102 protein-coding genes, 2 tRNA genes and 1 pseudogene (1 of these 105 cut by a window edge) are annotated in these 110,620 nt (G+C 68.8%); 64 read left to right on the top strand and 41 right to left on the bottom strand.

Features of this window, described 5'->3' with window-relative positions; genetic code table 11:
• Positions 1–731: cation:dicarboxylate symporter family transporter (locus tag PHA84_RS17105; protein ID WP_270889347.1), on the bottom strand; the 731-nt coding region annotated here is incomplete at its 3' end.
• 117 nt (positions 732–848) lie between these two features.
• On the opposite strand from PHA84_RS17105, the gene PHA84_RS17100 reads away from it, so the two are divergent.
• Complete coding sequence (locus PHA84_RS17100; protein ID WP_270889346.1) at positions 849–2,465, top strand: sensor histidine kinase; 1,617 nt, start codon at positions 849–851, stop codon at positions 2,463–2,465.
• Positions 2,458–3,168, top strand: a complete 711-nt coding sequence (locus tag PHA84_RS17095; RefSeq protein WP_270889345.1) for a response regulator — start codon at positions 2,458–2,460, stop codon at positions 3,166–3,168. Before PHA84_RS17100 ends, PHA84_RS17095 begins: the two co-directional genes overlap by 8 nt.
• Positions 3,169–3,263: 95 nt before the next feature.
• On the opposite strand, the gene PHA84_RS17090 is transcribed toward PHA84_RS17095, so the two are convergent.
• Both PHA84_RS17090 and PHA84_RS17085 read right to left on the bottom strand, forming a co-directional pair.
• The gene (locus PHA84_RS17090) at positions 3,264–4,517 is read right to left on the bottom strand and encodes an MBL fold metallo-hydrolase (protein WP_270889344.1); all 1,254 of its coding nucleotides are present in this window, start codon (positions 4,515–4,517) and stop codon (positions 3,264–3,266) included.
• Positions 4,518–4,544: 27 nt separating this feature from the next.
• Positions 4,545–5,390: an alpha/beta fold hydrolase gene (locus PHA84_RS17085; protein WP_270889343.1), complete on the bottom strand. Its 846-nt coding sequence runs from the start codon at positions 5,388–5,390 to the stop codon at positions 4,545–4,547.
• Positions 5,391–5,618: 228 nt separating this feature from the next.
• Here PHA84_RS17085 and PHA84_RS17080 point away from each other — a divergent pair, with 228 nt between their 5' ends.
• The 17 genes from PHA84_RS17080 to PHA84_RS17000 all read left to right on the top strand — a co-directional run bounded on the left by PHA84_RS17080 (position 5,619) and on the right by PHA84_RS17000 (position 24,298).
• Entirely contained in the window at positions 5,619–6,533 is a 915-nt protein-coding gene (locus tag PHA84_RS17080) for a VOC family protein (RefSeq protein WP_270889342.1), read from the top strand.
• The gene (locus tag PHA84_RS17075; RefSeq protein WP_270889341.1) at positions 6,530–7,372 is read left to right on the top strand and encodes a fumarylacetoacetate hydrolase family protein; all 843 of its coding nucleotides are present in this window, start codon (positions 6,530–6,532) and stop codon (positions 7,370–7,372) included. The genes PHA84_RS17080 and PHA84_RS17075 overlap by 4 nt, the downstream gene beginning before the upstream one ends.
• A 79-nt stretch (positions 7,373–7,451) precedes the next feature.
• Complete coding sequence (locus tag PHA84_RS17070; protein ID WP_270889340.1) at positions 7,452–8,633, top strand: sugar ABC transporter substrate-binding protein; 1,182 nt, start codon at positions 7,452–7,454, stop codon at positions 8,631–8,633.
• A gap of 16 nt (positions 8,634–8,649) precedes the next feature.
• Entirely contained in the window at positions 8,650–10,173 is a 1,524-nt protein-coding gene (locus PHA84_RS17065; RefSeq protein ID WP_270889339.1) for a sugar ABC transporter ATP-binding protein, read from the top strand.
• Positions 10,170–11,288 (top strand): ABC transporter permease, encoded by a 1,119-nt coding sequence (locus PHA84_RS17060; protein ID WP_270889338.1) that lies wholly within the window; start codon positions 10,170–10,172, stop codon positions 11,286–11,288. Before PHA84_RS17065 ends, PHA84_RS17060 begins: the two co-directional genes overlap by 4 nt.
• Positions 11,289–11,337: 49 nt before the next feature.
• On the top strand, positions 11,338–12,510 hold the full coding sequence (locus tag PHA84_RS17055) for an acyl-CoA dehydrogenase family protein (protein ID WP_270889337.1): 1,173 nt from the start codon (positions 11,338–11,340) through the stop codon (positions 12,508–12,510).
• Between the two features lie 127 nt (positions 12,511–12,637).
• Positions 12,638–13,486 (top strand): alpha/beta fold hydrolase, encoded by an 849-nt coding sequence (locus PHA84_RS17050; protein WP_270889336.1) that lies wholly within the window; start codon positions 12,638–12,640, stop codon positions 13,484–13,486.
• A gap of 55 nt (positions 13,487–13,541) precedes the next feature.
• Positions 13,542–14,714: an acyl-CoA dehydrogenase family protein gene (locus PHA84_RS17045; protein WP_270889335.1), complete on the top strand. Its 1,173-nt coding sequence runs from the start codon at positions 13,542–13,544 to the stop codon at positions 14,712–14,714.
• Between the two features lie 32 nt (positions 14,715–14,746).
• Positions 14,747–15,652: a VOC family protein gene (locus tag PHA84_RS17040; protein ID WP_270889334.1), complete on the top strand. Its 906-nt coding sequence runs from the start codon at positions 14,747–14,749 to the stop codon at positions 15,650–15,652.
• 8 nt (positions 15,653–15,660) lie between these two features.
• Positions 15,661–16,620 carry an isocitrate lyase/PEP mutase family protein gene (locus tag PHA84_RS17035; RefSeq protein ID WP_270889333.1) on the top strand — a complete coding sequence of 320 codons (960 nt, stop codon included), beginning with the start codon at positions 15,661–15,663 and terminating at the stop codon, positions 16,618–16,620.
• On the top strand, positions 16,617–18,047 hold the full coding sequence (locus PHA84_RS17030; protein WP_270889332.1) for an FAD-dependent oxidoreductase: 1,431 nt from the start codon (positions 16,617–16,619) through the stop codon (positions 18,045–18,047). The genes PHA84_RS17035 and PHA84_RS17030 overlap by 4 nt, the downstream gene beginning before the upstream one ends.
• The gene (locus tag PHA84_RS17025; protein WP_270889331.1) at positions 18,041–18,847 is read left to right on the top strand and encodes an SDR family NAD(P)-dependent oxidoreductase; all 807 of its coding nucleotides are present in this window, start codon (positions 18,041–18,043) and stop codon (positions 18,845–18,847) included. The genes PHA84_RS17030 and PHA84_RS17025 overlap by 7 nt, the downstream gene beginning before the upstream one ends.
• Positions 18,848–18,899: 52 nt before the next feature.
• Positions 18,900–19,496, top strand: a complete 597-nt coding sequence (locus tag PHA84_RS17020; protein ID WP_270889330.1) for a cysteine hydrolase family protein — start codon at positions 18,900–18,902, stop codon at positions 19,494–19,496.
• A complete protein-coding gene (locus PHA84_RS17015; protein ID WP_270889329.1) occupies positions 19,493–20,950 on the top strand; it encodes an FAD-dependent oxidoreductase in 1,458 nt (485 codons plus the stop codon). Before PHA84_RS17020 ends, PHA84_RS17015 begins: the two co-directional genes overlap by 4 nt.
• 3 nt (positions 20,951–20,953) lie before the next feature.
• On the top strand, positions 20,954–21,757 hold the full coding sequence (locus PHA84_RS17010; RefSeq protein ID WP_270889328.1) for an aspartate/glutamate racemase family protein: 804 nt from the start codon (positions 20,954–20,956) through the stop codon (positions 21,755–21,757).
• The gene (locus PHA84_RS17005; RefSeq protein ID WP_270889327.1) at positions 21,739–23,145 is read left to right on the top strand and encodes an FAD-dependent oxidoreductase; all 1,407 of its coding nucleotides are present in this window, start codon (positions 21,739–21,741) and stop codon (positions 23,143–23,145) included. The genes PHA84_RS17010 and PHA84_RS17005 overlap by 19 nt, the downstream gene beginning before the upstream one ends.
• Before the next feature lie 166 nt (positions 23,146–23,311).
• On the top strand, positions 23,312–24,298 hold the full coding sequence (locus tag PHA84_RS17000) for a family 43 glycosylhydrolase (RefSeq protein ID WP_270889326.1): 987 nt from the start codon (positions 23,312–23,314) through the stop codon (positions 24,296–24,298).
• Between the two features lie 35 nt (positions 24,299–24,333).
• Here PHA84_RS17000 and PHA84_RS16995 read toward each other — a convergent pair whose 3' ends face one another.
• Positions 24,334–25,584, bottom strand: a complete 1,251-nt coding sequence (locus tag PHA84_RS16995) for a flavin reductase family protein (protein WP_270889325.1) — start codon at positions 25,582–25,584, stop codon at positions 24,334–24,336.
• Positions 25,585–25,774: 190 nt separating this feature from the next.
• On the opposite strand from PHA84_RS16995, the gene PHA84_RS16990 reads away from it, so the two are divergent.
• The 6 genes from PHA84_RS16990 to dmpG all read left to right on the top strand — a co-directional run bounded on the left by PHA84_RS16990 (position 25,775) and on the right by dmpG (position 30,789).
• Positions 25,775–26,410 (top strand): TetR/AcrR family transcriptional regulator, encoded by a 636-nt coding sequence (locus PHA84_RS16990; protein WP_270889324.1) that lies wholly within the window; start codon positions 25,775–25,777, stop codon positions 26,408–26,410.
• Positions 26,407–27,045 carry a TetR/AcrR family transcriptional regulator gene (locus tag PHA84_RS16985; RefSeq protein WP_270889323.1) on the top strand — a complete coding sequence of 213 codons (639 nt, stop codon included), beginning with the start codon at positions 26,407–26,409 and terminating at the stop codon, positions 27,043–27,045. Before PHA84_RS16990 ends, PHA84_RS16985 begins: the two co-directional genes overlap by 4 nt.
• Before the next feature lie 16 nt (positions 27,046–27,061).
• Positions 27,062–27,877: an IclR family transcriptional regulator gene (locus PHA84_RS16980; RefSeq protein ID WP_270889322.1), complete on the top strand. Its 816-nt coding sequence runs from the start codon at positions 27,062–27,064 to the stop codon at positions 27,875–27,877.
• An 88-nt stretch (positions 27,878–27,965) separates the two neighbouring features.
• Positions 27,966–28,790 (top strand): 2-keto-4-pentenoate hydratase, encoded by an 825-nt coding sequence (locus PHA84_RS16975; RefSeq protein WP_270889321.1) that lies wholly within the window; start codon positions 27,966–27,968, stop codon positions 28,788–28,790.
• Entirely contained in the window at positions 28,787–29,758 is a 972-nt protein-coding gene (locus PHA84_RS16970; protein ID WP_270889320.1) for an acetaldehyde dehydrogenase (acetylating), read from the top strand. Before PHA84_RS16975 ends, PHA84_RS16970 begins: the two co-directional genes overlap by 4 nt.
• On the top strand, positions 29,755–30,789 hold the full coding sequence (gene dmpG / locus PHA84_RS16965; RefSeq protein ID WP_270889319.1) for a 4-hydroxy-2-oxovalerate aldolase: 1,035 nt from the start codon (positions 29,755–29,757) through the stop codon (positions 30,787–30,789). Before PHA84_RS16970 ends, dmpG begins: the two co-directional genes overlap by 4 nt.
• Positions 30,790–30,908: 119 nt before the next feature.
• Here dmpG and PHA84_RS16960 read toward each other — a convergent pair whose 3' ends face one another.
• From PHA84_RS16960 to PHA84_RS16950, 3 genes are all read right to left on the bottom strand, one after another.
• Positions 30,909–31,670, bottom strand: a complete 762-nt coding sequence (locus PHA84_RS16960; protein WP_270889318.1) for an SDR family NAD(P)-dependent oxidoreductase — start codon at positions 31,668–31,670, stop codon at positions 30,909–30,911.
• A gap of 187 nt (positions 31,671–31,857) precedes the next feature.
• Positions 31,858–32,598, bottom strand: a complete 741-nt coding sequence (locus PHA84_RS16955) for a pyridoxamine 5'-phosphate oxidase family protein (RefSeq protein WP_270889317.1) — start codon at positions 32,596–32,598, stop codon at positions 31,858–31,860.
• 14 nt (positions 32,599–32,612) lie between these two features.
• Positions 32,613–33,482, bottom strand: coding sequence for a universal stress protein (locus PHA84_RS16950; RefSeq protein WP_270889316.1), 870 nt, complete (start codon positions 33,480–33,482; stop codon positions 32,613–32,615).
• 201 nt (positions 33,483–33,683) lie between these two features.
• On the opposite strand from PHA84_RS16950, the gene PHA84_RS16945 reads away from it, so the two are divergent.
• Positions 33,684–34,637, top strand: a complete 954-nt coding sequence (locus PHA84_RS16945) for a universal stress protein (RefSeq protein WP_270889315.1) — start codon at positions 33,684–33,686, stop codon at positions 34,635–34,637.
• A 365-nt stretch (positions 34,638–35,002) separates the two neighbouring features.
• Here the strand turns inward: PHA84_RS16945 and PHA84_RS16940 are convergent, their stop codons facing one another.
• On the bottom strand, positions 35,003–35,470 hold the full coding sequence (locus tag PHA84_RS16940; RefSeq protein WP_270889314.1) for a hypothetical protein: 468 nt from the start codon (positions 35,468–35,470) through the stop codon (positions 35,003–35,005).
• A gap of 167 nt (positions 35,471–35,637) precedes the next feature.
• Between PHA84_RS16940 and PHA84_RS16935 the strand changes: the two genes are divergently transcribed.
• Both PHA84_RS16935 and PHA84_RS16930 read left to right on the top strand, forming a co-directional pair.
• On the top strand, positions 35,638–36,384 hold the full coding sequence (locus tag PHA84_RS16935; protein ID WP_270889313.1) for a hypothetical protein: 747 nt from the start codon (positions 35,638–35,640) through the stop codon (positions 36,382–36,384).
• A 49-nt stretch (positions 36,385–36,433) separates the two neighbouring features.
• A complete protein-coding gene (locus PHA84_RS16930; protein WP_270889312.1) occupies positions 36,434–37,330 on the top strand; it encodes a hypothetical protein in 897 nt (298 codons plus the stop codon).
• Positions 37,331–37,341: 11 nt separating this feature from the next.
• On the opposite strand, the gene PHA84_RS16925 is transcribed toward PHA84_RS16930, so the two are convergent.
• Entirely contained in the window at positions 37,342–38,076 is a 735-nt protein-coding gene (locus PHA84_RS16925; protein WP_270889311.1) for an IclR family transcriptional regulator, read from the bottom strand.
• Positions 38,077–38,285: 209 nt separating this feature from the next.
• Between PHA84_RS16925 and PHA84_RS16920 the strand changes: the two genes are divergently transcribed.
• The 9 genes from PHA84_RS16920 (at position 38,286) to PHA84_RS16880 (ending at position 49,267) form a co-directional block, all read left to right on the top strand.
• On the top strand, positions 38,286–40,868 hold the full coding sequence (locus PHA84_RS16920; protein ID WP_270889310.1) for a hypothetical protein: 2,583 nt from the start codon (positions 38,286–38,288) through the stop codon (positions 40,866–40,868).
• 29 nt (positions 40,869–40,897) lie between these two features.
• A complete protein-coding gene (locus tag PHA84_RS16915) occupies positions 40,898–41,884 on the top strand; it encodes a dipeptidase (RefSeq protein ID WP_270889309.1) in 987 nt (328 codons plus the stop codon).
• Positions 41,885–41,891: 7 nt separating this feature from the next.
• The gene (locus tag PHA84_RS16910) at positions 41,892–42,692 is read left to right on the top strand and encodes an amino acid ABC transporter ATP-binding protein (RefSeq protein WP_270889308.1); all 801 of its coding nucleotides are present in this window, start codon (positions 41,892–41,894) and stop codon (positions 42,690–42,692) included.
• Complete coding sequence (locus PHA84_RS16905) at positions 42,692–43,336, top strand: amino acid ABC transporter permease (protein WP_270889307.1); 645 nt, start codon at positions 42,692–42,694, stop codon at positions 43,334–43,336. Before PHA84_RS16910 ends, PHA84_RS16905 begins: the two co-directional genes overlap by 1 nt.
• Positions 43,333–44,064 (top strand): amino acid ABC transporter permease, encoded by a 732-nt coding sequence (locus PHA84_RS16900; protein WP_270889306.1) that lies wholly within the window; start codon positions 43,333–43,335, stop codon positions 44,062–44,064. Before PHA84_RS16905 ends, PHA84_RS16900 begins: the two co-directional genes overlap by 4 nt.
• Positions 44,065–44,165: 101 nt before the next feature.
• Complete coding sequence (locus PHA84_RS16895; RefSeq protein WP_270889305.1) at positions 44,166–45,020, top strand: ABC transporter substrate-binding protein; 855 nt, start codon at positions 44,166–44,168, stop codon at positions 45,018–45,020.
• Positions 45,021–45,220: 200 nt separating this feature from the next.
• Positions 45,221–46,141: an AMIN-like domain-containing (lipo)protein gene (locus tag PHA84_RS16890; RefSeq protein WP_270889304.1), complete on the top strand. Its 921-nt coding sequence runs from the start codon at positions 45,221–45,223 to the stop codon at positions 46,139–46,141.
• Between the two features lie 154 nt (positions 46,142–46,295).
• Positions 46,296–47,777 carry a hypothetical protein gene (locus tag PHA84_RS16885; RefSeq protein WP_270889303.1) on the top strand — a complete coding sequence of 494 codons (1,482 nt, stop codon included), beginning with the start codon at positions 46,296–46,298 and terminating at the stop codon, positions 47,775–47,777.
• Between the two features lie 713 nt (positions 47,778–48,490).
• Positions 48,491–49,267: a glucose 1-dehydrogenase gene (locus PHA84_RS16880; protein ID WP_270889302.1), complete on the top strand. Its 777-nt coding sequence runs from the start codon at positions 48,491–48,493 to the stop codon at positions 49,265–49,267.
• A 71-nt stretch (positions 49,268–49,338) separates the two neighbouring features.
• Here the strand turns inward: PHA84_RS16880 and PHA84_RS16875 are convergent, their stop codons facing one another.
• A complete protein-coding gene (locus PHA84_RS16875; RefSeq protein ID WP_270889301.1) occupies positions 49,339–49,668 on the bottom strand; it encodes a hypothetical protein in 330 nt (109 codons plus the stop codon).
• A gap of 236 nt (positions 49,669–49,904) precedes the next feature.
• Here PHA84_RS16875 and PHA84_RS16870 point away from each other — a divergent pair, with 236 nt between their 5' ends.
• The 8 genes and pseudogenes from PHA84_RS16870 (at position 49,905) to PHA84_RS16835 (ending at position 57,319) form a co-directional block, all read left to right on the top strand.
• Positions 49,905–50,204 (top strand): hypothetical protein, encoded by a 300-nt coding sequence (locus PHA84_RS16870; protein ID WP_270889300.1) that lies wholly within the window; start codon positions 49,905–49,907, stop codon positions 50,202–50,204.
• 238 nt (positions 50,205–50,442) lie between these two features.
• Positions 50,443–50,694 (top strand): annotated as a pseudogene (locus tag PHA84_RS16865) (transposase); the annotation flags it as partial.
• Positions 50,695–51,028: 334 nt separating this feature from the next.
• On the top strand, positions 51,029–51,805 hold the full coding sequence (locus tag PHA84_RS16860) for a DeoR/GlpR family DNA-binding transcription regulator (protein WP_270889299.1): 777 nt from the start codon (positions 51,029–51,031) through the stop codon (positions 51,803–51,805).
• A gap of 186 nt (positions 51,806–51,991) precedes the next feature.
• A complete protein-coding gene (locus PHA84_RS16855; RefSeq protein WP_270889298.1) occupies positions 51,992–53,233 on the top strand; it encodes an ABC transporter substrate-binding protein in 1,242 nt (413 codons plus the stop codon).
• Between the two features lie 238 nt (positions 53,234–53,471).
• The gene (locus PHA84_RS16850) at positions 53,472–54,209 is read left to right on the top strand and encodes a carbohydrate ABC transporter permease (protein ID WP_270889297.1); all 738 of its coding nucleotides are present in this window, start codon (positions 53,472–53,474) and stop codon (positions 54,207–54,209) included.
• A gap of 4 nt (positions 54,210–54,213) precedes the next feature.
• Positions 54,214–55,035, top strand: a complete 822-nt coding sequence (locus tag PHA84_RS16845) for a carbohydrate ABC transporter permease (protein WP_270889296.1) — start codon at positions 54,214–54,216, stop codon at positions 55,033–55,035.
• 53 nt (positions 55,036–55,088) lie between these two features.
• Complete coding sequence (locus tag PHA84_RS16840; protein WP_270889295.1) at positions 55,089–56,516, top strand: ABC transporter substrate-binding protein; 1,428 nt, start codon at positions 55,089–55,091, stop codon at positions 56,514–56,516.
• Positions 56,513–57,319: an SDR family oxidoreductase gene (locus tag PHA84_RS16835; protein WP_270889294.1), complete on the top strand. Its 807-nt coding sequence runs from the start codon at positions 56,513–56,515 to the stop codon at positions 57,317–57,319. The genes PHA84_RS16840 and PHA84_RS16835 overlap by 4 nt, the downstream gene beginning before the upstream one ends.
• A 168-nt stretch (positions 57,320–57,487) precedes the next feature.
• On the opposite strand, the gene PHA84_RS16830 is transcribed toward PHA84_RS16835, so the two are convergent.
• The 10 genes from PHA84_RS16830 to PHA84_RS16785 form a co-directional block, all read right to left on the bottom strand.
• Positions 57,488–58,468 carry an acetylxylan esterase gene (locus PHA84_RS16830; protein WP_270889293.1) on the bottom strand — a complete coding sequence of 327 codons (981 nt, stop codon included), beginning with the start codon at positions 58,466–58,468 and terminating at the stop codon, positions 57,488–57,490.
• Between the two features lie 97 nt (positions 58,469–58,565).
• Entirely contained in the window at positions 58,566–59,627 is a 1,062-nt protein-coding gene (locus tag PHA84_RS16825) for a zinc-dependent alcohol dehydrogenase (RefSeq protein ID WP_270889292.1), read from the bottom strand.
• The gene (locus tag PHA84_RS16820; protein ID WP_270889291.1) at positions 59,627–60,331 is read right to left on the bottom strand and encodes an orotidine 5'-phosphate decarboxylase / HUMPS family protein; all 705 of its coding nucleotides are present in this window, start codon (positions 60,329–60,331) and stop codon (positions 59,627–59,629) included. The genes PHA84_RS16825 and PHA84_RS16820 overlap by 1 nt, the downstream gene beginning before the upstream one ends.
• 1 nt (position 60,332) lies before the next feature.
• Complete coding sequence (locus PHA84_RS16815) at positions 60,333–61,496, bottom strand: aminopeptidase (protein ID WP_270889290.1); 1,164 nt, start codon at positions 61,494–61,496, stop codon at positions 60,333–60,335.
• Positions 61,493–63,025: an FGGY-family carbohydrate kinase gene (locus PHA84_RS16810; RefSeq protein WP_270889289.1), complete on the bottom strand. Its 1,533-nt coding sequence runs from the start codon at positions 63,023–63,025 to the stop codon at positions 61,493–61,495. The genes PHA84_RS16815 and PHA84_RS16810 overlap by 4 nt, the downstream gene beginning before the upstream one ends.
• Positions 62,994–63,818 carry a BtpA/SgcQ family protein gene (locus tag PHA84_RS16805; protein WP_270889288.1) on the bottom strand — a complete coding sequence of 275 codons (825 nt, stop codon included), beginning with the start codon at positions 63,816–63,818 and terminating at the stop codon, positions 62,994–62,996. Before PHA84_RS16805 ends, PHA84_RS16810 begins: the two co-directional genes overlap by 32 nt.
• Positions 63,819–63,890: 72 nt before the next feature.
• Entirely contained in the window at positions 63,891–64,805 is a 915-nt protein-coding gene (locus tag PHA84_RS16800; RefSeq protein ID WP_270889287.1) for a carbohydrate ABC transporter permease, read from the bottom strand.
• 3 nt (positions 64,806–64,808) lie between these two features.
• On the bottom strand, positions 64,809–66,143 hold the full coding sequence (locus PHA84_RS16795) for an ABC transporter substrate-binding protein (RefSeq protein ID WP_270889286.1): 1,335 nt from the start codon (positions 66,141–66,143) through the stop codon (positions 64,809–64,811).
• 36 nt (positions 66,144–66,179) lie between these two features.
• Positions 66,180–67,076, bottom strand: a complete 897-nt coding sequence (locus tag PHA84_RS16790; protein ID WP_270889285.1) for a carbohydrate ABC transporter permease — start codon at positions 67,074–67,076, stop codon at positions 66,180–66,182.
• A 612-nt stretch (positions 67,077–67,688) separates the two neighbouring features.
• Positions 67,689–67,764: transfer RNA gene (locus PHA84_RS16785), tRNA-Arg, on the bottom strand.
• Between the two features lie 254 nt (positions 67,765–68,018).
• Between PHA84_RS16785 and PHA84_RS16780 the strand changes: the two genes are divergently transcribed.
• The 3 genes from PHA84_RS16780 to PHA84_RS16770 all read left to right on the top strand — a co-directional run bounded on the left by PHA84_RS16780 (position 68,019) and on the right by PHA84_RS16770 (position 74,324).
• Entirely contained in the window at positions 68,019–68,774 is a 756-nt protein-coding gene (locus PHA84_RS16780; RefSeq protein WP_270889284.1) for a hypothetical protein, read from the top strand.
• A gap of 159 nt (positions 68,775–68,933) precedes the next feature.
• Positions 68,934–70,202 carry an MFS transporter gene (locus PHA84_RS16775; protein WP_270889283.1) on the top strand — a complete coding sequence of 423 codons (1,269 nt, stop codon included), beginning with the start codon at positions 68,934–68,936 and terminating at the stop codon, positions 70,200–70,202.
• 9 nt (positions 70,203–70,211) lie between these two features.
• On the top strand, positions 70,212–74,324 hold the full coding sequence (locus PHA84_RS16770; RefSeq protein ID WP_270889282.1) for an AAA domain-containing protein: 4,113 nt from the start codon (positions 70,212–70,214) through the stop codon (positions 74,322–74,324).
• A 30-nt stretch (positions 74,325–74,354) separates the two neighbouring features.
• Here the strand turns inward: PHA84_RS16770 and mscL are convergent, their stop codons facing one another.
• The 5 genes from mscL to PHA84_RS16745 form a co-directional block, all read right to left on the bottom strand.
• Positions 74,355–74,714: a large conductance mechanosensitive channel protein MscL gene (mscL, locus tag PHA84_RS16765; RefSeq protein ID WP_270889281.1), complete on the bottom strand. Its 360-nt coding sequence runs from the start codon at positions 74,712–74,714 to the stop codon at positions 74,355–74,357.
• A 91-nt stretch (positions 74,715–74,805) separates the two neighbouring features.
• Positions 74,806–75,528 carry a Flp pilus assembly protein CpaB gene (gene cpaB / locus PHA84_RS16760; protein ID WP_270889280.1) on the bottom strand — a complete coding sequence of 241 codons (723 nt, stop codon included), beginning with the start codon at positions 75,526–75,528 and terminating at the stop codon, positions 74,806–74,808.
• A gap of 16 nt (positions 75,529–75,544) precedes the next feature.
• Positions 75,545–76,390 carry an S-methyl-5'-thioadenosine phosphorylase gene (locus PHA84_RS16755; RefSeq protein WP_270889279.1) on the bottom strand — a complete coding sequence of 282 codons (846 nt, stop codon included), beginning with the start codon at positions 76,388–76,390 and terminating at the stop codon, positions 75,545–75,547.
• Positions 76,391–76,562: 172 nt separating this feature from the next.
• Positions 76,563–76,919 (bottom strand): FmdB family zinc ribbon protein, encoded by a 357-nt coding sequence (locus PHA84_RS16750; RefSeq protein WP_270889278.1) that lies wholly within the window; start codon positions 76,917–76,919, stop codon positions 76,563–76,565.
• Between the two features lie 92 nt (positions 76,920–77,011).
• On the bottom strand, positions 77,012–78,562 hold the full coding sequence (locus PHA84_RS16745; protein ID WP_270889277.1) for a potassium/proton antiporter: 1,551 nt from the start codon (positions 78,560–78,562) through the stop codon (positions 77,012–77,014).
• Between the two features lie 47 nt (positions 78,563–78,609).
• Here PHA84_RS16745 and PHA84_RS16740 point away from each other — a divergent pair, with 47 nt between their 5' ends.
• Positions 78,610–81,261: a penicillin acylase family protein gene (locus PHA84_RS16740; RefSeq protein ID WP_270889276.1), complete on the top strand. Its 2,652-nt coding sequence runs from the start codon at positions 78,610–78,612 to the stop codon at positions 81,259–81,261.
• 66 nt (positions 81,262–81,327) lie between these two features.
• Here PHA84_RS16740 and PHA84_RS16735 read toward each other — a convergent pair whose 3' ends face one another.
• Positions 81,328–81,978, bottom strand: a complete 651-nt coding sequence (locus PHA84_RS16735) for a 5-formyltetrahydrofolate cyclo-ligase (RefSeq protein WP_270889275.1) — start codon at positions 81,976–81,978, stop codon at positions 81,328–81,330.
• A 63-nt stretch (positions 81,979–82,041) separates the two neighbouring features.
• On the opposite strand from PHA84_RS16735, the gene galU reads away from it, so the two are divergent.
• The 6 genes from galU to PHA84_RS16705 are packed head-to-tail and all read left to right on the top strand — an operon-like array spanning position 82,042 to position 86,850.
• Positions 82,042–82,965, top strand: coding sequence for a UTP--glucose-1-phosphate uridylyltransferase GalU (galU, locus tag PHA84_RS16730; RefSeq protein WP_270889274.1), 924 nt, complete (start codon positions 82,042–82,044; stop codon positions 82,963–82,965).
• On the top strand, positions 82,962–84,182 hold the full coding sequence (gene glp, locus PHA84_RS16725; RefSeq protein WP_270889273.1) for a molybdotransferase-like divisome protein Glp: 1,221 nt from the start codon (positions 82,962–82,964) through the stop codon (positions 84,180–84,182). Before galU ends, glp begins: the two co-directional genes overlap by 4 nt.
• Before the next feature lie 41 nt (positions 84,183–84,223).
• Positions 84,224–84,652 carry a cyclic pyranopterin monophosphate synthase MoaC gene (gene moaC, locus PHA84_RS16720; protein WP_270889349.1) on the top strand — a complete coding sequence of 143 codons (429 nt, stop codon included), beginning with the start codon at positions 84,224–84,226 and terminating at the stop codon, positions 84,650–84,652.
• Positions 84,649–85,143 carry a MogA/MoaB family molybdenum cofactor biosynthesis protein gene (locus PHA84_RS16715; RefSeq protein ID WP_270889272.1) on the top strand — a complete coding sequence of 165 codons (495 nt, stop codon included), beginning with the start codon at positions 84,649–84,651 and terminating at the stop codon, positions 85,141–85,143. The genes moaC and PHA84_RS16715 overlap by 4 nt, the downstream gene beginning before the upstream one ends.
• Positions 85,143–85,808: a GNAT family N-acetyltransferase gene (locus PHA84_RS16710; RefSeq protein ID WP_270889271.1), complete on the top strand. Its 666-nt coding sequence runs from the start codon at positions 85,143–85,145 to the stop codon at positions 85,806–85,808. The genes PHA84_RS16715 and PHA84_RS16710 overlap by 1 nt, the downstream gene beginning before the upstream one ends.
• 10 nt (positions 85,809–85,818) lie before the next feature.
• Entirely contained in the window at positions 85,819–86,850 is a 1,032-nt protein-coding gene (locus tag PHA84_RS16705) for a hypothetical protein (RefSeq protein WP_270889270.1), read from the top strand.
• 39 nt (positions 86,851–86,889) lie between these two features.
• Here PHA84_RS16705 and PHA84_RS16700 read toward each other — a convergent pair whose 3' ends face one another.
• Both PHA84_RS16700 and PHA84_RS16695 read right to left on the bottom strand, forming a co-directional pair.
• Complete coding sequence (locus tag PHA84_RS16700; protein WP_270889269.1) at positions 86,890–87,405, bottom strand: hypothetical protein; 516 nt, start codon at positions 87,403–87,405, stop codon at positions 86,890–86,892.
• A gap of 11 nt (positions 87,406–87,416) precedes the next feature.
• Positions 87,417–87,929: a COG4315 family predicted lipoprotein gene (locus PHA84_RS16695; RefSeq protein WP_270889268.1), complete on the bottom strand. Its 513-nt coding sequence runs from the start codon at positions 87,927–87,929 to the stop codon at positions 87,417–87,419.
• Between the two features lie 160 nt (positions 87,930–88,089).
• Between PHA84_RS16695 and PHA84_RS16690 the strand changes: the two genes are divergently transcribed.
• The 3 genes from PHA84_RS16690 to PHA84_RS16680 all read left to right on the top strand — a co-directional run bounded on the left by PHA84_RS16690 (position 88,090) and on the right by PHA84_RS16680 (position 89,542).
• Entirely contained in the window at positions 88,090–88,602 is a 513-nt protein-coding gene (locus PHA84_RS16690; RefSeq protein WP_270889267.1) for a sigma-70 family RNA polymerase sigma factor, read from the top strand.
• Positions 88,599–89,354 (top strand): anti-sigma factor family protein, encoded by a 756-nt coding sequence (locus PHA84_RS16685; protein WP_270889266.1) that lies wholly within the window; start codon positions 88,599–88,601, stop codon positions 89,352–89,354. The genes PHA84_RS16690 and PHA84_RS16685 overlap by 4 nt, the downstream gene beginning before the upstream one ends.
• A 115-nt stretch (positions 89,355–89,469) precedes the next feature.
• A tRNA-Ala gene (locus PHA84_RS16680) sits at positions 89,470–89,542 on the top strand.
• A gap of 52 nt (positions 89,543–89,594) precedes the next feature.
• On the opposite strand, the gene PHA84_RS16675 is transcribed toward PHA84_RS16680, so the two are convergent.
• The 8 genes from PHA84_RS16675 to PHA84_RS16640 all read right to left on the bottom strand — a co-directional run bounded on the left by PHA84_RS16675 (position 89,595) and on the right by PHA84_RS16640 (position 96,949).
• Positions 89,595–90,710 (bottom strand): tyrosine-type recombinase/integrase, encoded by a 1,116-nt coding sequence (locus PHA84_RS16675; protein ID WP_270889265.1) that lies wholly within the window; start codon positions 90,708–90,710, stop codon positions 89,595–89,597.
• On the bottom strand, positions 90,707–90,943 hold the full coding sequence (locus PHA84_RS16670; protein WP_270889264.1) for a helix-turn-helix transcriptional regulator: 237 nt from the start codon (positions 90,941–90,943) through the stop codon (positions 90,707–90,709). Before PHA84_RS16670 ends, PHA84_RS16675 begins: the two co-directional genes overlap by 4 nt.
• A 48-nt stretch (positions 90,944–90,991) precedes the next feature.
• Positions 90,992–92,398, bottom strand: coding sequence for a hypothetical protein (locus PHA84_RS16665; RefSeq protein ID WP_270889263.1), 1,407 nt, complete (start codon positions 92,396–92,398; stop codon positions 90,992–90,994).
• Positions 92,395–92,721 (bottom strand): hypothetical protein, encoded by a 327-nt coding sequence (locus PHA84_RS16660; RefSeq protein WP_270889262.1) that lies wholly within the window; start codon positions 92,719–92,721, stop codon positions 92,395–92,397. Before PHA84_RS16660 ends, PHA84_RS16665 begins: the two co-directional genes overlap by 4 nt.
• A 45-nt stretch (positions 92,722–92,766) precedes the next feature.
• The gene (locus tag PHA84_RS16655; RefSeq protein WP_270889261.1) at positions 92,767–94,263 is read right to left on the bottom strand and encodes a CHC2 zinc finger domain-containing protein; all 1,497 of its coding nucleotides are present in this window, start codon (positions 94,261–94,263) and stop codon (positions 92,767–92,769) included.
• Positions 94,260–94,658 carry a hypothetical protein gene (locus tag PHA84_RS16650; protein WP_270889260.1) on the bottom strand — a complete coding sequence of 133 codons (399 nt, stop codon included), beginning with the start codon at positions 94,656–94,658 and terminating at the stop codon, positions 94,260–94,262. Before PHA84_RS16650 ends, PHA84_RS16655 begins: the two co-directional genes overlap by 4 nt.
• 80 nt (positions 94,659–94,738) lie before the next feature.
• The gene (locus tag PHA84_RS16645) at positions 94,739–95,146 is read right to left on the bottom strand and encodes a hypothetical protein (protein WP_270889259.1); all 408 of its coding nucleotides are present in this window, start codon (positions 95,144–95,146) and stop codon (positions 94,739–94,741) included.
• 366 nt (positions 95,147–95,512) lie between these two features.
• Positions 95,513–96,949 carry a type IV secretory system conjugative DNA transfer family protein gene (locus PHA84_RS16640; RefSeq protein WP_270889258.1) on the bottom strand — a complete coding sequence of 479 codons (1,437 nt, stop codon included), beginning with the start codon at positions 96,947–96,949 and terminating at the stop codon, positions 95,513–95,515.
• 1,148 nt (positions 96,950–98,097) lie between these two features.
• On the opposite strand from PHA84_RS16640, the gene PHA84_RS16635 reads away from it, so the two are divergent.
• Entirely contained in the window at positions 98,098–98,871 is a 774-nt protein-coding gene (locus tag PHA84_RS16635) for a tyrosine-type recombinase/integrase (RefSeq protein ID WP_270889257.1), read from the top strand.
• Here PHA84_RS16635 and PHA84_RS16630 read toward each other — a convergent pair.
• Positions 98,837–99,145, bottom strand: a complete 309-nt coding sequence (locus tag PHA84_RS16630) for a hypothetical protein (RefSeq protein WP_270889256.1) — start codon at positions 99,143–99,145, stop codon at positions 98,837–98,839. The genes PHA84_RS16635 and PHA84_RS16630 overlap by 35 nt on opposite strands.
• A 52-nt stretch (positions 99,146–99,197) precedes the next feature.
• The gene (locus PHA84_RS16625) at positions 99,198–99,533 is read right to left on the bottom strand and encodes a histone-like nucleoid-structuring protein Lsr2 (RefSeq protein ID WP_270889255.1); all 336 of its coding nucleotides are present in this window, start codon (positions 99,531–99,533) and stop codon (positions 99,198–99,200) included.
• A 393-nt stretch (positions 99,534–99,926) separates the two neighbouring features.
• Between PHA84_RS16625 and PHA84_RS16620 the strand changes: the two genes are divergently transcribed.
• The gene (locus PHA84_RS16620) at positions 99,927–100,370 is read left to right on the top strand and encodes a hypothetical protein (protein WP_270889254.1); all 444 of its coding nucleotides are present in this window, start codon (positions 99,927–99,929) and stop codon (positions 100,368–100,370) included.
• Positions 100,371–101,189: 819 nt separating this feature from the next.
• The gene (locus tag PHA84_RS16615) at positions 101,190–101,774 is read left to right on the top strand and encodes a hypothetical protein (protein WP_270889253.1); all 585 of its coding nucleotides are present in this window, start codon (positions 101,190–101,192) and stop codon (positions 101,772–101,774) included.
• Positions 101,775–101,871: 97 nt separating this feature from the next.
• Here PHA84_RS16615 and PHA84_RS16610 read toward each other — a convergent pair whose 3' ends face one another.
• Complete coding sequence (locus PHA84_RS16610) at positions 101,872–103,860, bottom strand: hypothetical protein (RefSeq protein WP_270889252.1); 1,989 nt, start codon at positions 103,858–103,860, stop codon at positions 101,872–101,874.
• 728 nt (positions 103,861–104,588) lie between these two features.
• Between PHA84_RS16610 and PHA84_RS16605 the strand changes: the two genes are divergently transcribed.
• The 3 genes from PHA84_RS16605 to PHA84_RS16595 all read left to right on the top strand — a co-directional run bounded on the left by PHA84_RS16605 (position 104,589) and on the right by PHA84_RS16595 (position 108,593).
• Complete coding sequence (locus PHA84_RS16605; RefSeq protein ID WP_270889251.1) at positions 104,589–105,704, top strand: CBASS cGAMP-activated phospholipase; 1,116 nt, start codon at positions 104,589–104,591, stop codon at positions 105,702–105,704.
• Positions 105,701–106,783: an SMODS domain-containing nucleotidyltransferase gene (locus tag PHA84_RS16600; protein ID WP_270889250.1), complete on the top strand. Its 1,083-nt coding sequence runs from the start codon at positions 105,701–105,703 to the stop codon at positions 106,781–106,783. The genes PHA84_RS16605 and PHA84_RS16600 overlap by 4 nt, the downstream gene beginning before the upstream one ends.
• Before the next feature lie 937 nt (positions 106,784–107,720).
• Positions 107,721–108,593, top strand: coding sequence for a ThiF family adenylyltransferase (locus tag PHA84_RS16595; protein WP_270889249.1), 873 nt, complete (start codon positions 107,721–107,723; stop codon positions 108,591–108,593).
• Positions 108,594–108,862: 269 nt separating this feature from the next.
• Here PHA84_RS16595 and PHA84_RS16590 read toward each other — a convergent pair whose 3' ends face one another.
• Both PHA84_RS16590 and PHA84_RS16585 read right to left on the bottom strand, forming a co-directional pair.
• Entirely contained in the window at positions 108,863–109,198 is a 336-nt protein-coding gene (locus PHA84_RS16590) for a cupin domain-containing protein (RefSeq protein ID WP_270889248.1), read from the bottom strand.
• A 349-nt stretch (positions 109,199–109,547) separates the two neighbouring features.
• Positions 109,548–110,620 carry the 3' portion of an ATP-binding protein gene (locus PHA84_RS16585; protein WP_270889247.1) on the bottom strand. It continues 172 nt past the right edge of the window, so the window shows 1,073 of its 1,245 coding nt (coding positions 173–1,245); the start codon falls outside the window, past its right edge — the gene reads right to left on this strand; it ends in the stop codon at positions 109,548–109,550.

The raw sequence follows: 110,620 nt of genomic DNA, 5'->3' as shown, positions 1-110,620 counted from the left end.
ACGAACACGGCGCAGGTCAGGTAGAAGGCGACCATGACCTGGGCCAGGCTCTTGAGGGCGTCGACGCCGGTGGCGCCGACGACCGCGGCCATCGCCCCGAACGCCCCGATCGGGGCGGCGTACATGATCATCGCCATCAGCCGGAACACCAGCCGTTCCAGGTGCTTGATCCCGGCCAGGACCGGTTCCCCGGACCGGCCCAGCTTCTGTAGGGCGAAGCCGACCAGCAGCGCCACCAGCAGCGCCTGCAGCACCGACCCCGAGGTCAGCGCCGAGACCAGGGTGTCCGGGATCAGCCCGAGCAGGAAGTCCACGGTGGAGGTGTGCGCCTCCCCGACCTGCTTGCGCCCGGTGGCGGCCAGCTCCTTGGTCAGGTGCAGCCCGGCCCCGGGCTTGACCAGGTTGCCCACCACCAGCCCGATGCCCAGCGCCACCGTCGACATGGTCAGGAAGTACCCCAACGCCAGGCCGCCGACCTTGCCGACCTGCGCCGCCCGGCGCACCGAGCCGATCCCCAGCACGATGGTGCAGAAGATGATCGGGGTGATCATCATCTTGATCAGGGACACGAACCCGGTCCCCAACCACTTCAGCTTCACCCCGAACTCAGGGAACGCGAACCCGACGATGATCCCCAACACCATCGCGATGACCACCGCGATGTACAGATAATGCGTGCGGTCCCGCTTCGCGGCGGGCCGGTCGACGACGTTGTCGGCGCTGGAACTCACGGTGCTCTCCAGGGGTTTCGGTCCCCGGCGTGGCCGGGGAGGGGTGAACACGCCGATCGTGCTCCCTGCGGTGGCTAGGGTCACCTTTGTGTTCATTGAGTTCTGGGCGCGGGCGGTATGCCGGTGAGCGCACCTCGCTGGCTCACCGCACCCGCACGCTGGAGCGTTGCCGGTCAGACCTTCGCCCTCCAGGTGCTCGTGCTGCTGCTGGTGGTCGGCGTTGGCACCGCCGCGGCATACGCCCAGGCCCAACGCGCCGGCACCCAGGAGGCGACGGCTCGAGCGACCGCCGTCGCGGAGACCGTCGCCGCCACCCCGCTGGTGGTGCAGTCGGTCCAGGACCGCGATGCCGGCCACGCGCTGCAGACGTTCGCCGAGAAGGTGCGCCGTGAGACCCGCACCGACTTCGTGGTGGTCATGAGCCCCGCCGGGATCCGTTACTCCCATCCGGATCCGGCCCAGATCGGCCGAACGTTCATCGGACACATCGCCGAGGCGCGGGCCGGCGGCACCGTCGTCGAGGACTACACGGGCACGCTCGGACCGTCACGGCGAGTCGTGGTGCCGGTGCTCTCCGGACAGGGGACCCGTGTCGTGGGCCTCGTAGCTGTCGGCATACGCAAGGCAGCCGTGACTGAACGGCTGCGGGGCCAGCTCCCCGCCCTGCTGCTGGCGGGCCTGGCCGCAGCGCTGCTCTGTGGGTTCGGGACTGCGCTGGTCGCCCGTCGTATCCGGCGCCAGACGCACGGTCTGGGGGAGCAGCAGCTGCAGGACATGGTGGAGTACTACGACGCGGTGCTCCACGCCGTCGCCGAGGGGTTGATCCTGACCGACCTCGATGGAAGGCTGCGGCTCGCCAACGACGAGGCGGTCCGGCTGCTCGACCTTCCCGCTGATGCGCGTGGGCGGCCGGTCGCCGAGCTGGGGCTGTCCGCGCCGCTGGTCACCGCCCTCACCGACGGCGTCCCGCGGGAGGACGAGCTGCACGTGACCTCCGCCCGCGTGCTGGTGCTGAACACCGCCCGAGCCGAGTGGGGCGGCCGAGCCCTCGGCTTCGTCGCGACGTTGCGGGACCGGACGGACCTGGAGCACCTCACCGGCGAGCTCGACTCCGCCCAGGGCGTCACCGAGGCGCTCAGAGCCCAGGCGCATGAGGCGTCCAACCGGCTGCACACCATCGTGTCGCTCATCGAGCTGGGCCATCCCGACCGTGCCCTGGCCTTCGCCACCGACGAGCTCACGCTCAGCCAGCGGCTGACGGACCGTATCGTCGGTGCGGCCAGCGAGCCTGCCTTCACGGCTCTCCTGCTCGGCAAGGCGGCCCAGGCCAGCGAGCGCGGCATCGACTTCCGGGTCGCAGACGGCGCCACCTGGCCGCAGCACCAGACACCGGTCCGTGACCTGGTGACCATCGTCGGCAACCTCGTCGACAACGCCTTCGACGCGATTGCCGGGCGCGAGGAGAAGTGGGTCGAGGTCGGCTCCAGGGTCGACGCGGACCACGTCGTCCTCCGGGTCCGGGACTCAGGTCCAGGCCTACCGCCCGGGTCGGTGGAGGAGGCGTTCCGCCGCGGGTTCTCCACCAAGGAACAGGGCAGTGCCGGACGTCGGGGCATCGGGCTGGCACTGGTGGCGCAGTCCGTGGAGCGGCTGGGTGGGACCCTGGAGGTATCGGGGCCGCCGGGTGCCTTGTTCACCGTCCGGTTGCCGATCCGGGAGCGGTCCCGTGCCTGACCCGGACAAACGTCCCGGTCGCGTGCAGGAGTGCCGAGTCCTCGTCGTCGAGGACGAGCCGGTCGCGCTCGAGGCGCACGCGGCGTACGTCGCTCGGGTGCCGGGGTTCGTCGTGGTCGCGACCGCTGCCACCGGACGCGAGGCGATGCGCCTGCTGCAGTCCCGGCCTGTCGATGTCGTCCTGCTCGACATGCATCTGCCGGACCGACACGGGCTCGACGTGGTTCGCGCGATGCGGGCCGGCGGCCACCGTGCTGACGTGATCGCCGTGACCTCGGCGCGCGACCTTGAGGTGGTGCGGTCAGCGGTGTCGCTGGGGGTAGTGCAGTACGTCCTCAAACCGTTCGTCTTCGCGACGCTCCGCGAGCGACTCGAGGCATACCGCGCGTACCGCCTCCAGATCGGTGCGGCCACCGAGATCAACACCCAGGCGGAGGTGGACCAGGTGCTCGCGGGTGCGCGGGGCGGGGCGCCGGCCCCTCTTCCGAAGGGCATGACGGACGAGCTGCTCGGCAAGGTGTCGCGCGCGCTGCGTGGCGCGGGGGCGGGGCTGTCGGCCAGCGAGCTCGCCGACGTCGTCGGCGTGAGCAGGGTGACCGCCCGCCGCTACGCCGAGTACCTCACCGACAACCGCCTCGCCGCGCGCGGCCAGCGGTATGCCGGGGCCGGTCGACCGGAGGTGGAGTATCGCTGGGTGCGCTGAAGCTGTGACCCCGCGGTCGGACCGTGTCGCTCAAGGGCGTCGGTGTCCGGACCCTGCCTCGCACCCGACTCAGGGCGTCCGTGGGGGAACCGGGATCAGCCCGCGCCGACGGTCATACCGTCCTCACCGACCAGCACTGTGGCCCGCGAGACGCGGTCGAGGCGTTGCGCCACGCGGGCCCAGCCACCTCGGTCGATGGCGCCCGGGACGAGGTGGTGCAACACCAGGGTGCGGAGCTCGATCGATGCGAGCAGCTCGGCCAGCTGCTTCTCGGTGGTGTGTGCCCCGAACATGTGGTTCCGGAAGGCTTCCTTGACCGGCTCTGGTACCGACAGCGCGTTGATGCTGGCGACGATCGTGTCGTAGTCGATCACCTCGTGAAGCAGGACGTCGCAACCGTCGGCGAGCTCGAGCAGGTTGGGCGTCAGCGTGGTGTCGCCCGAGATCACCAGGGACCCATGGTCAGAGTCGAACCGGAAGGCGTAGGACGGCACCATCTGGCCGTGGTCCACGAGCGTTGCCCTGACCGCGACTCGGTCGTCCTCGTACACCGCGAACGGCCGCATCCCGGGTGGCGGACCGGTGAGGTTCGCGGCCACCGTTGCAGGAAGCGCGATGTCCTTGCCCACGATCACCTGGTCGATGCGGGGCGAGCCGGCGTCGAACATCCGGTCGTTGACGTCCGCGGCGTATGCCGCGAGCAGCTGGGTCACGGTCGACGCTGTGCCGGGGGTCGGGTTCGACGGGTTGAACGCCTCCGGCGCGGGCCGTCCCGGTGGGAACGGCCGCGGCAGGGCGCCACGGTCACCGGGGCCCCAGACCGTGAACGGAGCGCGCATCGTGCCGAGCCCCCCGGCGATGAAGCCCTGGACGAGGAACGTCGCCAGGTCGGTGACGTGATCGGAATGCAGATGAGTGATGAAGCCGGCACGGAAGGCGGTCAGGTCGTTCTTGCCATCCGTGGGGCCGATCAGCCCGGAGGCGAACAGCCCGGCAGCAGACCCATGTCCGGCATCGACAAGGTACCGGGCGCCCTCCACCTCGATGACGGTGCTGATGCCGCGCCGCCCAGCTGCTTGTCGCCAGATCGGGCCTCCCGCAGTGCCGACGAGAACCGCCTTCGTGCGGGCGTCGGGTCGATGGCTCCGCACGGCCAGCGTTGTCGTCGGCTCCGCTGCGCGCGCTGACGACGACGTTGCGGCCGTGAGAGCAAGAGCGGCGGCTGAGCCGAGAGCGCCGCCGAGCAGGGCTCGTCGGCCGGTTGTCGCAGGACCGTCCTGCGGGGTCCGCGCCCCGAGCTCGGACGCGTCTTCGGAAGGGTCGTTGCCGGGGCTGAAGGACGTGCACACAGTGAGCTCCTTGGTCGGTCGTGCGGCTCAGATGCGGCCGGCGATGAGGCTGTCCAGCAGGTGGACGAAGACGTCGTGCTGTTCGATCTGCGTCCAGTGCCCGCAGCGCGGGATGACGTGCAGGCTCGCGTTGGGCAGGTGCTCGGCGAGGTAGGTGCTGGCCTGGACCGGGATGATCAGGTCATCGCGGCCATGGAGGCACAGGGTCCGGTGGTCGAGCTTTGCGAGCTCGTCGTCGGTGAAGAACGGTGGCTCGGCCTGCGCGTCGAACATCGCGGCATGTGACCGGCGGACGTCGTCGCGCTCGACGTACGGCATCCGTTCGGCGACGACGCGGCCGACGACGCCCTCGAGGCTGTCCATGTCGTAGACGAAGGTCTCCAGCAGGTGCCGCAGCCTCGCGGCTGACGGATCGGCGTAGAAGGTCCGCAGATGCTGCAAGCCGGGACTGACGGGCAGCCCTGGAGCGCCGCCCGAACCCATGAGCAGCATCGTGTCGACCCGTCCAGGCTGCGCCAGCGCCATGCGCATCGCGATCATGCCGCCCATCGAGTTCCCGACGAGGTGCACCGTCCAGACGTCCAGCTCGTCCAGGAGGCGCCACAGCGTGTCGGCCTGGAGCAGGTTGAAGGCGCGCATGCCGATCGGCGGGTTCTCGGGGTGCGTCGAGTCACCGAACCCGATCATGTCGGGCGCGAGGCAGAAGAAGCGGTCTCCCATCTCCTCCACCACCGCCTCCCAGTTGGACAGCCCGGTGGCGCCGGGTCCGGAACCGTGGAGGAACAGCACGGCCGGCCCGTCCGGGTCGCCGGCCGAGTGCACCCGGTACGTCACCTCGTCGACCGTGATGTCCGTGCTCGTCACCTTCGCCATCTCCACACCTCTCTGTGTCAGTGATCGCTCCATCGATTGTGGAGCAACCGTTCCAGGGTAGACGCAAAGCGCTCGGTAGAACAGAGCGAATTTATGGTGTACCAAGGGCTGAGAAGCGTATTGCTCTTGACAACTGCGTCCTGCATGGTCTGTTCTATTCACTACAGGGAGCGTCTAACCACCATAGTGCTTCGCGGTCCCTTCACGCCGCTGACAAGGAGATCGACGATGATCCGCGAGCTGGCCTACTTCGCCGTCGCGTCGCCCCGCTTCGCGGACTGGGAGGACTTCGGCACGTCCGTGCTCGGGTGCCAGCTCGCGACACCGGGGCGGGACGGCGCCGTGCGGCTGCGGGTCGACGACGCGGTGCACCGCATCACCATTCGGCCGGGGGAGGAGGACCGGTTCCTGTATGCCGGGTGGAGCTTCGTCAACGAGGTGGAGCTGGGGGCATACCTCGCATGCCTGCGGGAGGCGGGCGTCCAGCTGACGGAGGGCACGTCAGAGGAGTGCCGAGACCGTGGCGTCGCCGGCCTCGCCTGGACGACAGACCCGTGGGGCACCCGGCACGAGTTCGTCTGGGGCCAGCAGCGCCGACCAGGGTCCTTCTGGCCCGGGCGCGCCATGTCCGGGTTCGTCGCGGACGACTTCGGGCTCGGTCACATCGTCCTCATCGTCCCGGACCTGGCCGAGGCGGACGCCTTCTACGGTGCCCTGCTCGGCTTCACCCTGTCCGACCGGGTGGACGAGGAGCACATGAAGGTGCGGTTCTACCACTGCAACGGGCGGCACCACTCCCTGGCCGTCGCGCAGGTGCCGGACCGGGTCGGCTTCAACCACCTCATGCTCGAGGTGAAGAGCCTCGACGACGTGGGCACCGGGCTGGACCGAGCTCGCGCGGCCGGGGTGCCGATCGTCCGTGGGCTGGGCCGGCACACCAACGACCTGATGACCTCGTTCTACCTCTCCACACCGTCGGGCTTCCAGATCGAGTACGGGTACGGCGGCCTCGTCGTGGACGACCGGACCTGGGTCTCGTCGACGAACGACCGCCCATCGCTGTGGGGCCACGAGCTGACCGAGTACGGCCGGGCGAACCCACCCGGGATCATGCACCCGGTGCGCGAGGCGGTGGCGCCGTGAGGTTCGCGAACAGCGCGGGCAGAGCATTCGTGCTCCGCGACGAGATCTCTGGCTGGGACCTCGCCGCCGCGAGCGAAGGTCGGTTCTCGGCTGACCCCATGCAGATGTGGTCCCGGCACGAGGAGATCAGGGCCTGGGCGCGTGATGCCGACGCGGAAGCTGCCGTGCCCGTTCGCCCGGAGGACCTGGACGCTCCGGTCCCGACGCCCGGGGCCATCGTCGCGATCGGGCTCAACTACGCCGAACACGCTGCAGAGACAGGCTTCGAGCCGCCAACGGAGCTGCCCCCGGTGTTCGCGAAGTTTCCGTCCGCCATCACCGGAGCACATGGGACGGTGACCCTCCCGGAGGGCGGCTCGACGGACTGGGAGGTCGAGGTCGTCGCGGTGGTCGGGGCCGAGATGCACCAGGTCCCCGAGGAGCGAGTGTTCGCTCACCTGGCCGGCCTCACGATCGGCCAGGACCTCTCGGAGCGCACGCGCCAGTTCTCCGGCCCGGCACCACAGTTCGGGCTCGCGAAGTCGTACCCCGGGTTCGCCCCCATCGGTCCGTGGGTCGTCTCCATGGACGAGCTCGCCGACCCGAACGACCTCGAGCTCGGATGCAGCGTCGACGGCACCGTGGTGCAGTCCGGGACGACAGCACGGCTCCTGTTCTCCATCCCCCGCTCGCTGTCCGAGCTCTCCAAGGTCCTGACGCTGAGACCGGGCGACCTCGTCTTCACCGGCACCCCCGACGGGGTCGGCATGGGAATGAACCCTCCCACCTACCTCCAGCCGGGGCAGACGTTGGAGACCTGGGTCGGGGGCATCGGGCGCATGACCCACGTCATGGCCTAGCGGCCGCCAGGCCCCGACCGCGCCAGTTCCGACAGCACTCCACCAAAGCACCATCACCAACCGGCAAAGGAGCCGACACATGTCCAGTCCACTCATCCGCCCCAGGCTGGCACGCACCCTTGCCGCTGCGGTCGGCGTCGCCGCCCTCGTCGCCGCCTGCGGTGCCGGCGAGAAGGGCGCCGCGCAGGACGCATCCGTGACCCGTGCAGGAGCAACCGCGACAGCGGGAGTCGCGAAGGCGAAGGAGCAGATGGCCGCCCTCGACGGGGCGCCCAGCTGGCCCGACTTCACGAAGCTGAGCCAGAGCCCGGACGTCAAGGGCAGGAAGTTCACGTATGTCGCGTTCGGTGACCAGGTGCCCGTCATCCACGGCATCGGGGTCGGCGTACAGCAGGCACTTGGCGCGGCCGGCGCGACGGTGAACATCTGCGACGGCAAGTTCAACCCCACCGCCGTCGCGTCGTGTCTCAAGACCGCCGGTGACGAGAAGGTCGACGGGGTCATCACGTCGTTCGTGGACTACCAGATGGCCGGGCCGGCGTTCGAGGCGCTGGTCGGCAAGGGCGTCAAGGTGATCGTGGCCGGGGTGGCGCCCTCCGGCGGTCGGAAGGCCGACAAGAACCTCGCCTTCTACGACAACACCCCACGCGTCTTCAAGCTGCACGAGGCGCTCTCCACGAGTGCGGTGGCCCTCGGTGGCGAGCAGACGAACGTCATCTGGGCCCGCCTGATGGACTCGACCACCACGCAGACGGCCAGCAAGAAGGGCATCGCGAAGTTCAAGGAGCTGTGCCCCTCCTGCGGGATCGCGACCACCGAGTTCACCACGGTCAACGTCGACAAGCTGGGCTCCGCGGTGAGCGCGGCACTCGTCGCCAACCCGAAGACGAACGCGGTCATCGTCCCGGTGGACAGCTATGTGCCGCCAGTGCTCCAGGGCATCCAGAGCGCAGGCTTCGCCGGCAAGGTCAAGGTCATCTCGTCGTCGTCCGACCTTGCCGGGCTGCAGCGCGTCAAGGCAGGCCAGCAGGCCTCCGACCTCGGCACTCCCGTGCTGTACGAGGGGTGGCGCTTCGCGCACGCGATGATGCAGCTGCTCGCCGGTGACGAGGTCACCAAGGGGGAGGAGTTCGTCAGCCGGAACTTCACCAGCTCCAACGTGAGCGGCCTGGATCTCGGCGCCCAGAAGTACCTGTCCGACGACTGGTTCGGTGGTGGCGCGTACCGGGACAAGTTCCTCGCCGCGTGGGGACAGAGCTAGAGCCATGGGAGCCCCGATGAGGCTGGAGGCGCGCGGGCTGTCCAAGACCTTCGGCCAGGCGCGGGTGCTCGCCGATGCCGACCTCGTCATCGCGCCCGGAGAGATCCACGCCCTCGTCGGGCAGAACGGGTGCGGAAAGTCGACCCTCGTGAAGATCCTCACCGGGTACCACGCCGGTGACCCGGGTGGCAGCGTCCTGGTGGACGGGCAGGCTCTGCACCTGCCCGTCCGCTGGGGCGAGGCGAGGGCCGCCGGTGTCTCCGTCGTCCATCAGGACCTCGGACTGCTGGACCAGCTCACCGTCGCGGAGAACATCGGTGTCGGGGGCTACCTGCAGTCGCGCGTCACCCGCAGGATCGACTGGACCGCCCAGAACCAGGTCGCGCGCCGGGTGCTCGACAGGCTGGGCGTCGAGCTGGCTCCGCAGACCCCGGTTGCCGCCCTCAGCGCCACGCGCCGCGCCGAGGTGGCCATCGCCCGAGCCCTCCGGGACCACGAGCCCGGTCGCGGCCTGGTGATCCTGGACGAGGCGACCCGTGCCCTTCCGCGCGAGGAGCTGGACCGGTTCCACGGCCTCCTGCGACGCGTGGTGGCCGACGGTACGGCGATCCTTCTGGTGAGCCACAACCTCGAGGAGGTGCTCCGGCTCGCGGACAAGGTGACCGTCCTGCGGGACGGCGCAGTCGCTGCCGCCGGGGCGCCGACGGCTGGGCTCACCGAGCAGGACCTCGCCCGGCACATGCTCGGTCGCACCGTCGACGCCGTCCAGCGGGAGGACCGCGAGCTGAAGACGGCGCCGGTCGCTGCTCGGGTCGAGGGCCTGACCGGGCAGGGGGTGCACGGTCTCTCCTTGACGGTCCGTCGTGGTGAGGTCGTCGGTCTGACCGGTCTGCCCGGCACCGGCTTCGAGGCCGTCCCCAAGCTTCTCACCGGCGCGACGCGTCCTGACGCGGGCACCCTCACGACGGAACGCGGAACGGTCGACCTGACGCGCGCAGACGTGGCGACCTGCCTCGCGACCGGTGTGGCGCTCGTCCCCGAGAAGAGGATCTTCGAGGGCCTGGCACTCGAGCTGAGCATCCGCGACAACCTCGCGGTGCCGAACCTGCGGCGCAGAGGCACGCCATGGTTCGTCGGTCGCCGCTGGCAGGACCGCACTGCCCGCGACGCGATCAGCAAGCTGAGCATCCATACCCGCTCGGCCACGACGCTGACCAAGCAGCTGTCCGGCGGCAACCAGCAGAAGGTCCTCGTGGCCAAGTGGCTCTCGGTGAGCCCCGACCTGCTGGTGCTGCACGAGCCGACGCAGGCGGTGGACGTCGGAGCACGGGCCGACATCCTGCGCACGCTGCGCGCCACTGCCGCGGACGGGGTGGGCGTCCTCCTCGTCAGCATCGAGCCCACGGATCTCGTCGACGCGTGCGACCGCATCCTCGTCGTCGGGCGGGATGGTGCGGTGCGCGAGCTGCGGACCCGCGAGGCCGACGACGTCCTCGACGCCATCTACTCCGAGACCATCACGACCGCGAGGGCATCATGACCAACACCTCCAACCTCAGCTCGGCCGAGCGTGTGGCCAGCGACGCCGAGCTCGACGATCGCATGATCAGCGACAGCGGACAGCACAACAGCCTCGCGCCCCCCTCGGGCCGGAGGGGGCTGGTCGGCCGCCTCCAGCCGGCATGGCTTCAGGGGCGGTACCAGCCGGCATGGCTGCGCACCGTCACCAGCAGGTATGCCCTCGTGCTCGTGTGGGCGGTGATGACAGTCGTCTACCTGGTGCTCATGCCCAACCGCTTCGGCTCCATGTCGACCGTCTCGTCGATCTTCGGCTCACAGCAGGTCCTGGTGTTCCTCGCCATGTCCGCCATGATCACCCTGGTGGTGGGCGAGTTCGACCTCTCGATCGCGTCGGTGATGGGCATCGCGGCGACGCTCATCCCGGTCCTGACGTCGAACCGCGGCTGGAACATCTGGGCGGCGTGTGCCTTCGCACTTGCCGTGTGCCTGGTGGCAGGGGCGGTCAACGCGTTCTTCGTCGTCGTGATGGATGTCTCGAGCTTCGTGGTGACCCTCGGGATGGGCACGCTGCTCATGGGCCTGGCCCAGGTGGTGTCCGGCTCCACCATCGTCTCGGTCAACAGCCCGTCGCTGAGTGCCTTCGCCCTCCACGAGGTGTTGGGCATGCCGGTCTCCTTCTTCTACGGCGTACTGCTGGCCGTGGTCCTCGCGTACGTGCTGGGGTGGACTCCGCTGGGACGCGGGATGCTGTTCGTGGGCGCCAACCCTGAGGTCGCCCGGCTCGCCGGGATCCGGGTGCGCCGGATCCGGGTCGGCTCCTACCTCGCTGGTGCGCTCCTCGCAGGGCTCGCAGGCGTCATGCTGGTCGCCACTGTCGGTGGCTTCGACTCGTCGTCGGCCGCCACGTACCTGCTCCCGGCGCTCGCGGCCGTCTTCCTCGGCACGGCGGTGGTGCAGCCCGGAATGTTCAACCCCCTCGGCACGCTCATCGCCATCTACTTCCTGACCACCGGCATCTTCGGTCTGCAGCTGCTCGGCTTCTCGGGCTGGATCCAGAACGTCTTCTACGGCACGGGTCTGGTCATCGCGGTGGCGCTGGCCAAGGTGGTCCGGGACCGCTCCACTGCCGACTGAGCTTCGACTCACCAACGACCCAGACCCGCACCACCCAGGGAGATCCGTCATGCACGACGCCACGAGGTACGTCCTGGAGCACGCCGAGGAGCTGCGCGCCGAGGTCTCGGCCAGCGACGAGCTCGGCCGGCTCACCGACCGGACCGTGGAGCTCCTGCGCGCCTCCGGCGGAATGAAGCTGCTCCAGGCGCAGGACTGCGGTGGTCTCCAGGCCCACCCGGTCGACTTCCTCGACTGGGTGATGGCCGTGGGGGAGAACCACCCGTCGGCCGGCTGGGTCGCCGGGGTCGTCGGGATCCACCCGTGGGAGATCGCCATCGCCGACCCGCGGCTGCAGAAGGAGGTCTATGGCGCGGACCCGGAGACCTGGGTCGCCTCACCGTATGCTCCGATCGGGCGTGCGCTCCCGGTCCAGGGCGGGTTCCGCCTCACCGGCCGTTGGCCCTACTCGACGGGTACCGACCATGCGGAGTGGGTGGTCCTCGGCGGGATGGTCGCCGACGACCAGGGCCGACCGGTGTCACCTCCCGACGTCCGGCACTTCGTCCTTCCGCGGCCGGACTACGAGGTCCTCGAAGGCACCTGGAATGTCATGGGGCTCGCCGGCACGGGATCCAAGGACGTGGAGGCGCGCGACGCCTTCGTCCCGGACTACCGCGTGCTCGACGGCGCCAAGGTCCGCGACAACTCCTACAGCAACGCCACGAGGCCCGGATCGGCCCTCTATGCCATGCGGTTCGGGCTGATGTTCCCCTTCGCCATCGCGGCTGGGACGTTCGGCATCGCCCGCGGGGCGGTGAACGCGGCATACGCCCACATCGAGAAGCGGGTCTCGACGCAGGGCAGCGTCTCCAAGACGGACCCGTTCGTCCTCGCGGCGCTTGCGCGGGCCGAGTCCGACGTGGAGGCGAGCATCTCGCACGTCCGCACGATCGTGTCCGCTCATTTCGACACCGTCGCCGCGGGCGGCGACATCACCGTGAAGGACAGACTGCGGTTTCGCCGCGACCAGGTCCGCGCGACCGACCGCGCGATGGAGGCGGTCAACGACCTCTACCGGCTCATGGGGTCCTCGGCCATCCAGAAGTCGTCGGAGCTCGAGCGGTACTGGCGCGACCTGCAGGTCGCCTCGACCCACGTGTGCAACGCCCGCGAGGCGTGCTACCTGGCGTGGGGCCTCGACGTGTTCGGCGGGGAGATCCCGCCGACCGCCCAGTACTGACCTGCGACGAGACGAACGACGCACACCCTTGTCAGCCAGGCACTTCTGGTTTACATTCGCTGTAGTGGTTACTACAGAGATTGACGCGGTGTATCACCCCTACTCTCCGAGAGGAAACTCAGCAACGATGCTGACACTGGAGGCAACCGGTCAGACGGTCAAGACCAAAGACTGGAACATCCACTACACCCAGTCCGGAGATCCGGCGGCGCGCGCCGTGGTCCTCCTGCACGGATCGGGTCCGGGTGCCACCGGCTGGAGCAACTACAAGACCAACATCAGCGTGCTCGCGGAGCACTTCCACGTCATCGCGCCGGACATGCCCGGCTGGGGCGCCTCCGACCCTGCGACCAGGGACCGTCAGGACCACGCCCTCGCGGCGGTGCAGCTGCTCGACGCCCTGGGCATCGACAAGGCCGCCTTCGTCGGCAACTCCATGGGCGGCATCACGACCCTGCGCCTGGCGACCGAGTACCCGGAGCGCGTCAGCCATGTCATCACGATGGGCCCTGGATCGGGTCTTCAACCGAAGCTGTTCAGCCCGGGCGGTGGGCTGTCCGAGGGGATGAAGGTCCTTGTCGAGGCCTACCGCGACCCGTCGCCGGCCTCGATGAAGAAGCTCGTCCAGGTCATGACCTACGACTCGGAGAGGTTCGGCACCGACGAGCTTGCGGTGGAGCGGGCGGATGGAGCGCAGTCCCGGCCGGAGCATCTCGCCAACTACCTCACCGGCCTGGGGCAGGGCGGCCCTATCCCCAAGTGGTTCCGGCTCGAGGACCTCCCCAAGGTCGAGGTCCCGACCCTGCTCATCCACGGCCGGGACGACCGCGTGGTCGGCTTCGAGAACTCGCTGGTCCTCCTGGCGCACATCCCCAACTCACGGCTGGTCGTGCTCAACCGGTGCGGCCACTGGGCGCAGGTGGAGCACGCCGACGAGTTCAACCGGCTCGTCACCGAGTTCATCACCCACAACTGACCCTGCGTGCTCCTCACCACCGCACGTCGCGGCCGGTGACCGGAAAGGACAACCCATGACCGACGTTCTCGGCAACATCACTGCGGCAGCGCGGGCGCTCGGCGACGAGTCCGTGCCGAGCGACCAGCTCGGCAGGCTGACCGACCGCAGCGCCGCGGCCCTGCGGGACACCGGAGTGATCCGGATGTACCAGCCACGCGAGTACGGCGGGTACGAGGCCCACCCGGTCGAGTTCATGGAGGCTGCGATGGCGGTCGCGGCCGCCTCGCCCTCGGCAGGCTGGGTCACCGGCGTGGTCGGCGTGCACCCCTGGGAGATCGCCATGATGGACCCGCGGCTCCAGGAGGAGATCTGGGGAGTCGACCCCGACACCTGGACGGCCTCGCCCTACGCACCCTTCGGCAGGGCGAAGCCCGTCGACGGTGGCTTCCTCTTCACCGGACAGTGGCCGTACTCCACCGGCACCGACCATTCCGACTGGGTGATCCTCGGTGGCATGGTTGCGGGTGAGGACGGCCAGCCCGTCATGCCGCCGGACATCCGACACTTCGTCATCCCCCGCAAGGACTACGAGATCGTCGACGGGTCCTGGAACACCCTGGGCCTGAAGGGCACGGGCTCCAAGGACGTCCGGATGCAGGATGTCTTCGTCCCGGACTACAGGGTCGTCGAGGCGCTTCGGATGCACGAGGGCGACTTCGAGGACCGCCAGCCCGGCAAGGCGCTCTACCGCCTGAAGTTCCCGGTGGTGTTCTCTGCCGCCATCAACAGCGGGACGATCGGCATCGCCCAGGGGGCCCTCGACGTCTACCGCGAGTACATGCTCAACCGCGTGTCCGCCGACGGCCGGGTGGCGAAGGCGGACCCGATCCAGCTGGCCGTGTACGCCGAGACCGCGGCCGACGTGGCGGCCTCGCGCTCGCACCTGCTGAACGACATGAGGGAGCTGTACGAGTACGTCGACAAGGGTGGCGAGGTGACGTGGTCGCAGCGGCTCACGGCTCGCCGCAACGGCGTCCGTGCCGTACGCCGGGCCGTGGACGCAGTGGACCGGCTGTACAAGCTCAGCGGTGCGCAGGCCATCCACGAGCGGCTCCCCAACGAGCGCTACTGGCGTGACCTGCAGTCCGGCCTGAGCCACATCTGCAACGTCGCCGAGACCATCTACGTGGCCTGGGCGAATGACGACTTCGGCGCGGAGCGACCCGTCCCGCCTCCCTTCGCCTGACCCCAGTCCACTCCGTCCCACAGGAGATCACCATGATCAAAGCCCTCGCCTATCTGGGCGTGAACTCGCCGAACCACGAGCAGTGGCCGGCCTTCGCGACAGAGTTCCTCGGTGCCCAGCTGGCCGACCCCGGCCCCGATGGAGCAGTGCGCATCCGCATCGACGACGCCGTCTGGCGGATCCAGGTACATCCCGCGGACCAGGACTCCGTCGCCTACTTCGGCTGGCAGGTCGACCACGAGGAGGATCTCGACGTCGTCATCGCCGCGCTCGCCGACGCGGGCGTCACCGCGACCCGGGGCGGCCAGGACCTCGCCGAGGCCCGGAACGTCAACCAGATCATCAGCTTCGACGACCCGTGGGGTTTTCACCACGAGGTCGTCTGGGGCCAGGAGACAGCCATCGGGACGTTCCTTCCCGGACGTCCGATCTCGGGCTTCGTCACCGGACAGCAGGGGCTGGGCCACGTCCTCCTCCTGATGCCGGACATCGAGAAGGGCCACGAGTTCTTCAGCGGCGTCCTCGGCTTCGAGCTCTCGGACAAGATCATCGTGCCCGGCCGCCTCAACGCCCGCTTCTACCACGTGAACGCGCGGCACCACACCCTCGCCCTGGGCGAGTGCCCACCAGGAGTCGCCGGCTTCAACCACCTCATGCTCCAGGTCCGGTCGATGGACGACGTGGGAACGGCATACGACATGGTCGAGGAGAAGAACATCCCGCTGACGCTCAGCCTCGGCCGGCACAGCAACGACAAGATGTTCTCCTTCTACTTCTCGACCCCTTCCTCGTTCCACATCGAGTACGGGTACGACGGCGTCGAGGTCACCGAGGACTGGGTCCCGCGGGTGCACAACAAGAGCGCCATCTGGGGGCACGTGTTCCAACCCGAGGCCGCACAGCGCGCGCCTGGCATCATGCACGCGCTGGACGCCTGAGGCTTGACGTGTCGCTGTCCGCCTTCCCGGGAGCCGACGCCCTCGTCGGCGTCGGCCCCGGTCCCACTGCCACCCAGCGCCGGGCGGCCCTGCGCGCCGCCCTCGCGGCCGGCCCCCTGGTGCTGCCAGGTGTCACGGACGCCCTCGGCGTCCGGCTGGTGGAGCGGTCCGGGTTCGCCGCTGCCTACGTCACCGGCGCGGGCCTGGCCAACGCGCAGTTCGGGGTGCCCGACCTCGGGCTGATCTCCCAGGAGGAGGTCGCCGCGCACACGCGCCGGCTCGCGGACGCGTCCACTGTGCCGCTCGTCGTCGACGCCGACACCGGCTACGGCGGACCCGTCACGACGATGCGCACGGTACGGATGCTCGAGCACGCCGGCGCGGCCGGCATCCAGCTGGAGGACCAGGAGATGCCGAAGCGGTGCGGCCACTTCGACGACCACAGCCTCATCCCGGCCGAGCACATGGCGGCCAAGATCGTCGCGGCGCGGCAGGCCCTCGAGGACCCCACGACCGTGCTGGTCGCACGGACCGACGCACGGAGCGTGCACGACATCGACGAGGCGATCCGCCGCGCGACTCTGTACGTCGAGGCGGGAGCCGACGTGATCTTCGTCGAGGCCCCGCGGTCGGTGGCTGAGCTGCGCTCAGTCGGCGAGGCGCTGCACGGTACCCCGCTCGTCGTCAACGTCGTGGAGGGAGGCAAGACTCCGGAGCTGTCGCTGGAGGAGTACGAGGGGCTCGGGTTCCGGGTCGTCCTCTTCGCCAACTACCTTCTGCGCTCGATGATCTGGGCCGGTCGGGAGGCGCTGGACCACCTTGCCCGTGCAGGCGAGACGGCCACCCGCGCGGACCGTATGGCGGGCTGGCAGGAGCGGCAGCAGCTGTTCAACCTTCCCGCGTTCACTGCGGCGCAGGCGTGGTACGACGACCCCACCCGCGTGGCGCCCGCTGGAGGCGCACGGTGAACACCGAGCCGGGCCTCGCGCCTGCGGGCCTGCCCGTCGAGAGGGAGCTGCCTGACCAGGTCGGGGTGCTCGTCCTCGGCGGAGGGATGGCGGGGGCCGCTGCCCTGCTCGCGGCGGCGGAGGCCGGACAGTTCGCGGTGCTGCTCGAGAAGACCGAGGCCTTCGGCGGGAGCACGGTGCGGTCCGCGGGCCTGTCGGCCTTCGCGGGCACCGAGGAGCAGGCACACCAAGGGATCGAGGACTCGGTCGAGCTGCTACGCCGCGACCTGATCGCCGTGGGTGGAGGAGTGAGCGACCCGGCGCTCGTCGACCTGTACTGCGCCAACCAGCTCGACACCTACCGCTGGCTGAAGCGCCAAGGCGTGCAGTACGGACACATCCACGCGGCCTCAGGCCAGTCGGCGCCCCGGTCGCACCCTTGCGACACCACCGCGGCGCTGCGCGCCCTGTTCACGTCCGCTGGCACACTCGGAGCGCGGCTGGTCACGAACGCTCGGGCCCGGCGGCTGGTGCGGCAGGACGCTCGCGTGGTGGGCGTCGAGGTGGAGCGCAACGGGGAGCTGACCCAGGTGCGCGCCGACGCCGTCGTGGTGGCCACCGGTGGCTTCAGCAGGGACCGGAAGATGCTGCAGCGCTATGCCCCGCAGATGCGCGACGCCCTCCTCGCGGGTGGTCCCGGGAGCTCCGGCGACGGGCTCCTCATGGCGTGGCAGCTGGGGGCTGGGGTCGTAGACCTTCCCTACGTCAAGGGCACGTACGGCCACTACTTCGAGGAGCACCCCGACGAGGACGGCACCGGCATCCTCGCTGTCTACAAGGGGGCGATCGCCGTCAACGCCGCCGGTCAGCGGTTCGTCGACGAGTCGGTCCCCTACAAGGCGATCGGCGACGCGAGCCTCGCCCAGCCTGGCGCGTGGACGTGGCAGGTCTTCGACGCCAAGGTGATGCAGCAGAGCGACGACGAGGTTCCCATCTACGACTTCGCCAACCGGGAGCGGGCGGGAATGCTGCAGGTCGCCGGCACGGTCGGGGAGCTGGCAGCGCGGCTGGGGACGGAGCCCGGGGTCCTGGAGGCCACCGTGGCCGCGTACAACCACCGCATCGACAGCGGCGAACCGGACCCGCTGGGGAGGGCGCACCTGTCCGGCGGCGTCGGGACACGCGTCCCGGTGGATACTCCGCCGTTCTACGCGCACCCGTCGGGGACCGTGGTGCTCGCCACGTACTGCGGGCTGACCGTCGACCCCTCCATGCGAGTCCTCGACGTCTTCGGCGAGCCCATCGAACGGCTGTATGCCGCCGGCGAGGTCGTCGGCGGCTTCCACGGGGCGGGATACATGACCGGGACGAGCATCGGCAAGGCCGCGATCTTCGGTCGCGTCGCGGGCACGGCCGCCGCGCACGAGAAGAGCGACCTGTCATGGTGAGCGCGCCGCCGGCCGGGGCACGAGCGCAGGCCAAGACGCTGTTCGACCTCACGGACCAGGTCGCTCTGGTCGTCGGCGCCGGCGCGGGCGGCCTCGGGGAGCAGGCAGCCCTCGCGCTGGCGGGTCACGGGGCGACCGTCGCGGTCGCCGACCTCGAACCGAACCTCGCTACGCTGCAAGGGATCGCTTCGAGCTGCGGCCCTGGCTCCACCGCACACGCCGTCGACGTCACGAGCGAGCAGTCCGTCCGAGCGCTCGGGGACGCCGTCGTGGCCAGCCACGGCCGCATCGACATCGTCGTCAACGCCGCGGGCGTCATGCTGCGCAGGGCCTTCGACGAGACCTCGGTCGAGGACTTCGAGCGGGTCGTCCGCGTGAACCTCACCGGGGCCTGGCTGGTCGGGCGCGAGTTCGGAGCCAGGATGCGAGCGGCCGGCGGTGGCCGCCTGGTGCTCGTGACGACGGTGTATGCCGAGCGCGTAGGCCCGGTGCCCGAGAGCGCGTACTACGCCTCCAAGGCGGGAGTCGCCAACCTCACCCGGTCGCTGGCCGCGGAGCTCGGTCGCGACGGTGTGACGGTCAACTGCCTGGCGCCGGCCGTCTTCTACCCGACCGCCATGACGGCCCCACTGGCCGGGGACCCCGGCCAGCTGGCGTGGTTCGCAGAGCGCACCATGCTCGGCCGGCTCGGGGACCCCACGCGCGACTTCGCCGGACCGCTGCTGCTGCTCGCCTCTCCCGCCTCGGCGTACATGACCGGTCAGGTCGTATACGTCGACGGCGGCTGGTCCGCCTGGTGACCTACCCACCCGTTGAAAGCTCACGACTCCCGACACCGACGAAGGAACCATGATGACGCACCGCTCCACCGCACTCGTGCTCCTGGACTACCAGGTCGCCCTCTGCGAGGAGGGACCACACACCCGACTGCCGGCCTTGGCGCACGCGGTGCGCGAGCGCGACGTCCTGACGAAGGCGGCCACGGTGCTCTGCGCGGCGCGGGCGGCCGGCGTACCGGTCCTGCATGTGAGGCTGGCATTCGACCCGACATTCCGCCTGCGGACCAACCGCTCCGCGCGCTTCGACGCCTACCCCAAGGACGGCGCGATGCTCGCCGGCTCCCCCGAGGCCCGGATCGTGGAAGCGCTCGCCCCGCGCGACGGCGAGCCGGTCATCGACAAGGGTGCTGTCGACCCGTTCGTGGGCACGCCGCTGCGCGAGGTGCTGGCTGCCGAGGGCATCGACCACATCGTCATCGGGGGAGTCGCCACCAACCTGGTCGTGGAGTCGTGCGCGCGCCACGCGACCGACGCGGGACTGCAGGTGACGGTCCTGGAGGACCTGTGCGCCTCCTTCTCCCCCGAGGCGCATGCCTTCGCGGTCGACACGACCCTTCCCATGTTCGCCACCGTGGCCAGCTCCGACCAGGTCCTTCAGGAGTGGTCATGACCACCCACCGTTATGACGTCGTCGTGGTCGGCGGCGGGATCGCCGGGCTGAGCGCCGCGGTGAGCGCGGCAGGGGTGGGCGCTCGGGTCGGACTGCTCGACCGTGCCAGTGAGGCAGAGACCGGCGGAAACACGCGTTACACCGAGGCGTACCTGCGGATGAGGTCGACCGACGAGCCGGCCGAGGGTTTCACCGACGCGCTCGTGGACGACTTCATGGGGCACCCTGACCCTGGCCTCACGGCCGACGCCGTCCTTGACCGGGACCGGCGCTCACCGCTGCTGCGCGCGCACCACGTGGTCGACCTCGACTACGTCGAGGCCTTCGCGGACAACGCCGGTCCGACGCTGCGCTGGCTCGAGAGCCACGGCATCGCGTTCGCCCAGCTGCCGACGCTGTTCCCCACTGTGTCGACCACCCGACTGGCTCCGGTGGGCGGTGGACTCGCGCTCGTCGAGACCCTCGGCAAGAGGGCCCGCGACCTCGGTGTCGACTTCCACTTCGAGACCACCGCGCGCTCGCTGGTCGTGGACCCGGCCGGTCGAGTGGCCGGACTGCACGCCGCCGACCACAGCGGTGCCGCGGTCCACTTCGTCGGAGCGGTGGTGCTGGCCTCAGGCGGCTACCAGGGCAACCCGGAGATGATGGCCAGGTACCACGGGGACAAGGCGCTCACGTGCCGCCCGGTCGCCCGGGGTGGCAACTACAACAAGGGCGAGGGCATCGAGATGGCTCTCGCCCTGGGCGCCGCTACTGCGGGCAACTTCGCGCTGTTCCACGCCGAGCCGGTCGACCCGCGCTCGGGCGACCCCGAGGCGGCCATCATGGCTTTCCCGTACGGCGTCCTCGTCAACGAGCAGGGTGAGCGGTTCGTCGACGAGGCGCGTGGCCCTGTGGACGCCTGGTACGAGCGGACGACGCGCGACATCCAGGATCAGCCGCACGGCATCGCCTGGCTGGTCCTCGATGCGTCGGCCAGCGCCGTGCCCACCATCCGCACGGCGATCCGCACCGTGGAGCCGCCGGTGAGCGGTGCCACGGTCGCACAGCTCGCCGAGCGCATCGGCGTCGATGCCCAGGCGCTGGAGGGGACGGTCGCTGCATACAACGCCGCCTGTCCGGAGGGTGAGTGGGACCCGACGCGTCCCGATGGGCTGGCCACCACCGGCCTGACCCCGCCGAAGTGCAACTGGGCCAAGCCGATCGAGGTTGCGCCGTTCGAGGCGTATCCGGTCATCGCCGCCAACGTCTTCACGTTCGGTGGGCTCAAGGTCGACGCCACCTCGCGAGTGGTCGACCGTGACGGGCGAACGATCGCCGGGCTCTACGCCGCAGGGGAGATGACGGGGCTGTACTACTCGAACTACACCGGTTCCACGTCGGTGCTGCGCGGGGCGACGTTCGGGAAGATCGCCGGCGCACACGCCGCGTCCCTCGTCGCCGCGGAGGGCTGAGCCGTGCGGATCTGGCATCAGAGCTTCACCGTCCTCGACGACGTGCCGCACTACCGCGACGCCCTTCAGCGGCACCTGAGCGCCGCCGCGTCCGAAGGCACCGAGGTGGACCTGCACGGGATGCGGCCGGGCACCTACCCCTCGGACTACCCCGGCACGCACATCAAGTACGCGTACCTCTCGGGCCTGCACAAGGAGCAGTTCGTCCGCGCCGCACTGCAGGCGCAGGACGAGGGCTACGACGCGTTCCTCATCGCGACCATCCCGGACACGGCGTACGAGGAGGTGCGCAGCCTCGTCGACCTCCCGGTGGTGGCGTTCGGACAGACGTCCGTCTTGATGGCGTCGATGCTGGGCGCCCGCGTCGGCATCGTGAGCTTCATCGCCGAGCTCGAGCCGCAGCTGCGTCGCAACATGCTGCTCTACGGGCTGGACCGGGTGGTGGGGCCCATCCGGCAGGTGGGCGTCGAGTTCTCCGACCTCATGGCGGCGTATGCCGAGCCCGCACCGCTGCTGGCGGCGTTCCGCAAGGCTGCCCGTGCGGCCATCGCCGACGGTGCCTCGGTGATCGTCCCGGGGGAGGGGCCGCTCAACGTGTTCCTCGCCGCCCAAGGCCTCAACCGCATCGACGACGTGCCGGTGCTCGACTCGCTCGGCACCTGCGTGCAGGTGGCCGAGCTCAGGGCTCGTCAGCACCGGGCCGGACTGGTGGCATCGCGGGTCGGCTTCTACGGCGAGCAGCCACCACGGGCTCTCGTCGACGCCGCCCACGACTTCTACGCGACCGCGTGGGCGCCCGCGCTGTGAGTGCGATGGCCCACGACGAGCAGGAGGACTGCATCGAGGAGGCCGAACGGGTGGAGGAGGTCGAACGGGTCGAGGTCGACCTCGCGGTCGCGGGTGCCGGTGCGTGTGGGCTCATGGCTGCGCTGCGCGCGTCGGAGAACCGTGACGTGGTCGTGGCGGTTCTGGAGAAGGACGCGCGCGAAGGCAGCAACGCCGCCGTGTCGAGCGGCAGTCTCGCTGCTGCCGGGACGCGCTGGCAGCGCGACGCGGGCATCAAGGACTCCCCGCAGCAGCACGCCGACGAGATCCTCGCCCAGAGTGGCGACGAGCGACAGCGCGACCTCGTCGAGGCGCTCTGCCAGGTAGCGCCGGATTACGTCTCTTGGATCGCCGACTCCGGGTACGCCCTGGAGGTGGGGGTCGACATGACGCGCAAGGGCATGTCCGTGCCCCGGCTGCACGCCGACCCGCTGCGTCGAGGTGGCGGGCCGCTCATCACGCACCTGCGGTCGCTCCTGGCAGCTCGCGACAACGTCGCCCTGATGGAGGACGCACCGGTGCGGTCCCTGCAGGTGTTCGGGTCCGGGCCCGCCGTAACGGTCATGGGCCTCACGGCACGCCAGGGGCGCCGCCAGGTCGAGGTCGCAGCCGGTCGGGTGGTCCTCGCCACGGACGGCTTCGCGGGGAACCCCGAGCTGATGCGCCGCCACTGTGCCGCCCTAGGGGATCCCTTCTTCGGCGGCACCAGCGCGAGCACCGGTGACAGCGTGGCCTGGCTCGAAGAGCTGGGCGTGGAGTTCGTGAACATGGGCGCCTGCTTGCGGCACGGTCAGGTCACCGTCGGTCACGGGACGCGCGTCAACCCCAACCTCCCATGGCTGGGGGCAGTTCTGGTGAACACCGCCGGCCGCCGGTTCGTGGACGAGCAGGCTCACGGGTACTCGGGGCTCGCCGGCGTGATCCAGGCACAGCCGGGTCAGCGGGCCGCCATGGTCTGGGACGCCCAGGCGCAGGAGACCGCCCGGCACTCGGAGATGATGCGCGAGTCGGCTGAGGCGGGCGCGATCCGCCAGGCGTCGGATGTGGCGGCGCTGGCGTCCGCCTTGCGAGTGGACCAGCCAGTGCTCGAGGAGTCGCTGCGGCCCGTCCTGGGGCGCAGGTCCCTTCAGGCGCCGTTCCACTACGCCTGGCTCACGCACGGCGTGCTGACCACACAGGGCGGCGCGGCGATAGACCCCCGCGGACGGGTGCTTCGGCCCGACGGCAGCCCGGTGCGCGGGCTACGCGCGGGTGGAGGCGTCGCGGTCGGACTGGCGGGTGAGAGGTCCGAGGGCTACAGCTCGGGGAACGGGCTGCTGGCGGCCTTCGGGATGGGATGGGTCATCGGAACGGAGGTCGCCGCTGGCTGACCTCCCGTGACGGCTGGACAAGCCGCCCATTTCGCCCCTACGGTCGTCCCGCCGGGCAAACGCTCGGACTCTCAGCCGGGGAGGGGCCTCCGGCATCACGTGCCGGCCAGGGGCCGGGACTGGAGAGCCACGTACGGTCATCCGAAGTCGGGGGGTTCCTCTCACCATGAGATCACGCCGAATCGCACCAGCTCTCGCGGCCGCCGGGCTCGCGGCGGCCATCATCATGCCGGCCACGCTGAGCGTCGCGCCGTCGGCGTCCGCCGCAACGGGCACGACGATCAACAGCAGCTATATCGCCGACCCGGGCTTCACCCGGGTGGACGGCTCCACGTGGCTGGTCGCGGGGACAGGTGGCAGCCGCAACGGCGCGAGCGACGGGATCCTGCCGATCTTTCGGCGCAGTACCCCCACGGGCACCTTCGCCAAGACGGGAAACATCTACTCGACCAAGCCGGCTGGCTACGCGGGCTTCTGGGCCCCGCACATCGTCAAGCGGGGCAGCTACTACTTCGCCTTCTTCGCGGCCAGCAAGAACGGCGCGAAGCACTGCGTGTACTGGGCCTCGTCACGCAGCTACTGGTACGGCTACAGCGCGCCCCATCAGCTCGCCTGCGGGGCCGCCGCGGGCTGGGAAGCCATCGACTCATCCGTCTACGTGACCAGCGCCGGCAACAGCTACCTGGTCTGGAGACGCGGCAACATCCGGGCGTTTCCCATCGGCGACTACGACATCAACGCCCGGATGCTGACGTTCAGCGGAAGCGCAGTGGGGTTCACCTCGGGATCGCAGGTCGACAACCTGCTGCACCGCGTCAACGACAAGGTCTACGAGGCCCCGTCGCTGCTGCGCCACGGCGGCCGGGTCTGGCTGTTCGTCTCGCGGGACCGCTTTGACACCAACGCCTACCACACCGACGTCTACGTGGCCGACTCCATCCACGGCACCTTCCGTTGGGTGAAGACGCTGATGAAGGAAGGCCAGGGCTACGGGCACGGTCCCGGCGGCGCCGAGGTCACCACGGATGCCACGGGAGGGACCTGGATCGCCTGGCACGTATGGGACCGAGACAAGCCCACTCCCAGCTCGCCCGGTGCCCGGATCACCAAGACCGCCCAGCTGCGCTGGGTCAACGGCCTTCCAGCCGTCTAAGGGCTTCATCTGCGGCCAGCAGCCTAGCCCTGGTGTCACATGGGGAAGTCGCTGGGGTACCAGGCCCGGTAGTCGTGCAGCTGCTCGGCGCCACCGTTACCGCGCAGCTCGTTCTCGATGCTTCCTGCCGCCTGCTTCAGCCTGCTGATCCACCCCTTCACGGTGCGGCCGGAGACGCCGCGCGGCAGCTGCGTCAGGCGCACCACCATGGAGATGTCACCCTCGGGGTTGTGCACCGGCACCACCACGGAGCCCACGTCGTAGAGCTCCTCGTCGGTCAGGTCGACGGTGGCGAAGAACCGCGACATGCGCGCGACCACCGCTCGCACCGCTCGCTCCCGCGCCGGGGTCAGCTCGCCCGAGGAGTACTCCTGCATCGCCTCGTGCAGCTCACGGTAGGCCGCCTCGCCACCCGGCGCGATCATCGCCAGCGCGGCGCCGCGGGCCGCGACGACGTCCAGCCGTTGACGGTACCTCTGCAGGACCTCGGGTTCCTGCGACGACGCCTTGGCCAGCCAGTGCTCCACGACCTCCGGCGACTGGCCCGCGATGTACGCCTCGCCCAGGGGTGGCATGAGCGGGATGCGGTCACCGAGGCGCTCCCGCATCGACGCGCACCCGCCGTACGAGCTCATCGCGGTCGTGAGCTCGTCCTCGTTGAGCCCCACGAGCACGGCCGCCTCGCACTCCAGCTGCTGGGCCAGCCGCTCGATGTGCGGCCGTGCCGGGTCCGCGAGCCGGACGGCGGCGATCAGGTCGGCGTCCCCCTTGGCCGCCATCCCGCGCGGGCTGAAGCCGCCGTACCCGCCCTGGAAGAAGAGCAGCGGGGTCACCGGCCGGGACACCTCCATGCCGCGCACGTCGCACAGGACGATGAGGTGGTCACCGGCGGGCACCGCAGCCTGCGGCATGCAGTGGATATGGGCCACGGCGTCGGTGAGCATCGGTGCGCCGTCCGCTGAGAGCGTCCAGTCGACGCCGTCGAACTTGTCGTCGCGAGGCACCGCCATACGCCGGCACAGGTCGAGCTGGTCGTGCGCCAGGACGTTGATGCAGTATGTCGGCGAGTTGGCGAGCCGGGCGTACGTGCGGGAGCGTTCAGTCGGCATGAAGGCCACGAGCGGCGGGTCGAGCGACACCGCGCTGAACGTGCCCACGACCATCCCGACGGGCTGGTCGCCGTCGAACCCGGTGACCACCGCGACGCCGGTGGGGTAGTGCCCCATGACCTCGCGGTACACCGCCGGGTCGACGGCACTCGACTGCTGGGCCAGTGTGCCGGTCATGACGCCACCTCCACGTCCTTGCGTCTCTGTAGTGATTACTACAGAGAAAGGTACGACGCGGCGCCCCTGGACGCAAGGGTCGTCTCATGAGGGTGCATCAGCTTCAGCGAGGTCCCTCGTCTTTGTCCATGTAGCGAGCGATACACCCGTGTGACACCCCGCTGTCCAGCCGCTGTGGTAGACAGTACCGGTGGCGAGGAAATCGGAGCGGCGGCACAAGCAGGGCGAGGAGTCCCGGCTGGCGATCCTCGACGCCACGCTGGCCATCGCAGCGGAGCGCGGCTACGACGGCACGACCGTAGCGCTCGTGACAGAGCGGACCGGACTGCCGGCCAGCTCGATCTACTGGCACTTCGGGAACAAGGACAAGCTGTTGGCCGCCACCCTCGAGCACAGCTACCGCGAGTGGCGTCGCACCGCGCCGACCTGGGCGCCGCGCGCGGACTCCGGGGACCTCCTCGAGCGGGTGGAGGGCCGGTTGCAGCGCGGCGCCCGGGCGCTCGCACAGAAGCCCGAGTTCTGGAGCCTCGGCCTCATGCTCGCGCTGCAGCAGCGCGTCAAGGAGCCTGCGGCGCGGGTCCTCTACAGCCAGGTCCGGCAGGAGACCGAGGACGCCGTCGCGGGGTGGTGGCGCGAGGTGCTCGAGGACGACGCGGTGTCGGCGGACCCCGCACTGCCCCAACGGCTGGCGAAGTTCTACATGATGATGATGGACGGCCTCTTCCTTCAGGTCAGGGTGACCTCGGCGCGCGACGTCCGGCGACACGTGTCGCTGTTGGCACGAGGCCTGGCAGGTCACCTTCAGGCGACAGGGCTCGCTTCATGAGCCCCCGCGCGCAGACCGGTGGGGTTCCGGACGGCGCCCGGTCCAAGGACAAGATCCTCGCTGCTGCAGCGCAGCTCGCGAAGGAGCGCGGCCTCCACGGCGCCACGATCGCCGCGGTGAGCCAGCGGTCGGGCCTGCCCGCCAGCTCCATCTACTGGCACTTCTCCGACAAGGACGCGTTGTTCGCGGAGGTCATCCGGACGAGCTTCGCCCAATGGCTCGGGACCGTGCCGCAGTGGACAGCACCGGATGCGGCGACCCTGCACGAGGGGCTGCAGTCGATCCTCGGCGCCTCCACCCGCACGCTGCGCGACGTGCCCGACTTCCTTCGGATCGGCATGCAGGTGCTCCTCGACCAGCACGACGAGCACGCCTCGGCCCGCGAGGCGTTCCTCGCGATCCGGTCGCAGACCGCGGCCATGATCACGGCGTACGTCCGACAGGCACTGGGCCCCGACTCGGACCGGACGCTCGCCGAGGACCTTGCAACCCTCGTCATCACCTTCAGCGAGGGACTGCTCGTCGGCTCGCAGGTGTACGCCGACTGGGACCCGGACGAGTACCTCGAGGTCTTTCTCGGCATGTTCGACCACGCGGCGTCGAGCCGCGCGCAGTCCGCCAGCCGAGCGGGCTGAGCGGCCGGCGAGGGACGTGGCGGCGACCCCGCGGGCCGAGGAAGGCCGGGCTCGGTTGGACGAGGCCAGGTTCGACACGCGCTCGGTGCTCGGGAAGGTCATGACCGTGCTGACGTCCTTCACCGTCGAGGACCACGGGGTGACTCTCGCGGAGCTCACCCGACGCACGGGCCTGCCGAAGGGCACTCTCCACCGCGTCCTCGCCGACCTCGTGGAGGTGCGGCTGCTCGACCGCACCGAGGAGGGATACCGCCTCAGCGGCCAGGTGTTCGAGCTGGGGATGCGCGCGTCGGTCGAGCGACAGCTCCTCGAGGTGGCGACGCCCTTCATGGAGGACCTCTACGAGCGGACCCACGAGACGGTGCACCTGGCCGTCCCCGAGGGGCAGGAGGTCGTCTACGTCGCCAAGATCGGTGGTCACCGGCAGGTCCGGTCCCCATCGCGCATCGGCGGACGGATGCCCTTGCACTGCACCGCGATCGGCAAGGCGCTGCTGGCCAGCTCACCGCCGCAGCTGCTTGAGTCGGTGGTGGCCCAGGGCCTCGCGCGCAGGACGCCGAGGACGATCACGGCACCCGGGATGCTGGCACGTCAGCTGGCTTCGGTGGTCGAGACCGGGATCGCGTACGAGTACGAGGAGTCGGCGGTCGGGATCGTGTGTGCCGCCGCCGCGGTGCTCGACCGCGAGGACCGTCCCATCGCCGCGGTCAGCGCGACGGGTCCGGTCACCCGGTTCCATCCCGAGAAGCACGCTGCCGCGGTCCGAGCCGCGGCCGCGGGCATCTCCGCGACCCTCGCCCGACGCTCTTCCCTGCAGGACCACCGCTCTTGACCCCAGGTTCCACTCAGTGGAACGACGTGGTGGAACCGGCACGCACCAGGCGTCATCGTGGGAGGCCCCCACCACGAGAGGACCAGCGATGACCACAGCAGCGCAGCGCGACGACGAGCGCGTCTCGGTCGCCACCGTTGCCGCCGACCGGCTCAGGCGAGCCGCAGAGACCGGCGTGCCGTGTGCCCCGGTGCGCGACGTCCTCGGTGACCGCAATGTCGCCCTCGCGTACCGGACCCAGCGGATGCTCACCCAGCGCCGGCTGGCCGAAGGGGGCCGGATCGTCGGTCGCAAGATCGGTCTCACGTCGCCCGCCGTCCAGCAGCAGCTCGGCGTAGCCCAGCCGGACTTCGGTGTGCTCTTCGGCGACATGGACGCGTCAGGCGCTGCGCCGGTATCCACCGCCACGCTGCTGCAGCCCAAGATCGAGGCGGAGGTGGCCTTCGTCCTCGGCAGCGATCTTGACTCCGACCACCTCGACCTCGACGCCGTACGAAGTTCCGTGGACTATGCAGTGGCCGCGCTGGAGATCGTCGACAGCCGGGTCGCCGGCTGGGACATCCGGATCACCGACACCGTGGCCGACAACGCCTCCAGTGCGCTCTACGTGCTCGGCGAAGACCGGGTGACTCTGGACCGGTTCGAGCCGCGCGAGGTCGTCATGACGATGACCGTGGACGGCAGCGTCGCCTCGGAGGGCACAGGTGAAGCCTGTCTGGGTGACCCGCTGGAAGCCCTGCTGTGGCTTGCCAGAACGTCGCGAGAGCTTGGCGATCCGCTTCGGGCGGGCCAGCTGGTGCTCTCCGGAGCTCTGGGCCCCATGGTGGCGGTCCGCGCGGGCAGCAGCGTCCGTGCAGAGGTCTCCGGCATCGGCAGTGTCAGCGTCACGTTCGCGGGAGAGGACGAGCAGTGAGCAGGGTCAAGGTAGCCATCATCGGCTCCGGCAACATCGGGACGGACCTGATGTTCAAGGTGATCCGGCTGTCCGACAGCCTCGAGATGGGAGCCATGGTGGGGATCGACCCCGGCTCCGACGGTCTGGCCCGGGCAGCCCGGCTCGGCATCCCCACGACGGCGGAGGGCGTGGACGGGCTCATCGCGCTCGACGGGTTCGCCGACATCCAGATCGTCTTCGACGCCACGTCCGCGAAGGCACACGTCGCCAACGCGGCCAAGCTGGGGGCATACGGCAAGAAACTCGTCGACCTCACTCCGGCCGCGATCGGGCCGTACGTCGTGCCGGCGGTGAACCTCGAGGCGCACCTGGAGCGCGACGTCCACAACGTCAACATGGTGACGTGCGGCGGGCAGGCGACGATCCCGGTCGTCGCGGCGGTGTCGCAGGTCACCGACGTGCCGTATGCCGAGATCGTCGCCTCGATCGCGTCGAAGTCGGCGGGGCCGGGTACCCGCGCGAACATCGACGAGTTCACCGAGACGACCGCTGCGGCGATCGAGCAGGTGGGTGGCGCGGCGCGGGGCAAGGCGATCATCATCCTCAACCCTGCCGACCCGCCGCTCATCATGCGCGACACGGTGTTCTGCCTCATCGGTGAGGCCGACCATGACGCCGTCCGCGGCTCGGTCGAGCAGATGGTGGCGAAGGTCGCGCAGTACGTCCCCGGATACCGGCTGAAGCAGAAGGTCCAGTTCACGCCGATCGGCGCCGATGAGCCGGTGCACACGCTCGTGCCGGCAGGCAGCCCTCGGGTGACCACCAAGGTATCCGTCTTCCTGGAGGTGGAGGGCGCCGCCCACTACCTCCCGGCGTATGCGGGCAACCTCGACATCATGACGTCGGCGGCGCTGCGGGTGGCGCAGAGCATTGCCGCCCGCGTGGCGCAGGCACCGGAACCCGCTGCCGCAGAGGTGATGTCATGACCACGCACGTCCCCGAGCTGTACCTGCAAGACGTCACTCTCCGGGACGGCATGCACGCTGTCCGTCACCGGATCACGCCGACCGACGTCGGCCGGATCGTCAGAGCGCTCGACGGCGCCGGTGTGGACGCCATCGAGGTGGCGCACGGCGACGGTCTCGCCGGTGGCAGCCTCAACTACGGGCCCGGCAGCAACACCGACTGGGAGTGGATCGAAGCTGCGGCGGCGAACCTGAGCCGGGCGAGGCTGACGACGCTGCTGCTACCTGGGATCGGGACGATCGCAGAGCTCAAGCACGCGTACTCCCTTGGCGTGCGGTCGATCCGGATCGCGACCCACTGCACCGAGGCCGATGTCGCGGCCCAGCACATCGCGACGGCGCGGGAGCTCGGGATGGACGTGTCGGGCTTCCTCATGATGAGCCATCTGGCCCCCGCCGCCGAGCTCGCAGCCCAGGCGAGGCTCATGGAGTCGTACGGCGCGCACTGTGTCTACGTCACCGACTCCGGCGGCCGGCTCACCATGGAGGGCGTCCGCGAGCGCGTGCGCGCCTACCGTGACGCGCTGGACCCGTCGACGCAGGTCGGCATCCACGCCCACCAGAACCTGTCGCTGGCGGTGGCGAACTCCGTCGTTGCCGTCGAGGAGGGTGTGACGCGCGTGGATGCGTCGTTGGCTGGTCATGGCGCCGGAGCGGGGAACTGCCCGATCGAACCATTCGTCGCGGTGGCGTCGTTGCAGGGGTGGCACCACAGCTGCGACCTGTTCGCGTTGCAGGACGCCGCGGAGGACCTGGTGCGGCCACTGCAGGACCGCCCCGTGCAGGTGGATCGGGAGACGCTGACGCTCGGCTATGCGGGGGTGTACTCGAGCTTCCTTCGACATGCCGAACGCGCCTCCGCGGAGTACGGCGTCGACGTGCGCACCATCCTGCTCGAGGTCGGCCGTCGCGGGCTCGTCGGCGGCCAGGAGGACATGATCGTCGACATCGCGCTCGACCTCACCGGAGCGCTTGTCACGGCAGCGGGGTGACGCAGCGATGAGCGGGGTTCGTCAAGGCGGCGTTCGGCTCGCGACGCGGCATTCGACTTTCGCGCCCACCTCAGCGGCATGCGCCGCCCCGGATCACAGCGCAACGCCGCGGGACCACCTCAGCGCGCGAGGTAGCCGCCGTCGATGGGGTAGTAGGCGCCCGTCGCGAACGATGCGGCGTCACTGGCCAGCCACGCGACCAGCTCGGCGACCTCCTCCGGCTCACCGATGCGCTGTAGAGCGTGCTGCGCCGCCAGCCCTGCAATCATCTCCTCGGTGAGGTGGGCGTCGATCAGCGGGGTGCGGATGAAACCGGGACCCACCGCGTTGACGCGGATGCCGTCGACGGCATGCTCCCAGGCGGCAGCCTGTGTCAGGCCGACGACCCCGTGCTTGGCGGCGGTGTACGCGCTGGCGGTGGGGAAGGCGACGACTCCGAGGATCGATGCCATGTTGATGATGGAACCGCCGCGGCCGGAGGCCTTCATGGCGCGGATCGCGGCCCGCTGGGTGTAGAACACGCCGTCGAGGTTGACCCGGAGCACCTGGTGCCAGGCGTCGTCGGTGTAGTCGCCGCTCGTGAGGGACTCACCCCCGATGCCCGCATTGCAGACAGCGATGCTGACGTGGCCCAGGGAGCGGACGACCTCGTCCATCGCTCGCTCCACCGCGGCCGAGTCGCTGACGTCCACGACCGCACCGTGCATCCGATAGTCGTAGTCCTCGAGCTCTTTGAGCACGAGGTCGATGGCTTCCTGCTCGCGGTCCCAGATCGAGATATCGGCACCCGAGCGAGCCATCACGTGGGCGCACGCCCGACCGATACCGGAAGCTCCCCCAGTGATGACGGCGGTCTTGCCGCCCAGTCCATAGCTGTTCATCGTCAGTCATCCCTTTCCTGGATACCGACCAGCCTTGTCCTGCCACTCATCCCGGCCCAGGGTCGTTGGTCCCGAAAAGCCTCGGCGTTCTCGAGAGTCCTCCGCGTTCTCGAGAGTCCTCCGCGTTCTCGAGAGTCCTCCGCGTTCTCGAGAGTCGGGCGCTCTTCCCGTGCGAGACGGTCGGCCCTCACTCGTCACCAAAGTCGACCACGTGGACAGGGCAGCGGGCGTGCGCGAGGCAGTACGCGGCGACCGTACCGTCGTGGTCCAGGTGTGGCTGGTCGGCGCCGACGACGAGGCCCATCGCGGCAAGGCTCCTGTCGACGAGGAGCTTCCCGGGATCGCCCCACGGTGCCTCGAAGGTGGCCCGCACTCTGGGGCGCCCATGCAGCGCGCGAAGCGCTGCCGCGAACGTCGCAGACTCAGCGTCTGCTCGGGCCTCACCGGTAACCCTGCTGGAGAGCACCTGGACGAAGCGCACTCCGGCTCCCAGCTCCCTTGCCAGCTTGACCGCCGCCGCCGCGATGTCGCTCGCGGAGCCGTCATTCGTCATGCCGGCTACGACCTCGCCCAGGTCGGCCTCGGCCGACGGTGGCGCATCGTGGTTTCCGTTGTCTCTCATAGCCGGAGCATGCAGCGTCCCTGGCTGTCGCACCCGGGCAGAAGGTCCCGTCCCTGCGCGCGCAGCCTGATCCAGGTCATCTCCGACAGGTCCCCGGGGACTCCAGCCCGTCCTGGAGCCGGCGTCGTAGCCGTCGGCCTCGAACGCGACGCGCTGCTGGTCGACTGCCACCTGGATCTTGGAGTCTCCGAGGGCTCTGAAGCAGACGTCCATCCCCATCATGGTGTGGTTCACGGGAAGCACGGCGATCTCGCCGTCCAGGTCGAAGGCCACCCTGCCGGCTCTCGGCCGGATGCTGATGCCCACGTAGGTGGCTCGTGTCAGGGGTGGGTGGATGGCACGACGACGACGGGGCAGCTCGCCCGATGGGCCGTGTGGATGCTCACCGAGCCCAGGAGGAGACCCGCGAAGCCGCCGCGACCGCGGGTTCCGACGACCACGAGCCGTGAGGAGGGTGAGGCCTCCACCAGGATCTCGGCGGCCTGCCCGCGCACCACGGTCGGGCTGACGGCTACGTCCGGGTACTTCTCGCGCCATCCGGCAAGCATCTCGGAGAGCTCCAGCGTCTGGGTCTGCGACATCGCGACCCATTCGTCCTCCCACGAACCGCCCGAGAGGAAGGGATCAGGCTCCTCCCACCACCACGTGTGGACCGGAACCAGCTCCGCCCCTTCGGCGGAAGCCTGCGCAAAGGCCCACTCCAGCGCCGGCGTCGAGTGCTCGGTGGCGTCGACGCCTACGACGATGGGCCCGTCGACATCCCAGGTCGCGGCGTGGGGGGTGACCATGACCGGACAGTGGGCATGCGCCATCAGCTTGGCTGCGGTGGCCCCACGCAGCACATCCACCGTCTGGCCGAGCCCCGCGGAGCCGAGCACCACCAGCGACGCGGTGGCGCTGGCTTTGACCAGCAGGGCGGCTGGGTCGTCGACCTGAACGGCGTAGGTGATGTCGAGGTCGGGAGCCTGCTCAGCGGCGCGGTCGCGGCGCCGCCGTAGGAAGTCCAGCTTCGTCGCGAGATACTCCCGGGTGTAGGGCACGAGCCCGACGCCCGTGGCGAAGACCAGGTGAAGCGGCCGGTGGGAGACTCTGGCCTGCTTGACGCCCACGTCGACGGCACGGTCACTGGACGGGTTGTGGTCAACGCCCACCACGACCGCTTGGCAGGGTTGAGTATTCATGGTGTTCATGGCTGACTCCTCTCCCTCCGTAGGATGGCGGGCGCTCCCCGCCAGCAGCAGGGCCGAAGGTCCCGCCGGGCCGTGGGCGCTCAGCAACGCGGGACTTTAGGCCCTCCTCGGAGCGGGCGTGGAGCGGGAACCTGAGCCCAGGCCGGTCAGCGCCACCTGCGGGCTCCGCGAGCGTCTCGGCCATGACTTCGGAGGACCGTCATGACTCAGCAGGAGACCACGCACCAGGAAGCAACACAGCAAGACACCCGCCGTCAGGAAGCCGCGGTGCCGGCCAAGGGAATCGTCGTCGGGTATGACGACTCGCCCGGGTCCGAGGTCGCCCTTGACTGGGCAGCGGTGACGGCACAGAGGTGGGGGACTGCATTGAACGTCCTGCACTGCGTCGATATGGCGACGGTGGCCTATGGACCGGCGTACACCCTGGACGAGCTGTCGGCCGATCTGGCACAGGCCGGTCACGACATCGTGGCCGCCGGGGTGGACCGCGCCAGGCGGACAGTCGTGGGACCGTCCCAGGTCAGTGGCCTGATGACGATCGGTAGTCCCGCCGCGGAGCTCGTGAACGCCTCGAAGGACGCGGACCTTGTCGTTACCGGCAGCCGTGGTCGAGGACGTATGGCGGCCGGGCTCCTGGGCTCGGTCTCCTTCGCCGTCACGGCACACGCATCGTGTCCGGCCGTGGTCGTACCCAGTGACCACCCAGTTCACCCCGACGCAGATCACCCCGTCGTCGTCGGCGTGGACGGATCGCAGGAGGCGATGCGAGCGCTCGACCTGGGAGCCGAGCTGGCCGCGCTCTGCGGTGCTGGTCTTCGCATCGTCACCGTTGCCCACATCTCCTCGCCGGACTCCTTCGCCTATGTCGAGACGGTGAAGGCCGGCAGCGAGCACACGCATGACGTGCGAGAGGCAGCTGAACGCACGCTGGCCGACGCTTCCACTCGAGCAGGCGCCGCGTACGGGACCATCTCCATCGAGACCGAGGTCCTCTACGGCTCTCCAGGCCATACGCTGAGCCAGCTTGGTGAGCACGCCGGCCTGATCGTCGTCGGCAGCCGGGGCCGTGGCGGTTTCGCCGGCCTGGTGCTGGGTTCGGTCAGCCACACAGTGATTCGCGAAGCCGGCTGTCCCGTGATGGTGGTTCCAGGCTGACGGTGAAGGGTCCCTCCAAACCGTCCACCCAGAACGGCCAGGCCGCAGCGCCTCCCACTCCCGCAACCCCATCGAGGCAGACTCCACTGAGTTCGAGGCAGGCTCCACTGAGTGGCCCGTCTTCTGTGATGCATCCTCCTGTGATGCATCCTCCCGAGTGGGAGACGCGACTCAACCAGAAGGCGTGTGGCTGAACCCGAAGGCGTGTGTGGGGCAGCGCACGTCACTCGTGCGGCGGTCGTCCCGACACCGACCGGGGGAAGGTTCCTACGGCTCGCGTCCCGACACCGACCGGGGGAAGGTTCCTACGGCTCGAGGGTCCTTCGCGATGGCTCGTGAGGTTCCTCCCGATGGCTGGTGTCCCTTCAGCCGAGCTGATGCCAGTCGTGACGCGCGAGAAGGGCGAAGACCGCGAGGGCCGGGACGGCATACAGCCAGAAGCCCCAACCGAAGAGCAGCAGCAGGGCATGGAAGGCGAGTACCGCCACCCAGGCCCATCGCGCAGGCTTACCGCCGGCCAGCAGGACGACGCCGATGCAGCCCTCGCCGGTCGCGAGCAACGCTGCCCACAGGACTGGGTTCGCCATGACGACGTCCGCCCAACCGGCGCGGACGAAGCCGAAGAGCCCGCCATCCGCAAAGTGTCTGTAGATCTCGGCGTCCGCGATGGCGAGGCCGGCGTTGATCCCTGCCATGCACAGGTAGAAGCCGCCGACGGCGCTACTGACACCGGGGCGGTTCCGTCCTCCTCCGGAGCCGGCCAGGCGCCGTCCGAACGCCCATGACGCCGCCTTCTCCCGGATTCCACCGACCACCATGACGTTGCGTGACATGGCTTTCCACCTCCTGACCTCATCCTTGCGACAGCCACGCAGGGCACTCCAGGGACGATGGTCCCGCGTTGGGGCGACGACCTGGAGGTGCTCTCCGTCGTCCCTGGGACCTTGGGCCCTGTGGCAGGTTCACGTGCCGGCGGACGATGAGGGCGAGGGTCCGATTCATGGGAGTGCCGTTGATCCAGAACCGCGTGATTGCAGGAACCGCAACGGCGCCCGCGCCCTTGGTGGGTTCAGCCGCCCAGGCGCGAGCGGCTCTGCGCCGGTGGTTCCTCTGGACCACTGCTGGTGAGGTGGCCGGGTTCACCGTGCCAGCCGTGACGGGGGTACTGACGGTGACCTCCCCGGCGCCGGCGGCGTGGTCGGCGTTGGTGCTGGCCGGGGCGATCGAGGGCGCCGCCCTCGGTTGGGCTCAGGCGAGCGCGCTACGTCCACTGCTCCCCAGGATCGACCGTCGAAGGTTCACCGCGCTGACCTCGGTTGCCGCAATGGTTGCCTACGCGGTGGCCATGACTCCCTCGGTGATGGGCGAGCGGCTGCTGCAGACACCGGCGTGGATCGTCGTCCCAGCTTGCGTGGTCGCGGCCACGGTCCTCCTCGGTTCGATCGGCTTCGCGCAGTGGCTCGAGCTCCGGCGCCTGCTGCCGCACCCAGCCAGCTGGATCGGGTGGACCGCACTGGCGTGGACGCTGGGGTTGTCGTCGTTCATGGCCGTAGCCGTACCGCTGTGGCACGAGGACCAGGCGGCCGCCGCTGCCATAGCGGTCGCGGTCACCGCTGCCTTCGTCATGGCTGTCGTCGTGGCGCTCGTCACCGGCGCGGCACTCCTGCGGCTGGTGCGCAGGATGCCGGCGCAGCTGGTGCGCCGAGACCATCCGGAGCCGGACCATTCGAGCCCGACCACCACGTAGACAGGACAAGCCGGACCACCAACGTAGACAGCACAGGAAGAGGCGAGTCATGAACGGGCACATCCTCAGCAGGACACCCCAGCGGATGTCCTGGGCTGTTGCTTCATTGGCAGTCGTCGCGGCCACCTGGACGGTGCTCGACCCAGGGTTACTGCACGGGCCACGTGCCATGGTTGGCTCCGCACGAGGTACCGCCCTGGTCGTCCTGGCGGTCGCCGTGCCGGTGCTTCTCGTCTCGGCGCGCAAGGCGATCGCCGGCCGGGCTCCTGCGGTCTTCACCTGGATTGGGTCGCTGCTCTACCTGCAGTACAACGCCGTTCTGCTTCTCTTCCTCACGCCGTTCAACGCGGCATTCCTCCTGTACGTCGCCATGCTGGCGACCAGCCTCTGGTCCGTCGGCACCTTGGCCTTCAGCCTCGACGCCGCTGCGCTCGCCCGCGGGTTCTCACCTCGAGCCCCGGTGCGGACAGTGTCCGTGTACACGTGGGCCGTCGTCGTTCTGAACGCCGCGGCGTGGCTGGCCGTGGTGGTCCCGGCGTTGCGCGGTCCGTTCCCGCCGAGCTTCCTCGCCGGGACGGGGGTCGCCACCAACGCCGTCTACGTCCAGGACCTGGCTGTATGGCTGCCGCTTGGCGCTGTCGCTGCCTGGTGGCTGTGGCGACGGGAGGTCCGCGGACTCGTCGTCGTGCCGTCCCTTTTGGCGCTCTGGGCCATGGAGAGCATCAGTATTGCGGTCGACCAGTGGTGGGGCTCGCGGCTGGACCCGGAGTCGACGGTGGTGTCGGCGACCCTGGTGGCGCCGTTCGTGGGCCTGGCGCTGGTGGCGGCCGTCCCGCTCGTCCTGATCCTGCGGCGCTTCGACGGCTCAGCTTCCGCAATGGCCTCCGAGCGTCGTCCGGTCAGTCCCTCGGCGGACGCCCGCGCTCACGAGGGAAGCCTGTCATGAACGTTCTTTCGTCAGGCCCTTCTGGCGCTGGCTTCCGCCTGAGGCTGTGGTGGGCTCAGAGCCTCCTCGACCCGCGCCCTGGCGCTCACGAGCTCTGACACCGCCTCCGGGATCGACATGCGCCCCGCGGGGGCGATGACGCTGAGGGCACCGAGACACCGTTGGCCTCGCATGATCGGGACGGCGACCGCCTCCACCTCGTCGCCCATCCACTCGTGGTTGTGGATCTCGCCATAGCCCTTGCGCCGCGCTTCCTCCGCGAGCTCCGCGAGCTCGGAGGAGAGCTCCTGTCGGGCGCGCGGGTCGAAGCCGAGCAACACCTGGCCCGACGCCGAGGCGAGATCGAGATGCCGCTCGGGGTTGCGGTGGATGAGGGGCCGCCGTGGCTCGCGCCGTTCGACGATCAAGGCCTCGTCACCGTGCAGGATCGCGAAGGATATGGGCTCCTGTAGCACCTCCACCAGCTCTTCCATCGTGCGCAGGATGACCGGCGGCGTGCCGCCCTTCTGTGCCACGGCATCGGCGAAAAGCGTCGCTCCGTAGCCGAGGCGGTAGCGGCGGTCGGCGTCCTGCTCGAGCCATCCCGTCCGTACGAGGCTGGCCAGGTACTGGTGCGTCGCTGCACGGCTCCACTGGAGCACCTCGGCCACCCGAGCGAGGCTCACGGACTCGGTGTCTTCCTGGCTGAGCGCCTCGAGGACGTCGATCGTCTTCACCACTGTCTGCAGCGTCGGCGTACCTGCCATCCCCTGCCTCCTCACAATCCGGGCTCACCGTATCGGCCGAGGACGGCCCCGCTGAGAACTTTTCTGGTTTTTCGCAGAGACCCATTGACGTTGGTTATCCGTCGTGTTTAGGGTCGCTCCATCAAACCATACCGTATGCGAATCAAGCCACCTTTGATTGCCGCAAGGTCGGCGGTAGGCACGCGAAGCCCGAAGGGAACGTCTCAGCAGTGGGAACTCGTACGATCCAGGAGATCACCGACCCCCGTCGGGTCATGGACCCCCGGCGGCTCGGCGCCTTGCAGCCTTCGCGGCTCAGCGCCTCTCGGGCCTTCGTCAACACGATGATCCGCGAGGGGTGGACGATCGAGCAGGACTACCTCGAGCTCGACCCACAGGGGAACGGTCGCACCCGCTACACCGTGAAGACCCCCCAGGGCAGCGTCACGTTCCTCGGCTGGCTGCACCAGCCCGTGGCCGGCAACCGCACCGGACGGATCGTCGGCACCAGCTGGGACATGATCGGCGCGCTCGTCGACGGCAACGCCACGGACGAGCAGGTCGAGGTCACCGAGCGCGAGATCCACAAGCTCTACGAGGGCCGTGCGCCCGCGGGGACACTGGTGTGGTTCCGGTCGAACCAGTCGCTGCGGATCTTCCAGCACGTGCGCGAGTCCCTCGCCGCCGGGCGGCAGCCGGACGCCGCGGCCATCAGGAAGGTCGGCTACCTCATGCGGAACACCGGCCTGGACGGGAACGGCACGTTCGGCACCATCTCCTTCAAGGCGATCCCCGCCGACCACGCACTCGCCACGTCGTACTTCGCCCAGATGCTCTCGGCGTACCTCATGCGTGAGCTGTCCGTCGACGTGGTGCAGGCGCTCGCCCGGCTCGACAACCCCGACGGCGCAGTGCCGCTCTCCCGGGAGACGCGCAGCGTGATCGGAGTCGGCAACGGCTCCGCGCTGGGCCTCGTGATGTTCGTCTACAACAGGCCGCGGCTGATCGATGCGTACCTCAGTGCCTACCTCGACGCCCTCAGCCACGTCCTCACCGAGCCGATCGGCGTCGACGACGTGCGTTTCGAGACGGTCGAGCGGATGCTCGACCGGGCCATCTCCTACCGCACTCTGGAGGACACCCGGTATCGGGTCTTCGCGGGGAGCAAGGAGCACGCGGCAGACCTGCGCCGCATCCGCACGGTCATCCGCGCCGCCCGCCGGGGGGAGCTCGTCCGAGAGCCGGGGGAGACGCTCCTCGCCGCCGCGCATCGAACCATCCGCAACCGCGTCAGCCCGGACGCCGAGGCGTCGCTGAACTCCATCCTGCTGGAGATCATCCCCGACTACTGCGACCGGCTGGTGAAGGAGCGTCTGGTCTTCGACGAGACCCTCCTGCTCGACCCGACGACCCCGGTGTCGGTGGCCCTGGGTGCGCTCGAGCGCGCCTTCGGCTGGGCGTTGGAGCTGCCCCTCACGGACGAGCGGCACCGCGACCGGGCCTGGTATCAGTCGCGCGCCGCAGAGGAGCCGCGATCCGGTCCCCGTGACGAGGTCCCCGGAGCGCACGAGGTGGTGCCGAGCTATCCCGCCAAGACCCGGGAGCTGCGGGCAGCGCTTCTGGCGAGGCCGGCCGACGAGCCGGTCGGGCAGCTGCTCACCGAGCGGCCTGACCTCGAGTACATCTGCCGCCTCGTCCTGTCCCTGGCCGACAACCCGTATGCGGTACCGCACGCAGACCCGCACGACGCGGACTTCGTGCCCGCCTGGCTCATCCGGCTGATGAACTCCTTCGTCCACGGTCTCGATCGGACGGAGGACTACCTCAACCGCAACATCCTCGGCCTGATCTTCGAGGGGGCGCCTTTCCGTGACGAGCTCGCAGACGCTGATCCGAGCAGCTGGTGGTGGTCGTACCGGGCCGTCAACCAGCCCTCGAACGTTGCCCCTGCTGCCGCTCCGCAGCTGTCCCCCACGGCGCCCGCGGCCCCTGCCCTCGACAGCCCCATCCAGATCACGCCGCGGGAGACCATGCTGGTCGCCCCTCGGTTTCCCAAGGACGAGCGCATCGTCGTCAAGCACCGCGAGGCGCGCCTGGTCTCGGGGCGGGCGATGCAAGCGTTGGGCGTCCCCGAGGGTTCCTGGCACGGCGCTCGCGACTTCTTCGTCACGGCCCTGCTCGCCGATCCCGCCGCCGTCGAAGGCTTCGGTGCCATGCTGGCGCGGTCCCTGGACGGAGAAGGCACTGTGCGACGGCCATGGGCGGCACCGGCGTTCACGCGCAACGATGGCGAGGTGGTCGTCGACGCCGGCGGGCAGAGCCTGCTCGCGGTCGGCCATGTGCTCGTCAACCTGATCGGCGCGGTCGCCTCGCCCGCCGGCACGTCCGTGACCATCGACCGCGTGACCGCGGACTCCGCCACGCCGGGACTGGTGCTCGGTCTGAACCAGTACGGGATCGAGTGCGAGGTCGTGCGCGAGAGTGACGACTCGCTCGTCGTCGTGGCGCGAACCTCCACGACACCGGGCCAGCTCACTGCCCGGTACGACACAGCGCTCGACCGCCTCCTCCGTGAGGGGCTCAAGCTCCCGGCCCAGACCTGGTGGGACGTCTTCTACCCCTCCCACGCCGGCATGTACCCCGACACGGACATCTCTCGCCAGCACACCGGGACCATCAAGGACGTCTACAAGCCGGGTCAGATCCTGACGAGGCAGTTCCACCCCGAAGAGGTCCTCTCGTTCGACGCCCCCGACAACCGGGACGAGTCGGCGTACTTCCTGGCCGCCGAGGCCACGTCCTCGCGCTCCTGAGCGCCGCCCAACCCTTCAAGGAAGAAGACATGATCTACGTCGACAGCCTCATCTGTACGCCGTTCGAGATGGACCACCCGGACCAGCGCCCTGCCCTCGAACAGCTGCGCGCAGGCGGGATCGGATGCTTCGTCTCCACCCTCGCCTGGTGGGAGGACGCCGCCGAGACGATGGACAAGCTCGTCAAGTGGCGCTACATGGCCGAGGACAACAGCGACCTCGTCGAGATCGCCTACACCGTGGCGGACGTCAGGCGGATCGCCGCCAGCGGCCGCACCGCCATCCTGCTCGGCAGCCAGAACGTCTCGTTCCTGTCCGGCCGCCTTGGGTTCGTGGAGCTCTTCGCCCGGATGGGGATGCGCGTCGGGCAGCTGACGTACAACATCCAGTCCGACATCGGCGGCTCCTGCTACGAGCCCACCGACTCAGGCCTGTCGCGCTTCGGCAAGGCGGTCGTGCGTGAGATGAACCGGGCCGGCATGGTCGTCGACCTGTCGCACGTGGGAAACCAGACCAGCATCGACGCGATCGAGTACTCCGACACCCCCGTGGCGATCACCCACTCGAACCCGTACTCCCTGGCTCCTCACGCGCGAAACAAGCCCGACGCCGTGCTGGATGCGTTGAAGGCCAACGACGGCATGCTCGGGCTGGCGGTCTACCACAACATCGTGGGCGAGTACTCGACGCCCCAGAAGTGGTCGGAGATGGTGGCCTGGACCGTCGACAGGGTCGGCGTGGACAAGGTCGGCATCGGCACGGACTTCGACCAGACCGGTGGTGTGCCTTATCTCACCTGGATGCGTCAGGGGCGGTGGGCGCGGGAGAAGCAGTATGGCGCCGGCAGCCCGGACAGCCCCGGAAAGGCTCCCAAGCTGGACTGGATCGCCAGCCCCGCGGACTTCCCCAACATCGAGAAGGCGCTGCGTGACAGGGGATTCGCCCAGGACGAGGTCGTCGCCATCATGGGCGAGAACTGGCTCAGCTTCTTCGACCGCACCTTCCGGACCCTTTGAGGACGCCATGTCGATCCACACAGAAACCAGCCCCACCGAGACGGCGCCTGACGTGAGCAACGAGTTCGTCCGTGCCGAGCATCTCGTGAAGGACTTCGGGCAGCACCGTGCCGTCAACGACGTGTCACTCTCAGTGGCCAAGGGCGAGGTCATCGCGCTCATCGGACCGAGTGGCGCCGGCAAGAGCACCCTGCTGCGCTGCCTCAACCTCCTGGAGACCCCGAGCAGCGGCAGCCTTCAGATCGCCGGCGAGCGGATCGTCTTCGAGGGCGACAACCTCAAGCGACCGCAGGTGCTGCGCCTGCGACGGCACACGGGCATGGTGTTCCAGTCGTTCAACCTCTTCCCGCACCTCACCGCGGCGAAGAACGTTGCCCTGGCTCAGATGCGCGTCCTCGGCCGGTCGAAGAAGGAGGCGATGGACCGGGCGCTGACCCAGCTGGACCGAGTAGGCCTCGCCTCGAAGGCGGACGCCTACCCCAGCCAGTGCTCCGGCGGTCAGCAGCAGCGCATCGGCATCGCCCGAGCGCTGGCCATGGACCCGGACCTCATGCTGTTCGACGAGCCGACGTCGGGTCTCGACCCCGAGGTCGGGGCCGAGATCCTTGCGGTGATGCGTGCCCTCGCCGGCGAGGGCACCACGATGATCATCGCGACGCACGAGATGGAGTTCGCGCGACACGTCTCCCACCGGGTGGTCGTCATGGTCGAGGGCGCGATCATCGAGGAGGGGGCGCCCGAGCAGGTCATGTCCGCGCCGACTCACGAGCGCACGCAGAAGTTCCTCTCAGCAGTGTTGGGGCGCTGATGGAAGAGGCACTCGGACTCATTGCCGCGGCGACAGGGATCACGCTTCTCCTGACTGTGGTGTCAGGGGCGATCGGGCTCGTCCTCGCCGCACCGCTGGTGCTCCTCTCGCAGAGCCGGCAACCGGTGCTGCGTCTGGCCTACACCACGTTCGTGCACATCGTCCGCGGTGTGCCAGCGCTGGTGTGGCTCTTCATCATCTTCTTCGGCATGGCGGAGCTCAACGTGGTGATCCCTGCGATGCCTGCCGCGATCGTGGCCCTGGGGGTGATCGCGACGGCGAGCATGGCCGAGATCTACCGTGGCGGGCTGAACGCCATCCACTTCGGCCAGTACGAAGCCGGATGGGCCTTGAGCCTGAGCCGGTTCAGCGTCACCAAGGACATCGTCTTCCCGCAGCTTCTCCGCGCCGTCAGCCCCACTGTAGCCACGTACTTCGTGGGCCTGCTCAAGGACTCCGCGCTCGCCTCCATCATCGGCGTCGGCGAGATCACGTATGTCACGGGCCAGCAGGTGGAGCTGCACGGCAACGGTCTGACCCTCTACGCCTTCGCTGGTGTCCTCTATCTCGTCATGAGCATCCCGCTGGGGGTCCTCTCCCGTTCGGTCCACTCACGAATCACCCGGAGGTATGCGGTCGTATGAGCACCGTCACGCCCCTGTCCTGGCTGTGGGAATGGCCGCACTGGGTCCCGACCCTTCTTCCGGGGCTCGGCGTCGCCCTGCTGCTCACGGTGATCAGCTGCGGCATCGGGTACCCGCTCGGGTTCCTGCTCGCGCTCATGACGGAAGCGCGCTCGAAGCCGTTGAAGTGGACGGCTCTGGTGCTGGTCGAGGTGGGTCGCGGAATTCCGATCCTGGTGCTGCTCTTCGTGGTGTACCAGGGCTTGCCATCGGTCGGGATCCTCTTCGACGCGCTGCCTTCGGCATGCATCGCCTTCGTGTGGTCGGCCGCCGCCTACTCGGCCGAGATGATCCGCGTGAGCATCGGCACCGTGCCGCGCGGACAGTCTGACGCCTCATACGCCCTGTCGATGAGCCGCTTCGACACCTACCGCTACATCGTGCTGCCGCAGGCCGCCAGGATCTCCATCCCGCCGCTCGTGAGCCTCACCATCACCATGTTCCATGCCACGAGCCTTGCCAGTGTGATCACGGTGTCCGAGCTCATGCACATCGCGTACCAGCAGGGGGCCATCTACTTCAACTACATGACCGTATTCACTGCCGCTGCAGTGATCTACCTGGTGATCACCGTGCCCGCGGCGATCTTCGCCGACCGGCTGTCGAAGCGACTGGGGGGAGTCACCTCCGTCCGCCAGACCGCGTTCCGCCGCCGACGTACTCCAGCGCCGATAGTCACCGGAATCTAGCCAGACCCTCACCAGGAACCGCACCACCACACCGCACCACCACGCCCACCACCATGGCCGCTCGCCGCCACGCAACACACACCCGATCGGAGAACCACCTCATGTCACTTCGCTTCACCGCGGGCGCCGCCGTCCTGGCCGTCGCCTGTCTCACAGTAGGCGGCTGCAGCAGCGAGTCTGACGCATCGTCCGCCGTCGCTGACTCCTGCAAGCCGGCCCACCCGGGCCTGACAACCCTCAAGAAGGGGACCCTCACGGTCGCCCAGTACTCCTACCCGCCATTCTCCACGTATGCCAACGGCAAGCTGACCGGCATCGAAGGTGACGTGCTGACGCAGATCGCGCAGATGGAGTGCCTGAAGATCGCGGTCGTGCCGGGGCAGTCACCGGCGATGATCACCAACGTGCAGACCCGCCGCGCCGACACCACTCTGGGCAGCTGGTACCGGACCAAGGCGCGGGCAGAGGTCGTGAACCTCAGTGACCCCATTGTCGTGTCGCCTCTGTCCCTCATCTCAAAGTCCGGGGCTGAGACCGTCGACGCCATCTCGAAGATGAAGATCGGCGCCGGGACGGGCCTCGTTGCGCTGCCGGACCTCCAGAAGCTCCTCGGCGGCAACCTGAAGACGTATGCGGACACGGACGCCCAGATGACCGACCTGCAGGCCGGCCGTATCGACGGCGTGGTGCTCGGGCTCGGCGCTGCCGTCCAGGCGCTGAAGGACCACCCGATCAGCGGCGCAGGGGTGAAGGTGATCCAGCCCGACCCGCGCATCGCGTCGACCGCCTCCCCGGGGCAGACCAACTTCCCGACGAACAAGTCGAACGCGGCACTGGGGAAGGCCATCAACGAGGACATCGCCAAGATCCGGTCCTCGGGCGACCTCAAGAAGATCGCTGAGAAGTACAGCTACCCGGTCGAGGCCACCGAGCCCGGTACGCCCAACCTTCTCTGACGGTATGGGGTGCCGGTAGGTTCTTCACTGACCGGCCGGCACCCCGTCTCGTGCCCGCGCGACGTTCTGGTGGGAGCCGCTGGCGCTCCCACGACGCGTGGGATCGGCCCTTGGTGGCGATGTCAACCGAGGGTCCCCACTCATCGTCTGTGGAGTAGCGGGCACCACAAGGGCTGCCCCGGACACCAGGGGTGATCCCCATGATCAGGCGACTGCTCGGAATCGTTGCCGTGACCTCCGCCCTGGCGGCGTGCGCCGCGCCGGGCAGCACGTCCACCGCCCCTCCCACAGCGGCGAACACGATGTCGAGGCCGACGTCGGGGTCGACGTCAGCCCCGACAACGCGCGCGTCCACGCCGCCTTCGGCGGCGCCCCAGCCGAGTGGCGTGGCGGTCGGGCCGGTCTGGCCGATTGAGCCGCGCACGATCGCGGCCTCTCCGTCCCGGGGTGGCCTGCCGGTACTCAAGGCGATCAAGGCCGGGCGCCATGGCTCTTATGAGCGAGTCGTCTTGGAGTTCACCGCCTCGTATGGCGAAGTCAAGGTCCGCTACGTGCCAGTCGTGCACCAGGACCCCTCTGACAAGGTCGTGCCGCTGCGGGGCTCGTCGTTCCTGGAGGTCGTGGTCCAGGGGGCCGTCGCCACATGGGAGGCGACTCCCATCACTCCGTACACGGGCCCGTCCACGGTGAAGACGGGATTTCCCACGGTGAAGCAGGTGTCCATCTCCGGCGACTTCGAAGCCGTGCTCAGCTTTGGAGTCGGCCTCGGTCGCACGGCCGGCTTCCGAGTGGCGCGGCTGCGGTCCCCTGACCGGTTGGTATTGGACGTCGCCGAGCGCCCGCCCTGGAGGATGTGGCCCGATGACAGCCTCTCGATGGCGAGAGTCGAGCAGACGGCGTTCGACCAAGGGCATGCGCCGTGGCGCGGCAGCGCCGAGCTGGTCGCCACCGCCTATGCCCGCGCGGTGTACGGATGGAGCGACCCAGTCGTCACGCGAGCCGCAGGCATCGACACCTACCGCCTTGCGCACGCCCGCTCGTCCGACCACGTCACGGTCCGGGCCGTACGGATGTTCGCCACGAGCAGGAACACCATCTTCGAGATCGGTGACACCCGCTGAACCGGATCCGCTGCGTTAGGGAGGTGACGGCCCCCGTTGCCCTCTCGGACCCGGCCACCGCCGTGAGGTGGGCCCCACGGCCTTCTGTCCATCGGCCGAACGGATGAGGCGCCTGGCGCACCAACCGAGCGAAAATGGGGACGTGTCGGGGGAAATGGCCACACTCCTTAGCGGCGCACAAGGTGGTGACGAGGAGTGCTTCGCACGGTTGTACGAAGCGACCAACCCCATCCTCGTGCGTTATTTGAGGGTGGTCTCGGACGCTGACCCGGGCCCGCTGGCCGTCACCACCTGGTCGTCCCTGATCGACGGCATCTCGGTCTGCGTCGCCGGCGACGACGACGACTGGCTCGAGCTAGCAGTAGGCGCGGCGCGGGAGAGCGCCCAGGCTGCCGCGAGTCTTCGCTCCGCTGCCTGTCCGGTGCCGAGCCGCACCCCCGCCGCCGGTACCGGCACAGGCCCACAACCCGCCCCGGTCGACCAGGGGGTCGCCATGCTCCGGGCGTGCGGGTCTGCTGTGGCCGAGGTCCTCGCGCTTGGCGTAGTGGCGGGACTTGGACGCGACTCGATCGCCAGGATTACCGGGCAGGAGCCCAGCGCGGTGCTTGCGCTGGTCCTCGAGGGTCAGAGCAGCCTCGTCCTTCCCGTGGACAGCCTGGTGGCCACGTTGCGGGTGCCCGCCACTCCCGCCGAGGTCGCCGACCTCCCCGCGGTACGGCGGCGGTTCGCCGCCCAGTCACATTCGCCGCTGGCCGCCGACATCACCACGGCCGCCTCTATCGCCGCCGGCACCACCACCGCCCCGACCACGGGCAAGCCCACGGTCGAGGACCTGCTCACCTGGAGCTCCCCCGCCCCGGCCACCTCGAGGGTGGTGCTGCGCCGAAACGGCCACACCGACGCCTCTTCCGGCTTGGCCCGTATCGGCGCCGGAACGACGGCCTGGGCCGTCGCAGTGGCGGGTGTCGGGGCGGCCGTGGCCATGAGCGGTGTAATCCCTGCGGCCATCCACAGGCTCCTCGGCGACCAAGGCAACCGGCCCGCCATCACGGCTCACGGCCCGGTCAGGCCCGGCGACGTGCCGTCTCCGATCACACCGCCCGGCACCAACCACCGACCGTCCGGCGACCAGCCGGGCCCTGTCAGGCCCGCCACCGAACCGGTGGACACGGCCCTCACCGGTGACCGTGTCGTCGTCTCCGCGTCCGCCTTCAGGCTCGGTCCCTCGGAACAGGTGGTGGTCGTGCCAGCGGTCCTGGTCGAGTCGTCCTCGTCGCCGCAGTCGGCGCCGGTGTCATCGCCAGAACCAGTACCGGCCAGGTTCGGTCGACCCAGCGCCACTCGTGCGAAGCCCACCCCGCAGCCGGGTTCGGGTACGCGCGCCGTCACCGGTGCCGGCCACGCCTACGGCAAAGGCCACGCGAAGCACAGCACCGGACTGGCCAAGGGCCGGGTCAAAGCCGCCCAACGAGCCGCGAGGGCGGCTGCACAGTCGGTTGCCAAGGCCCAGGAGGCGTCTGCCCGCGCCGCGGCCAAGGCGGCTGCCCGCACCCCAGCCAAGTCTGCGGCCGCCAAGGCCAGGGCTACCGCAAAGGCTGCCACCACCCGGGCCAAGGCCGCGAAGTCCCGCGCCTGACCTGGCTGTGCCGGCCAGCCGTGGCTCCGGGCGACCGGCGGCTTCCTGGCGCGGTGCTCGGCGGTGTGAACCGGGCCGCATGGCATCTGGCGCAACGGGCAACGTCGCTGGCCGGTCGGCCCTTGGCGGTTACCGACTGGTTCCGGCGCCCCTGTTCGTCGTCCGTTGTCGCGGAACGTGACTGCCCGATGAACCCCGATGTGGCCGAGCACGTGGCTGAGGCTGGTTCAACGGACTCAGGTGCGGTGTAACTGCCTGGAATGGTTGAACGCTGGCGCTCAGTTCCTGAAGCGCCGATGTCAGCGTCGAGATCACCGCCACCCAGTCGCTCTCCTGCGACGGCCCAACCGAGGCAGACGTTTGCCCTGTTTGGGCCGGAAACATAACGGCACCTGCATAGGCGGAGTCGGTGACCGGAACTGCTCGGCGGTCCACGGGCCATGCCAGAACCACGACATGCTCGGTCGAGCCTGTGGGGGGTGAACTCGAGGGAAAGTCCTGCGGCATCATCATGAACATCCACCTATGTCGGACTCTCCAGCATCGCGCATATCCCGGCCAGGGGGAAGGGCTCCACCAGACCCGGGTACCAAACTCGGCCGTGTCACCCATGCAGTCGCCTGCGGCGCGCTGTCCGCCGCCAGGAGTCCGTGCGCTGATCGTTGGCCTCTGCAGTCCTTCCACCACGACGGCGACCAGGCAGACTTACAACCATGCGTGACGAGCTTTTCAACCTGACCGGGCGCACCGCCCTGGTCACCGGCTCCAGCAAGGGCATCGGCAAGGCGCTGGCCCGTGGCCTGCTCCGCGCGGGCGCCGCCGTGGTGCTCAACGCCCGCGACGCAGAGATGCTGGAAACCACGCGCGAACAGCTCGCCGCGGACACGGCCGCCGGCGACCGGGTGCATGCCGTGCCGTTCGACGTCACGGACGCCGGTGCGGTGCGCCAGGGAGTGGCCAGGGCCGAGGCGCTGGCCGGGCCGATCGACATCCTGGTCAACAACACGGGCATGCAGCACCGGGCTCCCATCACCGAGTTCACCGACGCGGACTGGCACCGCATCGTCGACGTCAACCTCACCAGCGCCTTCTTGGTCTCCAGGGAGGTCGCCCCCGGCATGGTGCGCAGGGGCCGAGGCAAGATCGTCATGATCTGCTCGGTCCAGTCCCTGCTCGCCAGGCCGGGGATCGCCCCCTACTGCGCAACCAAGGGCGCGCTGAGCATGTTCGTCAAGGGTCTGTGCGCCGAGCTCGGGCCGGCGGGCGTTCAGGTGAACGGCTTGGCGCCGGGATACTTCGACACCGAGCTCACCTCAGCGCTGGTCGCGGACCCGGAGTTCACCTCGTGGGTCCAGAAGCGCACCCCCGCCGGCCGCTGGGGTGACGTGGAGGACCTCGTCGGCCCGCTCGTCTGGCTGTCCAGCAGGGCCTCCGACTTCGTCAACGGCCAGACCATCTTTGTCGACGGCGGCATCACCAGCGTGCTCTGAGCACGCCCACGATCACCGGACTGAGACGACCATGCGCGCCTGTGTGCTCCACGCAGCCAAGGACCAGGGGCCTAACGCCCTGCGCGTGCCGGCGCGGTGTGGAGCTCAAACCGGTCGATGTAGTCGCCGGTCGCGGCTATGGAGACGTCCTGAAAGACACACCGGACGAACGTGCAGTTGTCCAGGGCGATCAAGCCTTCGAAGGGGCTGTCGGGGATTTCTATGAGCGCGGAGGGCGGAATCGGGCTGTCGAGGAACATCGTGTCGTTTCGTGGGTAGAGCGCCGCTGGACCCACGATCGTGCATTCCACGAACCGCCAGTTGAAGATGCGCGGCCCGGGCAGGACGCGCCCCAGGATCTTCACGGTCGTGCCCTGGACCTCAAGTTGCGCTGGGGACATGGCGCACACCGTAGGCGTGACTCCACCCAACGCAGTCGTACATCGGTATGAGGTCGCGGCGGCCAGGATGGGCAATCGCTGCTTCTCGACGCCCAAGGACCTGCTGGCGTGGTCGGAGTCGCAGAAGGAACCGGCGTGGTCATGAACCGCCCAAACGGCAAGTGGCGCGTACAGGTGAAGTACCGCAGTCGGGACGTGGCCGATCGGACCTTCGATCGTCGTGGCGATGCGGTGCGGTGGGAGACCGAGCAGAAGCGGCTGCTGCACTCCGGGAGTTCGTCGCCCCGGCTGCCGGTTCGATCACTGTGCGGGAGAGGGCCGAGGAGTTCCGCGCGTCACGCAAGGGACAGCTCTCGGTTCGGGCGTGGGAGTCGGATGAGAGCGCGTTGCGGGTCCACATGTCGCTGGCGTTCGGCAACTGGCCGATCTCGTCGGCCACCCCCTTGGTCGAGCGATTCCTCGTGGACCTGGCGGTGTCCCGATCCGTGCGGACGGCGGCTCGCGTCCGAACCACGCTGCGAGCGCTGTTCCGCTAGGCCTACGAACACGTCGTCTGCAGGTGTCACCAGCCTGAACTGGTGCCCCTGCCGCACCCCGACTCAGGGACGGGGAAGGTCATCGAGGTCGACCCGTTCTCAGTTCGCTGCGCTTCTGGACGTCGTCGTGACTCAGCGGCGGCTGTCGCCGGGTGGTGCCGACATCACGTTGGGGGCTGACGGGTGCGGGCATCGAGCGGGCCACCAAGAGCGGCCGATCCGCTCATGCTGTAAGTCCCAACTGCCAGCAGTGGCAACGATGCTGCGCGAAGGAGGAGATCGCCGCCTTCGCGGACTTCCCCGAGGCGAACTGGCGCAAGGTGTGGAGGACCACCCCGTTGGAGCGGTTGAGCAAAGAGGTCAAGCGCCGAACCGACGTTGTGGGCATCTTCCCTAACCCCGCCGCGCTGCTGCGCCCGGCGAGCTGCGTGCTGATCGAGTCCCGCGACAATGGCAGGTCGCCGAGCGCCGCTACCTCTCCGAAGCCTCCGATCCGCGCGGCATAGGTCACAAAACCACAGAGCATCACGCGGAACGAGTTGCACCGCCTCGCGGGACTTCATCAAGCCACCACGAACCATTGCATTCCCTTAAGTCCGGTGCGCCCAGTTTGGAAATCTCGCATGAGCTGGCGGGGGGATTTCGTGGTTATCCGCGCTGAGCCGCCAATGCCTTTGTCGCTCCTTGTGCGCCGCCTGCTGCGGTCCTCGTGGTTCGAAGCAAGTCGGGCTTGCGCCCAAACCCAAGTCCATCGCATGTTGATGTCCCGTCGTACTTGACATCGCTGTGCGGCACACTGACAGGGTGCGCATCCGGGAGGGTAAATGAAGAGCGAGCGGCACGAGGCGCTCCTAAGCATTGTCAACGAGGCGGGCAGAGTTGAGGTGGTCGAGCTCGCGCAGCGCCTCGGCGTCTCGGAGATCACCGCTCGACGGGACCTCTTGGAGCTCGAGGCCGATGGGTTCCTCCGGCGCGTCCACGGTGGTGCCGTGCCCGTCAGTGGTCGGTCGTCCGAGCGGCCGTTCCGCGTGCGCGAGCAGCAGCAGTCCGCTGGGAAGGAAGCGATCGCCAAAGCAGCGGCGAAGATGGTGAACAGCGGGGACGCCATTGCCCTGGACGTGGGCTCGACGGTGCTGCACATGATCGACCACCTGGGTCATGCCGCGAACCTCACCATCGTCACAGCCAACCTGCGCACCGCCTGGGCGGTGGCGAACAGCAAGACGCTGATGCGGCCGTTCCGGCTGATCGTCTCCGGCGGCGTCGTCCGGGAGGACGAGCTGTCGATGACTGGTGAGAGCGCGCTCGCCCACTTTCGGAAGATGCGCGTGGATATCGCCTTCCTCGGCGTCGCGGGGGTCGATCCTCGAGCCGGGGTCACCGATTTCAATTTGGACGACGTCGAGATCAAGCGACACCTCGTCGAGTCGGCACGCAAGACCGTGGTCCTCGCCGACCACACCAAGCTCGGCGAGGTCAACTTCGCCCAGGTCGCCGACCTCCATCAGCTAGACCTGCTGATCACGGACATGCAAGCCCCCCGCGACCAGGTGGAGGAGCTTCGCCGCGCTGGGTTGGAAATCATGCAGGTCAAGCCCTGACTGGTGAACGCAGCGCGGGCGCGCGGCACCGGTTCCCCCGGAACAGCCCAGATGTTCCATGACGGGGCGATGTCCTTCGCGATGGCCATTGACCGAATGAACATTCTGGATATATAAAGTGATCGTTCGTCTGCTCTGGCGAACCCTCACGAAGCGTCAGCGCTCACCTACCACGGATGGCACCCCATGATGCGCACACTCAAGATGTCGTTGCCGGTGGCCGCGACCGCCGCCGTCCTCGCCCTCACCGCATGCGGAGGATCCCCCTCCGCCTCGACCGAGGACCGGGGCTCGCCCACCAAATCGATCAAAGTAGTCGCTGCGGAGTACAGCAGCTCCACCAGCCCCTACTGGCAGCAGGTGGCGAAGGACTTCACGGCCAAGACGGGCGTCAAAGTCGAACTGCAGGTCATCGGGTGGAACGACATCCACCAGCAGGTGAGCACGATGGTGCAGACCAACCAGCTGCCCGACGTCCTCAACCTCGACTCGTTCTCACAGTATGCCGCTGACGACCTGCTCTGGCCGGCCCCAGACATCGAGACCCAGGCATTGCGGGACAACCTGCCGGAGAACCTGCGTACGTCGGGCTCCTACAAGGGCAAGGAGTTCGGAATCCCCCTGGTGGGCAGTGACTCTGCCCTGTTCTACAACCCCGCCATCTTCAAGCAGGCGGGCCTCACGAACCCCCCGGCCTCGCTCGACGAGCTCCAGTCGGACGCCCTGGCGGTCTCCAAGCTGCCTGGCAAGGTGGGTTTCGCGCTGTCGCTCAGCCCCGAGGCCCCGCACATCGACTTCTCGACCTTCATGTTCAACATGGGAGGTTCATACATGGCTGATGGGAAGTGGGCCATCAACTCGCAGCAGAACGTCAAGGCGCTCGAGTTCCTCAAGGGCCTCACTGAGAAGAAGGCCACCGAGGTCAACCCCGGCAAGACCGGTCGCGTCGAGGGGTCGTGGCAGCTGTTCGAGGCCGGGACCGCCGCCATGACCATCGGACAGGGCGGTCTCGCGGATCGGCTCGAGAAGTCGGGAACTCCCTACAAGGTGGCGCCGTTCCCGGCGGCGCCCGGTGTCACCCCCACCAGCCTGGGCGTGGCCGACTACATCATGGCCTTCAAGAAGCCGGGCAACCAGGATGCGGTCAAGCAGTTCCTTGACCTCGCCTTCAGCGACAAGAACTACACCAAGTTCATCGAGACGGAAGGTCTTCTGCCCGTCACGAGCGGGGCTCAGGCGGCACTCGCACAGAAGCCCAAGTTCGGGCCGTACATTGAAGCGCTCAAGTCGGCGAAGTTCGCACCTGTGGGGGAGGAGAACTGGGACAAGGTCCTCGGGGCCATGAAGAACTCCCTGGGGCTGGCAGTGCAAGGTCAGGATCCGCAGAAGGTCCTCGACGACATCCAAGCCGTAGCAACCAGTTCTTGATCCTGTGACAGCGGCCAACGGGCCCGCCCCATCCTCGTCGCCCGTCACCCACAGTGGCGGGCGACAGGGGGGTGGAGCCAGCACGGGGCGCCGTCAGAGGCGGTCTCCGCAGGATGTGGGGTGGCTGGGCCTGGCTGGCTGGCTAGGGCCCAGTGTCGTCCTGATCTTGGTGGTCGTCGTGTACCCCCTGATCGAGACAGTCCGTTCATCGTTCCAGTCGTTCTCGCTCACTGGTGCGGTGAAAGGATCCGCCGGATGGGACAACTACCGAACCATCATCGAGAACCCCGCCTTTCCCAGGGTCATCGTCAACACCGTCGTGTGGGTGGTCCTGGGGGTGGTCCTCACGACGCTGGTGTCCCTGCCTCTGGCGCAGCTGATGTCCAAGGAGTTCTGGGGCAACCGGTTCCTGCGCATTGCGCTCATCGTGCCGTGGGCCACCTCCGTCGTCATGAGTGCGATCGGCTTCCGTTGGATTCTCAACTACTACTACGGGGTCCTGAACCCTCTGCTGATGAGGCTCCACGTCATCGCTGCCCCGGTGGACTGGCTGGGCAGCGACAGAACGATCCGGTGGGTCATGATCGGCGTGGTGGCGTTCGTGTCGCTGCCCTTCACGTGTTTCGCGCTGCTATCCGGCCTGCGCACCATCTCGGACGACGTCCTGGAGGCGGCCGCCATCGACGGCGCCGGTCGGTGGCAGTCGTACCGGCACATCGTTCTGCCTCTTCTGCGGGGTCCGTTGACCGTCACGGTGCTGCTGAACTCCATCTGGATCTTCAACTCGTTTCCCATCGTCTACGTCCTCAACAAGAGCAATCCGGGGTACCTGAGCGACACCTCGACGACCTTCATGTACAAGGTGGCATTCCTCACCGAGAGGGACGTGGGTGCAGGCGCCGCGATGTCGGTCCTCAATGTGATCGTCATCGGTGTCGGGGTCGCGTTGTACGTCCGACGTTCGAGAATGGAGTGACCTGATGGCGGCTCGGACAACGGGCAGGGCGACGATCGGCGGCACGGCTGTCGCCGTCGTGCTGCTCAGCCCATACCTGGTGATGCTCTTCACGTCCTTGAAGCCGGCGAGCGAGCTGTCGCTCACGCCGGGTCGGCTCCTGCCGCAGGACTGGCGGTTCGACAACTACGTCACCATGTGGCAGGCGGCGCCGGTCGCCCGCTACATGCTGAACTCCCTGGTGGTCGCCTCGTCGTCGACGCTGCTGGTGCTCCTCATCGCGGTGCCGGCCGCCTATGCCAGTGCCCGGTTCGCCTTTCCCGGCCGCCGGCTCTATCTCTTCGCCATGCTCGTGGTCCAGATGCTTGCCCCCGTGGCGCTGATCGTCGGTCTCTACCGGGAGTTCGCCTCCTTCCGCGCCCTGGACAACCTCGGCAGCCTGGTCGTCATCAACACCGCGTTCAACCTGGCATTCGCGATCTGGCTTCTGCGCGGCTTCATCCTGACGATCCCGGCCTCCTTGGAGGAGGCCGCCTGGATCGACGGCTGCTCACGCCAGCGCGCCCTGCTACTCGTGGTCCTGCCTGTCATCCGCCCGGGGCTGGTGACCGTGGCCGTATACGCGTTCATCGCCGCCTGGAACGAGTTCATCGTTGCACTGACCCTGATCACCACCGAGGCCAAGAAGCCGTTGCAGGTCGGCCTCACCCAGTTCATCGGCAAGGACGAGGTCGAGTGGCAACACCTCTTCGCGACCTCGCTGGTAGCGATCGTGCCTGTCGTCGTGCTGTTCCTGCTCGTCGAGAAGCACCTCGTCGGCGGCCTCACGGCCGGAAGCGTCAAGTGACGACGACTCGCCAGGGGACGACCACCGCACGCAGGCGTCCCGTCAGAGGAAGCTTGGGGTTCGTCATCGGCAGCCTCGACCCGCAGCATGCCGCGACAGCCGGCGGGGTGGCCGTTCTCGGCCACGTCCATGACCCCCTCCTGCGTCGTGACCTCGCCTCCATGGCACTCGCGCCCGGAGTGCTGAGGGGCCGAGCGCACCAGACCGCACAAGGGCGATATGTCCTCGACATCGATGATCGGGCGCGGTTTCACGACGGCAGCAGGGTGACGGCCGACGACGTCGCGACTAGCATCCGCTCGTTGATCGACGGCCCTGGATCGGGCGGGTTCATGTCGGCCGGCCTGGATGGTGTCCAGGAGGCGATCATCCTCACAGAAGGCCAGGTGGAGCTGCGCACCGACTCCGCACTGCCCCTGCTCGACGAGCGCCTGAGCCTCGTCCGAGTGCAGCCGCACTCGGCAGTCTGGTCCGAGGATAATCTGCCTCACGGCACCGGCCCTTACCGTGTGGTCTCCCACGACCCCTGCGGCGCCACCCTCGAACCGGCGCCAGGTTACGCCCTGCTCGAGGACGATGGCGACCATCGCTCGCCGTTGGACCTGCTCGCCACCCCTGAGCCGATGGAGCGAATGAGCCGCCTGCTCGAGGGCGACGTCCACGTGATCGAGGAGGCCCCACAGGACGGGCTGGCCCTGCTCGAGGGGCGTCCGGACCTGGCCTCGGCATGGGTCAGGGGGATGAACACCACGTGGTTGCTCTTCAACTGTGCCGACGAGCTGTTCGGCGACGTGCGTGTCCGTCGCGCGGTGGCCTTGGCCATGGACCGAGAGCAACTCGCCCACACCGTGCACCGTGGACGCTTCGAACCGTCCGGCGCGCTCCTGCCCCGTTGGCATCCTGACTATGTCGCCTGCGCCGAGGAGCCCGCCCACGATCTGCATGCGGCCCGCGCTCTGTTGAGGCAGGCAGGTGCGTCCGGCGTCGAGATCGAGCTCCTGGTGTCCAGTGCCGACTGGGTCGTCCGTCAAGCCGAGCTGGTCGTCGAGCAGCTGGCAGCCGTGGGGATCTCGGCTCGCGCTATAACGGCCCACACCGCGGACCTCTTCGAGAAGGAGATTCCCGCCGGACGATTCCAGGTGCTGATGGCCTCGGGCGATCCAAGCATCTTCGGGCGCGACGGGGAGTTCTTCCTACGCTGGTACCTGACGGGCCGATGGGCGCGCCACTACGCCCACCAGCCCAAGTATGAGGTGGACGGCAACCACGCGCTGGTGCGGCGGCTGGTCCGCACGCCAGAGCCGCACCTGAGACGCGAGCTCCTGGGCCAACTGCAGCGCGCCGCTGCGACGCAGTGTTCCATGGCGGTGCTCGGGCATCGCCCGCAGCCGACGGCATGGAGCAGAACGCTCCAGGGCTTTCGGCCTTCGGGCACCACCGGCCTGGACCTCCGCACCGCGCACGTGGTCGGTGCGCCGTGACCACGCCGACCTATCCGGACCTTCGGGACAAGGTCTTCCTCGTCTCCGGCGCCGCGGGTGGCGTCGGACGTGCCCAAGCCCTCGCCCTGGCCCAGCAAGGAGCGGTCGTCGCCATGCTCGACCTGAGCTCGCTGGACAGCGCGGCCAACGAAGTAGCGCGTCTGGGTGGTCGATACTCGCGAGCCGCGACAGATGTGCGGGACGCACAGGCCGTGTCCAGGATCGTGGCCGACGTGGTCGAGCAGTGGGGCCGGCTGGATGGCGTCCTTGCGACGGCCGGCGTGTGCCGTGGCTACGGACCCTTCTGGCAGGTGGATGAGCATGACATGCGGTTCACGGTGGAGACCAACGTCTACGGGACCTGGAACCTGCTGAGCGCAGCGGCGGACCACTGGGTCGGCACGCGCACGACAGGAGCGGTCGTCGTGACTGGCTCCGTGGCCGCCGCGCGCGGCCTGCCCTCCGTAGGCCATTACGTCATGAGCAAGCACGCGCAGCTAGGGCTGGTGCGTACGGCGGCCCGAGAGCTGGGGCCTTACGGAATCCGGGTCAACGCCGTGGCGCCCACCAACGTGGACACCCCGATGTTTCAGCGTGCTGCCGTGTGGCAGATCGTGGCTGGACGTGGGGGCTCGGTCAGTCGCGACGAGGCGGCCGCCGCAGCCCTCGACAGCCACCACCTCCCCATCCCTTGGGTGGAGCCGGACGATGTCGCGGCGGCGAGCACCTGGCTGCTGTCGGCCGCAGCCCGGTATGTCACCGGGGCGGTGCTGGCGGTGGACGCCGGAGCGCTCGACCACTGACGCTGCGGCACCGTGAACTCAGCTGCGGCATGATGAACCACCTCCGGGACAGGTGCGGTCAGCATCGTCAACGGGCTCGGCAGGCGCGCGTAGGCCAGCCCGTCAATGATGCCCACCGACCGGCCGTTCCCCAGCCCATTGCCGGGAAGCGCGAGAGGGTGGGCGCCATCAGATGCCGAAGCGTTCCTGAAGCCAGCCGATCTGCCGCAGGTCATGGTGCTCCCCGCCGCCTTCATGCTTGTTGTAAGTGAAGACGTCGATCTCCTTTGGCCCGGCATAGTGGTTGTAGGCGGCGTAGACCGTCGAGGGCGGACAGACGTCGTCCATCAGGGCCACCGAGAACAGTGCCGGAACCGTGGCGCGCGCCGCCATCTCCATCCCGTCGAAGTAGGCAAGTGTCTGGAAGGCCGTTTCGATGTCGCCCTTCCGGGTGCGCGCGAACTCCAGCAGTTCGGCGTACGGCCGGGTGTCCGTGATCTCGATTGCCCGCTTGACGTGACACAAGAAGGGGACGTTCACCATGGCCGCCGCCACTCCGTCGGCAAGGGCCGACGCGGCGAGGGCGATCGCCCCGCCCTGGCTGGTGCCCTGGACGGCTACGCGGGCGGGGTCGGTCCCCGGAAGACATCGTGCGACATCGACGGCGAGAACAGCGTCCGTGAAAACCCGCCGGTAGTAGTAGTCGTGGGGGCTCAAGACGCCCTTGGTAAGGAAGCCCTCCACCTGGGGTGACAATGACCCTGCCGCGTCTCCCGTACTTCCGGCACGACGCGCGCGGGCGCCCTGCCCCCGAGTGTCCATGACGAGGACGGCGACACCGGCGGCCGGCCACGCCAACCAGTCCAGCGGCGTGCCTCGGCCGTCGCCGTAACCCAGGAACTCCACGACCATGGGCCAACCGCCACTTGGCGCGTCCCCGGCAGGGCGAACCCACCAGGCGTGGACGCGTTGTCCACCGAAGCCGGCGAACGACGCGTCAAGCACCCGGACAAAGGGGAGATTGGCGGCGTACGCCACCGAGTCGACGGCACGGTCCGCGCTCCGTGCCTCGGCCAGCGTCCTGCCCCAGAAGGCATCGAAGTCCGCCGGGCCACTCCGCGTGGGGAGGTAGCGCTCCAGCTCGCTGAGGGGCAGATCGAACAGCGGCACGGTGTCTCCTCGTCGTGGGCAGTCCCGTTCCCGGCCGAGCTGCGAACCCGTCAGGATGAGTTCATGCCGGGATTGTTCTACAAGCCATTCCTTCGGCTCAGCTGGCCATGTGCTGGCGGCGAGGGTCGATGAGCAGCTTGACGGAACTGTAGCCCGGTTCGAGCTGGGCTCGGATGGCGGACTCGGCATCGTTGAGTCCGGCGACCGTCCCGGTCATGGCGGACAGGTCGACCTTGCCGGCAGCCACGAGCTCGATGGCTGGACCCGTCTCGTCATTCGCCCCCGTGCATCCGATCAAGGAGAGCTCCTTGTGCAGGATGGGTAGCAGTGGCAGTGAAACCTCTGGTTGCACTGCGCCGAAGAACATCACCCGTCCGCGCTTGCGTACGACCGTGATCGCTTGACGGTAGGTAGCCTCGATGCCCACGGACTCGATGACCACGTCGGCGCCACGACCCGAGGTGAGCTCCAGTACCGATGCCTCGACATCCGTTGTCCTGGGGTCCCACGCGATGTCGGCTCCGCAGAGCAACGCGAGGTTGCGGCGCGTCTCCGAGGGATCGGTGACAGCGATGACCCTCGCGGCGGTGTTGCGCAAGCACTGGACCATGCAGAGGCCGAGGGGTCCGGCGCCTAGGACGACGACGTTGTCGCCGGGTTGGACCTCGGCTCTCCGTACCGTGTGCAGAGCGTTTGCCAGGGGCTCGATGAGGGCGGCCTGCTCGTCGGTCACCGACGGGGGAACGGGGTGCACGGTGGCTTGGTGGGTCACGACGTACTCGGCCATGCCACCCTGGACGAAGCCGCGCAGGGAGGAGCCAAGCACCTGCTTGTGGTCGCAGATCGAGATCCAGCCCTTGCGGCAGGCGGGGCACTGGCCACACACGACCTGCGGGTCCACTGTGACTCGGGTGCCGACGGGGGGGTCGCTCACGCCCGGCCCGTGCTCCGCAATGGTGCCGCTGATCTCATGGCTCATGATGAGCCCGTCAGCGCGCGACGTGCCCTCGGTGTCGAGGAAGCCGTGGGTGTCGGACCCGCAGACTCCGGCGAACGCCACCTGGACCAGGACCTGACCGGGGCCGGGCTGGGGCTTGGGAACCTGGCGGACTTCCAGGTGCTTACCCCCGGGTTCTGCGATGACAACAGCGGCGCGCATCACAGCACGATCTCCTTCGTGGTCGATAGGGGTGCCGGGGTATGCCCAGCGCGGCGGGCACCAGCGTCGTGGGTCGTCGTAATGAACTGACGCAGTGCGGTGGGGGCGTCCTTGCGCGAGAGCAGCGGCTCTCCCTGAACGATGACCGACGCCCCGGCGGCGACGGCCGCGAGGCTCTCCTCGAGGTCGTAGGTCGCGTAGCTGACGGGGCACGAGGCGGCTGCGACGACCGCCGACAGGTCTTCGACCGGGGACCCCGCTGGCGCGGCGCGCTTCTGGTCAACCCCGAAGTGGACCATCAGGTAGTCCGGTTCCAGCGCGGCATACTTCCCGCAGGACGTGCGCAGGTTGGCGACGTTGAACAGGTCGATGGTGACGGCCACCCCCACGGTGCGGGCGTGCTCGACAGCGGTAGCGACGGTCACCATCGGCGCCAGCCCAGTCACGGTGACGTTGGAGATGCCAAGTCCGGCGGCCGCGTCGAGGTACTTGGCTGGGGAGGCCATGACCATGAGGTCGAGCAGCCAGTACTGGTCCGGGAACGCGCGAGTTAGCTTATCGCAGCCGCGGATCCCGTTGAACTCGACGAACGGCTTACCGATCTCTAGCCAGTCGGCCCCTGCGTCGAGGGCCACTTCGGCCAGTCGCACGGCATCGTCGAGTTCGATGACATCCAGAGCCACCTGGACCTTGGGATGCTTCACGTTATGAGCCTTTCGTCAGCGGTTCGGTTGCTGCGGCCAGGGGACCGACGACCCGGCCGCTGTCGATGAGGGCCACGTCGTCGACCAAGAGTGACGCCCGGGGTGTCCTGAGGTCCTTGACGATGTCCCAGTGGATGCTGGACTCGTTGAGGCCGCCACATTGGGGGTATGCCCGGCCCATGGCGATGTGGGCGGTGCCCAGGATCTTCTCGTCGATGAACAGGTCTCCGGTGAGGGTGGTCATGAAGGGGTTGAGGCCGATCCCCAGCTCGCCGACCAGGGCCGCCCCTTCATCTGCCGCGACCAGCTGCTCGACGAAGGCGCCGCCGCGGGATGCGTCCGCCTTTGTGCAGCGTCCGTTCTCGAACACCAGTGTCAGGTCAGCAATCTCCGTGTCGGCGAACCAGAACCGCCCAGGAAAGCTGATGTGCCCGTTGGTTTCGCTCTCAAGCGGCGCGGTGGCAACCTCACCGTCGGGCAGGTTGGCCTCTCCGGCGAAGGGAACCCACGTCCGCCCCCGTACGCCAAGGCTGAGGTCGGTGTCTTCGTCGAGGATCGTCACGGTGGAGCTGCCGTCCAATGCATCGGCGAGAATGCCCCAGCGTCGTCGCCAGGCGGGCCAGTCCTGGGTACACCCGGCCAGGAACTCGGCCTCGATCCGGGCCGGGTCGGCGCCTGCCCGCGTCGCCCACGCTGCGGTGGGTAGGCGGACGACACACCAACGGGTGCTGCGCCAGCGAGCGGTGGAGACCTCACCCTTGCCGAGCCGTTGTGCCACCTGGCGGTTCGGGCTGGGGGCGCTTCCTGTCTCGCGCTGCCGGGGGACGGTCATGGCTCGAAGGGCGATGTAGACGTCGGCCCATTCGATGGCGGCCAGCTCCAGCGGCGCCGGCCGCCGCAGTGCGGCGATGTCGAGCAGGGCAAGCGCGGAGCGTTCGAAGTCCTCCGCGGCCAGCACCACTTGGGGGGTGGCTCCCCGACGATGGCATTCCTCGACCAGGGCGTGGACGGCATCGTAGGCCTCGATGCCGGTGAGCGCGACGGCCACCTTGTCTCCGGCGCCGATGGATGTACCGGTGGCGATGGAGGCCGCGAGGCTGCCCCAGTGACCCTGCATGAGGTCGGGAGCCGAGGTCGGTTGATCGGTGGCTCGTGGGCGGGTCATGCGGTTCTCACCTGTCGCAGAGCGGTGTACACCTGGCTGAATCGTTCGTGGTCGTGGACGTATGCGGCGTGCGCGGCCTCGTCCGGGTCGATGGTCAGGGTGGGTTGGCGGCATTCGGGTACAACGTTGCGCTCGAGGAGCCCGATCGCCCGTCCGGCGAGAAGTGCCCCGCCGTAGCTTGCGCCGGGGCTCTTGAAGACCTGCTGCGGCAGGCCGGCGATGTCGCTGACCGCCTGCAGCCAGACGAGGTTGGCGGTGCCGCCCCCGATCGCCGAGAGACGGCGGTGCTGGCCGCCGGTGTCCGCGTGCGCCAGCATCGAAGCCAGGGCCAGCACCATGGAGTGGGCGATCCCTTCGAGCACCGCTCGGGCCAGCTCTGCTCGGCCGTGGGCCAGGCTCAGCCCCTCGATGACCCCGCGGGCAGCTGGGTCGTCGAACGGGGTGCGTTCCCCGGAGAAGTGCGGCAGCACCAGGAGCCCCAGGCTGCCCTTGGGAGCCAACGACGCGAGTGCGACCAGCTCGACGAACTCGGAGCCGCCGGGCTCACCGCCCAGACGGAGCAGTTGGGTGAGCCAACGGGTGGCGGTGCCCGCGGTGGAGGTGCCTGCGGCCACCAACCAGCTGCCATCGGTCAGGCCGGGTGCGCAGTAGAGACCAGCACCAGGCATCGCATCCGCGGTGGGGGCGATCATGAATCCTGACGAGCCGTACATGACCATCGCCGAGTGGGGTTGTTCTACGTCACAGGCCAGCGCCTCACAGGGAGCATCTGCCGAGCCTACGAGCACGGGCGTGCCAACCGGCAGGCCGATCTGCGCCGCAGGCTCGGGCAACAGGCGCCCGGCGACCTGGTCGGACCAGGCGAGGCTGGGTAGCTGCTCGGGTCGGACGAACCACTCGCAGCCCTCGGTGTCCCACCTGTGTTCGCGCAACGAGTACAACGGGTGGAAGTAGCTGGCTGTGGCGTGGTCCATCACTACCTGGCCGGTGAGGCGGTGGACCAAGAAGGACTGACACGTGTGAATCACGGCTGTCGCGGCGACGACGTCCGGCTCGTGTTGTGCCAGCCAGGCGATCTTGGGACCTGCGGACTGCGAGCTCAGCTGGTTGCCGCTGCGAGCAGTGATCGTCGCCGCGCCAAGGCGCTGCTCGATCTGGTCTGCCTGGTCGCCAGCCCTGGTGTCGATTCCGTAGAGGATGGCCGGCCGCAGCGCCCGGCCAGCGGCAGTCGTCGGGACCACAGCGGGGCCGATTCCGCTGCAGCACAATGCCTGCACGCTCGTGGCAGCCATGGAAGGCGTGTCGAGCAAACTCCGAACCGCGGTGACCAGGCCGCCCCACCAGACGGTCTCGGCGTCGTGCTCGGCGAACCCAGGCGCCGGGAGGCTCAGCTGGTGTGGGCACTTGGCGGTGGCCACCACTGCGCCGATGGCGTCGACTGCCGTGGCCTTGGTCTCGTAGGTGCCGATGTCGACGCCTACGGTGACCGCCCGTTGCTCAGGCATGGGCTTGCGAGGGCTGGCGCGCACCTCGCAGAGCATGCATGAGCTCGGCTACCCGGGCGGGGTCGGCGGCGTTCTCGAACACGCCGTCCCGCTTGAGATGTGTGCCCACGATCGCGGCGTCGGCCACGCTCAACAACTCGGCCACGTTGTCACGGTTCACCCCTGTGTTCACGATGACAGGAGTATCTCCTGCCGCAGCCTTGACGGTGCGCAGATGTTCGATGTCCGTGGTGGCTCCTGCGGTCAGCCCCGACACGCAGAGTGCGTCCGGACGGGTGTTGAAAACGGTCGACCGGGCGATCGAGGCGAGGTCGCGGTCGGCCAGGTAGCTGGCCGCCTCCGGGACGATGTTGAACAGCAGCTTGACGTCCGCGGCCCCGACCCTGGCCCGGTGCCGGGCGGCTGCCCCGACATTGGTGTTCCAGATGCCGAAGTCGCTGGCGTAGGCGCCGGTGAAGATCTCCCGCACAAAGGACGCACCGGTCGCGACGGCCAGGTCGATCGAGGCGATGCCGTCCCACAGGACGTTCACCCCGAACGGCACCGCGATCTGTGAGCGCAACTCGCCGATTACCCGTGCCATGACGGCGGCCGTGATGGGTTCGGTCTGAGTGAGGTAGGGGAGGCTGAACTCGTTGGAGATGAGGATGCCGTCGATCCCACCATCTTGGAGTGCCCCGATCTCGCGCCGGGCGTAGTCCACGATCCCCGTGACACCCATGCTGGTGTCGTAGTGCGGGTCGCCCGGCAGCGCCGGGAGGTGGCACATGCCAATGACGGGGGTGTCGACGTCGAAGAGTTCCTTGAGCCAGTTCATGTGTCGGGAGCCTTTGGTTCGTTGGGGTGTCGCGGTGCTCGCACTGCGATCGAAGGGGTGGGTAGAGATGGGCTAGCGGGGGCGCATCGTTCGCAGCAGCACGCTGGAGATCACCATGACCAGGGCGAGCATCACCACGGCGACGGCTGCACCCTTGCCGACGTCGAGGTAGGTGAACGCATAGAAGAACGCATGCAGGTCAAGCGTCTCGGTGGCGTTGCCCGGCCCCCCGCCGGTCATCACGTAGATCGTGTCGAACCTCTTGATGGCGTCCATCGTGCGGAACAGCGCTGCCAGCAAGATCATGGGCTTGATGATCGGAACCACGATGTGCACCAGTCGTTGCCACGATGAGGCGCCGTCGACCTCCGCGGCTTCCATCACCTCCTGAGGCACTGACTGCAGGGCGGCGACGAGGATGACGACAACGAAGGGCGTGGACAGCCACAGGTCGGTCAGCACCACGGACGGCATCGCCCAGGTGGTGCTCCCGAGCCAGTTGACGGGACCAAGACCTACGTGACCCAGGAGGTAGTTGACCATCCCGTTGTCGGTGTTCAGCAGCATCTTCCAGATCAGCCCTACGACTACCGGGGTGCTCATCATCGGCAAAAGGTAGAGCGACCGCAGCAGGCCGACACCCCGGAAGGACCTTGAGAGCAGGAGGGCGATGGCCAGGCCCAGCACGAGCTGGAGGATGACCGTCGCACCGACCTGGTAGGCGGTGAGGCCCAGTGCCTTCCAGAAGGCGGGGTCCTGGGCCAGCTCGGTGAAGTTGCCGAGCCCGATGAACCGTGGGGCGAGGGCGGAACCGCGGTTCCACTGCTGCAGGCTGGTCCACAGGGACACCGCGAGTGGCACGCCGGTGATCATCAGCAGAAGCAGGAAGGTTGGGGCGAGCAGCGCCGAATAGACGCCGGGCCCGTCGCCCCCGACGCGCAGTCTGCTGCGCGTCGGGCGGCGTTGGGTGGTGATGATTGTGGTCATGGCTTACTTGAGCAGGCCCTGCACCTGGGCTTGTGCTGCCTTCATTGTTGCCTCCGGGGTGCGGCCCTTGGACAGGCTGTTCGAGAGCTCGAGTGCGAGGGCTCCGCGGATCTGCTGTCCTTGCGGGATCAGGGGTGTGTAGCGAGGATTGGTGTGCGCAATGGCCTCGGTCAGGGCGCTGACGAAGCCGGGATTGAGCGCCTTCTGGGCGGCAGGATCGGCGAGGACGTCCGAGCGCCCGGATGAGCCGTTTGTGCCGGACACCACCTGCGCCACTCCAGTCTTGGCTCCGGTGAGGAACTGGACCAGCTTCCATGCCTGCTGCTGGTGCTTGGTCGCGGCAGCGACCGAGAAGCCCCACACCGCGCCCACGATGTAGTCCTGGCCGCCTTGGCCCTTCAGGGCGGCATAGCCGACCTCACCGGCGATCTTGGACTTGGCTGGGTCCTCCAACGCCGGACCGAGCTGCGCGGCGTCGAGCCACATGCCGGCCTCGCCCTGCTGCATGGCGAGCTGGGCCTCGGCGAAGCCGTAGTTGGACACGCCCTTGGGGCCGTACTTGCCGAGCAGGTCGAGGTAGTTCTTGGTGGCGGTCAGTGCGGGCGGCTGGGTCAGTACGGAGAAGGATGCCGGGTCGGCGCCGTCGGGCCAACGGCCACCGTTGAGGAACCACATCATCAGCCACAGGAACGAGTTCTCGTTGGCTTCGCGTGATCCACGGCCGACGAAGCCAGCCTTTCCGGTCTTCGCCTTGATCGTCTGTGCTGCAGCAACGACCTCGGCAAGTGTGGTCGGGGGGGTCTGCGGATCCAGGCCTGCCTTGGTGAAGAGGTCCTTGTTGTAGAACAGCAGCTCGGCGCCCACCTGGTAGGGCATGGCGTAGGTCTTGCCGTCCACCTTGATGTTGTCGAGCAGGGTATGGGGAAAGCCGTCAAGGTATCCCTGATCGTTGCCGCTGCTCTTTGCTAGATCGTCCAGAGGCACGATGGCCTTGCGCGGCACCAGCGTGTTCCAGTGCTTGGCGCCCGTCATGATGACGTCGTACTGACCGTTGGTGGCGTCTACTGCAGTGGCCAGCTTGGCGTCGTACCCGGACTCGGGTACCAGCTCGACGTTGACCTTGATACCAGAGGACTTCTCGAACTGGGGAATCAAGGTGGTGCGTAGCTCCTTCGTGGAGTCTTGTTCCACCATGAGGAGGTTGAGCGTGGTGGCCCCGGCCGATCCTGAGGCGCCACCGGAACCGCCACCGGACAGACCGGAGCAGCCGGTCTGGGCCGCGACGGCCGCGACAAGCACCATGACGGCACCCGTGCGACGCATTGATCGAAATCTCATGAACACTCCTGACTTGGGGTAAGGGCTGGTGTTGAGCTACTTGACGGCGCCAGCGGTCAGGCCTGAGACGAGCCCGCGCTGGGTGAAGAGGGAGAAGACGAACACCGGAGCCAGAACGAGCAGGGCGGCCGCGGACAGCCCGCCCCAGTCGACGCCGGCCGAGCTGATGAAGCCCTGGATGGCGACCGAGGCTGGTTTGGTCGTCCGTCCGGCGACGACCAGCGGGTAGAAGAACTCGTTCCACGACGAGATGAACGAGAAGATCGCCGCTGTGGCGATGCCCGGCCGGGCGGAGGGAAGAATCACCCGCCACAGCGCGCTGACCCGGCTGCAGCCATCGATGCGCGCGGCTTCCTCAAGTTCCGGAGGGATTCCCATGAAGTAGCCCGCCATGAGCCACGTGCAGAAGGGCAGCGTGATGGTCAGGTACACGAGCACCAGCGCCGGGTATGTGTCGAGCAGGTGTAGCCGCTGGAACATCAGGAACATCGGCAGGGCGAACGCCATCGGCGGCGTCATCCGTACCACGATGATCCACCGACCCATCCACCTCGAGCTGGCGCGATCGGAACGGGCCAGCGCATATCCCGCGCTGATCCCGAACAGGAGGGTGAACGCCGTTGTGGCGAGAACCACGATGAGTGAGTTGGCGTAGGTCAGAGCGAACTCGCCCTGCGACAGCACCGAGCGGAAGTTCTCCAGCGTGGGCCGGGTCAAGAACACCGGCGTAGGCGAGAACGCGTCCAGCCTGGACTTGAACGCTGTCGAGATGAGCCATGCGAAAGGGCTAAGGGCGCCCACGACTATGCACCAGGCGATCAGCGCCAGGAGCCGGTTCCGCGCCACTCCCGGACGCCGACCGGAGGCTGCTGCGACAGCGGAGTCTCGCGGGCCGACAGCGGTGCTGGGGCTGGTCGCAACAGGGGTGGCCATGAAGCAAGGAAATCACATGCTGACCAATCGATCAAGAGAAAATGGTCAGTTGATCACCGGACACGTGAGCTGTCGATGGCCACCGCGGGGATTGACATCGGCTCGCTCACCGGGACGTCGCATACCTCCGCCCTCCCCGTGGGCGACGGTGGCACCAGCCAGGCGTAGGAAGGGCCGCCAGAACGCTTCTAGCGCGACCGAACGCCGGGGATCACGTGCGCCGGCGCCTGGCGTCTCGAGGGTGCCACGCGACCCGGGTGGAGCGCGGCAGAGTTGGCGGCAATCGGTTTGGCGATGCCTGCGCGAGGGGCTGGGCGTGCAGGAAGGCAATCGCTTGGACGCCGTAGTGCCACAGCTGTGCCACGCCGAGAGCTGCGATTCCTCGCGGCGAAGATTCGCCGTCGTCCAAAGAGCCTCTGACCCGCGAAATCGTGGCGATGCTCTTGCATGGCTTCGGGCTTCGAACTGACGACACGAGCTTTAGGGCACTTGGCAGAGGGGAGCTACGACTCGGCGCCCTTGTGCCACAAATGTGTGCCACGGATCCCCCGGGACCCCTCGGCGACCAAGGTCGACGGGCCAAAAAGTGGACTGTGGCTTGCCGAAACGTGGTGGTGCCCTCGGGCAGATTCGAACTGCCGACACCCGCTTTAGGAGAGCGGTGCTCTATCCCCTGAGCTACGAGGGCGGGGGCTGACCGTCTTGCCGACGGGCCGATGCGAGCCCGTGGACGACAGAAGTCATGCGCCACGAAGGGTAGCCGAAGGACCGGCCCCACCCCGAACCCGCACCCCAGACGCACGCACCGTCGAACGTCCACAACCATCCTCACCCGAACGTCCATAAGGTGGTGGAATCGTTGTAGACCGGCCTCCGCCCCTCTTAACCTCATTGAAGAGCGATGCAGCCCCCAGCCGCTCGAGCCCCAGAGGAAGAGAACCCGTGCGCAAGCTCCTGTCCGCGATCGCCGCAGCCACCGCGACCTTCGTCGTCACCGTCGCGGCGGTCGCCGTCGTCCCGCAGACTGCGGAAGCTGCCACGGCGACGTACCGGCTGACGTACCTCACGCTGCCGAACGGGTCGAAGGTGCCGCTGCGCTGGAACGGCTGCCAGACGGCCATCACGTGGAAGGTGAACCTCGCCGGCGTCCCGAGCACCCTGCGCCCGACCGTCCTTTCCGAGACCAAGACGGTCGTCGGCCAGCTGGCCGCCTACACGGGCTTCACGTTCTCCTACAAGGGGACCACCACCGAGGTCCCGCAGGTCGGCTCGATGCCCCGCCAGACCGCCGAGCTCGTCATCGCCTACTCCAGCCCGTCGAAGACCACCTACAACCTCTACGGCTCGACCCTGGGCCAGGGCGGCCTCTTCGGCGGCTGGGTCTCCCGCACGGTCAGCGGCAGGACCACCTACACGGCCGCCGCGACCCGCGGGTTCGTGGTGCTCGACAGCCCGCAGATGCTAAGCCAGACCCGCGGTGGCTTCGGCACCGGCCTGCGCCGCACCAACCTGCTCAGCCACGAGCTGGGCCATGCCATCGGCCTCGAGCACGTCTACAACACCGCGGAGCAGATGAACCCCGTCCTGACCAGCGTCGCTCCCAAGGGCCTGGCCTCCGGCGACCGCGCCGGACTGACGCGGATAGGCAAGGGCGCCGGGTGCATCAACACCGCGTACATGCTCAAGGACCTCAGCTGAGCTGACCGCTGAGCGGAGCCGACCCCCGGCCAGTGCCCGTCCCCGACCCAGGACTGGGCCCGACACAGGACCCGGCCCCAACCCAGGACCCGACGCCGGGCAGCTCCAGCCACCCAGACGCCGTACACGCCCTGTACAGCCCACACCCATACTGAGGGCGTGCTGACCGCGGAACCGGACCTTCCCGCCCTCCCCGACCATCAGGTCCAGCGGCGTACGGTCGGCACCCTCGTGGGCTCCCAGATGCTCGGCGGCATCGGGATGGCCAGCGGCATCGCGGTTGGCTCGCTCCTGGCCGAGGACATCACCGGCTCGGCGGAGTTCGCCGGTCTCGGCGGCACATTCCAGGTCCTCGGCGGCGCCCTCATCGCCATCCCCATGGCGCGCGTCATGGGGCGCCAGGGCCGGCGCCCCGGACTAGTTCTTGGTTATGCCCTCGGCGTGCTGGGCGCCGTGGCCATCATCGCCTCGGGAGTGGCTCGCAGCTTTCCCCTACTGCTGCTGGGCAGCGCGTTCTTCGGTGGCGCCACCGCGTCCAACAGCCAGGCGAGGTATGCCGCGGCCGACCTCGCCGAGCCGCAGCACCGCGGCCGCGACCTGAGCATCGTGGTGTGGGCGACCACCATCGGCTCCGTTCTCGGCCCCAACCTCGTCGGGCCCGCCGGCCGCGCCGGCGAGGCCATCGGCATCCCGGCCCTGACCGGCCCGTTCCTCTTCTCGCTCGTCGGCTTCGTGCTCGCTGTGGGCCTGCTCGCGGCCCGGCTGCGCCCCGACCCTCTCCTGCTCGCCCGCCGCCGCGCCCTCGCCACGCACGACGCCGGCGCACCGCACCAGGGCTCGGTCGTGCAGGGGATGCGGGCGATCGCCGCCCGTCCCGCCGCGGTGCTCGGACTGGTCACCCTGGCGCTCGGGCACACCGTGATGGTCAGCGTCATGGTCATGACGCCCCTGCACCTGCACCACGGCGGCGCCGCGCTGCGCGTCATCGGCCTGGTCATCAGCATCCACATCGTGGGCATGTTCGCGCTGTCTCCGCTCACCGGTATGGCCGTGGACCGTTTCGGTGGCCGTCCAGTGGCCGTCCTGGGATCCGCCATCCTCCTGGGAGCCACCCTGCTCGCCGCCCAGGCGCCGACCGGATGGTCCGCGGGTCTGACCGTCGCCCTCTTCCTGCTCGGCGTGGGCTGGTCGTGCACCCTGGTCAGCGGCTCCACGCTGCTGGCGGCCGCCATACCGATCGGGGAACGCGCCGGCGCCCAGGGCGCCTCCGACCTCGCCATGGGCCTGGCCGCCGGTGGTGGCGGCGCGCTGGCCGGCGTGGTCGTCGGCCAGGTGAGCTACTCGGCGCTGGCCCTGGGCGCCGCCGGGGTGGCCTTCGTCATCGGCGTGACGGCGCTGACCCTACGTCCCGACAGGCGGGTTGGTTAGCCTTCACGGGTGACCGCGCCGACCGACCAGACCACCGACGACCCTCGCGCAGAACGGGTCGCGGCGGCCGTCCGCACGTGGCAGCGCCACCTCGTGGACCTCGGCGGCCGGAACACCCTCCTGTGGTACCGCGACCTGCCCAGCGGGACGCTCGACCTCACGACCGCCCACCCTGGCGGCCTGGCCATGCTGCTCGCCGGACGCCCCACCCGGCTCTCGGACCTCGTCCGCGAACCGGCGGCGCTCGACGAGGCGCGGCGACGGGCGCGCACCATCCGGTCCAAGACCCTCGAGCTGTCCGAGGAGCGCGGCATCGCGGCCGGCTTCATCGCCATCGGCATGGCCACCTGGACCGTACGCGGCGCCTCCCGGTCCCCGGCGGCCCCCGTCCTGCTGCGGTCCTGCGTCCTGCGACCGACCGGCGCCGCGCGGGAGGACTTCGACCTCGACCTCGGAAACGACGTCGAGCTGAACCCCGTGCTCGAGCACTACCTGCGCTCCGAGCAGGGCCTGACGATCGACACCGACGCCCTGGAGGACCTCGCCACCGCCGGCTCCTCCTTCGACCCCTACCCCGTGTATGCCGCCCTGACGAAGGCCTGCGCGTCCGTCCCGGACTTCTCGGTGACGCCGCGGCTCGTGGTCGGCACGTTCTCCTACGCCAAGCTGCCCATGGTGGCCGACCTTGCGGCGCAAGGCGACTCGCTCGCCGACCATGACGTCGTCGCCGCCCTCGCCGGTGACCCGGGGGCGCTGCGTGCCGTCCGCACGACGGTCCCCGAGTCGCCCGCCGACGCCGACCCCTCGCACGAGCTGCTCATCCTCGACGCCGACTCCACCCAGCAGGCCGCCATCGACGCGGTGCGGTCCGGAGCCCACCTCGTCATCAAGGGTCCCCCGGGCACCGGCAAGAGCCAGACCATCGCGAACCTCGTCGCCAGCCTCGCCGGGGAAGGCAAGCGGGTCCTCTTCGTCGCCGAGAAGCGGGCCGCCATCGACGCGGTGCTGACCCGGCTCGACCGCGTGGGGCTGTCGGACCTCGTGCTCGACGCCTACGACGGCGCCAGCAACCGGCGCCGCCTCGCCCAGCAGTTCGGCGCGGCCCTCGGGCGGGGCACGGAGAGCGAGGAGCCGGACACCACCGAGCTCGAGCGCACCCTCGTCGAGCGGCGGGCCACGCTGGTCGACCACGCCACGGCCCTGCACGAGCTGCGCCAGCCGTGGGGCGTCTCCGCCCACCAGGCTCAGGAGGCCATCGCCACTCTCGGTGCGGCGACGCACCCGCCCACCTCCAGAGTGCGGGTGCGCGGGGAGCAGCTCGCCGCGTTGGACCGGCGCCGCGTCCAGGAGCTCGCTCGCCAGCTCACCGAGGCGGCGTCGCTGGGCGCCTGGTCCACCGAGGAGGGCACCGACCCGTGGTTCGGGGCACGGATCGCCACGTCGGAGGAGGCGGTGCGCGCTCGCGACATCACCAGCCGGCTCAGTGAAGGCGAGCTCCACGCCGTCGAGGAGACGATGCAGGAGGTCTTCGCCGAGGTGCGGCTGCCGGCGGCGAAGCGCGTCGCGGACTGGGGCGCTGTGCTGGAGTCCGTGAGCCGCGTCCGCGACACCCTCGAGGTGTTCCGGCCGGAGGTCTTCGACATCCCGCTGGCGGATCTCGTGGCCGCCACCGGCACCAAGGCCTACCGGGAGACGAACGGGGTCGACCTCGGCTGGTACGCGCGGTGGCGGCTGCGCCGGCAGGCGCGCTCGCTGCTGCGTCCGGGGCCTCCGCCGGCGGACCTGCACGCCGCGCTGCTCGAGGCCCAGCAGCAGCGCACCTCCTGGCAGGCGATGGCGGGCGCCGGTGGCAGACCGGAGATCCCGCTCGAGCTGGACCGCGCGCGGGCGGCGTACCAGTCCGTCGCCGACGACCTCGTCTGGCTGGGTGAGCGGCTCGCCCCCACCGCAGCCGGTGGTGACCTGCTCGAGGCGGACCTTCCCGGGCTCCGGCAGCGCCTGCAGGACCTCGCCGCCCGACCGGAGCGACTCACCGTCGTGCCGCAGGTGCTGGGCGCCCTCGACGCCCTCCGAGCAGCCGGGATGGGGCCGCTGGTGGACGACCTCGCCCGCCGAGGCGTGAGCGCCGACGACGTGGCCGCCGAGCTGGAGTTCGTCTGGTGGACCTCGCTCTCGGAGGACCTCACCGTGCGGGACCCGCGCTACGGCGCCCACGACGGCGAGCAGCTTCGCCGGGTGGCGAGCGAGTATGTCGCCGCCGACCACGCCCACCTGCAGGCCAGCGCGGAACGGGTCCGGGCGGGGGCGGGGCGGCGGCTGCGCGAGGTCCTGGCAGACCACCCCGAGCAGGAGGCGCTGGTCCGGGCGGAGGCCGGCAAGGCTCGCCGACACCGTCCGCTGCGCGAGCTGCTGCCCAAGGCGGGCGAGACGCTCACGGCCGCCAAGCCGGCCTGGGCGATGAGCCCGCTGGTGGTCGCCTCCGTGCTGCCACCGGGCCGCTGGTTCGACGTCGTGATCTTCGACGAGGCGTCCCAGATCCCTCCCGCCCAGGCCGTGTCGGCCATCTCGCGTGCGCACCAGGTCGTGGTCGCGGGGGACGAGCGCCAGCTGCCGCCGACGAGCTTCTTCACCTCCGCGGTGGACGAGGAGGTGCTGCCTGACGCCGACACGCTGACCGAGGGCTTCGAGTCGGTGCTGGACGTGCTGACCGCCGCCCTGCCGACCAAGCGACTGTCCTGGCACTACCGCTCGCTCGACGAGCGGCTCGTGGCCTTCGCGAACCGGGAGATGTACGAGGGGTCGCTGGTGACGTTCCCGGGGACCGGGACCGACCCGGTCGTCCGGCTGGAGGCGGTCGAAGGCTCCGGGGTCGTCCAGCCCGGCGAGGAGGCCATCGAGTCCACGGAGGCCGAGGTCGAGCGGGTCGTGGCCCTGGTGCTCGACCATGCGCGGACCCGTCCGCAGGAGTCGCTGGGCGTCATCGCGCTCGGCATCAAGCACGCGAACCGACTGGACGAGGCGTTGCGCCGCGCCCTGGTCCACGCCCAGGGCGTGGGCGACTTCTTCGACGAGGACCGGCCCGAGCGGTTCTTCGTCAAGAACCTCGAACGCGTCCAGGGCGACGAGCGGGACGCGGTCATCCTGTCCGTCGGCTACGGCAAGACGCCGCACGGCCGCGTGCTCCACCGGTTCGGCCCGCTCAACCTCGAAGGAGGGGAGCGTCGCCTCAACGTGGCGATCACCCGGGCCCGCCGCCGGATGACGGTCGTCTCCTCGCTGCTGGCCTCCGACCTCGACCCCACGCGGCTCAAGGCGCGAGGAGCGGCCATGCTGCGGGACTTCCTCGCGTATGCCGAGGACGGCTCCCTGCCGGCCGGGTCGGTGGACGGCGCCCCTGCGGCCAAGGCGGAGTCGGACCCCCTGCGCGGCGAGTTCGCCCGTCGGCTCCGCGAGTCGGGGCTTGTGGTCCACGAGGCGTATGGCTCCGCGCAGCTGCCCATCGACCTCGCGGTCGAGGACCCGGCCCACCCGGGTCGGGTGCTCGTGGCCGTCGAGACGGACGGTCCCCGGTATGCCGCCATGCGCAGCAGCCGGGACCGGGACCGGCTGCGCGGCGAGCAGCTCCGCAGGCTGGGCTGGCAGCACGTCAGGGTGTGGACGACGGACCTCTTCCGCGACCCTGCACGCGACGTGGCGCGGGTCCATGCAGCCGTCCAGAAGGCGCTGGCGTCGCAGGACGCTGCCGCTTCGGACACGAGCGGCGCATCGTCCGGCCGACAGGCGGCCCAGAGTCAGCTGCCTCAGGAGCAGTCGGGCGACCAGCCATCGTCGGACGCGCCGTCGTCCGAGCAGCCGTCGTCGGAGCAGCCGTCGTCGGAGCAGCCGTCGTCGGGACAGTCGTCGTCGGAGGACCAGTCGGCCGAGGAGTCGGCTGAGAAACCGGACGACTTCGTGCCCGTGGCGGACGAGGGTGCTCGGCAGCGGCGCGTCCGGGGCCGGAAGAAGCGGGCCCCGGAGCAGACCAAGGACGACACGGACGTCGGGTGGGGCGAACACCGCGACGAGTCGGCGCACGACCGCTGGCTCCACGAGCAGCGACCACCGCACTGGGGCAGCGACTAGGCCACGAGGACCACTGCCCTCATGCGGGCGTCAGATGCGACGGGTGAGTGCGTCCCGGATCTCGCGGAGCAGCACGATGTCCTCGTTCGGGGCGGCATCCTGCTCGACGCGCGAGAACCGTGCCTTGGCCGCTTCGTACGGCTTGACGACGAAGAAGTAGACGACGAACGCCAGGATCAGGAACGCGACGAGGGCCGTCAGGAAGGCGCCGACCGGCACGTGGCCGGGGTTGAACCGGCTGAAGTCCGGCTGGCGGAACACCTTGCCGATGAGGGCGAGCAGCACGTCGGTGAACGTCTTCACGACCGCGGTGAACGCGGCGGCGATGATGAAGGCGACCGCGAGCTCGACGAGGTTGCCGCGCATCACGAAGTCCTTGAAACCCTTCATGGGTCGTGACCTTTCCAGTAGCGAGTGACTTACGGGCGGACACGCTAGCGATCCCTGGCTCTCGGGGACCGGCGGGGCGTGAGATTTCTCGTCACCCCGCTCCGGGCGACCTGAGGACGACCGTGAGGTCCGGCCGGCCCAGGGCGTCGGGCGGGACAGCGGCAATGGCTTGGGCGTCTCCTCGACGTGCGGCGATGACCAGTCCCGCAGCATCGGGGGCGTAGCCGCTGGAGGAGCCCTGGCTATGGATCACTGCGCCGAAGTCCGTGGAAAGACTCGTGTCCACCGCGAGGACCGTGAGGCGCTCGGCAACGGTGCCCCGGGGGCCGAGGAGGTCGACCCGGTCGCCGGCGTGCAGCATCGAGACCGCCCGGATATCCGGTAGCGATAGATGGACCGCGACCTCCTGCGGTGGACGGCCGGCCAACAGGGAACCGGTCGAGAGACGTCGCTCGGTGATGGGCTCGCCCCGCCCCAGCGGTGTCGACACCGCTCGGCCCACCACCGCCACGCTGCTCCGAACCGCCCCGTCGGGCACGAGCTCGGCCGGCCAGAACACCTGCCGCACGGAGGTCGAGGTCGCCACCTCGCCGACCGCGATCGGCCTCGCCGCCACCACCACCGGGACGAGCGGCGCACCCGCAGGTGCGCGGTCCAGAGACACGATGCCGAAAACCGCACCCACCGCACAGGCCGCGGCCACGCACCGGCGTAGGACATGACGCCGCCACGCCTGCAGCCGCCCCGGGCCCAGCAGCCACGGCTGACCGTCGGCAGCCCGCAGCCGGGCGGCGAGGCGCAGGGGTGAAGGCATGTCCGGTGCTTCCCGGTCAGCCGGGCAACGCGACGGGAAGGGTGATGCCGTCGAGCGCGCGCCGGCACGCGCAGGTCGCCTCCGCGTCGGACTCGGCGGCCGGCAGCGCCGCAAGGGTCGAGCGCAGGATCGTCTTGAGACCGTCGACGTTCCGGGCAAACACCGCGAGCACCTCCTCGTGCGTCACCGCCTCACCGCCGTGGACGCCGGCGTCATGGTCGGTGACCAGGGCGATGGTCGTGAAGCACATCGCCAGCTCTCGGGCGATGGCCGCCTCGGGCATGGCCGTCATCCCCACGATGCTCCAGCCGGCCTGCTGGTGCCAGCGGGACTCCGCCTTGGAGGAGAAGCGGGGGCCGTTGATGACGACGAGCGTGCCGGTCTCGGCGACGTCCTTGCCTGCCGCGCGCACGGACTCCACGGCGGCGGCCCTGCCGCGCGGGCAGTACGGGTCCGCGAAGCCCACATGGACGACGGGTCCCTCCTCGCCATACACGGTGTGCTCGCGGCCCCACGTCCGGTCCACCACCTGGTCGGGCACGACGATGGTCCCCGGCCCCAGCTCAGGCTTGAGAGACCCCACCGCGCAGGGCGCGAGCACCTGCCGCACCCCCACCGACCGCAGGGCCCAGAGGTTGGCGCGGTAGTTCACCCGGTGCGGGGGGAAGCGGTGGCCCTGGCCGTGGCGTGCGATGAAGGCAACCCGGCGTCCCTCCACGTCGCCGACGACGACGTCGTCGCTCGGTGCCCCGAAAGGCGTGGTGACGCTCACCCGCTCGGCGCTCTCGAAGAACTCGTAGAACCCGGAACCGCCGATCAGGCCGAGGTCGGCGGGCGCAGAGGCCGTGGCAGGGGAGGTCACGCTCGAAAGCGTACGCAGCATCCGCGGGCAGCCGCCCGGTCGGCGCGGTCCTGTGCACCCCGTGACGCGGCGACGTCGTCTGGGGACGGGCGGGCCGTGTCAGAGACCAGGCGTGACGAGGGACGGGGCCTGATGGGAGGTCAAGCAGTCAGGACTCAGGCTCAGCCGGAGATCAGGCAGCCGAGCCGCCGGTGGCCGCCTTCGCGGGCGCTGCGGTCTTGCTGCCGCCGGACTTGGTCGTGGCGGCCGAGGTGCTCGACTCGCTCGTCGAGGTGGAGGACTCGGACGACGAACCGTTGGACGAGGACTCCTTGCCGGCCGAGGCGGAGCCGGACGAGCCGGCGCTGGCCTCGCTGCGCGAGTCGGTGCGGTAGAACCCTCCGCCCTTGAAGACGACCCCGACGGCGTTGAAGACCTTCCGCAGGCGACCGTTGCACTCCGGGCACACGGTCAACGAGTCGTCGCTGAACGACTGCACCGCGTCGAAGCGGTGCTGGCATTCGGTGCAGGCGTAGGAGTACGTCGGCACGGCTTCCTCCAGGCGTGTGACGGCCGGCCTCCGGGCGAACCTCGAGCTGGCACTGTGGGTGGTCGAGTGCTAATTATAAGGCCGCGGAGGTCTCAGTTCTTCCCATCGGCCGTCCGCCAGCCCGCCAGCCGACCCTGGCGGCTCACGGCGCGGACCTGCCGCTCGGCGCTGCTCTTCGACTCGGCTGTGGTCACCAGCAGCAGCTGGTCCCCACGCCGGATGACGGTGTTGCCGGCAGGCACGAAACCCTTGCCGCCCCGCACCACCAAGGTGAGCTGGGCTCCCGGCGGCAGCCGCAGCTCGAAGACCTCGACCCCGTGCAGCTTGGAGGCGGGGCCCACCGTCACCTGGAGCAGCTCGGCGCCCATCTCCTCCAGCGGCGTGGCCTCCACGGCGAGGTCCAGCGTCTGGTAGTCCTCGATGATGCCCAGGCGTTGCGCCATCCAGGGCAGGGTCGGTCCCTGGACCAGCGTGAAGATCACGACGAGGACGAAGACGAGCTCGAAGATCCAGTCGACGTTCTTGGCTCCGAGCGTGAGCGGGACGGTGGCCAGCACGACCGGCACCGCGCCTCGCAGCCCGGCCCACGACAGGAACACCTGGTCCCGCCAGCCCAGCCCGAACGGGGTCGCGGACACCAGGACCGAGAGCGGGCGCGCCACCAGGAGGAGAACCAGGCCGATCACGACCGCACGCACGATCTGGTCACCCATGTCGCCGGGCGAGGCCAGCAGCCCGAGCAGTACGAAGAGCCCTATCTGCGCCAGCCATCCGAGGGCGGTGGAGAGGCCGCGCACCGCCGGTCCGTGCGGTAGGCGCAGGTTCCCCAGGAGCAGAGCAGCGAGGTAGCAGGCCAGGAACCCGCTGGCGTGCACGCTTGCCGCCGCGGCATACGCCAGGACGGTCAGAGCCATCACCCCGATGCTGAACAGGCCGGAGGAACCGGAGGCGGCGCGTCGCATGAACTGCGCACCCAGCCAGCCGACGGCCAGGCCGATGGCTGCTCCCGCGACCAGCTCCAGGGCCGCCATCAGGACCAGGGACCACCAGGCCTGTGCCTGCGCCGGGTGGGCGCTGCGCGTGGCGAGCGCGGTCACGAGGAGGACGACGGGCGCGTCGTTGAACCCGGACTCCGCCTCGAGCATCCCGGTGATCCGGCGCGGGAGCGGCACCCGGCGCAGGACCGAGAAGACCGCCGCGGCGTCCGTCGACGACAGGATGGCGCCCACGAGCAGGGCGGTGTTCCAGTCGAGCCGCAGCACGAACCGGGCCGAGAGCGCCACGACGGCCACGGACACGACCACCCCCACCGTCGACAGCACCGCCGCCGGCGCGACCGACCGCCTGATGCCTTCCCACCGCGTACTCAACCCACCTTCGGCGAGGATGAGGATGAGCGCGGCATAGCCGAGCACCTGGGTCAGCTCGTTTGAGTCGAACTTGATGCCGAAACCGGACTCGCCGATCGCCAGCCCGATCCCGAGGTAGATGAGCAGGGAGGGGAGCCCCGACTTCACCGAGAGCCGGACCGCGGCGACGGAGACGAGCAGGACGACCGAGCCCACCAGCAGTGCCGGCGTCAGGTCGTGCAGAGTGAACGTGTCGGCCGTGGGCAGAGCGCCGGAGCGGAAGGAAGCGCGCACGGCCCGTCACGTCCTTTCGCTCGTGGTGGTGCGGATAGTCTCGCAGGGTGCCCCGCGTCATTCTCGCCCGCCGCATCGCCCTGGTGCTGGCGGCGCTGCTGGTCGTCGTCCTCGGAACCGCAACGGTCCTCGCGGTGACGTGGGTCCGCCGGCCCTTCCCGGTGACGCACGGCGAGCTCAAGGTTCCGGGGCTCAGCGCCAAGGTGGAGGTCCTCCGGGGCGACCACGGCATCCCACAGATCTACGCCGATACGGCGGAAGACCTCTTCCGCGCGCAGGGGTTCGTCCACGCGCAGGACCGGTTCTTCGAGATGGACCTGCGACGGCACATCACGGCAGGGCGGCTCTCGGAGCTCGTCGGGAAGGGTGGTCTCGAGACCGACCGGGTGATCCGCACGCTGGGGTGGCGCCGGGTCGCCGAGCAGGAGCTGCCGACCCTCAAGCCGGAGACCCGCAAGTACCTCCAGGCCTACGCGGACGGGGTCAACGCCTACCTGCACCAGCAGAGCAGCCCCTCGAAGATCTCCCTGGAGTACGTGATCCTCAGCCGCAAGGTCCCCGACTACCGGGTCGAGGACTGGACCCCCGCGGACTCCCTGGCCTGGCTGAAGGCCATGGCATGGGACCTGCGCGGCGACTACGACTCCGAACTGATGCGGGCGCGGCTCTCCGGCACGATGTCGATCAACCAGATCAACGACCTGTTCCCGGCCTACCGCTACGACGTGAACAAGCCGATCCTGTCGGCCCAGGACTGGTCCCCGAACACGAGCAGCACCCCCTCGACCAGCGCCCGCTCCGCCGTGCCGTCCCTGACGGCTCGCGCGGCTGCTGATCCATCGACAACGCCGCCGGCGTCGGCGGCGACCAAGGGCACGCCCGAGTCCAGCCCGTCGGCCCAGAGGGCCTACGAGGCCGTGCAGCGCGCGCTCGACAGCGTCCCGGTGACGCTGGGCCGCGGCGACGGGATCGGCTCGAACTCCTGGGTCGTCTCGGGTTCGCACACGAGCACCGGAAAGCCGTTGCTGGCCAACGACCCTCACCTCGGCGTCAGCATCCCCGGCATCTGGTACCAGGTGGGGCTGCACTGCCGTGCGGTGACGTCCGACTGCCCGTTCGACGTGTCCGGGTACTCCTTCTCCGGACTGCCCGGCGTGGTGATCGGCCACAACCAGAGCATCGCGTGGGGGTTCACCAACCTCGACCCGGACGTCAGTGACTTCTTCCTCGAGCAGGTGCGCGGCAACACCTACCTGCGCGACGGCAAGCAGACCCCGCTGACGATGCGTACCGAGACGATCAAGATCGGCGGTGGGGGCGAGCAGACGATGACGGTACGCAGCACCGTGCACGGTCCGCTGCTGTCGGACGCCATCGAGACGGTGGCGCAGTCTGGCGAGGGGCCGCTCGTCAACGGCCGCCAGAGCCCGGGCAGCTACGAGGTGGCCCTGCAGTGGACCGGGATCGCGGTCACCCAGACCGCCGACGCGATCTTCGGGCTGGACACAGCGACGAGCTTCCAGCAGTTCCGGGAGGCTGGGAAGGACTTCGCCGTCCCGTCCCAGAACCTCGTGTACGCGGACACCTCCGGGAACATCGGCTACCAGGCCCCCGGGCGCATACCGATCCGCAGCCGGTACATGGACGCGCCGCCCGGGTACTGGATCCGCCCAGGGTGGGTGTCATCCTGGGACTGGAAGGGCTACGTACCGTTCGACCAGCTGCCCTACGCGCTCAACCCCGGCGAGGGTTTCGTCGTCACGGCGAACCAGGCTGTCACGCAGAGCGGCACGCCATTCCTGACCAGCGAGTGGGACTACGGGTTCCGCGCGCAGCGGATCCGAACCTTGCTGGAGAAGGACCCCAAGGTGACGCCCGCCATGATGTCGAAGATCCAGGGAGACACGCGCAGCCAGTTCGCCCCCACGCTGGTCAAGGCGCTGCTGCAGGTGGACCTGCACGGCGACGACTTCACCAAGCAGGCGCAGGACCTGCTCAAGGGCTGGGACTTCACCAACCCGACCGGCGACGGCCCGGCCGGCGCAGCAGCGGCGTACTACAACGCGGTGTGGTCCAACCTGCTCGACCTCACCTTCAACGACGAGCTGCCCCAGGACCTGCGAGCCGACGGGGGCGACCAGTGGATGCAGGCGGTCGCCACGCTGCTGGCCAAGCCCCGCTCGACCTGGTGGGACGACAAGCGGACCGCCGGCATCACCGAAGGGCAGTCGGAGATCCTGCGCAAGGCCCTCGTGGACGCCCGGCTCCAGCTGACCCGAGAGCTGGGCAAGGACCCGAGCGCCTGGCAGTGGGGCAAGCTGCACCGGCTCACCCTGCGTCACAAGGTGCTCGGCGGCACCGACGTGCCGGGCATGGTGTCGGCTCTGTTCAACCGTGGCCCCATCGAGCTGCCCGGCGGCCCCGCCATCGTCGATGCCAACGGCTGGAACGCCGCCGAGGGCTTCGACGTCACCGCCGCCCCCTCGATGCGCATGGTCGTGGACCTGTCGAACCTGGACCGGTCGCGCTGGGTGAACCAGACGGGCAACAGCGGCCACGCCTTCGCCGACCATTACAACGACCAGTCGCAGGCATGGGCCGACAACGAGCTGTTCCAGTGGCCGTTCAGCCGCGACGCGGTCAAGGACGCCGGTGGCGACGAGCTCAGCCTCGTGCCGTCGGACAACGACAACGGCTGACCGCAACGGCCGCCGCCGACCGGAGCGGTCCGGCGGGGCCGGCGGGGTGCGGCTGGGTCCGGCGCGTCAGCCGTGCAGTCGGCGCAGTCCGGTGTCGGCGGTGATGACCGCGTCCACCCGACGGTCGTGCGGCTCCGCGGGGAGTGGCTCCTCGAGGACCTCCCAGGGATGGACCAGCGCAACGAGGAAGGCGTGCGTACGCGGAAGGGCCCGGTCGTAGCAGCCCTTGCCCCGACCCAGCCGGGTGCCCACTGCGTCGACGGCGTGGGCGGGAAGGAACACCACGCGGGCTGAGCTGACGGCCCCAGCGCCGAGGAGCTCCGGAGAACCAGCCTCTCGCCAGTCGAGGTCCCAGTCAGGCAGGGTGACCGGAAGCAGGACGCGAAACCCCGCCCGGGACAACGCTTCGACGAGCGTCTTCGTCGCAGGCTCGCTGGGGAGCGACTCGAAGGCGGCCACCCAGTCGCCGGGTCGCACACCGATCTCGCGGCAAAGGGCCAGGGCAGCCTCGGCGATCGCCCGGCCGTCGGCGACCCGGTCCCGGGCCGGTACCCGCTCGCGGCGCCCGGCGGCGAGGACGCCGCGCATCCGCGCCTTCTCCGCGAGGACCCGCTGACCCACCTCAGTGTCCGGCTCCGCGTGGTCCGGCCGGTCGCCGGCCGGAGCGCCCTGGTCCGGCGTCTCCGCAGGCTCACCGGCATACGGCTGGACGGGCATGTCGCCCATCGTGCCTGCAGGCGTCCGGCAGACGCGAACCGACCCTCCCCATAAGGTTGTTGCATGACCCCTCAGCACCCCCGGACCGTGACCAAGGCCGTCATCCCCGCTGCTGGGCTCGGCACCCGCTTCCTTCCGGCGACGAAGGCGACCCCCAAGGAGATGCTGCCGGTCGTCGACAAGCCGGCCATCCAGTACGTCGTGGAGGAGTCCGTCCGGGCAGGGCTCGACGACGTGCTGGTCATCACCGGCCGCAACAAGGCCGCGCTGGAGGACCACTTCGACCACCACTGGGAGCTCGAGCAGGCCCTGGAGGCCAAGGGCGACCAGTTCCGCCTCGCCCGCGTGCGGGAGTCGGCCGACATCAAGGTGCACTTCGTCCGCCAGGGGCAGCCGTTGGGACTGGGTCACGCCGTGCACGTCGCCAAGGAGCACGTCGGCGACCACCCGTTCGCCGTGCTGCTCGGGGACGACCTCATCGACGGCAGGGACCACCTCCTGGAGGAGATGGTCGCCGTGCGCGAGGAGCGGGGCGGGAGCGTGATCGCGCTCATGGAGGTGCCGCCGGAGTCGGTCGGCCTGTACGGCTGTGCGGCGGTCGACGGCCGGGAGGGCGACGTGGTCCGGGTGACCGGCCTCGTCGAGAAGCCCGACCCCGCGGAGGCGCCGAGCAACCTGGCCGTGATCGGACGCTACGTGCTCGACCCGTCGGTGTTCGAGGTCCTCGAGCAGACGCCCCCTGGACGTGGCGGCGAGATCCAGCTCACCGACGCGCTCCAGACACTTGCCGGGTCCTCGGAGCCGGGGGGCGGGGTCCACGGCGTCGTGTTCTCCGGCCGCCGGTACGACACCGGCGACCGGCTGGACTACCTCAAGGCTGTCGTCCGGCTCGGCCTGGACCACCAGGAGCTGGGCAAGGACTTCGGGCAGTGGCTGGACGAGTTCGTCCAGGAGCGTCTGGCGCCGGAGAAGGCCTTCCAGCGGTGATCTCGGTCGAGCAGCACCTCGACCGCATTCTCGGCACGGTCAAGGTCATCCGCCCCTTCGAGCAGGGGGTGCTCGACGCGCAGGGATGCATCCTCGCCGAGGACGTGCGGGCGCGGGGCTCGCTCCCCGGGTTCACCAACTCCGCGATGGACGGGTATGCCGTGCACGCGCGGGACGTGTCCTCCGCCACGCCTGAGTCGCCGGTGGTCCTCCCGGTCGTGAACGACATCGCGGCCGGCAACACCAGCGCCCTGTCGCTCGCGCAGGGACAGACGATGCGGATCATGACCGGGGCGCCCATGCCCCACGGGGCCGATGCCGTCGTCCCGGTGGAGGCCACCGATGGCGGGGTCGTGCGGGTCCAGATCCGGGAACGATCGGTGGTCGGCCAGCACGTCCGCGAGCTCGGTGAGGACGTCGAGGCGGGGTCGGTCGTCCTGAAGCGCGGGACGCTGGTCGGGCCCGGCCAGATCGCGCTGCTCGCCGCGGCGGGCGTCCCACGGCTGCGGGTCGTGCCCCGCCCTCGGGTCGTGGTCATCAGTACCGGTGACGAGCTCGTCGACGTGGGGACGACCCCGGCGTTCGGGCAGATCGTCGACTCGAACTCCCTCATGCTGACGGCCGCGGTGACGGCCGTCGGCGCTACGCCGTTCCGGGTCGGCGGGATCCCCGACGACGCGCGGGTGCTCATGCAGACGCTGGAGGGCCAGCTGGTCCGCGCGGACGCCATCATCACCACGGGCGGCGTGTCCATGGGCGCCTTCGACACCGTCAAGGAGGTCCTGTCGCGCGTGGGGACGATGCAGTTCGACAAGGTGGCCATGCGCCCGGGGATGCCGCAGGGGTTCGGGCTGCTGGGCGAGGAGCAGGTCCCCGTCTTCACCCTCCCCGGCAACCCGGTGAGCGCCCTCGTGTCGTTCCACGTGTTCGTCGCCCCGGCGTTGCGGGCGATGGCAGGTCGTCCCGAGCCGGCATACCCCCCCGGCTACGTCCCCGCGGTGGCGGCCGAGCCGTTCACCTCCGTCCCGGGGAAGATGGAGTTCGTGCGCGTGGTGCTCGAGGACGACCGCGCACGGCTCGCCGGCGGGCAAGGGTCACACATGCTGGGCGCGCTGGCCGCCGCCGACGCCCTCGCCGTGATCCCGGAGTCGGTCTCGGCAGTACAGGCGGGTGACCCGCTGGAGTGCCTGCCACTGCTGGGCCGGGAGGGCCAGTGAACGAGCGGTTGACGCACGTCCGCGCCGACGGTTCGGCGCACATGGTCGACGTCTCGGCCAAGGACGTCACCGCCCGCCAGGCCTCGGCCGCCGGACGAGTCCTGCTCTCCGGCACTGCGGTCGCGGCGCTGAGGTCCGGGGACGTCCCCAAGGGGGATGCCCTGGCCGTCGCGCGCATCGCCGGGATCCAGGCGGTCAAACGCACGCCCGACCTCATCCCGCTGGCCCACCCCATCGCGGTCCACGGCGTGGAGGTGGACCTCACCGTGGCCGACGACGGCGTGGACATCGCTGCCACCGTGCGGACCGCGGACCGGACGGGCATCGAGATGGAGGCGCTGACCGCGGTCAGCGTGGCGGCGCTCGCCCTCATCGACATGGTGAAGGCCGTCGACCGGCACGCGCGCATCACGGACATCAGGGTCACCGCCAAGTCCGGTGGGCGGTCCGGAGACTGGGTGGAGCCATGACTGAGCAGCCCGCCACCCCGTTCAGCGCCGTCGTGATCACGTGCTCGACGCGGGCCGCGGCCGGCGTGTACCCCGACCGGGGCGGTGCCTTGGTCGTGGAGAACCTGCGCGCCTGGGGCTTCTCGGTGGAGGACCCGACCGTCGTGCCGGACGGACCCGCAGTGGCGGAGGCCCTCGACGCTGCGCTCGCCCTGGCGCCGGACGTCGTCCTGACCACCGGCGGGACGGGGCTGTCGCCCACCGACCGCACACCGGAGGCCACCGCAACGCGGCTGGACCGGCCGGCTCCCGGCATCGCCGAGGCCATCAGGGCCGCCGGGGTCGCCGCCGGCGTGCCCGCCGCCATGCTGTCGCGCGGCCTGGCCGGAGTGTCCGGGCGGACCCTCGTGGTGAACCTGCCGGGCTCCAGCGGTGGGGTCCGGGACGCGATGGCCGTGCTCCAGCCGGTGCTGTCGCACGCCGTGTCGCAGGTTCGAGGCGGCGACCACTGATGCGTCCCCCCTGGCCCGTGGTGCTGCGTGGTGCCACGCCCCTGGGCGAGGAGATCGTGCTCGACCCGCTCCGCCGTCGCGACAGGGTGGCCTGGGCGGAGGTTCGTGGCAGGAACCGGGAATGGCTCGGTCCGTGGGAGGCGACCTCGCCGGACAGCCAACCCCAGGTGGTCTCGTTCGCGGCGCTCGTTCGCCACTACACCAGGGAGGCTCGCGCGGGCCGGATGCTTCCCTTCACCATCCGCCTCGACGGCAGGATCGTCGGCCAGATGGTGCTCTTCGGCATCTCCTGGGGATCTCTCCAGTCGGTGGCCGCCGGCTACTGGGTGGACCGCACGGTCGCGGGTCGAGCGGTGGCCCCGACGGCCTTGGCGCTCGCGGTCGACCACGCCCTCGGCACGATGGGACTGCACCGGGTCGAGGTGAACATCCGTCCGGAGAACGGCAACAGCCTCGCCGTGGTCCGCAAGCTGGGCTTCCGCGACGAGGGCAGCCGTTCCGCGTACCTGCACATCAACGGTCAGTGGCGGGACCACCGGACGTTCGCGCTGACCACCGAGGACCTGGCCGGCGGGACCCTCATGGAGCGCTTGCACATCAATCACATCAGTCACATTGGCGACACACCGCCGCACGTCCCCGGCGCGCCGGGCGAAGGCACCTAACGTCGTCTCCGTGCAGCCCAGCAGTCTCGTCTTCCTCGTCATCATTGCGGTCTGGGCTGCGTATTTCGTGCAGTACTGGGTCCGGCGCCGTGAGCACCTCGCGACCGCTCGCTCGGTGGACCAGTTCTCCGAGTCGATGCGCGTCCTCGAGCGCCGTGGGCCGCTGGCGCAGACCAACCTTTCGACCCCCGCGCCTCGGTCGTATGCCGTGAGCCCAGTACCCGCTGCTCGCCCGCAGATCCTCGTGAAGCGAGCCGAGACCGCGGCACCTCAGGGTCCCGCTCCGTCCGGCGCCGCGACCCCGGAGCGGTCGCAGGGCCGGGCCGCCGCTCGGCGGGTCCGCGCCATGGTGATGCTCGGGGCGCTGTCCACCGTGGTCGTCGCCGTACCTCTCGTCGCGCTGTCGCTCCTCCCTCTCGCAGCCCTCCTCGTGCCGGTCGTCGCCGTAGGGCTCGCCGTCGGCTGGGCGCGCGCGACGGTCCACGCGGAGCGCCGCACGCGTTCCGGGCGGGTGGCGGACCAGCCGCGCTGGGGTGGGGCGCCGTCGCGAGCGAGCGCCGCCGGCGCTCCTGCCGGCTCCACGGTTCGGCCGGTCCAGCGCCCAGTCCAAGTCCAGCGCCCAGTCGAAGTCCAGCGCCCAGTGGAGGCTGCCGACACGGTTGAAGTCGAGGAGGACCCGGCTCCCCTGGGGCAGCCGGAGCCAGAGCGCAGTGAGCTGTTCGATGTGCAGGCCGTCGAGGCGCTTCACGCCGCTCCTGCCCGGTCTGCACAGCGGTACCAGCGCGACGGGGTCTCGCAAAACTCCGTCGCGGCTGCCGTCGCGGATGCCACGCAGGTCGGGCCGTCCGCACGCGTTGCGCTCGTGGACGAGGACGACATCCCGCTCACGTGGGACCCCGTGCCGGTGCCGCGCCCCACGTACACGATGAAGTCACGGGTCACCCGCCCGGCGCCCACCGCTGCGGACCTCGTCGGCGACTCCGACACCGAGTACGCGACACAGGAGGACGTCGCGCAGGTGCGAAGGGCGGCCGGCGCCTAGCTCGAGCTCTCTGCGCCCCGCCTGGACGCTCTCCTCACCTCAGCGGCTCCCCCAGACGGCGCGGGCGCCGGCATCGCCGGTGAGGGCGACGATCACCGCCGTCCCTGCGGCGCTACCGATCACCAGCACTGCCAAGCCGATCCGGAGCCACGAGCTGCCACGCCGACCCCGCACGGCATGGTCGCGTTCAGCTGGCTCCGGGAGCGATGAGTGCGTCGCCGGTAGCGCATCCCTAGCGCCCTGGCGCAGGTACAGCCACTGCAGGACGGTGGTCGCCGCCAGCGCAGCGGCCCAGGGGAGCACCATGTTGCCCAGGTCGCGGTGATGGTTGACGAAGGCCGGGTTGCCGAGCTTCGCGTCGAGCTCGTTGCCGGCCCGCGTCGTCAGCGGGACTGCGAGCGTGCCGACCACGGCGCCCAGCGGCACGAGGAACGTCAGCTTGCGCTGGGCGGCTGGCCAGACGCTCACCGCGACCGCTGCCGCCGCCGAGAGCGGCAGCATGACCACGACCAGGTGGACCAGGAGGACGTGCGCGGGAAGACCGTTGATCTCCATGTCGGCCGGCCTCAGTACCCGCCGCCATTGCTGCCGCCGGTGACCATCGAGCCGTCTGGTGACACGGCATACCAGACGGTCTTGACCCCTTGGCCCTTGACATCGCCCGCCTTGGTGTCCTTCGCGAACAGGTACAGCGGTCGTCCCTCCAGGGTGACCTGCTTGCGGCCGTCCGACAGGGTGATCGTGGCCAGCTTGCCCGTGACGCCGTCCGCGGAGGGCGTGCCGGACGCCGTGGTGACCGGCGGCCAGGCCTGCAGGCAGGGACCTGTGCAGGCGCTCCTGCCGGAGTTCGGCGTGTCCTTGGTGAAGACGTACGCCGTCATGCCCGACCTCGTGACGACGATGCGGCCCAGGGCGCTGTCGGCGACGGAGAGGTCGCTGGTAGAGGTGCCCGGGGGCGAGGCGCTACTGCTCGAGCCGCTCGCCGTCCCCGTGTTCCCAGCCGCGCCGCATCCGGTCAGGGCGACCATCGCGGCGAGCGCGATCGCCGGCCCCGCGACGGTGCGAAGGTGTCCGCTCATGCCTCTGGAGACGAGGCCGCAGTATCGGCGGTTCACGGCTGGCCCAAGCGTTCGTGATGATGCCGATGAACCCTGGCGCGGGGTTTGTCGTCCTTTACGGTGACATCCCAGGTGCGGAACAGTGGTCAGGCCGGCTGGTAGCCCGGGGCGAGGAGTGGTGGTGGAGGCGAACCAGCGGGAGGCGGTCCTTCAGGACCTGCACGACCGTCATGCCTCGGAGCTCTGGCGCTTCGCCCTCCGGCTGACGCGGGACCCTCAGCTCGCGGAGGACGTGGTGCAGGAGTCACTGCTCCGCGCCTGGCGGGACCCCGGCCTGGCCACACGGTCGGACCAGCAGGCGCGCGCTTGGCTGTTCACCGTGGTCCGGCATCTGGTGGTGGACCGCTGGCGCAGCGCCGCGGCCCGGCACGAGGTGGCCGGAGTGGAGGCGGCGGAGGGTGCGGTGGGGGACCGGTCGGGTGAGGTGCTCGACCGGTGGCTCATCGCCGACGCCCTGGCGTCGTTGTCGCGAGAGCACCGGCAGGTCATCACTGCCGCCTACTACGAGGGGAGAACGGTGGCCGAGATCGCGGCCGACCAGCGGATCCCGGCGGGGACCGTGAAGTCACGCCTGCACTACGGCCTGCGCAGCCTGCGGCTGGCTCTCCAGGAGAAGGGGGTGACACACCCGTGAACGGCACGGACAGCTACACGCAGTGGGATGCCGCCTATGTTCTGGGCACCCTGTCGCCGGCGGAGCGGGTCGAGTTCGAGGCGCATCTCGCCACCTGCCCGGACTGCCGGACCGCGGTCGCGGAGCTGGCCGGGATGCCGGGCCTGCTCGCGCAGGTGCCGACCGGCGAGGTCCTCGCGATGGACCTCGGCGGGCCTGAGGAGGACGCGGCGATGCTGACGCCGCCACCGCGTTCGCTGATGCCGGTGCTCCCCACTCCATCGGCCTCGCGTCGTCGGAGGTGGCTGGTGCCGCTGGCCGCGGCGGCAGCGGCTCTGGTGGTCGGCGGCCTCGGTGGGTATGCGGTGTCCGCTGCCGGCCACGACGGGGGGCCTTCGCCCCGTCCTACCGCGACGGCGACCGCCGCGGCGGTGCCGGGGCGCCTGGCGTTCACGTCGGTGGAGCCGTCCTCGATGACCGCGGTGCTGGATCTCGTGCCCGCTGGATCGGGGACCCAGCTGCGCGTGGAGTGCCAGTATGCGGTGGGGTCGGGCAGACCTGGGGACCCTGACTACCAGGGCGCGTGGGCCGAGTACTCGATCTGGGTGGTGGACCGGGCCGGCAAGGCAACGCAGGTGAAGACGTGGACGGCGCGCCCGGACCGGGTGATGCATCCGAGCGGGGTTGCGCCCGTGCCGGTGGGCCAGATCGGTGTCGTGGAGATCCGCCGCGTCGACACGGGACGGACCGTGATGCGGGCGACGGTGGCCTGAGCTGGTGCCCCTGCGCGACGAGGCGGGCGAGGCGAAGGCGGTGAGGCGGAGAGGCGGCGAGCCCCACCCCTTTCCGTGGTGGAGGCGGCTGGTGTTATTGTTTCGTCCGCATCAAGGGGCTGTGGCGCAGTTGGTAGCGCGTCTCGTTCGCAATGAGAAGGCCAGGGGTTCGAATCCCCTCAGCTCCACAAACCGGAAACCCCGTCTGACCAGCGCAAACGCGCTCGGCTGGGCGGGGTTTCACTCATGTTGTTCGCTGACACCCCCCAGATTTGTGCTCCCCTTGTGCTCCCGGTCGGTTTCGACGTCTCTGCCGGGCTCGTTGAGGCGGGCCAGCCCGGCCCGGTCTGCGCCGGTACCGAGGTGATGGAGGTAGAGGTTCGTTGTGGCGATCGAGGCGTGTCCCATCCACGCCTGGACCGTGACGGGGTCGACCCCGCGGGCGAGCCACAGGCAGGCGGCCGTGTGGCGGAGGTCGTGGATGCGTCGTCCTTCGGCCGTGCTCGACCAGTTCAGGGTCCGCTTGAAGGCGGAGGCGTGCAGCCGGTGTCCTCTCGTGGTGACGAACAGAGGCTCATCGGGATTCCGGCCGGCCGCCATGACGCGGACCAGGGACAGGATGCGGTCGGCGACCGGGACCCGCCTGGACTTGCCAGACTTGGTGGACTTGATGTCAACACCTTCGGGCTCGGCTCGCTGGACGACGAGTGTTGGCATGGGCACCTCGATGAAGTCGCGAACGCGAATGGCCCGCAGCTCGGACCAGCGCAGCCCGGTCCAGCTGGCGATCAACAGCAGGTCGGCGAGCCGCTCGTCGCGATTCCGCGCGGTCGCGTAGACGCGTTCGAGGTCCTGTTCGCCGAAGGGATACATCTCGGTCCGCAGGTTGCCTCGTGGTTTGGGAACCCGCGTGGGTTGGACGGGGTTGGTCAGGATTAGCCGTTCGCGTATGGCCCAGGTGAAGAAGGACGAGAGGGAGGCGCGGAACCGTCGCACTGATGACTCGGCGAGGCCCTGACGGGTCAGGTTGAGCAGCGCGCGGGCGACTTCACGGTCGGTAACGGCATTGACAGACAGTGCGCCTAGAGCAGGCGGGACGAGCCGGAGCAGAGCCGTATCGGAGATGTAGGTCTTCGCCGAGACGGAGTCCTTGCGTTCCTCCAGCCACTGGGGGAGCAGGCTGCGGACGGACGCTCGACCGGCTCGAGGATCGACGCCGCCGGCAATGGCGGCCTTCTCACGAGCCAGCCACGCTTGTGCCTCACGTTTGGTGTCAAACGTCCGTCCGCTGATGTAGGTGCGGCCGACCTTGAGGACGGCGTAGAAGCGGCCGGACTTCTGCTTCCGAATCGTCATGAGACCAACTGGCGAACCCAGTTCAGGACGTCCGCCTTCTGGTAGCGCGGGATCTTTGCCGAGAGCCAGGTCACCTTGGGTCCATTGCCGGTGAGGCGCCAACGGCACACGGTTGAGGGGTTGACCCTTAGCAGGGTCGCGACTTCCTCGGTAGTCAGGAACGTCGGCAGATGCTCGAGGTGCTTCGCCGCGTCCTCCGCCGTGAGCTCAGGGTTCGCTGTCTTGGCAGCCATGACGATCCGTCCTTGTCCTCGTCCCCGCGAATCCGGGAGCCAGCATGGTTACCGACCCGGCTCGATGCCGTAGTCGCGATCAACGAGATCGCGTTGAGGGACGTGCTGACCGATAGCCCTGGCGAGCTGCTGAGCGCTCCGCACGGCTCGGTCCCACTGCCACCCGAGGTCCTGGGCGTCCTCCAGAGTCACGATGACAAACTTGCCCTTCCTTCTGGCCTCCAGCCGCTCCGCCCCACATGCAAGAGTGCGTGCGGGTGCGAACAGCAGCTCGCAGTGGAGGAGGGCGGAGGGCAGGCCTCGGGCGGCTGTCAGAACATCAGCTGCTCCGGCGCAGCCGTGTGCGAGCGATGCCATGGTCGTGCGGGGATCAAGGCTCGCGTCCTGCGTTGACGCCATTTCACGCACCTGCTGCAGTGTGGAGAACAGCTCTCTGCTTGCGGTCACGAAATCGTGGCTGGGAGTGGTGAGGCTGGTCAGACCTGCGAGGGACAGTTCCGCCTTGCGTAGTGCCGAACCGGTGTCGCGCAGTTGTCTTAGAGCGTCCTCCGGTCCACCGTCGGCCGCCTCGAGGCCAGGTGCTGAGCGCAGCAGCTGGTGGGTTACGGCGTACAGGCGGATGCCCTGGCTGGCGATGGCGCCAAGTGCCTGGGTGCTGGGTACGAGGCGTTGCAGCTCGCGGTGTGCAGCGAGGCGCCAACCGTGCAGGGCCGCGTCTAGCCGCTGGTCGATGGTCGTGGGTGCTTTGACGTGGAGGACGGTCGCCGCGATGCGGTCCATCGAGTCGATTCGACGGGGGCCTGCCTCGAGTCTGCCAATCTGGGTGCTGGCGTACCGGGCGATGCGCAAGGGTCGGTCTACGGCGTCGATTGGGCTGTGCCGGACTGTATGCCGTGCCGCCGCGGCCCCTAGCGTGAGGAGGTGGCGGACTGTGTCCGCCAAGACTGGGTCCTCGAGCGTCACGGGGTGCGTGCCCCGGTTGTTCGTGGAGACAAGGTCGGCAAACCCGCCCAGGGTCGTGGACAGTCGGGCGATGGGGCTTGGATCGGTGGGTTCGGCCGGCGCAATCTGAGGGGCGCGTCGGAGGCTGCTGCTGGGCACCACCGTGTGGTCCCCTTCGCGGACCACACGAAGTCTGCCGCTGCGAATTTTTCGATTCATGCGATCGCGCGAGAGTTCCAGGTACCCCGCCGCCTGGTCGACCGAGAATGCGGCATCGGCGGGTAGGTCGAGCGGGGCCGGGTAGGCGCTGAGGGCGCTCATGCATGGGTTCCGGTGCGCGCTGGCGTATGCGGGGTCCGCGCGACCGGCCTTGACCAGCTCGTACAACGCCCGGTAGAGGGTCACATCGAACTTTTCCCACTGGGCCGCGCTGATCTCGTGGGTGCTCGCGCAGAGTTCGCGGGTGAGCCGGTCGGCCCGCACCAGAAGGTCCATGGCGGAAGTGCTGCTCATGCCCGTTCCACGAGAGCGGCGAGGTCCAGCAGTTCGCGGATGTGCCAGAGCCAGAGCTGCAGGTCCGGTGGTCCGGCGAGCGGCTCAACGCCGCCAAGTATCTCTAGCGCTGAGGCGAGATGGCCGATGATGGTGAGCGGCGAGTCCGCGACGGTGGCGGGCGTGTGGCTGACGCCGGCGGCCGTAAGCCGGACTTGGCCGGCGAAGCCCAGCCACTCGCTGAACACGTCGTGCCCGCCGAGGGACTCTGCTAGTGAGGCCGCGGCCTGCATGTGGCCGGCAGCTTGGTCGAGGAGGTCGAGTGCCTGAGTGGATTCATCCATGGGACTCCTCGGAGTTTGGCGTGGTCGATGGCGGGCGGTGGGCGGTCAGGGCCGCGAAAGGGTGGGCGTTGCGGGAAGGGCCGGGTGTGCCGGCTCTGGGATCGAATGCGCGGTCATTCGGTTCTCGGGGAGAGCCGCGACTCCCCGGCGCAGGTGGAGCAGCGCCTCGTCACGCAGTCGCCGAGAGAAGGCGCCGTGGGGGTTCCAGCCGCTGCGGGTCATCTCGTCCTCGGCCTGCTTCAGCAGCGCCGCCGATGACGCGGGAGGTAACTGCTCGGCAAGGGGCAGCAGCAGCCCGATCGTGTCCTGTACGGGGTCGCGCGCTCGAGCCAGGCTGAGCTGGACCAGTTCGCGCCCGGCTTGGCGCGGGGCCACTGGTGGGTCCGAACGTGCGTCGGTGTGGCAAAACGCATCGAGTCCGATGTCGCCGTGCTGGGCGAGCCAGTCCGCGGGGTCCAGTTCATGAGGGAGCCTGGTGATGGAGGCGGTCCGATGCTGTTCGAGGGCAAGCGCGGTGAGCCAGCGCAGCGTTCCCTCCGCCCCTGCACGGTCGCCGTCCAGGGCCAGGATGATCGGTCCTGGGTGCTGGTGGGCGACGGCTCTTGCCTGAGCGTGTGAGACCGCCACGCCGCTGGTCGTGCACGTCGCCACTGTCGAAGTCCGCCCGGTCCGGGCGGCCGCGGCTGCGATCGCGAGCGCGTCGAGCGCGCCCTCGACCACCACCAGACTGCCGTCCGCGGTGATCCGATGGTGGGTCGGCCGGTACAGGGCCCGGCTCTTGTCAAACGTCGCGGTGCGGGTGGGGTTGCGGTACTTGGGAGCCCGGGGGTCGGCGCTGGTGTCCCGGCCGATGAAGCCATCGATGCGGCCTGCCGGGTCGGTGACGGGAATGATGATCCGGTCCCGCAAGGCGTCGATGAGGCTCCCACGGTTGGTACGACGCGCCAGATCCATGACGACCATTTCGTCGTCTTCGACGCCGTGCCGTCGCAGGTGGTCCACCAACCCGGTCCACGCGTGCCCCGCGCTGCCGACCAGCGCGAGGCCGGGGAACTCGGCTCGAAGACTGCGTAGGTCGATTCCCCGGTGGTGGCGCAGGAAGTGGCCGGCAAACTCGGCAGCTAAGGGCCTTGAGAAGTACTGCCAGGCCACGGCGTTCACCTGGTGCGCCCTTCGGACCCCGATGGCTGACGACGGCTCCTCTGTTAGGCCAGTGTCGACTCGCCGCGGAAGGCCCGGGTGGTTGGTAGTCGGGGTCGCTGCTGTGTGCTGCAACTGGTCGACGGCCTCCCGGAAGGTGAGGTTGCGCAGTCGGCGGACGAAGTCGATGACGTCACCGGATGCCCCGCAGCCGAAGCAGTGAAAGCGGTCCGGCACTCCGCCCACAGACATGGAGGGGGTCGCGTCTGCGTGGAACGGGCAGCAGCCGATGAAGCCGTGGCCACGGGGCGTCAGCTGGATCCCCGCAGCAACAATCACCTGCTCGATGGGGTGATCGGCCCGGACACGCTCCACATTCACCGCCCCCGCTGTTGTAGTCATGGCTCGATGTCGAGCACGTGGTGCACCGAGCGGGCCAGGGGGCGGGTCCCCAGGATCTGGTGGCGGCGTGCCAGCTCGGCGAAGGCGAGGACGTGCATGTGGGTATCGACGTCGAGGGCCTGGATGAAGGCGGCTTCAACGGCCGTCTGAGGGACGTCGTCGGCCCTGACGGCGTACTCGTCCCAGGTCGAGTCGTAGGCATACAGTAGCCCGCCCTCCGAACCCGGGTGGCCGCGCAGCGAGATGCGCTGGTCGCGTCGCTCGCCCCATCGCGTCCCGAAGTAGTGGTCCGTTCCAGCGTCGCCGAACCTGGCTGCGAAGGTACGCGGTCCAATCCATTCCGGCTCCCGTGTCTGGGTGGGGGAGTACCCGGCCGTTGAGTCGTTGCAGTCCATGGTGTTGCCCTCTTCCCGCGGTGATCCCGTGCTCTATAAGGGAGACCGGATTGACGGGGCACCATTGGCTGCCCGAGGTGTCAGGCGTTGTCCGCCCATCGAGCGGCGGGATTCTCTCGGTGCTGGTTGGTCGAGCACCGCGTGGCAGCGCCGAGGTCCATGAGCCGAGCTTCGATCTCACGTAAGCCGCGGAACCAGTCCAGGGCTGCGCTAGGGGCGGCGGTCTCGGTGAAGCACGCCCGCTCGTGGTCCCGCAGGGCCGCCAGTGCCTCGACCATGCCTGGGTGCCGGGTCCAACATGGCGGGACGACACGGGTGTCGAGGGCGAACCTCCGCACCAGCAGCCGCACCCATGGGCTGAGCTGCTCGCGGACGAAGGACTCCCTTTCCCGCGAGGTGAGGGAGGGCACGTGGATCGGTCCCGCCAACCGACCGAACGCGCGCTCGATCGCGTCATCGTCGAATGACAGCGGCGGCTCGGCGGTCACGACGCTGCTCGCCGTTGGCTGTGACGCGCTTGCAGGTATCTGTGTCGGAGCATGCCGATGATCCCGATGCTCGCCTGGGCACGGCCGAGTCTGCGCCAGCTCGGCGAGCGCTCCAGTACCTCGTGCAAGCGGCGGTGATCCCGGGAGCAGAGCGGCACCAAGTCGGCGTCCTCCTCGTCGCCGATCCGTACGTAGGTCAGGTGATGAAGATGACCCGTCTTGGGACTCCACAGCCGGTCGCAGACCAAGCACGCGGGCGGGGTACCAGCCCTTGTCAGCCACGCGAGATACCAGGCCCGCCGACGGTCGTGCCAGGCGCGGGAGGCCAGGTAGCTCTGGTACACGGCCCGCCTGTGAATGCGCCGGTCAGGCGTGGCCATGCTGGATCGCCTCCTCCAGCCGACGTTGATCGTCGGCCAAGGCCTTGGCGTCTCGTCGGCTTGTCCACGGGCGCATGGTGAGCACGATCGCGGGAGCTGAGCGCAGCAGCAGAACCGCCGTGCCGAACGGCAGGGTCCGCAGCTGGGCAGCCTCGAGGATGGGCACCTGGGTCGTCGATGTCGACGTGGACTTGACGCCCTGTGGGCCCGTGTTGGTGGACGTCGTTCGCTCGGTGCGTTGGCCGATGAGCCGGGACAGGTCCTCCAGGTCACGGGCGTTGGACGCGCCCCCCAGGATCACCTTGACAACGGCGGCGTCCCAGATCGCGGCGGCTGCGTGTTCACCCCATACCGCGCGGGCCTGCGCGAGCGACTGCAGCACCACCACAGTGGAGATCCCGGTGCCACCGCCGTCGGACATCAGCGACGGCAGAGACGGCAGAGGGTAGTTCGCAGCCTCATCGAGGATCAATGACAGAGGAGGATCGAGCCTGGCCCCAACGGAGCGCGCGGCGATCCGGCGCGCAGTCTCCACCACGTCCTCGACGAATGCACCTACGAGGCCTGCGGTCATGGAGCTGCCGGTGGAGGTGCCGATCAGATATACCGTCCCCCGCTTACGCAGGAACACCTCTGGGTCAAACACGTCGTCTGGCTCCGGGGACACCGCGTCCAGCACCTTGGGATTACCGAGGCTGGAAAACGCAAGTGTGACCATGGACCACACTGAGTCGCGCTGCCGTGGGTCTGTCGTCACGATGGACTCCAAGGCCTGGTGCCACGCCGAAGCGGCCCCCTGGTCAGTGCCCAGGATCATGACCGCCTCCCTCGCTTCGACTGCCGAGAGCGACCACCGATACAGGTCGCTCGGCTGTCGAGAGTCGAGGGCTGCTGCGTGCAGCAGGCAACGGACCGCCAGTTCTGCCGACGCCTGCCAGAAATTTGCGTCAGTGACGCCGTTAGCCGTGCGAGCGGTCAGAGCCTTCGCTCGGACCATCGCCACTTGCGGGTCCTCGCACCCGCGGATCGGCGACCAGCGGGCTCGGCTTGGTAGGCCGGGTGCAAGGCCCTGCGGGTCGAAGACCGCCACAGGACCGATTGCTTGCCGATGATGCAGGGTCACTGTCATGTTGTCGGGCCGGGTGCTTGTGGCGATTACCGCGCCCGGCGCGTCCAGAATCAGCGGGATGGCCAGGTGAAGCCCCTTGCCCGAACGAGGTGGGCCGAGCACCACGACCGAGTCCTCGACCGAGCAGTAGCACGCCTGGCCATTGGCACGGCCCAGGAAGTACCCCAGTTCTTCAGGTCTACGGCTTCGGTTGCTGGGACGAAGGACGGCCGCCCGAGCGAGTAGAGGATGCACGCCGGCTGCCCGACGGACCTCAGCCGGTACCGCGACTCCCTTCAGCCGCCCTACGTGCATTGACCGCGGAGAACGTGAGCGAAGCCAGCCGAACCACGAAAGGCTGCAAGCCGCGGCCAGGAGAGAGCATGTGATCGACCAGTACAGCGCCCCCGGCCCGACTGAGGCGTGCCATGCAGCGCCTGGATCGGGCGGATGAGCGAATGCGCGGAACGGAGCGAACAACGAGAGAGTCGGTGCGGGTGCGCCGGAGATGCGCGCTGAGAGGTACGCCGCCGACCACAGAATCGCCCAGAGGACGCCGAACGCCACCACGAAGATGGCCAGCCTGTCCTCGCCGCGAGAAACTTCGTCGCGGGTGCTCAACCGCGGCATGGTGAAGGGGCCGGAGGCCGTACATCGGAGTTCATGCAGCGGAAACGCTCAGCGACGGGTCACCATGAGATCGCCGTGCCAGCCGCTGCACGGACCATGAGGCAACAACTATTAGGGCCCCGGGTCGGCTTGTGCTTTGTCCGGGTCGAGTGCGCTTCGCCTTCCGGGCGGGACGCTGCTATCCGGGAAACCCTTCGAATATCAAGGGGATAAACGATCAGGCGCTGTGAGCCTCCGCGTAAGCAGCCTTGACGGAAGCTGTGAGGCTACCGCGCGCGCTGAAGTGGGTCCGTTGGACCGAGCCCAACTGCGCATGTCGGCAGCGCTGGACTGCAGGCTGCTCGCCGCGTGTTCACAGTCGCTGACGCGGTGTTCCTGCATCTGTTTTGGAGAGTCGGCTTGGTCGATCTCGCAGGTGGTCGGCGTCGCGACTTAGTCGGTCCAGAGCTGGGTATGCAGTATTGCCGCGGAACTCCCAGCCAAGTTCGCGTCCAGCCCTGCCCGTGCCCGGGTGCGTCTCTCTGAGGCCCTGACCCGGTTCCTGGTGCATTGTGAAGGCCAGCACGCTTGGCGCACCGTGTACGCGTACCGGATAACCAACGTCGCACTGCTGGCGCATACCGGTGACCTGTACGCCGATGAGCTACGACCGGTCCATCTCGATCGCTGGTTCGCGCACCTACGCGGCGCGCACGTCGACTCCAGAGGCCGGCACCGCGACCCGATCGGTGCGGGCGGGTTCAACGCCTACCTGTCCCGGGTTCGCCCGTTCCTGACCTGGATGTACCTCAACGACCTCATTGGCCCGCGACTTCGGCAAGACCCTGCACCGGATGCGTCGCCCGCACCGGGTCAAGCTGCAGCTGGACGCCGGGCAGGTCCGTGCCCTGCTCGAGGGCGCAGCGACTCCGCGCGACCGGGCCCTGATCGCGGTCGGGTTCTTCACCGCCATGCGCAGAAGCGAGCTCCAGGCCATCCGCCTGCGGGACCTGGACCTGGAGGGAGGCACGGTGTTCTTCCGGGTGTGGAAGTCCGACGTCGAGGACGTCCTGCCAGTGTCCCCCGAGTTGCGCTGCAAGCTGCACCTGTGGTTGAGCGAGTACGAGCGCAACGTCCGCCGGAACCACCGCCGAGGCCTGCTGCCCTCGGACTATCTGATCCCCGCCTACCTACCTCGCAGGTACGCCCCCGGCATGAGCGTCGTCGACGGCCGCCAACAGCGCAACGTCACCTTCGGCGCGCTCAACCCCGAACGCCCTGCTGCGCACTCCTACCGGGTCGTCAAGGATGGACTGCGTCGGCTCGGGCTGCCGGACCACCACGAGGGCCTGCACGCGCTGCGTCGCTCGGCCGCCCGCCAGATCTTCGATGCCCTGGTGGGGACCCGCCGTTACGACGGCGCGCTGCGCGTCGTCCAAGCCCTGCTGCACCACAGCACCCTGGAAACCACCGAGCAGTACATCGGGCTGAGCACCGAGGCCCTCACCCGGGACGAGTTCCTGCGCACCGCGATACTCCTCAGCGATGAGCGGCCCGGGCTGACGTCCGCGTTCCCCGAAGGATCGCGGCGCGTCACCGTAGGGGGTCGGCCGATCCCGGCGCCTTAGCGTGACGATCCTGCGGCAGGAAATGCAAAGCGATCCAGGTTTGGATCGGTGGGTATCCGGGGTGACCAGCGGCCCGGTTGAGCTCAGTCTTGATGCGCTCAGCCTCAAGCGTGGCCACATGGGCGTCAGGGAACGGACCAGTGACCGTGTACGACTCGCTCATGGGGTCATACGCGATCACGCTGTGCGGCTGCGTCGCTTCCTCCGCCTCGGCCCGCACGTCGATGTCGTCCATCAGCCGTCGAGCTGCCCCCGCCACCGCGTCGTCGGTCATTGCCTCACCTCATGAAACCCCCGCATTAGCGCGGGACGGCCCACCTCACCATCTACTGTGCGGCGTCGTAGGCCTTCTGGACGTCGGCACTAATGCGGCCTCGGTCGCTCACAGCGTGGCCATTGTTCTTCGCCCACTCCCGTACGGCCGCAAGGTCGGTGCGAGACGTTCTGCGGGTCGAGGGCCGGGCGGCCTTGCCACGACCGCTGCGAGAGCTCTGCTCGGTCGCCTTAGCAATGTAGGGCTTGAGCGCCTTCTCCAGAGCTGCCCGGTTCTTAGCGCCGAGGTCGATCACCCAGGCCTTGCCATCAAGGCTGAACGAGACCTCCTTGGCGTTGGCCGAACCGTCCAGGTCATCGGTAATGGTCACCGTCGTCTGCTTCGCCATGAATGAATGATGGCGCACACCGGACGTCACCTGCTAATCAATGGCGACGCCTGTCGAGCTCGCGATCGAATTTCTCCACGACTTCCGCGACGGCGCTCCCGCACGTACCCCGCTTGGGACCGTCCAACTGCTCTCGCCGATGCTCGTCCGATCTCCGGCACTCGCGACTGCAGAGGGACCGTTGGTTTGCTGCGGATACCGCAGGGGGCTCGGCTCAAGCGAGCCTTGGTCGCCTGGCGGTGAAATGACGCGCGTTCGCGAGAGTTGCTTGACTGAGCGGATCCTGGCGGCAGCATGAAATGTCACCCACTGGACCGCTTGAGAGGATGTCTGGCCGATCCACTGGATCGCCCTGCCCCAGTCGGCCCGAAGTTCTACATCAAGGAGGAAGCGATGCGCAACGAGGCCATGGAGCGGCTGAGTGTCCTGGTCGGGCCATGGCGGACGACGATGCGAAACGCGTGGTTCCTTGAGCCGGCGGACTTGGAGGTGCCAGGCTCGGCGACCGTCGAGTGGCTCGGCGACGCGTTCGTGGTCTTCCGCTGGACAATGGAGGGCGATGTCGGGACCGCCACGAGCGAGATGGTCATGGTCCTCGGTCGCAGCGACACGCGCGTCGCCTTCACAGCCCTCTACCACGACGAGCGAGGTGTCTGCCGGGTCTTTGCCATGACGTTCGAGGACTCGAAGTGGATCCTCAGTCGGGAAGACCCTGACATGTTCCAACGATTCATCGCTGACGTAGAGCCGCACCGCGTAGCGGGTCGCTGGGAGGCATCCGAGGACCACGGATCGACATGGCGCAAGGACTTCGACCTCATCTTCGAGCGGGCGTGACAACTCTTTGCGCGTCAGCCCTGCTCACCCGGAGTCCTCGGGGCTGCCTCATCATCTGGTCATCCTGACAAGCTGTTGCGCGAGCCCCCTGCTGCGCGGTCGGTGCCTTACGGCCCATGGGCCGGCCTGGTCCCCACCCCTTGGGGTGCTGTCTCCACCGAGGGCGGGGAAGACTGCTGCACTCCCCGCCCGCGGGTGCATCGAGTTCTTTGATGAAGGCTGCTCCCAAGGGGTCCACACTGCTTGATCCGACGGGTGGCTTGGCCGTGGAGGAGAACCGGCTCACCGGCGGCTGGCAGAGCAGCACGCCTACAGAGATATAGGATATTGTGATTTTTGTGCGATGCTGAGGCCCTGCGCCTCCCCGGCACCCCGTTTCCGAGGGGGCGCGGTCAGGGCCGGGTATACAGCTCGCCTGCGCCCAGGCCGCCTCCCTGACCCTGCGCTGATGGGCCAGGTGGGGCGGCCGGCGAGAGAACTGCAAACCACAACGAGCGACCGGCGTTGACGTGACCGCGCCAACCCGCATTGGGACGCTTCGACGTGTCCGGCAGGCGGCGAAGTGACGCAAGTGGGGAAGCTGGTGCGGGGGTCGCGGGGATGACCCGCAATGGCTGTCAGTACTCGATGAGATGCTCCGGCCAACACTGCACCGGAAGAGGACCTGTGACCACCACCATGACCGCCATTGGCTTCGTGAGCGCGATCTTGGGCGCCTTGATGTGGGTTGTTAGCACGCTCCGCCACAGAAGCCATATCTCGCAGTGCGTCCAAGACCTCCAACGGCACCGAAGGCTGGACCGGAGATTGATCGGGTGCGTGAACGAGATCGAGCGCGTCCTCGACGAAGTGCGGGCCGGGGCAGCCGGCCAGGTCCCTGAAGAACTCGTGGGGCACGCTCGCTTCCTCTTTGGGCTGCGCCAAGAGGCCAAGGACAACGCCGCCGAACTCAGCAGGCACGCCGTCCGACTCAGATGGCCCGACGGCTACCTCACAAAGGCGACCCTGGCAGGTAGACGCTGCGAGTTGGCCCATGGTGCTCTACTTCGAGCGTACGAAGCGCTGGCGGCCGCGACCCGGGAGTACGAACGGGGAATGAGGGACGCCCTGCTGAGTTCGGGAGATGGCCCCAGCGCGCGGGAGATGTCGATGCCCCTGCGGCTCCTTGACGAATCGGCGGCCGAGGAGGTCGCGCGTTTGCGCGAGGCCTGCGAGCAAGGCATGACCCATGCCGCAGACGCATGCAACCTTCGATTTGGCTCGGCCGCCATCTTCGACATCAAATGGCCGGTTCGTCGGTCTGAGTTGCTGGATCCCGCGGCGGACCCTTACCAGGGTGAGCTGCGACCGCTCGGCTGGACGGGATTCGGTCCTCAGCCTCTGCTTCACGTAGACGCGAGGTAGTGGGACGACCGGGCCTGATCGCGGCGGTATGCCGCAGGTCGTGCGGACAATTTCCCGACCAGTGACGCAGACGTCCGCCGAGCCATGGACTGCGGCGTCACTCGGCAATGGTCTGGCCCGGTGGCTCCGAGCCGCTCCACGGAAACAAATCCGTGCGAGCAGCGGAGGTCTCGTTGATGGCCCGTGCCTCTCCGAGGATTGCCTCCGTGCGCTCTTGGTCGTAAGTCATGTCGAGCAGCGAAGCCGCGTGCTGGAGCAGCTCGAGCATGGCGATCACGGCTGCTGAGGCCACCATGTCGGTGAGAGGTCCGGCAGGAATCGCGACGTGGAACGTCGAGGTTGCTGTGGTCGCATCTCTTTGAACATGCATGTTCACGGCCGTGTAGGTGCCGCGGATGACGGACTCCGCGAGCGCGACCTCTGCGCCCAAGCCTTGGTAGAGGCTGGTCGTCTCCGGACCCGCGAGGGTGTCCGGCACTGCGAGTCCGGCGAGCCTCTCCTTCACCCGGGCTTCTGCGGAGGCGGTGACATCCTCATCTGCGCCAATCTCGTTCAGCGAATCCAGCACCACACGCACGATCACCCCTAGCCCAGGCCCGCTCGGCTCGGTCATCTGCTCGAAGCGGGCGGCCGTAGCGAGGAGACCGGTCAGCAGTGGCAGGGCCTCGATGGGCTGACCGGCTCGAATCAGGGCCGCCGCTGCCTGTGAGCAGGCCACCCCCTGGCCGAAGCAGTTGAACGCGAACCGCGACGCCTGAGTCCAGGCGCGTTCGGCGGTCGAGGAGGTCGCCTCGTCGACCAACGGCACCACCTGATCGAGCAGGCGAACGGCTCTCGAAATAGACCGATCTTGGACGCCCGGTGCGTCGCTCATGTTGACGGTCGCTTCGCCCTCCTCCAGCCGGCCGCGCACCTCCATCCGTTCGATCTGGAAGCCGACGTCGGGGTGGGTGCGTGGGGTGATGGTGTCGCGCTGATGAAACCGGAAGGTGGAATCGTCTTGGTCGACGGAGTCGATGCTGACAGTCCACTCGAGCCGCGGGTACCGCTCGCCTGGCATGGCCGGGTCATCTGCGATCCCCACCAGACGCCCCCGTACTACTCGCCGCAGCGACTGGACGTCCTTGACCTTGATCGCCATCAGTTTGTCCGCGACGGCGGGCTCCAGATCCAACAGGTCGAGGATCGTTCGACGCACGTACGAGAACGTCAGGTCGGTGCACCTCAGGGCGTGAGCCGCGACCTTGTCGAGGTCCCAGTACCCATGCTCGATTCCGTTGCTGGCGTCGTTCGCTGCGCGGTACGTTTCCCGATCGTCGTCGAAGATGTGTGCGACACGCACACGCGCCCCAAGCTCGTCCGGCCAACGCGGCCTGCACGGATCATCAGTGACGACGCCGAACTCGTGGGCCAGTTCCTCCTGTGTCCGGCCGCGGTCCGTCATGAGCTTGCGCACGACCAACTTCGTGAGGTTCTCGGCGGCGATCCACAGGTGGTTCAGCGAAAGCCACTCGCCCCCCAGCTGCCAGTTTCGAAGAGCCAGCTCGTAGTGATGCAGCGCTCTGTTCAACCGCAACGAGTCTGCTGGTCGGGTGAAGTAGGCCAAGAATGCAGCGGCCACAAGATCGGAGCGAATAACCCGGCCCTCGGCAACCAGTCCACGCTCGTCAGGAATGTGGACTTCGACTATCTCGCGGTCGACCGAGTTTGGCGTGGACTCGAAGGCCAAGTGCATCTCGACGGAGCCCACCCTGACGTTGCCCACGAAGCCGATGAAGGTTCCCAGGCTCCGGGCGATGCCCGAGAAGCCACGCATAGCCGCGTCGAGGTCTCCTGCCCGCCCGCAGCATTCGATGACAAGCTCGCGGGGGAGGGGTCCATCGCCTGGACCCTCCCATCGAGTGAAGGCCCGCACACGCAGGCCGCTCAACCCGAGACTCGGCACATCAAAGGTCAACTCGAGTTCATCGTCTGGGGCGAAACGGGCCGAAGAGTGCGCCTTGAACACAACGGCGTATTCCTTGTCGTACCCGTCGGCATTTCCCGCGCCTTCGACCTCGTCGTGGGCACCCCCCTCAGCGTCCATGCGCGGACGCTGTCACGCAGACCGCCTGCTTGCAACCAGGCCTCTTGCTGATTGACATATTTCCGTGGCGGCCGACGCTAAGGGCCCGCTGGGTGTGCCGCGCCGTGTTCGGCTGCACAGACCACCAGGGCTCAGGCCACCAGACCCGTAATGGAGCGGGCCCGGCCGCCCTCGCCGGCTGCAAACCGTCTTGAACTGCGTACGCGGCCGACTATCGACAACCGTCGGCGCGCCGTGATGCGGCGGAAGGACGTCAGGCGCGGCCCGGACGACGTGACGTGCGCGACGCGCTGCCCGGCGCGCCAGCGAGGGTCCGAAAAGGGAGGATTGCCCTGAGGTCGCGGGCCGACTTAGAGGGAATCGGTCAGGAGCGCTCGTCGGAGCACCTCGGCGGGTGAGACGCCATAGCGCTCCGCTAGGCCCCGCAGCTTCTCCAATTCCTCGGGAAGCAACCGAACACCCACCTGGTGATGACGCCGGCGGACGTCAGTACCTCGGCGGCTTCGCTTGTTGCTGGTCTCAGCCATGCCAAGAGCATGTCGCCACCTGCGCGCGCGGCTAGCCGCGACACGCCGACGAAGCGCGGGTAACCGCGCATCGTCGTTCGCGGATGCGACTCTGGAACGGAGGCGCGGGTAGCCGCGGCGCTGACCGGAGGTCGTATCACAGGAGCGGGGCGTCATGGCACAGACGAAGGGGTCCTCCCCGACAAGGCGCACGGGCTGCTCGTGGCCAACGTTGTCGGCGGACGTCCCTACGCTGCCAAGCAGACAACCGAAAGGGATCGGGAGAACAAGATGACTGGCTCATATGCCACGCACGGCCCGACTTCTGACCCTTTCGAAGGTGACCGTTTCCAGATTCTGGCGCTAGACGGCGGAGGGGCGAAGGCCTTGTTCGCCGCCCACGTCCTCGCGCACCTCGAGGACGATTTGGGCGTCAGGGTCACAGACCACTTCGATATGGTCGCCGGGACCTCGGCCGGTGGCATCGTGGCGCTCGGACTCGGTGCAGGTCTGAGGCCGAAGGAGATCGCCGAGCACTTCGGTGACCTTGTCGACCGGGTTTTCCCCAGCCGGTTGCAGCATCGCGCACGGCTGAGTCGCCTTCGACGCCCCGCCTACAACAGCGACGTGCTGCGGGACGTGCTGGTCGAAGTTTTTGGGGACCGAACGCTGGGCGACAGCTGCGTGCGCTTGGTTGTCCCGTCGTGGGATCTGCAGCGCGGCGAGGTGCACATCTTCAAGACCCGTCACGGCGATCGCCTTACCAGGGACTGGCGTATCAAGATGGTCGACGTCGCTCTGGCGACGACTGCGGCTCCCACGTACTTCCGAGCGGCCCGTGTCCACGACGCGCCGCTCATCGACGGAGGGGTCTGGGCCAATAACCCCTCGGTGCTGGCTATCGGTGAGGCACGCAGCATGCTCGGAGTTCCGCTGGACGCCATGCGCGTGTTGAACGTGGGGACGATGGAACCCTTCACTGACAACGTCGACCGGTTGCAGACGGCCGGCCTCCTCCGCTGGGGACCGAAGGCCGCTGGCGTGATTCTCAACGCCAGCAGCCGAGGTGGCATGGGTACGGCCATGCACCTGGTCGGGTTTGAGAACTTCGTGCGCTTCGACGCGCCCGTGCCACCCGGCAAGTTCGCCCTTGATCGGATCAGGGCCGAATCGGTCAGGGGGTACGCGTCCACTGTCAGCCGGAACTTGGCCCCTGAGTTCACCGCGAAGTTCGCCGGCCACGCGGCCCCGCCCTTTACCCCGCTGCCGCCGCCCACGCCGCACAGCGACCAACGCTCCGACCAAACGCCCGAAGGGGGCTCCTTATGGAACACGTGACTGACTTCAACGCCCTGCTGGAGAACACAGTCAACCTTCCCGATGGGAAACTCGACAGCCTCGCCGACCGCGTCGACAAGATCTATGCCGCCATTAAGGCCGCGAAACCTGACGCGAGCGTCCTCAGCAAGAAGCGCCAGGGCTCATGGGCGCAGCGAACGATCATCAATCCGCCGAAGGAGCTTGAGTTCGACGCAGACTTCATGCTCGAACTCGAAGAGGTGCCAGGTTGGTCCCCTGCCCAGTACAACAATGCGGTCTTCCAAGCTCTCGATAAAGATCCTGTTTATGGCGAGATGGACAAGCCAGTAGAGGCTAAGAACCGCTGTGTCCGGGTCTCCTATGCGAACGACATGCACGTCGACGTTGTGCCCTACGTGAATCGGGCCGATGAGGGAGAGCACATTATCAACGCCGAGACAGACGAGTGGGAAGCGAGCAACTCGGACGAGTTCACCACGTGGATGAAAGAGAAGGACGACCTCGCCGACGGAAATATGCGTCGGGTCATTCGGCTATTGAAGTACCTGCGCGACCACCGCGGTTGGTACAAGGACACGGTCTCCATCATCCTGACAACCGTCGTTGGAATTACGATCAAGCCAGAGAACGTGCTGGCTGATGCCAAGAGCTACGCCAACGTCCCTGTCGCGCTGGGTCGCATCGTGTCGGACCTCGCCGAGTGGGTCCGCGAGAACGAAACTCTCCCTGAGGTCGAGGCTGGGGAGAGCGCCGTCTTCACCCACCGCTGGACCGAGACTAAGTACCAGCAATTCCGCACGGAGATCCAGAAGCTCGACACCAAGATCTCCGCAGCCCTCGTGCAGACCGATGAGGACGAAAGCCTGGCACTCTGGCGCGAACTCTTCGGAACCGGCTTCGCGGCAGCCGACTCCGACACCAAAGGGTCCAAGTTTCCCGCCATCGGAGCAGGTGCCGCCGGGGGTGCAGGTCGGGATCTTCTTCCAGTCGAAGCGGCAAGGCTGGGTGACTCGAAGAGAGCCATCGCGACCAGCGCTCACCAAGTGGCAACGGCGAGTGCTGGCAGACCTGCGCGCCCAGGCCAAAGGCCAGCCTGACCTCCTGACTGTCGGTGCTCAGACGAGGGACGACGCTGGGAACGTCATGGTTCGCTTCGCCCTCCACACGGCCGACCTCCCCACGCCCACAGCTGACGGCCTGCGTTTCAAGGCAGTTGAGGACTTCCTCCTCTTCATTGGGCCGACCGACGACCAGCCACCAACTGTGATCCTGGAGCACGGGCGGTTCATCGGCACGCCCCACGTCCTGTCGGGCTTCTACCTCTGCCTCTATCTCGACGAGTCCCGCGAGTGGGACCCGGATGTGGGCGTCAACGATAAGAACGGTGTGCTCAACCGTCTGTGGGACTGGATTGGGAAGGCCTCCCAGAACGACTTCAACCCCGACACTGCTCTCTTTCACGCCGTCGGAGGCGTACCGCACGTCACTCCTGGCTCCCTGAGTATTGTCGTCAGGCACCTACCCGAGCCCAGGGCCAGAGTTGCCACGGCGCGCCTCAGTCGGCGGACTGGGCAGCGGCTCGATCTGGACTCCGAGGTGCAGCGCGATCCAGAGCCCACGCATGTACCCATCTTCTTCGCCGACTCCGACATGCCGCTGGGAGCCGGTCACGACTCACTAGGCCAGCTTCTCGCACTCATTCGACAGCCCCGCCCTCTAGGACTGGCATTCCGGTCCGCAGCCCGCCCGAGGCCTACGGCGCATCCGCCCTGCTACGCCGACCGGGCATTCGTCGCAGGCCGAGGCTGGACGTCACCGCAGTGGTTGGCAGGTCACTATCCCGAGGCAGAGCCACCGCCATACGAGACGACGCCAGATGCTGCGTTGTTCACCGCGCTTGCCGCCAGTGCGTGTCGCAACCCTGTCGGGACCCCGCAGAGGCTCATCTTGGCCGTCCCGCACCCGGCGGGGGGACCTCGCCACCTGCTGGGACTTCAACTGCCCCCCGAACTCGCAGACGACCTCCGACAGCTCGTGCGCAACAAGTCCACGAGCCTCATCCCCTACGATCTGGAACGCATCAACATGGCCGCACCCATTGAATGGTGCTTTGTGTCCGATGAGCGCGCAGCGGTCACCACTCGTCGTGACGCCGGCCGACCAGTCGCTGCCCTGAACGACAGGACCGTGGTCATCCTCGGTTGCGGAGGTCTTGGCTCGTGGATCGCTGAGTTCGTCGTGCGTGCCGGAGCGCACCGAGTCGTCATCAGCGACTACGGGCGCGTCACCGGCGGACTGCTCGTCCGACAGGACTACGTCGAGGACGACATCGGGGCCAGCAAAGTCTCGGCTCTGCGTGACCGCCTGAAGGCCATTAGTGACACTGTTCAGGTAGATGTGCATGGTCGGCTCAGCACGTCCGAACTGAGCCAGGTCGCGCTCAGCGCCTATCTCGTCATCGACGCGACCATCAGTCTGAAGGTCGCAAAGCAACTCGACATCATCGCAAAAAATCCTCAGCGGAAGGCGTTCATCGCGCAGGTAGCCACCGATGCGCGTAGTGGCACCCTCGGCTACGCCATAGTCAACCCGCCAGATTGCGTTGCCTCCATGACCGACATGGACCACCACCTGCGCGACACGGTGCGCGCCGACAGTACTCTGGAGCGCTACCGGTACTTCTGGGAAGAGCCGGGACCCGGAGACGAGTTCGTCCCGACGCGCGGATGTTCGGCACCGACCTTCCACGGGTCCGCAGCCGACCTAGCCGCCCTTGGTGGCGGCCTGCTCACGTTTATCGCGAGGCACCTCACCATTGCCGGTTGTGGCGCGCACCTCATGGCACTGCCGCACTCAGACGTCATTCCCGGACACCGATACGTGCCCTACCCGGTCGCACCGGCTTGAGCATGCCGAGCCAGTCGGCTACCCGGCCTGAGCCGAGGTCGTACTGACATTCGACTAGGTTCAGCGGTCCTGGCCAGCTCCAGCAACACCACGGTGGGCTCGGGGCCGGCCTCGCGCAAAACACATCGAGGTCTGCTCTTGGGCTCCTGCGTCACCAGGTGCGGCGAGGAGGGTGGCCCATAGTGGGCGAAAAGCAGCGGCTTCAAGGGTGGACCATCTGCACACCACTGCCACGACGGCGGGCGGTAACGCAGAGCCGCGAGGTCGCTTCAGGTGCCCGTTTTCGCCACCGTGAGCAGGACCGCGGAGTCCTCAAGCGCCTCGAGGGAGTGCCGGGCAGGCGGGATGATGAGCAGGTCGCCCGGTGACCCCTCCCACGAGTGTCCGTCGCCATTGAGGCGCACTCTCCCGAGCAGCACATGCACGGTGGCTTCTCCCGGATTCTCGTGCTCGCTGAGCTCACGCCCAGCCATGATTGCGATCACCGTCTGGCGAAGGACGTGCTCGTGACCACCGTAGACGGTGTCCGAGCTGCGGCCGCTGGCCGCATGCTTCGCCATCTGCAACTGCTCACGGGCGAGGGCGGTGAGGGACGACTTCTCCATGACCCCAGCCTCGCACCCGGCATCGTCGACGTCGACAGGAGTCACAATGCACGGTGCCCCGATGCCTGGCGCGCCGTCTGCAGCCCGAGCCGGCGCTGCTCCTGGCAGGCTGACGGGGCGCTCAGTTGACAGCCCGGGCTGGAGATGTCCAGGCCGCCGGGCTGGATTCATCCGAAACCCCGGGGAGGGTCGCGCCATACGTTCTCGTCGATCGTGCGGCGCACTGAGGCATGGGGTGAGTGCTTATGAGTGGGACGGCCATCATCGCTCGTCGGAAAGCTTCGGCACCCAGCGGATGCTTCGCCGCTTCGCTCTCCGGGCTAGGACTGCACACGCCCTTGCCGCGAGGTCACTGAGCATCCACGCATTCGCTCTGTGGCTGCATGCGGAGGCTGGTATTGAAAACCCCAGTCTCGTCGTCGGTCGCCTGATGCCTGACGACGAAGGAGCGCCTGGTGACCTGCCAGAGTCCTTCGCCGCGTTGTAGTTCGGCGATCTGATGTGCCTCCGCGCTGCTGAGTGCTAGTAGAGAGGCTGTTGAGTGGATCTCGGAGGCCTCCTGGTGGTAGATGATGCGGGTCGAGCAGTCGGCCAACAGGCCGCGTGCCAGAGCCCGGGCTTCTGAGCCGGCTTCACCGACGGCGTCGAGGTCTGAGAGCCGGTGGACGATGAGCAGGTTGGCGATGCCCAGGCCGCGGGAAAGCTTCCATTGCGACTGCATGCGGGCGAGGAGTGCGGGTTGGCGCATGAGCCGCCACGCCTCGTCATAGATGACCCACCTTTGGCCGCCGTCCGGCTGGGCGAGCGCCGCCTCCATCCATGCCGATGCGCACGTCATCACCATGGCCATGAGCTCGTCCGAGCCGTGGATACGGGACAGGTCTAGGGAGATCATGGGCAAGTTCGGGTCGAACTTGACGGTGGATGGTCCATCGAAGAGGCCGGCGAGGTCCCCGGCGACGAGCCGGCGCAGGGCGTGCCCGACATCCCTCGAGGCCTCGGCGAGCTGGCCGCTGCTCATGCCGAGACCGTGCGGTGTTCTCGGTGCGAAGAGGTGATCGACAACGTAAGTCAGGACCGGGACGGCGGCCACGTTGCAAGCGCAGGCGAGCGCAATGTCCAAGCTCGTATGCTCGATCGGATGCAGTGGCCGTCCAAGGGCGGCTTGTGACATGGATCCGAGCAGCGCGCGCCGTCGAGACCTGAGCAACCCTTGCCAGTCGGCGTCGGTGAGGTTGGCTGGTTTGGGGCCCGGATCCAAGGGGTTCAGGCGGTTGCTCGATCCCGGGCCGAGGCGGATGGCAGCCCCTCCGACCGCGTCGGCAACGTTGGACCATTCACCCTTGGGGTCGCCAGGCACGTAGACGCGTTTGCCAAAGGCGATGGATCGGGTGGCTAAAGACTTGGCGAGGAATGACTTGC

Origin of the sequence: Pedococcus sp. 5OH_020 (assembly GCF_027812955.1) — a bacterium.
Lineage (GTDB): Bacteria > Actinomycetota > Actinomycetes > Actinomycetales > Dermatophilaceae > Pedococcus.
The sequence above is the reverse complement of the archived record's forward strand: the minus strand, read 5'-3'. Positions and strand labels throughout refer to the sequence as shown.

Coding starts and splice junctions, on each gene's coding strand:
- dmpG (WP_270889319.1), top strand. CDS start 29,755: ATGACCACGCACGTCCCCGAGCTGTACCTGCAAGACGTCACTCTCCGG.
- PHA84_RS16885 (WP_270889303.1), top strand. CDS start 46,296: ATGGCCACACTCCTTAGCGGCGCACAAGGTGGTGACGAGGAGTGCTTC.
- PHA84_RS16655 (WP_270889261.1), bottom strand. CDS start 94,263: ATGACTACAACAGCGGGGGCGGTGAATGTGGAGCGTGTCCGGGCCGAT.
- PHA84_RS16625 (WP_270889255.1), bottom strand. CDS start 99,533: ATGGCGAAGCAGACGACGGTGACCATTACCGATGACCTGGACGGTTCG.
- PHA84_RS16710 (WP_270889271.1), top strand. CDS start 85,143: ATGCGTCCCCCCTGGCCCGTGGTGCTGCGTGGTGCCACGCCCCTGGGC.
- PHA84_RS16960 (WP_270889318.1), bottom strand. CDS start 31,670: ATGAACAGCTATGGACTGGGCGGCAAGACCGCCGTCATCACTGGGGGA.
- PHA84_RS16855 (WP_270889298.1), top strand. CDS start 51,992: ATGATGCGCACACTCAAGATGTCGTTGCCGGTGGCCGCGACCGCCGCC.
- PHA84_RS16610 (WP_270889252.1), bottom strand. CDS start 103,860: ATGGACGCTGAGGGGGGTGCCCACGACGAGGTCGAAGGCGCGGGAAAT.
- PHA84_RS16635 (WP_270889257.1), top strand. CDS start 98,098: ATGCGTCGCCCGCACCGGGTCAAGCTGCAGCTGGACGCCGGGCAGGTC.
- PHA84_RS16815 (WP_270889290.1), bottom strand. CDS start 61,496: ATGACCCGCCCACGAGCCACCGATCAACCGACCTCGGCTCCCGACCTC.
- PHA84_RS16665 (WP_270889263.1), bottom strand. CDS start 92,398: ATGAGCAGCACTTCCGCCATGGACCTTCTGGTGCGGGCCGACCGGCTC.
- PHA84_RS17055 (WP_270889337.1), top strand. CDS start 11,338: ATGCACGACGCCACGAGGTACGTCCTGGAGCACGCCGAGGAGCTGCGC.
- PHA84_RS17100 (WP_270889346.1), top strand. CDS start 849: ATGCCGGTGAGCGCACCTCGCTGGCTCACCGCACCCGCACGCTGGAGC.
- PHA84_RS16915 (WP_270889309.1), top strand. CDS start 40,898: ATGATCTACGTCGACAGCCTCATCTGTACGCCGTTCGAGATGGACCAC.
- PHA84_RS16945 (WP_270889315.1), top strand. CDS start 33,684: ATGACTCAGCAGGAGACCACGCACCAGGAAGCAACACAGCAAGACACC.
- PHA84_RS16950 (WP_270889316.1), bottom strand. CDS start 33,482: ATGAACACCATGAATACTCAACCCTGCCAAGCGGTCGTGGTGGGCGTT.
- PHA84_RS16930 (WP_270889312.1), top strand. CDS start 36,434: ATGAACGGGCACATCCTCAGCAGGACACCCCAGCGGATGTCCTGGGCT.
- PHA84_RS16640 (WP_270889258.1), bottom strand. CDS start 96,949: ATGCACGTAGGGCGGCTGAAGGGAGTCGCGGTACCGGCTGAGGTCCGT.
- PHA84_RS17085 (WP_270889343.1), bottom strand. CDS start 5,390: ATGGCGAAGGTGACGAGCACGGACATCACGGTCGACGAGGTGACGTAC.
- PHA84_RS17060 (WP_270889338.1), top strand. CDS start 10,170: ATGACCAACACCTCCAACCTCAGCTCGGCCGAGCGTGTGGCCAGCGAC.
- PHA84_RS16805 (WP_270889288.1), bottom strand. CDS start 63,818: ATGAACTGGCTCAAGGAACTCTTCGACGTCGACACCCCCGTCATTGGC.
- PHA84_RS17025 (WP_270889331.1), top strand. CDS start 18,041: ATGGTGAGCGCGCCGCCGGCCGGGGCACGAGCGCAGGCCAAGACGCTG.
- PHA84_RS16715 (WP_270889272.1), top strand. CDS start 84,649: ATGACTGAGCAGCCCGCCACCCCGTTCAGCGCCGTCGTGATCACGTGC.
- PHA84_RS16790 (WP_270889285.1), bottom strand. CDS start 67,076: ATGGCCACCCCTGTTGCGACCAGCCCCAGCACCGCTGTCGGCCCGCGA.
- PHA84_RS16795 (WP_270889286.1), bottom strand. CDS start 66,143: ATGAGATTTCGATCAATGCGTCGCACGGGTGCCGTCATGGTGCTTGTC.
- PHA84_RS16825 (WP_270889292.1), bottom strand. CDS start 59,627: ATGCGCGCCGCTGTTGTCATCGCAGAACCCGGGGGTAAGCACCTGGAA.
- cpaB (WP_270889280.1), bottom strand. CDS start 75,528: ATGCCTTCACCCCTGCGCCTCGCCGCCCGGCTGCGGGCTGCCGACGGT.
- PHA84_RS17065 (WP_270889339.1), top strand. CDS start 8,650: ATGAGGCTGGAGGCGCGCGGGCTGTCCAAGACCTTCGGCCAGGCGCGG.
- PHA84_RS17015 (WP_270889329.1), top strand. CDS start 19,493: ATGACCACCCACCGTTATGACGTCGTCGTGGTCGGCGGCGGGATCGCC.
- PHA84_RS16905 (WP_270889307.1), top strand. CDS start 42,692: ATGGAAGAGGCACTCGGACTCATTGCCGCGGCGACAGGGATCACGCTT.
- PHA84_RS17070 (WP_270889340.1), top strand. CDS start 7,452: ATGTCCAGTCCACTCATCCGCCCCAGGCTGGCACGCACCCTTGCCGCT.
- PHA84_RS17080 (WP_270889342.1), top strand. CDS start 5,619: ATGATCCGCGAGCTGGCCTACTTCGCCGTCGCGTCGCCCCGCTTCGCG.
- PHA84_RS16875 (WP_270889301.1), bottom strand. CDS start 49,668: ATGTCCCCAGCGCAACTTGAGGTCCAGGGCACGACCGTGAAGATCCTG.
- PHA84_RS16935 (WP_270889313.1), top strand. CDS start 35,638: ATGGGAGTGCCGTTGATCCAGAACCGCGTGATTGCAGGAACCGCAACG.
- PHA84_RS16880 (WP_270889302.1), top strand. CDS start 48,491: ATGCGTGACGAGCTTTTCAACCTGACCGGGCGCACCGCCCTGGTCACC.
- PHA84_RS16675 (WP_270889265.1), bottom strand. CDS start 90,710: ATGACGATTCGGAAGCAGAAGTCCGGCCGCTTCTACGCCGTCCTCAAG.
- PHA84_RS16650 (WP_270889260.1), bottom strand. CDS start 94,658: ATGGACTGCAACGACTCAACGGCCGGGTACTCCCCCACCCAGACACGG.
- PHA84_RS16940 (WP_270889314.1), bottom strand. CDS start 35,470: ATGTCACGCAACGTCATGGTGGTCGGTGGAATCCGGGAGAAGGCGGCG.
- PHA84_RS16910 (WP_270889308.1), top strand. CDS start 41,892: ATGTCGATCCACACAGAAACCAGCCCCACCGAGACGGCGCCTGACGTG.
- PHA84_RS16700 (WP_270889269.1), bottom strand. CDS start 87,405: ATGGAGATCAACGGTCTTCCCGCGCACGTCCTCCTGGTCCACCTGGTC.
- galU (WP_270889274.1), top strand. CDS start 82,042: ATGACCCCTCAGCACCCCCGGACCGTGACCAAGGCCGTCATCCCCGCT.
- PHA84_RS16900 (WP_270889306.1), top strand. CDS start 43,333: ATGAGCACCGTCACGCCCCTGTCCTGGCTGTGGGAATGGCCGCACTGG.
- PHA84_RS16670 (WP_270889264.1), bottom strand. CDS start 90,943: ATGGCTGCCAAGACAGCGAACCCTGAGCTCACGGCGGAGGACGCGGCG.
- PHA84_RS17045 (WP_270889335.1), top strand. CDS start 13,542: ATGACCGACGTTCTCGGCAACATCACTGCGGCAGCGCGGGCGCTCGGC.
- PHA84_RS17000 (WP_270889326.1), top strand. CDS start 23,312: ATGAGATCACGCCGAATCGCACCAGCTCTCGCGGCCGCCGGGCTCGCG.
- PHA84_RS16800 (WP_270889287.1), bottom strand. CDS start 64,805: ATGACCACAATCATCACCACCCAACGCCGCCCGACGCGCAGCAGACTG.
- PHA84_RS16695 (WP_270889268.1), bottom strand. CDS start 87,929: ATGAGCGGACACCTTCGCACCGTCGCGGGGCCGGCGATCGCGCTCGCC.
- PHA84_RS16895 (WP_270889305.1), top strand. CDS start 44,166: ATGTCACTTCGCTTCACCGCGGGCGCCGCCGTCCTGGCCGTCGCCTGT.
- PHA84_RS16630 (WP_270889256.1), bottom strand. CDS start 99,145: ATGACCGACGACGCGGTGGCGGGGGCAGCTCGACGGCTGATGGACGAC.
- PHA84_RS16985 (WP_270889323.1), top strand. CDS start 26,407: ATGAGCCCCCGCGCGCAGACCGGTGGGGTTCCGGACGGCGCCCGGTCC.
- PHA84_RS16845 (WP_270889296.1), top strand. CDS start 54,214: ATGGCGGCTCGGACAACGGGCAGGGCGACGATCGGCGGCACGGCTGTC.
- PHA84_RS16590 (WP_270889248.1), bottom strand. CDS start 109,198: ATGGAGAAGTCGTCCCTCACCGCCCTCGCCCGTGAGCAGTTGCAGATG.
- PHA84_RS16995 (WP_270889325.1), bottom strand. CDS start 25,584: ATGACCGGCACACTGGCCCAGCAGTCGAGTGCCGTCGACCCGGCGGTG.
- PHA84_RS16735 (WP_270889275.1), bottom strand. CDS start 81,978: ATGCCCGTCCAGCCGTATGCCGGTGAGCCTGCGGAGACGCCGGACCAG.
- PHA84_RS16975 (WP_270889321.1), top strand. CDS start 27,966: ATGACCACAGCAGCGCAGCGCGACGACGAGCGCGTCTCGGTCGCCACC.
- PHA84_RS16660 (WP_270889262.1), bottom strand. CDS start 92,721: ATGGATGAATCCACTCAGGCACTCGACCTCCTCGACCAAGCTGCCGGC.
- PHA84_RS17050 (WP_270889336.1), top strand. CDS start 12,638: ATGCTGACACTGGAGGCAACCGGTCAGACGGTCAAGACCAAAGACTGG.
- mscL (WP_270889281.1), bottom strand. CDS start 74,714: ATGAAGGGTTTCAAGGACTTCGTGATGCGCGGCAACCTCGTCGAGCTC.
- PHA84_RS16620 (WP_270889254.1), top strand. CDS start 99,927: ATGCGCAACGAGGCCATGGAGCGGCTGAGTGTCCTGGTCGGGCCATGG.
- PHA84_RS17040 (WP_270889334.1), top strand. CDS start 14,747: ATGATCAAAGCCCTCGCCTATCTGGGCGTGAACTCGCCGAACCACGAG.
- PHA84_RS17020 (WP_270889330.1), top strand. CDS start 18,900: ATGACGCACCGCTCCACCGCACTCGTGCTCCTGGACTACCAGGTCGCC.
- moaC (WP_270889349.1), top strand. CDS start 84,224: ATGGTCGACGTCTCGGCCAAGGACGTCACCGCCCGCCAGGCCTCGGCC.
- PHA84_RS16890 (WP_270889304.1), top strand. CDS start 45,221: ATGATCAGGCGACTGCTCGGAATCGTTGCCGTGACCTCCGCCCTGGCG.
- PHA84_RS16925 (WP_270889311.1), bottom strand. CDS start 38,076: ATGGCAGGTACGCCGACGCTGCAGACAGTGGTGAAGACGATCGACGTC.
- PHA84_RS16860 (WP_270889299.1), top strand. CDS start 51,029: ATGAAGAGCGAGCGGCACGAGGCGCTCCTAAGCATTGTCAACGAGGCG.